Genomic DNA, 110,202 nt, shown 5'->3' on the forward strand with positions numbered 1-110,202 from the left:
GCCTGTTCGCCAACCGGCAAACGGCATTGCTGGCGGCGATCTATGACAGCATCGCCCGCGCCGCTCACGACTGGCTGGTGAGGTGGCTGGCGGGGCGGGTGCCCGCGGGTCTCGGCCATCCGCTTTCCCGCCTGCCGCGGGTGCAGGAGAAGGTCGGGCAGATCGCCGAACTGCTGTTGGTTAACCGCAGCCTGCTGGAGCAGGCCGCCGCGCTGCGCTTTTCCGCCATCGAGGCCAACCTGGCGAAAGTCACCATCACCGACAACGCCATTCAGGCGGTGAATATCGCGCTCGAGCTGACCGGCAATCATGGCCTCAGCCGACAAAACCCGCTGGAACGCCACTATCGCAATGTGCTCTGCGGCCGGGTGCATACCCCGCAGAGCGACAGTGCCTGGCTGGCTGCTGGCCACTTCGTCTTTCAATCACAAGGATAATCACGATGCGTCTATCATTCTCAGGCCGGGTGGCGGCAGCGCTGATGCTGCTGGCGCTGGGCGGTTACGCGACGGCGCAGGAGCGGCTTACCCTGCGCATCGCCGATCAAAAAGGCGGCATGCGTTCGCAGCTGGAGGCGGCCAACGCCCTGCAAAACCTCCCCTACGACATTAAGTGGGCCGAATTTCCGGCTGCCGCGCCGCTGGCGGAAGCCCTTAACGCTGGCGCGGTGGACGCGGGGATCATCGGCGATGCGCCGCTGCTCTTCGCCCTGGCTAACGGCGCGCCGGTAAAAGCGATCGCCGTGGACAAAAGCAACCCGGCGGGGACCGCGGTGCTGGTTTCTCCCGGCAGCGCGATAAAAACCGCCGCCGGGTTAAAAGGCAAGCGTATTGCCACCGGCAAAGGGTCGATTGGCCATTTCGTGGCGCTGAAAGCGCTCGAGCAGGCGGGGATTTCACCGAAGGAGGTGCAGTGGGTGTTCCTCGGTCCGGTGGACGCCAAAGTGGCGCTGCTTAACGGTTCGGTGGACGCCTGGGCGACCTGGGAGCCCTACACCACCCAGATGGTGAAGACCAACGAGGGGCAGATCCTGGTGAGCGGCAAAGGGCTGCTGCCGGGGAATACCTTCCTTGCGGCAACGGATTCAGCGCTTAACGATCCGCAAAAGCGCGCCGCGCTGCAGGATTATCTCCAGCGCCTGGCCGGCGCCGAGCGCTGGGCCTACGCCAATCTCGACAGCTACGGCAAAACGCTGGGGGAGATCATCCGCTTCCCGGCGGAGATCGCCCGCGCACAGTTTGCCAACCGTCAGTCGCAGTGGCAGCCGCTGGCGGAGGAAACGGTGACCCAGCAGCAGGCGACGGCCGACTTTTATCTCGCCAACGGCCTGATCCGCACCCGGCTGGACGTGAAGCCGACCTTTGACCCCAGCTTTAGCGTGCCCGCCGGGCCGGCCCACGCGGAGGTAACGCCATGACCCGATCCGCTTTTTCCCGTCGTCGTTTTTTACAGCTCAGCGGTGGCCTGGCGCTGGCCGGGGTTTCCCTGCCGCTGTGGGCTCACGATATGGCGGAGATGGCCAGCGGCGATGCTCATCCGGCGCTGCGCCTGCCGCAGCCGTACAAGATCAAGCTGGCGATCAACAAAAGCGCGGTTTGCCTCGCGCCGGTCGCCGTCGCCGAGCAGCAGAAGATTTTCAGTAAATATAACCTCGACGTTGAGTTGGTTAACTTCGGCAACTCCACCGATGTGCTGCTTGAGGCGATCGCTACCGGCAAGGCCGACGCCGGGGTGGGGATGGCGCTGCGCTGGCTGAAGGCGCTGGAGCAGGGCTTTGACGTCAAGCTCACCGCCGGGACCCATGGCGGCTGTCTAAACCTGCTGACGGCCAAAGCGTCGCCGTTCAACGGCCTTGAGAGCCTGAAAGGGCAAACCATCGGCGTCACCGACATGGCCGGGCCGGATAAAAACTTCTTCGCCATCCTGCTTAAGCGCCACGGTATCGATCCGATAAGCGACGTGCAGTGGAAAGTCTACCCGGCGGATCTGCTCAGCGTGGCGCTGGATAAGCGCGAGATCGCCGCCATCAGCGGCAGCGAGCCGTTCAGCTATCGGCTGCTGGAGACCGGCAAGTATCAGCTGATCGCCAGCAATATGACCGGGGACTATGCCAATCTGAGCTGCTGCGTGCTGGGGGTGAGTGGGAGCCTGGCGCGGGACCATAAACCGGCCGCCGCGGCGCTCACCCAAGCAATCCTTGAAGCGCACAGCTATGCCGCCGAACATCCGGAAAGCGTGGCGCAATCTTTCCTCGCCCATGCGCTCAACACCAGTGAAGCGGAGGTAAGCGGCATTCTGCATGGACAGGGGCACGGCCACCACGCGGTGGGGGAGGCGTTCGTGAAAGAGCTGACGCAGTATGCGGTCGACCTGCAGCGGGTGCAGGTGATCAAACCGGGCACCGATCCCCATCAGTTTGCGGAGAGTATCTATGCCAACGTATTCGCCTGAGCAGGCGCTGGCGCGCCCAACCGGCCGCGCGACGCTGTGGGGAGAAGGGCTGCTGGCCGCCGCGCTGTGGCTGCTGGGCGGTCTGTTCACCCTGGCCTGGCCCGATGCCGGGCGGCGCTGGCCGTTTAGCGAGGGCTGGGCGCTGGCGCAGTTCGCCTTCGGCGGCGGCTTGCTGCTGCTGGCGCTGAGCTATCGCTACTGGCGAGCGCGCGGCGCGCGCGTGCTGCATGCCGGCAAGTGGCTGGCGCTGCTGCCGGTGCTGTTCGCTGCCTGGGAAGGGCTGACCGCCAAGAGCGGCGTGCTGCCGGTGCCGTTTTTCGCGCCGCCGCAGGCGCTGATCGAGGTGCTGCACGACGACTGGCCGCGTCTGCTCGACAGCCTGCTGCACTCCCTGGGGCTGCTGGGGCTTGGGGTGCTGCTCGGCACCAGCAGCGGGTTCGTCACCGGTCTGGCCATTGGCTGGTCGCAACGAATTGGCTACTGGCTCTATCCGGTGTTACGCCTGCTGGGGCCGGTGCCGTCTACCGCGCTGCTGCCGCTGTGCCTGTTTATCTTTCCGTCAAGCTTCGGCGCCAGCGTGTTTTTGATTGCGCTGAGCACCTGGTTCCCGGTCACGGTGCTGACCTGGTCCGGGGTCATTGGCATTGACAAGGCGTGGTACGACGTGGCGCGGACCCTCGGCGCCAGCCAGCGTTTCCTGATCCTGCGGGTGGCGATCCCCGCCGCGCTGCCGAACGTCTTTGTCGGCCTGTTTATGGGGCTTGGCGCGTCGTTTTCGGTGCTGATTGTGGCTGAAATGGTGGGGGTGAAGTCGGGGATCGGCTTCTACCTCCAGTGGGCCCAGGGCTGGGCGGCCTATCCCAATATGTACGCCGCGCTGCTGGTGATGGCCTTGCTGTGCTCCGGTCTGATTAGCGGATTATTTATGCTGCGCGATAAGCTGCTGAGCTGGCAGCGGGGAGGGATGCAATGGTAACCGCGACATCAGGTTCGCAGACGATAGCGCGCGGCGCGGCGGTATCGATAAGCCATCTTCATCACGCGTTTACGCTCGGCAAACAGGCGGTGCCGGTGCTGGAGAATATCAGCCTGCAGCTGCGGCCAGGGGAAAGCGTGGCGCTGCTGGGCCCTTCCGGCTGCGGTAAATCCACCCTGCTGCGGCTGCTGGCTGGGCTGGAAGCGCCGCAGAGCGGACAGATGCAGTTCGACGGCGCGCCGCTCGGCGCTCCGGGGCCGGAGCGCATACTGGTGTTTCAGGACCCGACGCTCTATCCCTGGCTGACGGTGCGGCAGAACGTGCTGCTGGGCCCGCAGGCGCAGGGCAAAAGGGGGCTGGAAGCAAAGGCCGACGCGCTGATTGACCGCATCGGTCTGCAGGCCTTCAGCGAGGCGTGGCCGCGGCAGCTGTCAGGGGGGATGGCGCAGCGCGCCGCGCTGGCGCGCGCGCTGTTGAACGAGCCGCGCCTGCTGCTGCTCGACGAGCCGCTGGGCAAGCTGGACTCGCTGACCCGCATCAGCATGCAGCGGGAGCTGATCGCCCTCTGGCAGCAGCAGGGGTATACCAGCCTGCTGGTGACCCACGATATCGAAGAGGCGCTGCTGCTGTGCGAGCGGGTGCTGGTGATGTCGCCGCGTCCGGGGCGGATTATCGCCGAGTTCGCGCTGCCGCTGGCCTTTCCCCGCCACCGCGATAACCCGCAGCTGCTGCAGCATCGTCAGGATATATTGCGCATCCTCGGCCAGGAGGAGGACTGGTAGGGTAAACGCATTCCCGGGTGGCGGCTGCGCCTTACCGGGCCTGCGAACTCGAGAGGAAGGGGAAAGACCGCAGGCCGGTGCAAGCGCAGCGCCGCCCGGCAATGGACATCCGGTGCCATGCGCCACGTTTTGCCCGGTGGCGGCTGCGCCTTACCGGGCCTGCAATCTCCACAGAAGGGGAAAGAACGTAGGCCGGTGCAAGCGCAGCGCCGCCCGGCAATGAGCATCCGGCGCGACGCCATGTACGGCTTAAAAATCCATCTTCACCGTGAACTGTACCTCACGCGGATCGCCAATCTGATTGCCGAGGTTATTGGTGCCGATGGAAGAGGTGTAATAGGTCTTATCAAACAGATTCTTCACATTCACCTGCAGCGTCACCGGATACTGCAGCTTCATCTTATAGGCGGCAAACACGTCCGCCACCGCATAGCCCGGTAGATAATAATCCGCGCCGTTGGTGCCGGAGCGCTTGCTGAGCGCATGGCCGCCGCCGCCCACCGTCAGGGTGTTGCTGTTATAGACGTTATGAATGTCATAGGTCAGGAACAGCGAACCGGTGTGTTTCGGTACGTTCGGCAGCGGTTTCCCGGCGTAATCCGGATCTTCCAGCACTTTGGCGTCGGTGTAGCCGTAGCTGGCGATCACGCTGAGGTTATCGGTGATGGACCCCGCCAGATCCACTTCCACGCCCTGGGAACGCACCTTGCCCGCGGTTTTGGCCACCGTCTCATCGCCAATGCTCTCGGTGTACAGCACATTGCGCTTATGAATATCAAACAGCGCGATATTGGCGGTAATGCCCTCCAGCAGGTCGAATTTGGCGCCCACTTCGTAGGAGGTGGACTCTTCCGGCGGCAGCTCGCCGATATAGCTGGCGATCGACGACTGCGGCATAAACGACTGGGCGACGTTGGCGAACAGGGAGACGTTCGGCGTCACCTTGTAGACCAGGCCGGCCTTTGGCGTCCATTTCTCATCGCGGCTGTCGGTATTGACGTTAAACGGTCGGCCTTTACCGGCGTACTGGGTGTAGTACTGGTAGCGCACGCCAGCGACCGCGATCCAGTTGTCAGTCAGGTACAGCGCGTCCTGCACGTAAGCGGCATAGCTCTCCTGCTGGATCCGCTGGTCGCTGTCGGATGCGGAGACGGTATTGCAGGTGTCGAGGGTGCCGTAGACCGGATGATAGATATTAAAGCCTTTCACGTTCTTGCAGCGCAGCATATCGGTGCGCAGCAGATCGTAATTCTCATAGGCGACGCCGGTCAGCAGTTCGTTATAAAAGCCGCCCACCACCACGTTGCCCTGCAGGTCAGCGCGGGTGGAGTGCATCTTCTGCGTTGAACCGTGGGTACCGTCGACCCGGCGGGTGAGGTTGCCGGTCGCCGAATCATAGGCCATTACCCGCGCCTGGTTATCGTTATAGTGATCCTGGCTGTAGCTGTAATCGAAGCGCGCGGTCCAGGCGTCGTTAAGGCGATACTCGGCGTTGAGCTGGGCGAGGTCGGAATAGCCATCGGTAATATTAAACGCTTCATCGAAGCGGGTTTTGCGATCGACGTTCACCGCATGGCCGGTATTCAGATCGAAAATAGTGCCGCGGTCAAAGGGCGCGCTGTAGTCGCGGTGCGAATAGGACGCGGTCACCGTCGCCCGGTCGCCAAACCAGGTCAGGGAAGGGGCGATAAAGCGGCTTTTGTTTTTACCGAAATTGCGCCAGTAATCTTCATTCTGATATTCCCCAATCAGCCGGTACGCCAGATTTGTGCCTTCGATGGGGCCGGTGATGTCGACGCTGCCGGTGCCGCCGCCAAAGCTGGTGGAGGTCCCGGAAACCGAACCGGAGAACTGCCGCTCCGGACGTTTGGTGATGACGTTGATCAGCCCGCCGGGGTCGAGGATACCGTACAGCGTCGAAGCTGGCCCCTTCAGGACTTCCACCCGTTCGGTGGCGGCGTTAAAGCTGCGCGGCAGAACAGTGCGCAGACCGTTGGTCATGATTGAGCCGTCGCGGTTAGCGCCGAAGCCGCGGCGGGTAAAGGCGTCCTGGGTGCCGCCGAGGGTGTTGGTTTGCACCACGTTGGCGACGTTATACAGCGCCTCGTCGAGCGAGGTGGCGTGCTGATCTTCGAGAACCCGGTCGCTGACGGTATTCACCACCTGCGGAATATCCAGCAGCGGCATCGAGGTCAGCGTCGCGGTAGAGGAGCTGAGCGGTTGATAGCCGCTGGTGGCGCTCTGCTGGGCGCCGTCGGCCACCACGGTGATGGTCTCTTCCGCGTCGTTGTTACCTTTCGCCGCGTTATTTTCCGCGGCCATTAATCCCGGTGAGGCTAAAAAAAGAAGCGAAAAAAGCGCCCGCCCTTGCAACGAGGTGAAGGCGACATGGGGTTGAGTCATTATCTTTTTCTCGTGAACGAATCTGCCTTTGCGGTCAGATAAAGCCAATAAAATCATTGCCCTGAATAATAAAAACACGCGATTTAGCGTCTGAACGCGCCTTTATGTGTGTAATTGAGAATCATTCAACCATGAAGGAATGTAGTAGTAAACGTTATATAAGATAAAAAATCAGCGGCGGGGAACAGGGCGTTTTAAACACCTCCATCAGGGAATGTCATGTGGTTATCTATTTGATATTATTCTATTTTAATTCTATTGCGTTGGCGCGGCCTCGCTGTAGTCATCGTCCGCGCCTGAAGACGATGGCGACTATTGACTACTACATTCATCCCCGTCATGATCAAAAGAGAATGAGATTTATTTTGATTTGACTGCAGAATGTCCAGCCATCGCCTGGAACGCTGCGGCGCAGGAGCGAGTTATGCCACAGCGGGTGACACCTGCAGAGCAGGGGATCGTACTGGATGCCCTGTCGGCCGGCTACGGCCAGACCCTGATCGTTGACGACATCAACCTGACCATCCCCACCGGCAAAATGACGGTGCTGGCCGGGGCGAACGGCTCCGGCAAATCCACGCTGCTGTCGACCATCGCCAGGATGCTGAAACCGCTCGGCGGCAGCGTGCGTCTGGACGGGCAAGCCATTCATCAGATGCCGACGAAGGCCGTCTCGCGCCAGCTTGGCATCCTGCCGCAATCGCCGCTGACGCCGGAAGGGTTAACGGTTTTCGAACTGGTCTCGCGCGGTCGCTTCCCGTGGCAGGGGCTGATGCGCCAGTGGTCCGACGCCGATGAGCTGGCGGTGGAAGAGGCGCTGCGCTTAACGGGCACCCGCGAGTTCGCTCATCTGCCGGTGGACAGCCTCTCCGGCGGCCAGCGTCAGCGCTGCTGGATCGCCATGGCGCTGGCCCAGCAAACGGCGACCATTCTGCTGGATGAACCGACCACCTGGCTCGACCTGCGCTATCAGGTCGATATTCTCGAACTGCTACAGACCCTGACCCGCGATCATGGCCGCACGGTGGTGACGGTGCTCCATGATCTTAACTTTGCCGTCAACTATGCCGATCTGCTGGTATTCCTTAAACAGGGGCGCATCGCCGGCACGATTAGCGACGGTGAAGTCTGTAGCCCTGAGCTGATTAAACGCGTGTTTGACGTTGACGTGCAGATGTCGATTAACCCGCAAACCGGCAAACCGTTCTTTATGCCGTTTCGCGCCCGCCAGGCGGCGGCACAATGAGCGTGGTTAGCCTGCATCCCGCGCGGCGGCGCGCCCGTCCCCGGCTGGCGCTGCTCCTGCTTACGCTGCTGCTTATTGCCGGCTCGCTGGTGCATCTTGGCCTGGGCGCCCGCTGGATCGCCCCGCAGACGGTGCTGCAGGCGCTGCTGGAGTACAACCCGCGTAACTTCGATCAGCGGATAATCGTCGAACTGCGCCTGGTGCGGCTGGCGGCGGCGCTGCTGACCGGCGCGGCGCTCGGCGTCGCCGGGCTGCTGTTGCAGACGGTGATCCGCAACCCGCTGGGCGAGCCGCATATCCTCGGCGTTAACGCCGGCGCGTCGCTGGCGGTGGTGGCGACCTCTGCGCTGGGGCTCTCCTTCGGCGCTTTCCCCGCCGCGCGGCCGCTGACCGCCGCCTGCGGCGCGGCGCTGCTGTTCGGCGGGGTGATGGCGCTGGCCTCTGCCGGTCGCGGCGGAGCGACGCCGCTGCGCATCACGCTGTGCGGGGTAGCGCTGTCGGCGTTTGCGTCGGCGGTGACGGCGGCGATATTAATTCTCGATGAACAAACGCTGCTGGCGATGCGCACCTGGCTGGCGGGCGATCTGGCCGGGCTGAACTGGAGCACGCTGCGGACGGCGCTGGTCCCGGCGCTGATCGGCCTTGGCGTTGCGCTGTTCCTTGCCCCGCGCCTCAACGTGCTGGCGCTGGGGGATAAGGTAGCGCTGGGCCTCGGCGTGAACCTCGTCCAGACCCGGCTGCTGGGCCTGCTGGCGATTGCGCTGCTCTGCGGCGCGGCGGTGGCGGTGGCCGGGCCGATCGGCTTCGTCGGGCTGGTGGTGCCGCACGTGGTGCGCCGTTTGGTGACGGAAGATATTCGCCTGGCGCTGCCCCTGGCGGCGCCGGTAGGGGCGCTGGTGCTGCTCCTGGCGGATATCGCCGCCCGGACGCTGGTCGCCCCTCAGGAGCTGGCCACCGGGGCGATGACCGCCCTGGTGGGCGCGCCGCTGTTTATCTTTATCGCCGCGAGGTTTTTTAAATGATGCGCGCCGTCCATCGGGCCGGCTTTCGGCCGCTGGTTTTCGCTTCCCGCCAGCTGCTGCTGCGCCCGGCGGCGCTTAACATTGCCGCCTTAATGCTGCTGATGCTGCTGGCGCTGGGGCTGTACAGCCTCAGCCGCGGCAGCTATCCGCTGCCCGCGTCGACGCTGGCGCGGGCCCTGCTGGCGCCGCAGGAGATTGGCGAGCAGCCGCGCTTTATTCTGTTTGATATCCGCCTGCCGCGGATCCTGATGGCGCTGCTGTGCGGGGCTATGCTGGGGCTGGCCGGCGCGGCGATGCAGAGCATCACCCGCAACGGGCTGGCCGACCCGGGGCTGATCGGCGTCAAAGAGGGGGCCAGCATCGTGGTCCTGGCGCTGGTGCTGTTTTTCCCGGCGGTAGGCCTGGTCTGGCGGCCGCTGGCGGGAATGGTCGGCGGCGTGGCGGTGGCCCTGCTGGTCCTGACGCTGGCGCGCGATTGCGCGCGACCGCGCTTTATTTTAATTGGCGTCGGCGTCTCATGGACCCTGGCGGCGGCGGTCGGCATCTTTATGACCACCGCCGACGTTCGCGACGTGCAGACGGCGATGATCTGGCTGGCGGGCAGCCTGCAGGCCGCCACCTGGCCGCTGCTGGCGGTGGCCTTTTGCTGGGCGCTGCCCGGGGCCATCATCCTGTTCTGTACCGCCCGGGCGGCGGACGCGGCGCTGCTGGGCGACCGGACCGCCATCGGCCTTGGGGTGCGTCTGCAGCAGCTCACGCTGCTGCGCTTTTTCGCCCCGGTGCTGCTGACCTCGGCCAGTGTCTCCTGCGTCGGCAGCCTGGGCTTTGTTGGCCTGATGGCGCCGCATATGGCGCGTTTTGTGCTGCGCGGCGGCCAGGTATCGCTGCTGAGCGGAAGCGCGCTGATTGGCGCCTTGCTGGTGCTGGTGACCGATACCCTTGGCCGGCTGGCGTTTGCGCCGCTGCAGATCCCGGCGGGGATTGTTATTGCCCTGGTGGGCTGCCCGTTTTTTGTTGTCTTGCTCTGGCGTCGCCGCGATGCCCTTTAACCAGGAAGGTATTATGCGTTGGTTCGTCTCATTGCTGCTGTTGCTGACGGGGGCCGTCAGCGCCGCCGACCCACAAACTCAGACTTTTACCGATGATTTAGGCCGCACGGTCACCGTCCCGCTCCATCCGCAGCGTATCGTTTCGATGCACGATCTCGACATTACCATTCCGCTGATTGAGCTCGGGGCGCCGCCCATCGCCAGCCACGGCCGGACGCGGCCGGACGGCAGCCACTATCTGCGCTCCAGCGCCCAGCTCACCGGCGTCGATTTCGACAATAGCGATATCCGCTTTATTGGCACCGCCGATATCGATCTGGAAGCGGTGGCCGCCGCCAGGCCGGATCTGATCATCACCGAGCCCAGCCGTCACGTGTCGGTGGAGCAGCTGGAGAAGATTGCCCCGACGGTGAGCATCGACCATCTGCAGGGCAGCGCCCCGGAGATTTACCGCAAGCTGGCGCAGCTGACCGGCACCCAGCCGCGGCTGGCGATCCTCGAGCGTCGCTATCAGGAGCAAATCAAGCAGCTGAAAGCGATGGTCAACCCGTCGCAATACAGCGTCTCGGTGATCCAGGCGAACAACGGCAAGGTCACGGTGCATCATTCTTACCACGCGCTGGGCCGGGTGCTGCGCGACGCCGGGTTCCGCTTTCCGCCGTTGATTGAGCGGATCCCCGACGGCCAGCGAATTGACGTCAGCGCGGAACAGCTGCCGGAGCTGGACGCCGATTTTGTCTTCGCCACCTGGCGGTCGGATACCGGCGGTAAGCCGCAGGATGAGCTGCAGGCGATGGAAGGGGTGATGCCCGGCTGGTGCGACTTTATGCGCGCCTGCCGCACCGGGCGCTATATTTTGCTGCCGCGGGAGGAGGTGATCTCCAACTCCTACGCCGCGCTCTCTCTGATGGTGGCCCAGGTGCAGTCGCATATTGCCGGCAGGCCGATCCCGGCGGAGGCCAAATGAAAAGCGCGGTAAAAAAAGAGAAGGGGCGGGTCGACCTGTTCGGCGAACGCTATCGCGCCCGGGCGCATCAGCTCTCTCCCCGCCTGCGGGCCGTGGTCAGCTATATCAACGACAACCGCGAGGTGGTGCTGGAGCAGACGGCGATGGAGATCGCCACCGCGACCCAGACCTCTGACGCCACGGTGGTCCGCGCTATCCAGGCGCTGGGCTTCGCTGGGCTGCGCGAGCTTAAGCAGACTATGGAGCGCTGGTTCGGCACCTCGGTCACCTCGGCGGAAAAGATGCGCTCGACGGTCACTGCACTCGCCAGCGACGTCAATTCCAGTATTGATTTTGTGCTTGAAGGGCACCAGCGGGTCTGCGAGGTCCTGTCGCGGGCCGACAATCGCGCGGCGGTGGCCCAGGCGGTGGCGTTGCTCAGCGACGCGCGCCAGGTGGGGATCTTCGGCATCGGCGCCTCGGGGATCCTCGCCGAGTACACCGCCCGGCTGTTCAGCCGCATTGGCCTGCCGGCTTACGTGATGAACCGCACGGGCTTTAGCCTCGCCGAACAGCTTATCGGCCTGCAGCGCGGCGATGTGCTGATCATGATGGGGCAAAAATCCCCCCATCGCGAAGGGATGACCACCCTGCGCGAGGCGAAGCGGCTGGGAATTCCGACCATCCTGCTGACCCAGGCGGTGGACTCGCGCTTCAGCCAGGAGGCGCAGGTGGTGATCGACGTCCCGCGCGGCGGGGACAGTAGCCGGATGCCGCTGCACGGCACGGTGCTGGTCTGTCTGGAGATGATTGTCCTGTCGGTGGCCTCGACCACGCCACAAAAAACGGTGAAATCCCTGAAGCGAATCAACGACCTGCACCGGGCCATCGGTAAATCCGGCGGTAAACGGGCCAGTTGATAAGATAATTCACCAGCGGGAAGGTTTCCGGTTGCATACAAAAGTAAGTGTGTGTATTTTTATGCAAAATAAATGCATAAAAAGGATATCTCATGGTTAAGAATTTGCTCAAAGCGTGTTTCATGATGGCCGCGCTGACGGCAGCCGGACAGGCGGCTGCGGAAACCTACACCGTCGGCTCCGGCGGCACCTACCGGCCATTTGAATTTGAAAACAGCCAGAAACAGCTGGAAGGTTTTGATATCGACATCATCAAAGCCATCGCCAAAGCCGAAGGCTTTGACGTCAAACTGGTCAATACCCCATGGGAAGGCATCTTCGCCACGCTGAACACCGGCGACCGCGACATCATCATCTCCGGGATCACCATCACCGATAAACGCAAACAGATGGTCGATTTCTCCGCGCCGTACTTCCCGGCCGAGCAGTCTATCGTCGTCGCCCAGGATTCGCAGGTCGATTCCCTCGCGGCCCTGAAAAACGAGAAGGTCGGGGTGGTGAACTCCAGCACCGGCGATATCGTGGTCTCTGAGGTACTGGGCAAAAACAGCACGGCGATCAAGCGCTTCGACAATACCCCCCTGATGCTCCAGGAGCTGTTCGAGGACGGCGTCAGCGCCGCGGTGGGTGACGTCGGGGTGGTGAAGTACTACATCAAACAGCACCCGGAGAAGCAGTTCAAGCTGGTGCCGGATGCCAAATTTGAACGCCAGTATTTCGGTATCGCGGTGGCGAAAGGCAACAGCGAACTGCTGGGCAAAATCAACGCCGGTCTGCAGAAGATTGTTGCCGACGGAACTTACGCCAAAATCTATAAAACCTGGTTCGACGACAACGTGCCGACGCTGCCAGCGCAATAACCCACCTTTTTCAGTGACCACGGCTATCGCCCAGGCGATAGCCGTATTTTTTAGGGAAGGACTATGACGGGATTCCGTTGGGAGATCATCGAGGAGTACGGCCCGCTGTTTGTGGACGGCGCCCTGATGACGATTAAATGTACCATTATCTGCGTGATCCTCGGGACGCTGTGGGGGTTAACCCTCGGTCTCGGACGGATGGCGAAGGCCGAGCACGGGCCATGGAAATATATTCTCCGCTACCTGGTGCAGTTTCCGGTGCGCTTTTACGTTAGCGCCTTCCGCGGTACGCCGCTGTTCGTGCAGATCATGGTGGTGCACTTTGCGCTGGTGCCGCTGTTTATTAACCCGCGCGATGGCCTGCTGGTGACCAGCGGCCTGATGAGCGCCGACTTTGCCCGCGAGCTGCGCGCCAGCTACGGGGCGTTCCTCTCCTGCATTGTGGCGATCACCCTTAACGCTGGCGCCTATGTGTCGGAAATTTTCCGCGCCGGCATCCAGTCGATCGACAAAGGGCAGATGGAGGCCTCCCGCGCGCTGGGCATGCCGTGGTGGAAAACCATGCGCAAGGTGATCCTGCCCCAGGCGTTTCGCCGCATTCTGCCGCCGCTGGGCAACAACGCCATCGCCATAGTCAAAGACTCGTCGCTGGCCTCGGCGATAGGCCTGGCCGATCTGGCCTACGCCGCGCGCACCGTCTCCGGCGCCTACGCCACCTACTGGGAACCCTACCTGACCATCTCCCTGGTCTACTGGGTGATCACCTTCCTGCTGGCGCAGCTGGTTAACCGTCTGGAAAAGAGGTTTGGCAAAAGTGATTCACATTAATAACTTACATAAGCGCTTCGGCGACAGCCACGTGCTGCGCGGCATCAGCTGCGACATTAAACCGCAGGAAGTGGTGTGCATCATCGGCCCCTCCGGCTCGGGGAAAAGTACCTTCCTGCGCTGTATGAACGCCCTCGAGACGGTCAGCGAAGGCGAGGTGGTGGTCAACGGCTTTGCCGCCCACGACCGCACTACCGACCTCAATAAGATGCGCGAAAGCGTCGGCATGGTGTTCCAGCGCTTTAACCTGTTCCCGCACATGACGGTGCTGGAAAACCTGATTATGGCGCCGATGAATCTGCGCAATATGCCGCGCCAGCAGGCGGTCGACCTGGCGGAAGCCTTGCTGGCGAAGGTGGGCTTAAGCGATAAGCGCGACGCCTGGCCCTCGAGTCTGTCCGGCGGCCAGCAGCAGCGCGTCGCGATTGCCCGCGCGCTGGCGATGAAGCCGTCGATTATGCTGTTCGATGAGCCCACCTCGGCGCTGGATCCGGAGCTGGTGGGCGACGTGCTGGAGGTGATGAAAAACCTCGCCAGCGAGGGGATGACCATGGTGATCGTGACCCACGAAATGGGCTTTGCCCGCGAAGTGGCCGACCGGGTGATCTTCATCGACCAGGGCGTGATTCAGGAAGAGGGCAAGCCGGGGCAGATCTTTAGCGCGCCGACCAACCCGCGCACCGCCGCGTTCCTCAGCAAGGTGCTGTAAACCGGGCGGGCTGGCGCCAGGCCAGCCCAGCCCGCTGAGTGTGGGCTGGGGAGCGTGAGGGAGTGTAGGCTGCTTTTAGCGTGGTTGGGGAAGGTGTGGGAGTCAGGGTGGGGCAGAGTTGGCCCAGGAGCGGACCATATCGGCCATTGACATGGTTAACGCCCCGATACACGTGATTTATCCGCCTCGACATTTACGCTGACATTCAATCTTTTGGCTTCTATCGTTATCATTTTTTGCGCAAGCGCCATGTCCCCACCGTGCACCCGGTCTATCAACGTCTGGACGATTGTCATCATCAAAAAAGGCTGATTGGCAGGATAAAACTCTGTCATATCAATGCCATGCTCCGCAAGTTCCTGGTGTGCGGCTTTTTCTGTTTGTTCAACAATATTAGCGACTTCCGCAGTCATTTTATCGATATGCTTGAAGACAACGCGATTGATAAAGTCAATTTGCTCAGGCGTGAAATTCTTTTCCATCCGGACTTACCTTTGAGTATTTTAAGTATCCTGAAGCATATCATACCCTGACCAGAGGCGACGGAACCACTGGACGCCTGAAGCTATGCCTGAACATTACAGAGGTTATTACGGTAATCCTTTCTTTGTTGTCGAAATGCCCGATGGCGGATTGGTGGCAACGGGGTATCTGGATCTTACCGGGGAAGCGTAGAAGCGATTAAAAGAGGGCTGAAACAGTTAACCCTGACCTCAACACCCAATGCGCAAACCTTCTACGAAAAGCATGGCTTTATGTTTATCAGGGAAAGTAAATACCCATCAAGACTTGCCCAGACAGATGTACGCGGTATGGACATGTCTATTGCACTATAAATTTGAGTTTCCTGTTGCCTTTCAATGTCAACCCTTCGCTCAGCGCTGAAACTCACCAAAGCCACCATCGCCTGGATTTTCTGCCACCGGTCAAAGCGAGTGCGTGGTCCCATTTTTTTAGAATGGCCGTTTCGCCCGCGAAGGAGAGCTTTTGCTCCAAATGGAAATACCGAAATGGCCTTAAGCGACCGGGAATATTTCACCTTATGATGTGAGCGATCCCACTGTTTTTTACCTTGTTATGTTCTGCTTTAATCATTCACAGAAGTGCCATCAGCTTTTAAACTCCACAACGCCTGTCTTCTGTTAAACATTTATCCCGAAAGACCGGTTTCCTGTTCCTGTCGGGCATACACCACCAGCCGCAGGTGTCGGTCTTCATCAACGGTCAGTGAGGTGAATTCGAAAGGGACGGGCTGCTCGTCGACCAGTCAATGACGGACACCATGGCACGGGACCTGCACCTGATGTTGCCGCCACCATAATTTAAACGCTGGCGAGATCCGTTCCAGATCGTTGACCAGTTCAGGAATGTCGGTACTTTGGCTGGCGCGGGTAAAATCCCGGCGAAAGCTGGACAACATCAGCGGCGCCTGTTGCTCCCAGTCAACGATACGCGCCTGCAGGACTGGTCTGCTGGCTGTTGTGGATGATGCAAAAATCGCCACGAATACCGAGATAAACGGCGTTTATCCCTTAACGTCCGGGTCAAACTTAACCGCGAATATGCAGGGTGAGAAATGAGGCTCACCGCGCATAATAAACAAACGCCAGCTTATTGCCGTCGGGATCGCGGACGTAGGCGCTGTGAAAGCCGTCGCCATACTGCGGACGGTGACCGGGCGCGCCTTCGTCACGCCCGCCGAGTTGCAGGGCGAGGGCATGCAGTTCCGCAATATGTTCGACGGAGCGGGCGTTAAGCGCCACCATCGTTCCATTGCCCACCCCGGCAGGCTGCTGATCAAAGGGGACGCCCACGCACAGCCCGCAGGTCTGGTTGCCGTTGAAGGTGCCCCATGAGGCGCCTTGTTCGTTACGGCCGGCTTTGGCGTGCCCCAACAATGCCATTAACGGGTCATAGAACTCGATGGCGCGTGGTAGATCGTTCGTTCCCAGCATAATGTATGAAAACATAGTGTCCTCCTGTAGCGGCAAAAAGGTGACTCTCGCCCGCTTACTGCGTGAAGCGGATGGCAACAGACCCGGCGCTGCGCTCAGCCTCGCCATGGTACACCGCCTCAATATTATTCCCCTGCGGATCCAGCACAAAAGCGGCATAGTAACCAGGATGATAGTGTCGTTCGCCAGGCGCGCCGTTATCGCGGCCGCCATGGGTCAGCGCTGCATGGTAAAAAGCGTCCACCATGTCGCGATCTCTGGCCTGGAACGCCAGATGGTGGCGCCCTGTCAGTTTCCCGGCGGCCTCCGGGCTGTGGCGTGAGGCCACCACCAGTTCGTCAGCCAGCAAGTATTCATTGGCGGTGGCGATCGCCGGGATCTCCAGCGCCGACAGTACGGCGGTATAGAAGTTTTTGCTTGCCTCAAAGTCTTCGACAACCAGCAGAATATGATCGATCAATCTGCCACGATGTAAGGTATTGCTTTCCATGGAATGTCCTCCTGGCAGGGGGGGCCGGCAATGGTTAACAGCAGTGAGCCAGCAAAAACAGGATGCCCTCCGGTAAGGGCCATAAAAAAGGCTGGCGCCAGGCCAGCCCGTCAGGACTACTGCGCGGACTCCGTCGCTTCGTCCATGTCCTCTTCCTGCTCGCTGGCGAGCAGGGTTTTCTCGTTTTTACACAGACACTGGATCAGCAGGAACAGCCCGCCGCTGGCCACCAGGGTGGCGATCAGGCCATCGTAGCCGGTGATGCCGATCAGCATGCCGCTGACTACCGGCCCGGCGACGCTGCCGGCGGACCAGAAAAAGCCGAACAGGGCGTTAATCATAATCAGCTTCTGCCCGCTAAAGGTTTTCCCCGCCCGCACCAGCGACAGGGTATACAGCGCCCCCGCCGCGGCGCCCAGCAGCAGACAAATGGCCATCAGCTGAATGCGTGAGCCGAGCATTAGCGGCAGGGCCAGCAGCGACAGGCTGAAGACCACCGCGCAGGCCAGATGCACGCGGCGAATGCCGACCCGGTCGGCCAGCCAGCCGAGCGGGGTCTGGAACATCGCATCCCCGGTAAGCACCACGGTCACCAGTAGCACCGCCATTCCTTCATTAAGCCCCTTGTCCATGCCGTACAGCGGCAGCAGGGCGAGGATGCTGGCGTCAAAGAAGGCGAAGCAGAAGACCCCGGAGGCCAGTACCGGCAGGAAGGCGCCGAGGCTGCGCCAGCTGGCGCGCTCCCCAAGGCTTTCGCGGGTGCCGGTGGGCAGATGGCGCAGCATCAGCAGGCAGACGGCGGTGACCGCGACGATCGCCATCAGCGCCGAGGCCTGCCAGGTGGGGCCGACGGAGATCAGCAGCGGCCCGGCCAGCTGACAGCCGGTAAAGGCCGAGGCGTAGATGCCGGTGAGGGTGGCGCGCTGGCTGCCCGCCGCGCCGCCGGTGATCCAGCTTTCGCCCAGTACGATAATGACCCCGGAGGCCAGGCCGGTCAGCAGGCGCGGCAGCAGAAGCAGCGTCATATCGGTGGTCATGCATGAGGCGATGGTCGCCAGCGCCAGCAGGATCAGACTGCCGCTCAGCAGAACGCCCATTTCAACGCGCCGGCACAGCGCAGGAGAGAGGAAAGAGGAGATCATCATACCGGCGGGCGGCAGGGCGGCCAGCAGGCCGACGTACAGCGGCGCAACCTGCTGCTGCGCCAGCTCAAGACTGATTAACGGCACCGTATAGCCGGTGATAAATCCCACGAGCGACGCGGCCATGATCATCGCCAGCGTGGGGGCAAGACGATTCTGGTCTGGGTTAAACATTTTATTTCCGATGACGGAGAGGTCAGTAGTGGATCCTTCGGCAAATTGCCGTCCTGAGTTGCATAATAATTAATCGCCTGGCCGTTGTCACCGTTGAAATCACTACCAAAAAAGGTCCGCCCGGCGGCGGCTGGCGTGTACGCCGCGTCGCTGCCGCATTTCGTGACGTTGTCAGCGTGTTAACGACAGGATATAACGGAGGGAGCGGCAGCGACCCGGCGCCGGTGAGCGACGGGGAAGAACGCAGCGCATGACCCAATTATTCAGCATTACGCTATGCAGGAAAGGAGTAATACATGGCCGTATCGCCGTCACTGATCGCCGAAGCCACAGGCTGGCGACGTGAGTTTCACGCCGCGCCTGAGCTCGGATATCAGGAGCAGGAGACCTCGCGCCGCGTCGCCGAGCTGCTGGTCTCGTTTGGCCTGCAGGTTCATCGCGGGCTGGCCGGCACCGGCGTCGTGGCGACGCTGGAAAACGGCCCCGGGCCGGTCATCGGCCTGCGCGCCGATATGGACGCCCTGCCGATCACTGAGCTGGGGAGCGTCAGCTACCGTTCGCGCCGCTCCGGGGTAATGCACGCCTGCGGCCACGATGGCCACACCGCGATGCTGCTGGCGGCCGCGGCCCATCTGGCGCAGACCCGCCAGTTCAGCGGTACCGTCCACTTTGTCTTCCAGCCGGCGGAAGAGAACCTTGGCGGCGCGCGCAAAATGGTGGAAGAGGGGTTATTCGAACGCTTCCCGATGGATGCGATTTACGCGCTGCATAACTGGCCGGGGATCCCCCTCGGCGAAGTGGCGCTCAGCGATGGCGCGATGATGGCTTCCCTCGACGCCTTCGAGATCACCCTGCGCGGCAAAAGTTGCCATGCGGCGATGCCGGAGAGCGGGGCCGATCCCATCGTCGCCGCGGCGCAGCTGATTATGGCGCTGCAGACCATCCCCTCCCGTCGCCTGTCGCCACAGGATTCCGCGGTGGTCAGCATCACCCAGATAAACGGCGGTGAGGCGATCAACGTCCTGCCGGACACCGTGGTGCTGCGCGGCACCTTCCGCTGCCTGAGCAATCGCGTTCGCGCCCGCGTGCGGGAGCTTATCGAAAGCTATGTGGCCACCCAGCCGCAGGTGTCCGATGTCCGGGGCGAGATTAGCTGGTTTCCCGGGTATCCGGTGACCAAAAACCATGCGCCGCAGGCGCAACTGCTGCGCGAGGTGGCGGTCGCCACCCTCGGCGCGGAGGCGGTGCGCTGGAACCAGGCGCCGTCGATGGCCTCGGAGGATTTTGCCTGCATGCTGGAGGTCTGTCCGGGGGCCTATTTCTGGATCGGCACCGATGGCGAAACGCCGTCGAAGCCGTTGCATAACGCCAGCTATGACTTTAACGACGCGCTGATTAGCCACGGGGTGGCGATGTGGGTGGCGCTGGTGGAGAAACAGCTGCCGGCGGCGTAACCCGCCGGCAGCGGCAGGAGGGAAGGGAGCGCGCGCTCCCTGAGGTCAGACGTCGGCGGCGGCTTTCAGTCGCGCCTTCATGTCGCTGTAGGCAGTCCAGGCATAGCGCTCCGCCCACTGCTGGTCGGCAATCGCTTCCACTTTCACCGCACAGTATTTGGTCTCCGGCGTTTTGGAGATCGGATCCAGGTTATCCTGGGTCAGCTCATTACAGGCGCCCACCCACCACTGATAGGTCATATAGACCGCGCCCGGGTTGATGCGATCGCTGAGGTCGGCGCGAGTGATAACCTTTCCGCGCCGGGAGCTAACCCACACCAGCTGTTTGTCGGCGATCCCCAGCCGTTGCGCATCCACGGGGTTCATCTGCACCCGTCCCGGCTCGTCGGCCAGCGACTGCAGCGCGGCGCAGTTGCCGGTCATCGAGCGGCAGGAGTAGTGCCCCACCTCCCGCACCGTGCAGAGCACCAGCGGCCATTCATCATCCGGACGCTCCGCCGGCGCGCGCCAGGCGGTGGCGAACAGCTGCCCTTTACCCGATGGGGTGTCGAAGCGGTTGTCTTTATACAGCCACGGCGTGCCGGGGTGGTCGAGGGTCGGGCATGGCCACTGAACATGGCCCATATCGCCCATTTTCTCCCAGGTCACGCCGTAGAACAGCGGGCAGAGCTCGCGCATCTCGTCCCAGATCTGCTGGTTGTTCTCATAGTGCATCGGATAGCCCATTTCGCTGGCCAGCAGACTGATGATCTCCCAGTCGCGCTTCACATTCCCCGCCGGCGGGATCGCCTGTTCAAACCGCTGAAACCCGCGGTCGGCGCAGGTGAAGACGCCGCCGTGCTCGCCCCAGGAGGTGGCCGGCAGCAGGACATCGGCAATCTCCGCCGTTTTGGTCATGAAGATATCCTGCACCACCACGAAGTCCAGCGCCTCGATGCCTTTGCGCACCAGGCCGAGGTCGGCTTCGGTCTGCAACGGATCTTCGCCCATAATGTAATAGGCTTTGATCTCGCCCGTCAGCGCCTTATGCGGCACCTCGGTGATGCGGGTGCCGACCTGGTCATCCATCTGCGCCGGGTTGATCCCCCAGGCGGCGGCGAATTTCGCCCGTACGGCCGGGTCGGTGACCTCCTGATAGCCGGGGAACAGGTTCGGCAGTACGCCCATATCGCAGGCGCCCTGTACATTGTTTTGCCCACGGACCGGGCCCACGCCGACGTTCGCCCGTCCCAGGTTGCCGGTGAGCAGCGCCAGGCTTGCCAGGCCGCGCACCACGTCCACCGCCTGGCCAAACTGGGTGACCCCCATGCCCCACATAATGGTGGCGGAAGGGGCGGCGGCAAACATGCGCATTGCCTCGCGGATCGCCTGCGCGCTGACTCCGACAATCCCTTCCACTGCTTCCGGGGCGTAATCCTTCACCGCCTCGCGGTAGGCGTCCAGCCCTTCGGTATAGCGTTCGACATAGGCTTTGTTGTACAGCTCTTCTTCCAGCAATACATAGCCGAAGGCGTTCACCAGCGCCATGTTGCTGCCGTTGTTGAGCTGCAGATGACGGTCGGCTATGCGTGCGGTTTCAATGCGTCGCGGATCGCAGACGATGATTTTGGCGCCGTTTTCGCGGGCTTTGATCACCCGGCGGGCGACGATGGGATGGGAGTCGGCGCAGTTGTAGCCAAAGACCAACAGGCACTTCGAGTTTTCGATGTCGCTTATCGAGTTGCTCATCGCCCCGTTGCCCAGCGCCTGCTGCAGCCCGGCGACGGAAGGGCCATGGCAGACGCGGGCGCAGCAGTCGACGTTGTTGGTGTTCAGCACCGCGCGGGCGAACTTTTGCATCACATAGTTGGTTTCGTTGCCGGTGCCGCGCGAGGAGCCGGTGGTCATGATGGCGCGCGGGCCATGCTTCTCTTTGATCTCCCTGAGCTTGCTGGCGGTATAGCGAATCGCCTCCTGCCAGCTGACCGGCGTGAAAGCGCCGCCTTTCTGGTAGCGGATCATCGGTTGTTTAAGACGGGGCGTCAGGAGCTGCGTGTCATTAAGAAAATCCCAGCCGTAATAGCCTTTCAGGCACAGCTGGTTCTGGTTGGTGACGCCGTCGGCGGCTTCCGCGCGAATGATTTTATTGTTGTCGACAACCAGTTTAAGTTTGCAACCCGCCCCGCAGTAGGGGCACACGCTCGTGATTTTTTTCATCAGTAACAGACCTGTTAACAGTGAACAGAGGATCGCTGTCGCGCCGGGCCCGACGGGCAACGATCGCGGTATCGCCTGGTGGTGATGCGGACGCAGGCCCGCTGCGCTATGCAGGTCTCGTGCCAGAATTTAATTTATTGATTTAAAATGAAAAATAACAGGGGAGGGATGACGGGAGCGTGACCTCGTCACTAATGACGATGACGCAGAGCGCCGACGTCAGACGCTCTGCAGGGGATAATGCCGCTACGCGAGAGGGCGGCAGCGGGCGATATGCGACTCGCTCAGGCCGACGTCGCGCGCGGCGGCGCAGATCGCCTGCCAGCTGCCCGCATCCAGCGGGATCCCCTCGGCCAGGCGCGCTTCGCGGTTGGCGGCCTCCCATTCGCCGGGGGCCAGCACCGGGGCATCGGGATCGTGCGGCGACTGTTTACACCATGCGATAAAGGCCTCCGTCTGCGCCTGGCTGTCCGGGGCATCGAACGCGTCCGGGCGCAGGATCACGGTGGTCATGCAGTTAAAGATGGCGTCGACGCTGGTCTGCAGGCTTTCCTGATGGGTGGTTTGCCCCCCGGAGAGCGCGCCGCCGAGCACTTCGCACAGTGTCGCCAGGGCATAGCCTTTGTGCTGGGCGAAGGTGAGCAGGGCGCCCAGCGGCGAGGTCTGCATCACCGCCGGGTCGGTGGTGGGCAGCCCCTGGGCGTCGATCAGGCAGCCGGGCGCCACGGCTTCTCCTTTGTGCCAGGCGACGCGGGTTTTACCAAAGGCGATGGCGCTGGTGGCGTAGTCCAGCAGCAGCGGCGGATGGCCCGCGCGGGGGAACACCACGCACAGCGGGTTAGTGCCGAAGCGGCTGTCTTTTCCGCGGAACGGGGCGACCATCGGGTCGCCGATCACGCTGACGAAGTGAATGGAGATCAGCCCGGCGGCGGCGCACTGTTCCGCCCAGTAGCCGATGCGTCCAACGTGATGCGCATTGCGCAGGGCGATAGCCGCCATGCCGTGCTGCTTCGCCTTTTCGATGCCTAACTGCATCGCTTCGTGGGCGACCACCTGGCCGAAGCCGGCGTTGCCGTCGAGGGTGACCACGGCGCCGGCGTCTTTGGTGACCGTGGCGTGGCGGTTCAGCTGCAGAAAGCCGCCGGCGTGGGATTTGACATAGCTTGGGATCATCCCGACGCCATGGGAGTCATGCCCGGCCAGGTTGGCGGCGATCAGATGGTCGGCGACCAGCGTCGCTTCTTCTGAGCGGCTGCCGAGATGGGTAAACAGTGAGACGACAAACTGATGCAGATCCGTCGCCAGAAAGCGGTGTCCTGTTGGCACTGATTCTCTCCTGTAGTCTGTTGTTATTTTGTTATGTTTGCCGTTTTATGCTGCGCCGCCCGGCGCAGAAGGTCAAGGGCGGACTCTCCCGGCGACAGGCCCCTGCGCCAGCACCTGCGTTATACGACAGACGATAAAAAACCGGTCCGGGATCGCGTTTTAATTAACGTCATAAACACCACATTTTTAAATTCTGCCACTGTCACAAAAGCCAGAAAAAAGCCAGCCCCGGCGTTGCAAGGGGAGCTGATACCACTATATGTTAAATTTGTGTTTATTAATTGATGATTAAAGGTTGGTATCATGTATAAGAAAATAAGTGGTTTAGTGGTTTCACTGACGGCCGTTTTCGCCTGTGCCGCCTGGGCGGAGGTGCCTGCGGGCTATCCGGCGGATTATCAAAAAACGGTTGATGCCGCCGTCAAAGAGGGCAAGGTGGTGATCTATTCCACAACCGATACCAAAGCGGCCGGGCCGTTAATTAAAGGATTTGAAGCGCAATATCCGGGCGTAAAAGTCGAATATAACGACATGAACAGCACCGAGCTGTATAACCGCTATATCAGCGAGCAGGCCGCCGGGGGCGGCAGCGGGGACGTGGTGTGGAGCTCATCAATGGATACCGCGCTGAAATTAGCCACCGAGTACGCGGAACAATATGCCTCGCCGGAGGTGAAGCAATTACCCGACTGGGCGGTGTGGCAGCAGAAAGCCTATGGCACCACCTACGAACCGGTGGTATTTATCTATAACAAACGACTGATCCCGCAGAATGAGGTGCCGGACTCGCACACCGCGCTGGCCAAATTGATCGCCAGCCAGGCCGATAAATTTAAAGGCAAAGTCACCACCTACGATATCGAAAAATCGGGCCTCGGCTTTATGCTGGCGGTCCAGGACAGCCAGGCCGACGCGAACTATTTTACCGACCTGGCGAATATCGCCAAAGGCGGCCTGACGGTGCAGTCTTCCACCGGCACGATGATGGAGCGCGTCTCCTCTGGCGAAAACCTGATCGGCTATAACATTCTTGGCTCCTATGCCGAAGCGCGGGCGAAAAACGATCCCTCTTTAGGCATCGCCTATCCGAAAGATTACGTGCTGGTGCTCTCCCGCGTCTCGTTTATTAGCCAGGAGAGCGAACATCCTAATGCTGCGAAATTGTGGCTGGATTATGTCCTGTCGGAAAAAGGTCAACAGATCCTCGCCAGCCAGGCGGATATTCCCTCTCTTCGTCGCGATATTGAAGGCAAAAATGATATTGACGGCATGACCACGCTGCTGGGCAAAGCGTTAAAACCGATCCCGGTCAACGAAACGCTGCTGGATTATTTACAGCCGCAAAAACGTCTGCAGTTTATTAAACAATGGCGCAGCGCCGCCGCGAAATAATCCTCCCCCGGGGCATCGCCGATGCCCCTTATTCACACCCGGCGGGTTTATTCACCTGACCAAAGGGATGAACCATGAATGTATTACGCAGAAAGTGGCAGGGGCTGCCGCGCGGCGTGGTGGTGTGCATCACGGCGCTGGTGATTTACGTCCCGCTGTTATTTATTGTGGTGCAGAGTTTTCTCTCCGCGCCGTTCTTTTCCCGCTCCAAATCCTGGAGTCTGGAAGCCTTCGCTTTTATTTTTACCGACCCGGATTTTTATCTGGCGTTAAGGTCAGGGTTTATTCTGGCCTTTGGCCTGGTGATTATCGCCATTCCGCTGGGCGGTATTTTGGCCTTTCTGATGGTACGCACCGATTTACCCGGCCGGCGGTTCATTGAGCCGCTGATCCTGGTGCCGATCTTCGTCTCGCCGATGGTGCTGGGCTTTGGCTACGTGGTGGCCGCCGGGCCGGTAGGCTTCTTTTCCCAGTGGGCGCAGCAGCTGATCGGCTTTGTGCCGTGGAATATCTACTCGATGTTCAGCATTGTGGTCATCGCCGGCTTAACCCACGTGCCGCACGCCTATCTCTATATCTCCTCGGCGCTGCGCAGCGTCGGCTCGGATGTGGAAGAGGCGGCGCGCACCGTCGGCGCCACGCCGCTGCAGGTGATGACTTCGGTGAGTCTGCCAATGGTACGGCCCTCCATTCTTTACGCCTGCGTGCTGCTCTTTTTCCTTGGTCTGGAAGTCTTCGGTCTGATGCTGGTGCTGGGCGACCCCGAGGGCAACATGGTGCTGGCGACCTATCTCTACAAGCTGACCAATAAGCTTGGCACCCCCTCCTACCATCTGATGGCGGCGGTGGCGGTGGTGCTGATCTGCATCACCATCCCGCTGGTCATGCTCCAGCGTCGGCTGATGCGCACCGCCAACCGCTTTGTCACCATGAAGGGCAAGGCGTCGCAGGCGCGGGCGCTGCCGCTGGGCAAATGGCGCTGGGTGGCCGGGGCGGTGGTGGTGGCCTGGCTGACGGTGACCATCGGCGTCCCGCTGCTCGGCGTGGCGCTGCGCGCCTTTATCTCCAACTGGGGCGTCGGCGTGTCGCTGTGGGATGAGCTGTCGCTGACGACGTTCCACAATATCTGGCAGCAGCCCAATCTGCTGCGGGCGATCGTCAACTCGATGGCTATCGGCATCGTCGGCGGCGCGCTGGCGGTGATCTGCTATCTGTTTGTCGGCATCGCCATGCACCGCAAAGCGGACAACGTCACCCGCTTTCTTGATTACAGCGTGCTGGTCCCGCGCGCGGTGCCGGGGCTGCTGGCCGGTCTGGCCTTCCTGTGGGTGTTCCTGTTTGTGCCGATGTGGCTCGATCAGTCGCTGAAGCATGGCTGGCTCTCGGCGCTGCCGGTGGCGGACTGGCTGCGGGAGCACCTTATCGTGCAGCTGCGCGCGCTGCGCAATACCATCTTCAGCGTCTGGCTGGCCTACACCGTGGTATGGATGGCCTATGGCCTGCGGCTCATCTCCTCAACGCTGCTGCAGGTGGGCCCGGAGCTGGAGGAGGCGGCGCGCAGCACCGGCGCCTCGCGGGGGCAGATCACCCGCCACGTCACCGTCCCGCTGTCGCGCTATGGGCTGATTGGCTCCTGGCTGCTGATGTTTCTGATCTTTGAGCGCGAATATTCCACCGGCGTCTATCTGCTGTCGCCGGGTACCGAAACCATCGGCTCAATGCTGGTGTCGCTGTGGGCGGCGGGGGCCATCGATATCGTCGCGGCGCTCTCCTTTATCAATATTCTGCTGGTGGTGATTGGCCTTGGCATCGCCCTGCGCTTTGGAGTGAAATTACATGATTGAGTTATCGGTAGAAAATCTGCATCTCACCTATGGCGACAACCCGGTGCTGAAAGGGGTGTCGATGACGCTCGGCCGGGGAGAGGTGGTGTCGCTGCTGGGGCCTTCGGGAAGCGGCAAAACCACGCTGCTGCGGGCGGTGGCCGGGCTGGAGAAGCCGACGAGCGGGCGGATCGCCATCGGCAACCGCACGGTGTACGACGGCACGCCGCGCAGCGAAATCCCGGCCGAAGAGCGTAACCTCGGCCTGGTGTTCCAGTCCTATGCCCTGTGGCCGCACAAAACGGTGTTCGACAACGTGGCCTATCCGCTGAAGCTGCGTAAAGTCGCCGCCGGGGAGATAAAAGAGCGGGTGCAGCGCGTGCTGGATCAGCTGGGGCTGGGGCATCTTGGCAACCGCCATCCGCACCAGCTCTCCGGCGGCCAACAGCAGCGGGTGGCCATTGGCCGGGCGCTGGTCTACAACCCGCCGGTGATCCTGCTGGATGAGCCGCTCTCTAACCTCGACGCCAAGCTGCGCGAGGAGGCGCGGGTGTTTCTGCGCGAGCTGATCATCAAGCTGGGCCTCTCGGCGCTGATGGTCACCCACGATCAAAATGAAGCGATGGCCATCTCCGATCGTATTCTGCTGCTGAACAATGGCGTCATCGAGCAGCAGGGGACGCCACAGGAGATGTACGGCAGCCCGGCGACGCTGTTCGCCGCCGAGTTTATGGGCAGCAATAATCGCCTGCACGGCAAGGTGATGGCGCTGGAGAACGGCAGGGCGCGCATCGAAGGCGCCAGCTGGAGCCTGTGGGGGCGAGCGGGCGAGGGGGTCAGCGTCGGCGAGCCGGCGACGGCGGTGATCCGCGTCGAGCGCCTGCGTCTTGACGGCGCGGCGCAGGATAACAGTCTCCAGTTACCGCTGCTGACCAGCATGTACCTCGGCGACCGCTGGGAGTACCTGTTCCGCACCGAGGGCGACGACTTTCCGCTACGCGCCTACGGAACCGCGCTGCGCGATGCTGAACACTGCCATCTGACGCTTCCGGCGGAGGATGTGTGGATTTTTCCGCAGCGGTAACCGTTTGTTAAGACGCCAGATGGCACACGGCTTCAATATTGTGCCCGTCTGGCGCGATCACAAAGGCGGCGTAGTACCCGGCGTGGTAGTTGGGCCGTAACCCCGGCGCGCCGTTGTCCTTTCCTCCGGCGGCCAGCGCCGCCTGCCAGAAGGCATCCACCTGCTCGCGGCTGTCGGCGCGAAAGGCGATATGCAGCGGCGCCGGTTTGTCCGCACTTTGATAGAGACACAAAGAGACATCCTCGCTACCCGCCAGCTCTGCGCCGTAGGTCGGCTCGCCTTCATCGACCAGCGTTACGCCAAGCGGGGCCAGAGCCTGTAAAAAGAACGCTTTGCTGGCGGCATAGTCGCTGACGCCGAATTTCACATGATCGAACATCTCTTCTCTTCTCCTGTGGATGGGGATCGCCAGCCGAACGCGTTAGCCGGGAAATAGATGCAAAATAGTTAACAACGGGTAGTAACTTTTTTAACAGCTCAAAATGTTTAATTATTCCTAATACGAGTATTTACAGACGTTTAATCTGCCATGTACCATAAACAAAAAATAACATTTGTGATACAAGTCACTCTTTTTTGGCGCATGGGTAAGCTCAGCGCGGTGTGAACGCCGCCGGTTTACCGCCTCAAGGTTATGGCAGCACCCTTCTCACGATGACATTCCGGTGAATTTCTCTCCGATTTCCCGCGTTTCGTTGAGAATCGTCTACTATCCAAACGATAACCCTATAAATGATATCGCCTCTGGCGATGTTTTATCCGACTTGCCGGTCCGGGCCAGACGCTAAGCGGTTTAAAAGCGCAATGGTATCGGTTCCAGCACGACATTCACTGGTTTTGTCAGCGACAAAAACAGTAATTTTCAATGACAGGAATGTGATGATGTCGAGCGAGAAAACAAACAATTCCAGGCGTGATTTCCTGGTGAAATCGATGGCGCTGATCCCGACGGTGGTGATCGGCGGCGCGGGAGCAGGGGCCATTGGCGTGGCCACCAGCGCGACCGCGCAGGCGGCCCCCGCTTCAGAGCCAGCCTCCGGGAACACGGCGGCGGCCAGCGACTGGAAGCCGCAGTTCTTCAACGATCGTGAGTGGGCGTTTATCAACGCCGCTGTCGCTCGCTTAATCCCGGCGGATGAACTTGGTCCCGGCGCCAAAGAGGCCGGCGTGCCGGAGTTTATCGACCGCCAGCTCAATACCCCTTACGCCACCGGCTCCATCTGGTATATGCAGGGGCCCTTCAACCCCGACGTGCCGAAAGAGATGGGCTATCAGCTGCCGCTGGTGCCCAAGCAGATCTATAACCTCGGGATCGCCGATGCCGAGGCCTGGTGTCAGGACAAGTATCACAAGACCTTTGCTGAACTGAGCAGCGAGCAGCAGGACGAGGCGCTCGGCCTGTGGGAATCGGGCAAAGCCGAGTTCAAACAGCTCCCGGCTTCGCTGTTCTTCACCTATCTGCTGCAGAACACCCGCGAAGGCTTCTTCAGCGACCCGATCCATGGCGGTAACAAAGGCATGGTCGGCTGGACGCTGATTAATTTTCCCGGCGCGCGCGCCGACTTTATGGACTGGGTTGAACGGGGCGAACGCTACCCCTTCCCGCCAGTATCAATTAATGGGGAGAGGGCGTAATCATGGCCACCGTATTGAAAAAAACCGATGTCGCGATCGTCGGCTTCGGCTGGGTTGGGGCGATCATGGCCAAAGAGCTGACCGAAGCCGGGCTCAACGTCGTGGCGCTGGAGCGCGGCCCGATGCGCGACACCTGGCCGGACGGCGCCTATCCGCAGGTGATTGACGAGCTGACCTACAACATCCGCCGCAAGCTGTTCCAGGATCTGTCGAAAAGCACCGTCACCATCCGGCATAACACCAGCCAGCAGGCGGTGCCGTATCGCCAGCTGGCGGCCTTCCTGCCGGGTACCGGCGTGGGTGGCGCCGGGCTGCACTGGTCCGGCGTCCATTTCCGCGTCGATCCCATCGAACTGCGGATGCGCAGCCACTATGAAGAGCGCTACGGCAAAAACTTCATTCCCCAGGATATGATCATCCAGGATTTCGGCGTCACCTACGACGAGCTGGAACCGTTCTTCGATAAAGCGGAGAAAGTGTTCGGCACCTCCGGGACCGCCTGGTCGATCAAAGGCAAGGTCGTCGGCAAAGGCCGCGGCGGCAACGCCTTCGCCCCGGACCGCTCAGATGACTTCCCGCTGCCGGCGCAGAAAAACACCTGGTCGGCGCAGCTGTTTGAAAAAGCGGCGCTCGAGGTGGGCTACCATCCCTACAACCTGCCGTCGGCCAACACTTCCGACTCCTATACCAACCCCTACGGGGCGCAGATGGGCCCGTGCAACTTCTGCGGTTTCTGCAGCGGCTACGCCTGCTACATGTACTCCAAAGCCTCGCCGAACGTGAACATTCTGCCGGCGCTGCGCCAGGAAAAACGCTTTGAGCTGCGGACCAACGCCAACGTGCTGAAGGTCAACCTGACCGATGACAAATCCCGTGCCACCGGCGTGACCTACGTCGACGGCCAGGGGCGCGAAATGGAGCAGCCGGCGGACCTGGTGATCATCGGCGCCTTCCAGTTCCATAACGTGCACCTGATGCTGCTCTCCGGGATCGGCAAACCCTACAATCCGGAGACCGGCGAAGGGGTGGTGGGGCGTAACTTCGCCTACCAGAACATGACCACCATTAAGGCCATTTTCGACAAAGACACCTACACCAACCCGTTTATCGGCGCGGGCGGCAACGGCGTCGGCGTCGACGACTTCAACGCCGACAACTTCGACCACGGCGCGGCGGGCTTTGTCGGCGGTTCGCCGTTCTGGGTCAACCAGGCCGGGACCAAGCCCATCTCCGGTTTCCCGGTACCGCCGGGCACCCCGGCGTGGGGCAGCAAATGGAAAGCGGCGGTGGCCGATACCTACACCCATCACCTGTCGATGGATGCTCACGGCGCGCACCAGTCCTATCGGCAGAACTACCTCGATCTTGATCCGAACTATAAAAACGTCTTTGGCCAGCCGCTGCTGCGCATGACCTTTGACTGGCAGGAAAACGACATCAAGATGGCGCAGTTTATGTTCGATAAGATGGCGCCGATCGCCAAAGCGATGAAGCCGAAATATATCCTCGGCAGCCCGAAAAACGCCAACAGCCACTTTGATACCACCACCTACCAGACCACCCATATGAACGGCGGGGCGGTGATGGGGGAAGATCCGAAAACCAGCGCCGTTAACCGTTATCTGCAAAGCTGGGACGTGCATAACGTCTTCGTCATCGGCGCCTCCGCTTTCCCGCAGGGGCTGGGCTATAACCCAACCGGCACGGTGGCCGCGCTGGCGTACTGGTCAGCGAAGGCGATCCGCGAGCAGTATCTGAAAAATCCGGGTCCCCTGGTGCAGGCATAAAGGAAGGCAGATGATGAAAATGCAATGGTTATCGGCCCTGGTGCTTGGGGCATTGAGCTGCGCGGCCTTCGCCGAAGAGGCGCCTGCGGACAGCAATCTGATTAAGCAAGGGGAGTATCTGGCGCGGGCGGGGGACTGTGTCGCCTGCCACACCAACGGCAAAGCGGGCAAACCTTTCGCCGGCGGTCTGCCGATGGAGACGCCGATCGGCACCATCTACTCCACCAATATCACGCCGGATAAAGAACACGGCATCGGCGGGTACACCTTCGAAGAGTTCGACGACGCGGTGCGCAAGGGTGTGCGGAAAGACGGTTCCACGCTCTATCCGGCAATGCCGTATCCCTCATTCGCGCGGATCAGTGAAGCGGACATGCGCGCCATGTACGCCTACTTTATGCATGGCGTGGAGCCGGTGAATGTCGCCAACAAGGACACCGACATCCCGTGGCCGCTGTCGATGCGCTGGCCGCTGGCGTTCTGGCGCGGCATCTTCGCCCCGACGCCGAGCGACTTTGTCGCCAACCCGCAGGTTGACCCGGTGCTGGAGCGCGGTCGCTATCTGGTGGAAGGCCTGGGCCACTGCGGCGCCTGTCATACCCCGCGTAGCCTGACGATGCAGGAAAAAGCGCTCAGCGAAAGCGAAGGCGATGATTACCTGGCGGGCAGCAATGCGCCGATTGACGGCTGGGTCGCCTCCAGCCTGCGCGGCGAAAATCGCGACGGTCTGGGGACCTGGAGCGAAGCCGAGCTGGCTGAGTTCCTGAAAACCGGACGTAACGATAAATCGGTGGTCTTCGGCGGCATGAGCGATGTGGTGGAGCACAGTCTGCAGTATCTCTCTGATGACGACATCACCGCCATCGCCCGCTATCTGAAGTCGCTCCCGCCGCGCGGCGGCAAACAGACCCCAGCCCCGGTGGAAGACAGCGTGGCGAAAGATCTGTGGAAGGGTAACGACAGCAAAACCGGCGCCGCGCTGTATGTCGATAACTGCGCCGCCTGCCACCGCACCGACGGCGCGGGCTATCAGCGCGCCTTCCCGTCGCTGAAGGGCAACCCGGTGGTGCAGACCGAAGATGCCACTTCGCTTATTCACATCGTTCTGACCGGGAGCACCATGCCGGCGGTGAAAGATGCGGTCTCCAACCTGACCATGCCGTCGTTCGGCTGGCGTCTGGACGACCAGCAGGTGGCGGATGTGGTCAACTTCATCCGCACCAGCTGGGGCAACAACGCGCCGGCGGTCAGCGCCAGCGATGTGGCGAAGGTGCGTAAGGAGACCGCGGCGCACGATGAGAAGGCGTTAGGCAACGCCGATATCTCGAAGCTGCCGGGGGCCGGACAGTAACCGTCAGGGTTGCGTCGCCCGCGCGGCGCAACCCTGACTTAGCCAGGACGTAAAATACTGTCTGAATCAAGGAGTTTGCCTTCATGCTGCATGCAGAGCGACTGACCTGCATCGTTGACGATCGACCGCTGTTTGCGGAGCTGACGCTGTCCCTTGCTGCCGGCGAGCTGCTGCAGGTCGCCGGTGATAACGGCGCGGGGAAAACCTCGCTGCTGCGGATCCTTTGCGGCCTGGCGCGCCCGGAAAGCGGGGTGGTGAGCTGGCAGGGCCAGCCGCTGGCCCAGGTGCGGGAGTCATTTCACCGGCAGCTGCTGTGGCTGGGCCATAAGCCCGGCGTCAAAGCGGCGCTGACCGCCGATGAAAACCTGCGTTTCTTCTTTCCGGCCAGCCGCCTTCAGCAGCGGGAAAGCGCCCTCGCCGCCGTCGGCCTGGCGGGCTATGAAGATCTCCCCTTAAGCCAGCTCTCCGCCGGGCAGCAGCGCCGGGTGGCGTTAACCCGCCTGTGGTTAACCGATGCGCCGCTGTGGATCCTCGATGAGCCGTTCACCGCCCTCGACGCCACGGCGATAGAAACCCTGACCCGTCGCCTGGAGCAGCACGCCCGGCAGGGGGGAAGCGCGATCCTCACCACCCATCAGCCGCTGCGGCCGCTGGGCTGCCCGTTGCGCACCCTGCGCCTCGGCGACGACGGCGGGAGGCGGCAATGATGAGAGCGCTGTTGGCCCGGGAACTGCGCCTGGCGTGGCGCAGCGGGGCAGAGATCCTCAATCCGCTATGGTTCTTTCTGATCGTCATCACCCTGTTTCCGTTCGGCGTCGGCGCCGCGCCGCAGCTGCTGGCGCAGATTGCGCCGGGCGTGGTGTGGGTCGCCGCGCTGCTGGCGGCGCTGCTGGTGATGGATCGGTTGTTTCGCGACGACTGGCAGGACGGTTCCCTGGAGCAGCTGATGCTTCTGCCGACGCCGCTGGTGGCGGTGGTGCTGGTGAAGGTGGTCGCTCACTGGATGATGAGCGGCCTGCCGCTGCTGATCGTCTCGCCGCTGGCGGCGCTGCTGCTGGGGATGAATCTGCACGACGCCGGCGTGCTGGCGCTGACCTTGCTGCTTGGCACGCCGACGCTCAGTTTTCTTGGCGCGGTGGGGGTTGGCCTGACCGTCGGCCTGAAGCGCGGCGGCGTCCTGCTGAGCCTGCTGGTGCTGCCGCTGGCGGTGCCGCTGCTAATTTTCGCCACCGCGGCCTGCCAGGCGGCGGCCGCCGGGCTTCCGGTCGGCGGCTATCTGGCGATGCTGGCGGCGTTCTTAACCGCCAGCGCCACCCTGTGCCCGTTCGCCACCGCCGCCGCGCTGCGGCTGACCGTGCAATAATTCGCTGCGCCTGCGGGCGCGGCCATCATAACCGTGTGAGTAAGCGTCTATGTGGAAAGCGTTACATCAACTGGCGATCCCCGAGCGGCTGTACCGCCTGTGCGGGTGCTGGATCCCCTGGCTGGCGGCGTTGAGCGCGCTGTTGCTGGTCATCGGCCTGGGGTGGGGCTTTGGCTTCGCCCCGGCGGACTATCAGCAGGGGGAAAGCTACCGGATCATGTATCTTCACGTCCCGGCGGCGATGTGGTCGATGGGGCTGTACCTGGCGATGGCCGTCGCGGCCTTCGTCGGGGTGGTCTGGCAGATCAAAATGGCCGACCTGGCGATCGCCGCCCTGGCGCCGGTAGGGGCGGTCTGCACCCTGGTGGCGCTGGTCAGCGGCGCGGCGTGGGGCAAGCCGATGTGGGGGACCTGGTGGATCTGGGACGCCCGCCTGACCTCGGAGCTGGTGCTGCTGTTTCTGTATGCCGGCGTCATCGCCCTGTGGCACGCCTTTGACGACCGCCGCCTGGCCGGGCGCGCGGCGGGGATCCTCGTCCTGGTCGGGGTGGTCAATCTGCCCATCATTCATTACTCGGTTTACTGGTGGAACACCCTGCACCAGGGCTCGACCAACCTGCAGCAAACCATCGACCCGAGCATGCGTCTGCCGCTGCGGATCTGCATTTTTGCTTTCCTCGCGCTGTCGGTCACCCTGACCCTGATGCGCCTGCGTAACCTGATCCTCCAGCTGGAACGTCGTCGGCCGTGGGTGGTGGCGCTGGCTAACAAAGGAGCCGCCCGATGAGCCCCGCTTTTTCTTCGTTCGCCGCCTTCCTGAATATGGGCGGCTATGCCCTGTACGTCTGGCTGGCGGTGGCCGTGGCCATCGCCGCCTTTGGCCTGCTGACGGTTCATACCCTGTGGGCGCGGCGGGCGCTATTCCAGGAGGTGCGACGCCAGCAGGCGCGCGAGCGGCGGATCGCGGCCGCTCGCGAACATGACAAGGAGGCCGCGGATGCAAGCGCGTCGTAAAACCCGGCTGTATATCGTGCTGGCGGTGCTCGCCGGCCTTGGGCTGACCGTCAGCCTGACGCTGTACGCCCTGAGCAGCAATATCGATCTGTTCTACACCCCGGGAGAAATTATCTACGGTAAAACGGAAACCCGGGCGCTGCCCCATACCGGGCAGCGCCTGCGGGTGGGAGGCTACGTTCAGCCCGGCTCCCTGCAGCGCGACCCGCAAACCCTCGACGTGCGCTTTAAGCTGTATGACGCCCGCGGGGTCGTGGACGTCAGCTATAAGGGCATTCTGCCGGACCTGTTCCGTGAAGGACAGGGCGTGGTGGCCCAGGGCGTTCTGGACGGCGAGCGGCATATCACCGCTCAGCAGGTGCTGGCCAAGCATGATGAAAATTACACCCCGCCGGAGGTGAAAAACGCCATGACGCCGGCGAAAGCGGAGGCGCAGCCATGATGCCGGAGCTGGGCAACTTTTTATTGTGTCTGGCGGCGGGGCTGGCGCTGCTTCTGAGCGTCTATCCCCTGTGGGGCGCGGCGCGGCAGGACTGGCGGCTGATGGCCCTGGCGCGGCCGCTGGCCTGTGGGCTGTTCGCCTGCATCGGCGGCGCCTTCCTGCTGCTGGTGCACGCCTTCGTGGTCAACGATTTTACCGTCCGCTACGTGGCGGAAAACTCCAACAGCGCGCTGCCGGTGTGGTATCGGGTGGCGGCGACCTGGGGGGCGCACGAGGGCTCGCTGCTGCTGTGGGTCCTGCTGCTCAGCGTCTGGACCTTCGCCGTCGCCCTCTTCAGCCGCCGGATGCCGCTCGACGCCGTCGCCCGGGTGCTGGCGGTGATGGGGATGATCGCCTTTGGGTTCCTGCTTTTCATCCTCTTTACCTCCAACCCGTTCAGCCGTGGCCTGCCGCAGTACCCCATTGACGGCCGCGAACTTAATCCGCTGCTGCAGGATATCGGCATGATTTTTCATCCGCCGATCCTCTATATGGGGTACGTCGGCTTCTCGGTGGCTTTCGCCTTCGCCATCGCCTCGCTGCTGGCGGGGCGGCTGGACACCGCGTGGGCGCGCTGGTCGCGTCCCTGGACCCAGGCGGCGTGGATGTTCCTCACTCTCGGCATCGTGCTGGGCTCGGCGTGGGCCTATTACGAACTGGGGTGGGGCGGCTGGTGGTTCTGGGACCCGGTGGAAAACGCCTCGTTTATGCCGTGGCTGGTAGGGACCGCGCTGCTGCACTCCCTGGCGGTGACCGAGAAGCGCGGCAGCTTCCGCGCCTGGACGGTGCTGCTGGCCATCGCCGCCTTCTCCCTGTGCCTGCTGGGCACCTTCCTGGTGCGCTCCGGCGTGCTGGTCTCGGTGCATGCCTTCGCCTCGGATCCATCGCGCGGGCTGTTTATTCTGGCGCTGCTGATTGTCGCCATCGGCGGGTCGCTGCTGCTGTACGCCCTGAAGGGCGGCAGGGTGCGGGCGCGGGTGGAACATACGCTGTGGTCGCGCGAGTCGTTCCTGCTTGGCAACAATATCTTGCTGATGGCCGCGATGCTGGTGGTGCTCCTCGGAACGCTGCTGCCGCTGGTGCATAAAGAGCTGGGCCTCGGCAGCATCTCCATCGGCGAGCCGTTCTTTAACACCATGTTCACCGCCCTGATGGCGCCGTTTGCGCTGCTGCTGGGGCTGGGACCGCTGATCCGCTGGCGGCGCGATGACGTCGCCAGGCAGATTAAGCGCCTGGTGATCGCCCTGGTGGTGACGTTGTCACTTTCTCTGGCGCTGCCGTGGCTGCTGCAGGATCGTATCACCGCGATGGCGGTCATTGGCCTGATGATGGCCCTGTGGGTGCTGATCTTCGCCCTGATGGAGGTTCACGAACGGGCCACCCATCGCCACGGCTTCTGGCGCGGCCTGCGGACGCTGACCCGCAGCCAGTGGGGGATGGTGCTTGGTCACGTCGGCGTGGCGGTGACCGTTATCGGCATCACCTTTAGCCAGAACTACAGCGTGGAGCGCGATGTACGGATGCGCCCCGGCGACAGCATCGATATCCACCGCTATCACTTTGTGTTTAACGGCGTGCGCAATATCGTCGGCCCCAACTGGACCGGCGGGGAAGGCATTATTGCCGTGACCCGCAACGGCCGCCCGGAAGCGACGCTGTATGCCGAGAAGCGCTTTTACACCGCCAGCCGGATGATGATGACCGAGGCGGCGATCAGCGGCGGGCTGACCCGCGATCTGTACGCCGCGCTGGGAGAAGAACTGAGCGACGGCAGCTGGGCGGTGCGTCTGTACTACAAACCGTTCGTTCGCTGGATCTGGTACGGCGGGGTGCTGATGGCCCTCGGCGGTCTGTGCTGCATGCTCGACCCGCGCTACCGGATGCGTAAGAAGCTGCAGGAGGCCTCATGAACCGGAAGCTACTGTTTATCCCGCTGGTGCTGTTTCTGGCGCTGGCCGCCGCGCTGTTCTGGCAACTGATGCGTAACGCCGATGGCGACGACCCGACGACCCTCGAGTCGGCGCTGATTGGTAAACCGCTGCCGGAATTTCGTCTTGAAGCGCTGAATACCCCCGGCCAGACGCTGGACCGGCGGACGCTGATTGACGGCAAGCCGTTGCTGCTTAACGTCTGGGCCACCTGGTGCCCAACCTGTCGCGCCGAGCATCAGTTTCTCAACGGCCTGGCGCAGCAGGGCGTGCGGGTGGTGGGGATGAACTACAAAGACGATCGGGAGAAGGCGATCAGCTGGCTGCAGCGCCTGGGTAATCCGTACAGGCTGAGCCTGTACGACGGCAACGGCATGCTCGGCCTGGATCTGGGGGTTTATGGCGCGCCGGAGACGTTTCTCATCGACGGTCAGGGCATTATCCGCTGGCGGCACGCCGGCGACCTGAACGACCGGGTGTGGCGCGAGGAGCTCCAGCCGCTGTGGAATCAATACAACCGGGGGGCGGGCTGATGAGAGGTGTCATAGGCATCCTGCTGGCGCTGATGCTGACCGGCCAGGCGTGGGCCGCCATCGATACCTGGCAGTTTAAAGACGAGGCCCAGGAGCAGGCGTTCCGCGAGATCACCTCCCGGCTGCGCTGCCCGAAATGCCAGAACAACAGCATCGCCGACTCGAACGCGATGATTGCCGCCGATATGCGGCAGAAGGTGTACGAGCTGATGCAGCAGGGGAAAACGAAAGGGCAGATCGTTGACTATATGGTGGCCCGCTACGGCAATTTTGTCAGCTACGAGCCGCCGCTGACCGCGGGCACGGTGCTGCTGTGGCTGGGGCCGGGGCTGTTCGTCCTGGCGGGCGCGGGGGTGATTATCGCCCGCGCGCGTCGTCGCGATATTCCTGACGCGGCGCTCAGCGTCGAAGAGCGCCAGCGGCTGGCTGCATTATTGAAAGAAGGAAAAGAACGATGAGCCTGTTGGTGGTTATCGCCGGGCTGTTGCTGGCTGGCGCGCTGGGGCTGCTGTACTTCCCGTGGTCGGGCAAAGGGGCGGTGGACCGCGATACCCTCAACCGCGCCCTGTATCAGTCGCGCCTGCAGGAGCTGGCGCAGGAGCGCGGCGAGGACAACCCGGCGCTGGTCGTCGAGCTCCAGCGCACGCTGCTGACGGATATCCCGCCCCAGGCACAGCCTGGCGAACGGCCGCTAAGCCGCTGGGCGCTGTTTCCGGGCGCGCTGCTGCTGGTGGTCCTGAGCCTGGGCCTGTATCTGAAAACCAGCGATATTGGCCAGGTGCTGCTCTGGCAGCAGGCGGAGCGGCATTATCCTGCGCTGCTGCAGCAGGTTAAGGACCCGACCGCGCCGCCGCTGCGTATGGATGAGCTGGCGGAGCTGCGGCTTGGCCTGCGCAGCCATCTGCAGAATACTCCGCACGACCTCGCCGGCTGGCAGCTGCTTGGGCGGCTGGGGCTGTTGTTGAACGATGGCGAGACGGCGATCGGCGCTTTTGGCCGGGCGCATGCGCTGGCGGCGGACGACCCGGCGGCGGCTTTCGATTATGCCAGCGCGCTGGTGCGGGCGGGGGATAGCGGTCAGGTCCGGATGGGCGAGCTGCTGCTGCGCGACCTGCATCAGCGACAGCCGACCAGCCTGCCGGTGCTGGAGATGCTGGCCCTGAGCGCGGTGCGTAATGAAGATTACCCCGAAGCCGTGGCGGCCCTGCAGGCGTTGCTGGCCCGGCTGCCGGAAGGGGATGCGCGGCGCGAGGCGATTGTCCGCCAGCTGGCGCAGGCGCAGCAGCAGGCGCAGTAACTGCCCGGCGGCGCTGAACGTGGGGTCTACCGCGAGGACGGTACGGACAGCCCTGGTTTTGTAGGTCGGGTCAGGCGCAGCCGCCGCCCGGCACAAAATCGGCTCCGTGCCCGCTGTCCTTGCCCGGCGGCGCTACGCTTGCGCGGGCCTACTAAGGGCGCGAATAGAGCACCAAATCGCGGGCAGCCTTTGTAGGCCGGGTAAGCGAAGCGCCACCCGGCAACATGTTGAGCTCGGAGCCTGATACCTTCCCGGCGGCGCTGCGTTAGCGTGGGCCTGGGGATATGAGCTGACGGGAGGCCTTTGTAGGCCGGGTAAGCGAAGCGCCACCCGGCAACATGGCGGGCACGGAGCGATAGCTTGCCCGGCGGCGGGGGAGACTGTTATCGGTTTACAGGTTCTCAGCCCGGGGAAAGTGTTTATCACGCGTGGCTTCAGCGTAAGCGTAGTTTGCGCTCCCGGTTAGTCTTCTGCGTTATGTCTGGCATGGCGCAGGGAGCGCACAGGGGGCGGCCAGTCGCCGCCGCCCCCTGTACCCCCGGGCTCCGGCCAGCAAAATCGCCGCTGCGTGGTACCTTCGACTTATCCCTGCAGGCTTCGGGCCGGGCGGAGGCAGCGTCCGTACAAAACACGGCCCTTAGCCCGCATCCATGCGGGGTGCCCCGGCCTTCCGGGAACGTCTCAGCGATGTTGAGGCCGCCAGCACCGGCAGTTTCAGTAGCCCCAGCGCCAGCGGTGATTTGGGGCTCCAGGCCGGGTAAGGTGTAGCTGTCACCCGGCAAAATACGGCACAAGAGCGGCACAAATACGGCACAACACCGTAGCCGGGATAAGGCGTCACGCATCGCTATCCGGGATTCTCCCTGCTGGCGCTATGATCAGCCGCTTCCGTGTTAATCTCCAGGTGTCGCAGGAATCACTGAAGACTCTCCCCCTTAGCATCAGCTGCAGGCTGCCGCTTAGGCCCCGGAGATCACTCTCTTAAGGTTGCAAGCGCGGTAGAACTCGATCAACGAGGTTAAAAGGGGCTTCAGCGCGGAACGTGAGTTAAGGCTAATCAGGGCAGGGGGACCGGCAGAATTTATAACCCGATAACCGACTGCGCTGGGCCTTCAGCGCCATTTGGCTGGACTGCCACAGGGACATCATCTGGCGCTGTCATGCCGCTGACGCGGCATACTGAAGCTCGTCGATGTTGTAAGTGTACGAATGCTATTACAGAATTTCACGTCTACTGTGTGCCAGGAGCGGACATTGTCGCCTCACTCAAATTTGATGGGTATGCTTTAGAACTTTTATGGTAGATGTAAATAGCTCGCAGAATAAAACGTACAAGGAAAAGCTATGAAGATCAGACTTGCTGTGCCTGTAGAGGCAGAAGAATGCTGGAACATTCGAAATCAGGCTATACGTTACGGATGTAAGAATAGTTATGATGATGCGGTTATTGCAGCCTGGACACCGGAAAAAATGCCTGAAAGCTACAGGAATGTCATTGTAGCGAATCCTTTTTTCGTTGTTGCTGCTGATGGCAGACTATTAGCTACAGGCTATCTTGATCTATCTACAGGAAGTATTGAGGCTGTATTTACGTTACCTCGATATACAGGTAAAGGGTTAGGTAGTCAGATTATTGAAGCCATCAAAAGTGAAGCTCGTGAACGTGGATTTGAGCAATTGACTTTGTCCTCAACACCTAATGCCCAGACTTTTTATGAGAAGCATGGTTTCAAACTTATGCAGGAAAGCATGTATCCCTCTGCCTTGGCGCAGGCTGAACTGCGCTGCATGGAAATGTCTATAAATCTCCTGGGATAGTAGTTCGCTGTCTAATCGCAATGATCACTATACCCAGTAACCACTGCAGATAGATCTTAAAAGCTTCAAAAATTAACGTCCGCTCTTTGCACCGTCCGGACCTTGCTTAGCATGAATTTCTTCTGTGCCCAAGTGCGGAAGTGGTTACAACATTCTGTGTGGTGCAACGGGGAGCGTGTCAAAGGAGTCAAGCTGGCAATCAGGCAGAGCTTGAAATTACGCTAGGGACTAAAATCAGTCCTGCCATCGCAACACTAAATTAGCGTCAAGAAACGCTTTAGATTGCCGACATATACATTTAACGTTATCCCTGAAAATAAACAAAATGGATTGAGCCGTATGAAAAAACTTTTACTTCTTTTTCCGCTGGTGTTTACTGCGCCGGTACAGGCTTCTGAAGTCACGGTAGGTCAGATTTGTAAGGCTACTTCTGCTGCGATGTTTGGCCGTGACCATAAGATCATGCAACTGGATAAAGTTGAATCAGGTATTGCCTACGTACATTATATCCGACAGAACGATGGCACCCGTTGGGCAATAAAGTGCAAACTTATAGGTGATCAGGTTATGTGGGCATCTGATAACCCTGACAGCACCGGTCGCTGGCGGGATGATCCTGCGGACAGTACAGTCAAATATTCTATTGATGGTAAAAAAATAATTATTACCGAGCTCTATAGTGACGGTTCCAGTACCACGAACTCTTATCCCTTGAAGCAGCTAAAATGACTTTGACCTGCTCTCCGTTGATTACGGCACCTCAATGTTAGTAACGTAGTTGTGGGAGTTGCAAACTTCCGCTCCTCGCTTATGGCGGACCTTTGGCTCACCTGGTTTGTCCGCTTGATGCCAGGAGCGGAAAGCGCTGACATCACCAGGTACCACTCAACGCGGCGCAAGCCAGTCAGATAGTTAGCGAGTTTTTGTAGGCCGGGTAAGGCGCAGCCGCCACCCGGCAAAAATACGGCACAAGAGCGGCCCAACAGTGTAGCCGGGATAAGGCGTCACGCATCGCTATCCGGGATTCTCCCTGCTGGCGCTATGCTCAGCCGCTTTCGTGTTAGGCTCCCAGGCGTAGCTGGAATCACTGAAGTACATTCCCCTTAGTGTCAGCAGCAGGCTGCCGCTTAGGCCCCGGAGAACACACCCTTAACGCTGCAAGCGCGGTAGATCCCGAGCACCGGAGTTAAAAAGGATTAGCTGAACGTCTTCATCGCGGGACGCGAATCCATGCTAATCACTTGAGGGTTTTAGCTCGCTCATGTTCCCCGACGAACCGGATAGCGCTGCTGACAACTGGCAAAAGAGTCGTTGATGTAGTCGCTCAGCGCCCACTTGTCCTGATAGCCAAACGTCCTCGGGAATGGATGCAGTACGAAGCGCCAGGTCAGGAGGTCAACGTGATTGCTGCTGAAGACGCGGTGTTCACGGATCATCTCATCTGGTAACCTGTCACGCGCGCCGTTGGTAACGTAAATATTCATGGTGAACTTTGGAACTCAGACAATTTATGAAAACTAGCAGACTATTCACGCTAATTTTGCCATTGTTACTGACACTCTGCGCCAGTACAGAGGCCAGCGCCAGCACACCTTCAGGCAGCATTTCCTCTGCAAACACATCAATTACCACTCGTGATAAGAACGGAAACCTACTGCCGAGTTTCCTGCGGATTCAGTACGATGTCGATTCAGATGGCAGAGTTCAGAATGTAAAAATACTTGAATCGACAACGACGCCGGAGTTGGAACATCAAGTCATTGATAAAATGATTAAAAAATGGCGCTTTGAAAAGGGCAAACCGGGAATAGCTCAAAGATTAGTCGTCAAGATCCCACCCAAATCAGACGGCGGTCCCGCGAATAAGCAGTAAGCACTTTTAATGACTAGTCGCCTGACGCAACGTCTACGTCTTTAACGTCCCCGGGGCGCCTGGAGGGGACTCTACCTATCAATAAAGGGTTCGTTTTACCGTAAGCTTACTCTCAAACAAAAAAAGCCCCTGCATATCAGCAGGGGCAAGCCATGTCAGAGCTTATTATTTATTAGTTAAACACCATCCCGCCGTCGATCAGCAATGACTGACCGGTCATATAATCAGAATCCGGGCTGGCAAGATAGGAGACGCAGGCGGCGACATCTTCCGGTTCGGACAGACGACCAAGGGTGATGCGTTTGGCGAACTCGGCGGTACCGTAGCCCAGCGGTTTACCGGCAGCTTCGGACACCTGGCGGTCAATTTCGGCCCACATCGGCGTTTTGACGATCCCCGGGCAGTAGCCGTTGACCGTGATGCCCAGCGGCGCGAGGTCGCGAGCGGCGGTCTGGGTTAAGCCGCGTACGGCGAATTTACTGGAGCTATATACCGCCAGCTCCGGGTTGCCGACGTGGCCGGCCTGGGAACAGGCGTTAATGATTTTCCCGCCGTGACCCTCTTTCTTAAAGGCCTCGACCGCCGCCTGAATGCCCCAGATCACCCCCTTAACGTTGATGTTGTAGACTTTATCGACAATCTCCGGGGTAATGGACTCGATCGGCGTGGACGGCGCCACGCCGGCGTTGTTGACGATGACGTCGAAGCCGCCCAGCGTTTTGCGCGCCTGTTCGACAGCGGCAAACACCTGATCGCGGTCGGAGACATCCACTTTCACCGCCATGGCGCGGCCGCCGGCCTGGTTGATTTCGGAGGCGACCGCTTTGGCGGTGGCGTCGTTATAATCGGCAATGGCCACGGCAAATCCATCCTTCACCAGACGAAGGGCGATAGCTTTACCAATCCCCTGGCCAGCGCCGGTAACAAGTGCGACTTTTTTCATTTTCCTTTCCTTATTGTGATGACTTACAGAATCTGACTCAGATGCAGCTGACCCATCAGCAGCGGGTTATCGCGATAATCCACCGGGATGGCCACTACCGCCGGGCCGTCGACGTCCATCGCCGCGCGCAGGGTCGGCTCCAGCGCCTCAGCGCTTTCCACGGCAAACCCTTTGGCGCCGAAGGACTCGGCATAGGCTTTAAAATCCATCGGCCCGAACTCGACGCCGGACAGGCGCTGATATTTTTTCTCTTCCTGGATGGCCACCATGTTGTAACCGTTATCGACCCAGATCAGGTGCAGCACGTTGGCTTTCAGGCGGACGGCGGTCTCCAGTTCCATGCTCGACTGCAGGAAGCCGCCGTCGCCGGAGACGGAGACCACTTTGCGCTCAGGATTGACCAGCCAGGCGCCGATGGCCCAGGGCAGGGCGACGCCCATGGTCTGCTGGCCGTTGGAGATCATCACCTGACGGGCGCGGAAGCTGTACAGGTAGCGGGCGATCCAGATATGGAAGCTGCCCATGTCCACGGTCAGCGTGACGTCGCTGTTGACGATATCCTGCATCGCGCGAACGATACGCAGCGGATGCAGGGCAAACTGATTCAGCTGCGCGCCGCGGCGGTCCAGCAGTTCGCGCTGGTGCTGGCGGTCGCGGAGGATCTCCGCCGCCTGCGGGGAGAGCACCAGCCGGCGATCGATATTTTGCGCCAGCTTGCTGAGGGTGCCGGCGATATCGCCCACCAGCTCGACGTCCGGGGTATAGTTGCGTTCTTCATAGGCGGGCAGGACGTCGATATGCACCAGCGTCGCGTTGCCGCTGTTCCACATCGCCGGTTCATATTCCACCGGGCTGTAGCCGATGCAGATCACCAGGTCGGCGAGCTGCAGCAGACGGTCCCCGGCCTGGTTGTTAAACAGCCCGACCCGGCCGGCGAAGCGAGAGAAGTTATCCTGATTCACCGCCCCGGCGGCCTGATAGGTGCTGGTGACCGGAATATGGCTGGCCTCCAGCAAACGGCGTAGCGCCGCGCTGTTTTCCGGCTGGCTGGCCATCAGGCCGAGCAGGAAGATCGGGTTCTTCGCCTGAGCGATAAGCTTCGCCACCTGGTCGATGGCGGCATCCGGCGCGGCGCCCATCTGCGGGGCCCCACTGGCCGGCAGCACTTTGCCGCTGACCGGGCCATCGACCACATCCTGCGGCAGACTGACGAAAGCGCTGCCCGGGCGGCCCTGCTCGGCGGCGCGGAAGGCGTTGGAGACCACTTCCGCCAGCGCGTCCGGCGCGGTCACCTCGACGGCGTATTTCGTCACCGGGCTGAACATCGCCACCGTATCCATACTCTGGTGGACCTGTTTGGCCTTATCGGCGCGTTTCACCGCGCCGCCCAGGGCTACCACCGGGTCGCCTTCGCTGTTGGCGGTGGCCATACCGGTGATCAGGTTGGAACAGCCCGGACCGGAGGTGACCAGCGCCACGCCCGCTTTACCGGTAATGCGCCCGACGGCGGCGGCCATAAAGGCGGCGTTAGCTTCGTGGCGTACCGGAATAATGCGAATGGAGGAATCCAGCAGTGAGTCGAATACCTTGTCGATTTTGGCGCCAGGGATGCCGAACACCTGACGTACCCCCTGGGCTTCCAGCTGGCTGACGACGAGATCGGCGCCGTGCGCCCACTGGCGTACCGGATACTGTTTGTCCATGTGACCCCCTTAACTTTCTACGGAACGGATGGCGGCATCGAGATTATCGGGATGCAGATTGGCCTGAAGGAACGCGCTGTCGGCGGGCAGGTCGATCATCAGCTTGTGAATTTCGCCGAAGGTCAATACCCCGTGGTCGAGCTGGTAATCCAGCAGGTGACCGCCGCCTTTGCGGTCATCGGTAATAAAGTGCTCGTGATACCCGGCGACGTTGATCCCCTGCATATGCTGCGGGGTACGGAAGCCGACCAGCACCCCTTCGCGCTGGTTAAAGCGGAACACCGGCTGATCGTCGAGGACGTCGGTCATCGCCCGGTACGGCGGCGTCTGGCGCGGCACGGTGCGGGTATGGGCATGGCGGAAATGGCCGTCGATGCGCAGGGCGCAGAACAGGTTGTCAGAGGGGATTTGCTGGTCGATCACCTCGTGCAGCTGCTGGCGGCTCACCGGATGGTCGAAGGTTTTCCGGTACTGCGGCTGGAACCAGGTCATCACCGCGAACGGCGTTTTCTGATCCGGCTGGGCTTTGCGCGCGCTGCCGTCGGCCCGCAGCTGATAGACCTGACTGCTGAAGGCGATCAGCTCCCCGTCCAGCTCATTAAAGGTGCCGAGACCGAAATCGCCGTGCTTCAGCAGGTCCGCGATGGTGGTGCTGCCTTCGTAAACCCCGCTCAGCAGGGCGCTCATGAGCGATGTTTGATAGAGCACGCTCTCGGGATGCTGCGCGGAAAACGCCCGCAGGGTTTCGCACAGACTCTCTTCGCAGGTGCATTCAGCAGAATGATTCATATACCACTTCCTCGTTCAACAAATATAAGAAAGGTTAAATAAATGTTGACCCGATTCAGCTCACAGTTCCAATATAGAAACCATGCTGGTTTGAGACGTTTTCGATATGGAACTTCGTTATCTTCGCTATTTTGTCGCCGTCGCCAGGACGCGGCACTTCACCCAGGCCGCCAAGGAACTGGGTATTTCACAGCCTCCGTTAAGTCAGCAAATTCAGCGGCTTGAGCGCGAGGTGGGGACCCCGCTGTTTCGGCGTTTGACCCGCGGGGTGGAGCTCACCGAGGCCGGTGAGTCGTTCTATGAGGATGCCCGCCAGATCCTCGCCATGAGCGATGCGGCGCTGGAGAAGGCCAAGGGCATTGCCCGCGGGATGAACGGCAGCCTGTCGCTAGGCATTACCAGTTCTGATGCTTTCCACCCGCAAATCTTCACGCTGCTGCACCGTTTTCAGCTCGATCATCCCGGGGTGACCCTGCACCAGATGGAAGACAATATGGCCAATCTGATGACCGCCCTGAGCGAGGCCGAGCTGGACATCGCCTTCGTCCGTCTGCCGTGCGAGAGCAGTAAAGCCTTTAATCTGCGGATTATCGATGAGGAGCCGATGGTTATCGCGCTGCCGCGCGATAACCCGCTGGCGACGCAGCCGACCCTGGCCCTGGAGCAGCTGCGCGACGTGGCGCCGATCCTCTTCCCGCGGGAGGTGGCCCCGGGGCTGTATGAGCTGGTGTACAACAGCTGCCTGCGCGCCGGCATCGATATGGAGCGCGCCTGGCAGTCGTCGCAGATTTCGTCATCGCTGAGCATGGTCAATGCCGGGTTCGGCTTCGCGCTGGTCCCGCAGTCGATGACCTGCATTCAACAGCCGAACGTCAGCTATCACCCGCTCAGCGGGGCGCCGCTGAAGACCGATATCGCCATCGCCTGGCGGCGCTTCGAGCGCTCGCGCACGGTGAAACGCTTTCTGGCGATGTTCTGATCGTCGCGACGCCTGCGGTCTACTGCGCCACCCAGCCGCCGTCCATGTTCCACGCCGCGCCGCGCACCTGGGCGGCGGCGTCACTGCACAGAAACAGCGCCATTTCGCCCAGCTGCTGCGGGGTGACAAACTCCCCGGAGGGCTGTTTTTCCGCCAGCAGCTGCGCGCTGGCCTGCTGCGGATCGACCCCTTCGGCGATGCGCTTATCGATCTGCTGCTGCACCAGCGGGGTCAGCACCCAGCCGGGGCAGATGGCGTTGCAGGTGATGCCGCTGCGCGCGGTTTCCAGGGCCACGGTTTTGGTCAGGCCGACCACCGCGTGCTTGGCGGCGACATAGGCCGATTTCTCTTTCGACGCCACCAGGCCATGCACTGAGGCAATGTTGATGATGCGCCCCCAGTCGCGCTGGCGCATGCCTGGCAGCGCCAGGCGGGTGGTGTGGAAGACGCTGGAGAGATTGATCGCGATGATGTCGTTCCATTTGTCCACCGGGAACTGCTCCACCGGGGCGACGTGCTGGATACCGGCGTTATTGATCACAATATCGACGCCGCCGAAGGTGCTTTCGGCATAGCGCATCATCGCCTCGATCTGCCCGACGTCGCGCAGGTCGGCGTCGTGATAGCCGGGGATCTTGCCCAGCGCGGCGACTTCAGCGCGGGCGTGGCTGCTGTCGCCGAAGCCATTGAGCACCAGCTGGGCGCCTGCCTGCGCCAGCACTTTGGCGATCCCTAAGCCGATGCCGCTGGTGGAGCCGGTGACCAGCGCCGTTTTACCGTCTAAATTCATTTTATTACTCCTTCAATCTGGTATCAGACAATGCCGGTCACATAGAACGTGGCAATGACAAACAGCACCGCGAGGCTTTTGATCACCGTGATGGCGAAAATGCCGCCGTAGGCCTGGCGATGGCTCAGGCCGGTGATCGCCAGCAGGGTGATCACCGCCCCGTTATGCGGCAGGGTGTCCATGCCGCCGCTGGCCATGGCGGCGACGCGGTGCAGGACCTCCAGCGGAATATTGGCGGCGTGGGCGGCGGCGACAAAGGTTTCGGACATCGCCGCCAGGGCGATGCTCATTCCCCCGGAGGCCGAGCCGGTGATCCCGGCCAGCACCGTGACGCTGATCGCCTCGTTTAACAGCGGATTGGGAATGGCCGCGAGGGCTTTCGACAGCACCAGGAAACCCGGCAGGGCGGCGATAACCGCGCCGAAGCCATACTCAGAGGCGGTGTTCATCGCCGCGAGAATCGCCCCGCCCACCGCCGTCCGGCTCCCCTCCGCCAGCCGGCCGCGAATATTGCGATAGCCGCAGACCAGCACCAGCACAATGCCGGAGAGCAGCGCCGCCTGTACCGCCCAGATGGCGGTGATTTTCCCCACCTCGGTGACGACAGGCTTCGCCAGACCCGGCAGGGTGAGCTCATGGCTGGCGCCGTACCATTGCGGGATCCAGTGGGTAAACAGCAGATTCAGCACCCCCACCAGCAGCAGCGGGGCGATTGCGATCAGCGGATGCGGCAGGTCGATGTCATCCGGGGTCTCCGGCTCATTTTGCAGATTGGTCCCATAGCCTTCGCCGCTGGCCTGCGCTTTGCGGCGCTGGCGCTCCAGCCACAGCAAACCGAAGAGGATAATTAACAGCGAGCCGATAAGCCCCAGCCACGGGGCTGCCCAGGCGTTGGTGCCGAAGAAGCTGGTGGGAATAATATTCTGGATCTGCGGCGTGCCGGGCAGGGCGTCCATGGTAAACGAGAACGCGCCGAGGGCGACGGTGGCGGGGATCAGCCGTTTGGGGATCCCGCTCTGGCGAAACAGCTCGGCGGCGAAAGGGTAGACGGCAAAGGCCACCACAAACAGCGACACCCCGCCGTAGGTCAGCAGGGCGCACACCAGCACGATCACCGGGATCGCGTGGCGGCGGCCGAGGATGCGGATGGCGGCGGCGACAATCGACCGTGAGAATCCCGACAGCTCAATCAGCTTGCCGAACACCGCGCCCAGCAGAAACACCGGGAAATAGAGCTTTACAAAGCCGACCATTTTTTCCATAAACAGGCCGGTAAAGGCCGGGCCGACCGCGCCCGGGTCGGTGAGCAGCACCGCGCCGAGGGCGGCGATCGGCGCAAAGAGGATCACGCTGTATCCACGGTAGGCTGCCAGCATCAGTAACGCCAGCGCGGCCAGGGCTATTATCACACTCATCACGACGTCTCACTCTCATTGTTATTGTAGGGGTACAGAACGCGATACTAGGGCTTCAGGGCGTAGCGAAGCTGATGTTCCCGGCGCGACTGGATGCGCTGGCGCCGCGCCTCGTCCCAGCGGTAAAAGCCTTGTCCACTGCGGGCGCCGGTGTCGCCTCGCGCCACCTTTTCCGCCACCAGCGCCATCATCTCGCTCCCGCTGGCCAGCTCCGGCAGCAGGTGCTGGCAGATATCCTGGACCGTCGCCAGCCCGGTCATGTCCGCTGCCTCCAGCGGGCCGACCATCGCATAGCGGCGGCCCAGCGAGGCGCGCATCACCTGGTCCACTACCTCGGCAGAGGCAATGCCGCTGTGGACGATATGCAGCGCTTCGCGCAGCAGGGCGAACTGCAGCCGGTTGCCGACAAAGCCCGGCGCGGCGCGATTGAGCACCACCGCTTCCAGCGCGCAGGCGGCGCAAAAGTCGCTTACCTGGCGCGCCAGATGGGGCAGCGTGGCGCTCCCGGGCACCACTTCCACCAGCGGGATCAGGTGCGGCGGATGCCAGAAATGAGCGATCAGCAGCCGTTCCGGAAGGCGCATGCCCTGCGCCAGCCGATCCGGCGGCAGGCCGCTGGTGTTGCTGGCGATAATCGCCTCGTCGGCGATCAGCGTTTCCAGTTCGGCATACAGGGCGTGCTTCAGCGCCAGCCGTTCGGGGATCGCTTCAATCAGCAGCGTGGCGTCGGCCAGCGCCTGCAGCGCCGGAGTGGGGGTTAAACGGCTCAGTACGGCGTCGCGGTCGGCGGGATCCTGCTGACCGCTCGCCTCCAGCTCGCGCAGGATCGCCCCGGCCACCGTGGGCACCTCGGCAAGACGTTGCGGATCGGTGTCATACAGGCGCACGGCGTGACCGTGACGGGCGAAATGGCAGGCGATGCCGACGCCCATCAGTCCCGCGCCGAGTACCGCCAGACGTGGTGTAAACATAGTGGCTCCTGTTAACGTTGAAGGGTCATGGCGATGCCCTGGCCGCCGCCGACGCACAGGGTGGCCAGCCCTTTGCTGGCGCCCCGGCGCTGCATCTCATGCACCAGGCTGACGAGGATCCGGCAGCCGGAGGCGCCGATGGGATGGCCGAGGGCGATGGCGCCGCCGTTGACATTGACCTTCTCGCTGTCCCATTCGAGCAGCTGCCCGACGGCCAGCGCCTGGACGGCAAAGGCCTCGTTGGCTTCGATAAGATCCACCTCGTCCAGCGTCCAGCCGGCATGCTGCAGCGCCTGGCGGCAGGCGCTCACCGGGCCGATGCCCATCACCGACGGGTCGACCCCGGCGACCGCCGCGCTGACGATGCGCGCCAGCACCGGCAGCCCAAGCTCGCGGGCTTTATCGACGCTCATCAGCAGGACCGCCGCAGCGCCGTCGTTCAGGGATGAGGCATTCCCGGCGGTGACGCTGCCGTCAGCCGGGCGAAACGCCGGGCGCAGCTGGGCCAGCTGCTGCTCGCTGGTCTCCGGGCGCGGTTGCTCATCGTCGGTCACGACACGCGGCGGCTTTTTGCCCTGCGGGACGCTGACCGGGACGATCTCCTCGCGAAAGCGTCCGGCGGCGATAGCGGCCGCCGCTTTGCGCTGGGAGCTGGCGGCGAAGGCGTCCTGGCGCTCGCGGCTGATGTCGAAGGCATCGGCGAGGTTCTCGGCGGTAATGCCCATGTGGTAGTCGTTAAAGGCGTCCCACAGGCCGTCCTGGATCATGCTGTCCTGCAGGCTGGCGTGGCCGAAACGCAGGCCGTCGCGGGCGCCGTGCATCAGATAGGGAGCATTGCTCATGCTCTCCTGGCCGCCGGCGATAACGATCCCGGCGTCGCCGCAGCGGATCGCCTGCACCGCCTGCTGAACCGCTTTCAACCCGGAGCCGCACACCAGATTGACGGTGACCGCCGGGGTGTCCACCGGCAGGCCGGCCTGCAGCGCGGTCTGGCGCGCCGGGTTCTGCCCGCAGCCGGCGGTGAGCACCTGGCCGAAAATCAGTTCATCGACCGCCGCGGCGGGCAGCTGGCAGCGTTCAAGCAGGCTGCGCACCACCGTCGCGCCGAGGTCGACGGCGGAAAGCGGGGCGAAGGCGCCGCGAAAGCTGCCGACCGGGGTGCGTACTGCAGCAACAATGGCAATATCGGTCATGGTCTCTCCTTAGCTGAAGCGCATTTCGCGCACGTCGTCGGCGACGATCAGCCGTCCCGCCGTTTTACGCATCACCTCGTCGGGGCTGACCCCCGGAGCCACTTCGCGCAGGACAAACGCCCCGTCGACAATGTCCAGCAGGGCCAGGTCGGTGAGCACCCGGCGAATGCAGCCCACGCCGGTGAGCGGCAGGGTGCACTGCGGCAGCAGTTTGGATTCGCCGTTCTTTGAGGCGTGGGTCATCACCACGATGATGTTCTGCGCGCCGGCCACCAGGTCCATGGCGCCGCCCATCCCCTTAACCATTTTCCCGGGGATCATCCATGAGGCGATATTCCCCGCGACGTCGACCTCAAAGGCGCCAAGAACCGTAAGATCGACGTGGCCGCCGCGGATCATGGCGAACGACTGGGCGGAATCGAAGATCGCCGCCCCGGTTTGCGCGGTGACGGTCTGTTTGCCGGCGTTAATCATGTCGGCGTCGATGGTTTCCTCATCGGGAAATTCGCCCATCCCCAGCAGGCCGTTCTCCGACTGGAGCATCACTTCAATACCGGCGGGGATATAGTTGGCCACCAGCGTCGGGATACCGATCCCGAGGTTGACGTAGTCGCCGTCGCGCAGCTCCTGAGCGACGCGCATCGCCATTTGTTCACGGGTTAGCATCTCAGTGCCCTCCGGCGCGCAGGGTGCGCTGTTCAATACGTTTTTCGAATTGCCCGACGATCAGCCGGTCGACATAGATCCCCGGGGTGTGAATGGCGGAGGGCGGCAGTTCGCCCGGCGGCACGATCTCTTCCACCTCCACCACCGTAATGCGCCCGGCGGTGGCCATCAGCGGGTTGAAATTCTGCGCGGTGTGGCGGTAAACCACGTTGCCGTACCAGTCAGCTTTCCAGCCCTTCACGAGGGCGAAATCGCCGCGAATGGCCTGTTCGAGAATGTAATTTTTACCGTCGAACTGGCGCACCTCTTTGCCTTCGGCGACCGGGGTGCCATAGCCGGTGGCGGTGTAAAAGCCGGGGATCCCGGCGCCGCCGGCGCGGATTTTTTCCGCCAGCGTTCCCTGCGGGGTGAGCTCTACCGCCAGCTCGCCGCTCAGCACCAGCTGTTCAAAAAGCGCGTTTTCCCCGACGTAAGAGGCCACCACTTTGCTGACCTGGCGCGATTCCAGCAGCATGCCGAGACCGAAGCCGTCGACGCCGCAGTTGTTGGAAACCACCGTCAACCCCTGCACCTGGCGGCGCTTCACTTCGGCGATCAAATTCTCGGGTATACCGCACAGGCCGAAGCCGCCGGCGAGCAGCGTCATGCCGTCCGTTAACCCTTCCAGCGCCGCTTCGTAGCTGGCGACGCGTTTATCCAGTCCTGCCATCTTGTCTCTCCTGCCTTGCGATAGCCTTATCATTGGCGCTGGCGACTGATTTGATAATTTTGAATTTGTGACCCACTCATTTGGAAATTTTATTAATTTCCTGTTAACTAATTTCTTTCAATTAGTTAACAGGATGAAAAATGAGAATGAGTGTCAAACAGTTACGCGCGTTTTTAGCGGTAGCTCACACTCTCAATTTCGCCCACGCCAGCGAAAGGCTGAATCTGTCGCAGCCAGCTCTCAGCCTGACCATCAAAGGGTTGGAGGAGGCGCTGGGGGGCGCGCTGCTGCAGCGCAGCACCCGCAAAGTGACCCTCACCCAGGAGGGGGAACTCTTTCTGCCGATGGCCCGTCAGCTGCTGGCCGACTGGGATAACGTCGAGGAGGCGATGCGTCAGAGCTTTACCCTGCAGCGGGGCAAAATCTCGGTCGCCGCGATGCCGTCGTTCGCCGCCAACGTTCTGCCGGAGGCGCTGAAAGCCTTCCGCGACCGCTATGCCGGGGTGAACGTCACGGTGCATGACGTGATAAATGAGCAGGTGATCGAGATGGTGCGCGAGGGGCGGGTGGAAATGGGTATCGCTTTCGAGCCATCGCCCAGCCACAACCTGCTGTTTACCCCGCTGGCGGTGGACCGCTTCGTGGCGATCGTTCCCCGGCAATCGCCGCTGGCGAAGAAAAAAAAGCTCACCTGGCAGGAGCTGTTAACCCTCGACTTTATTACCCTCCAGCGCCCTTCGGCGGTGCGCCTGATGCTGGAGGAGGCGCTGGCGCGCAGCGGGCGTCAGCTGGATGTGGCCCTGGAGAGCCATCAGCTGGTGACGGTGGGGAGAATGGTGGCCAGCGGGCTGGGGGGCAGCGCGGTGCCTGCGCTATGTAAAACGCAGATGGCCTCGCTGGGGGCGGTGTGCATTCCGCTTAGCGATCCGCCGATTGAAAAGTGCGTTGGGGCGATTTATGCCGGACATCTGCCGCTGTCGAAGGCGGCGCAGGCGCTGCTGGATACGCTGAAAGGGTTTTTACCCAGCTGAGGGAGCGGGAGGCAAAAAAAACCGGCCCGCGGGCCGGTTTGATAATCAGATTTTGCAGGCGTCGCCGCAATCGTCATCGGCAACGATCGCCTGGGCTTTTTTGTCCGCTTCTTCCAGACGCTCCGCGTTGCGCTCTTCCGCTTCATCCAGGCCGCTGAAGACCAGGTTATCGAGATCAATTTCCATAAGTTACCTATCGTTGCTGGTTTTGGATCAGCGTCAAGTATAGGGTAAAACCGCCCGCGGATGTACCCGCGCTTCGCGCCGAACGCACAGAGCGTTAAGTCGCTGGGCGACGGGCATCACCTACCATAATTAATCGTTGACAGGATGGCGTTAATTTTAATTATCGTCGGCAGAACAATTTCCTGCCCCAATATTAAATGAAAGGACAACGAAGGTGTAATTAAGCGTTGACGAATATCTTTTATGTTAATATGGCCGCGATTATGGATGAATCTATGGATCTTAATCAATGGGACATACTGTTGCAGGCGCCATCAAAGAATGGCGTAAACATAATAAAGTGATCGGTCAGGTCAAAATAAACTATAAAAAAATTTTACGAAAATGCAGAGAGCTCTCGCTCGCAGGAGGTAAGTACAGAGAATATCAAGGACTTTGCGCCAAATATCAGTGCGCGCGGTTGACCGCCGTAACCCAGGGGCTGGTGCCTTTCGAGGATAAACCCTTTAAGGCCTATCTTAATAAACGGATGTCAAAACGGCGCAAGCTGGATATTGCCCACGGTTCGCTGAATTTTATCGAGAAAACATTTCAGCCGGATATGCTGCCGCAGCTCTATACCGTGGCGGATTTTGGCCGGGCGATGTTTGCTATTCCTTTGAAAAATGGCGATAAGCTTGACGTTAAGCTGCTGGCGTCGCCGTTTCAGGAGGAGGGGGAACTGATGCTGCAGCTGTTTCTCGGCGACCGTCGCGTCTATAGCGTCTGTTTTTCCTGTACCGACGATGGCCGCGCCTATATCGGCGGTATTCAGGGCGGGAAAGATATCACCAATGAAGAGGTGAAGGCGCTGACCAAAGAGCTGCATGGCGCGCGGCCGAAAAATATCATCATGAGCGTGCTGTATGGTTTCTTAGGCTATTTCAACATCACCACGGTCTACGCGATCGATTCCGATTACCACGTGAAAAGCGATCTGGTGAAAGCCAGTTACTCATCGCTGTGGCTGGAAATGGGCGGTGAGAAACAGGCTCGCGGCTGGTATAAACTGCCGGCGCAAGAGATCAAAAAAAGTATTGAAGAGGTGAAAAGTAAACACCGCAGCCAGTTTATTAAGCGCGAAGGCATTAAAGAGCTGATTCAGCTCGATATGGCCAACGCCCTGCGGCAAATCACCTTGCATTCGCGGGTGAATTAACGCCTCTTATACGTCTGGCGGACAGCAGGGGGCTGTTGTCCGCCTGACGATATCCTCTCTTTACTGGCCGCTTTCGCCGACCGGCGGCGACGCGGAGGCGGCGAGCAGCGGGGCGCTACGCCACCACACCATCAGCGCGACCAGCGCGATAACGCTCAGCACCCCGAAGGCGGTGGCAAAGGAGTAGCGTCCGGCGATAGCGCCGGTTAACGCCGGACTCATCGCCGCCCCGGCCCCCTGCATCAGCATCACCACGCTCTGTCCGGCGTTGACGTGCCCGCTGCCGCGCAGCAGAGAGACGATAAAGCTGGGCACCGCCACCCCCAAAATCCCTGCCGCCAGACCATCAAGAATTTGCACCGGGACCATCATCTCCGGGGCGTCGCTGGAGGCCGCCAGCGCCGCGCGGATGGGCATGATCAGCAGCGCCAGCAGAATGCATCGCCAGTAACCATATTTGTCGATGCTGCCGGCGACCCGAATGGCCACCGGGATCATCACCACCTGCGAAATAATTACCGTGGCGGCGGCAAACAGCCCCGGATTGAGGTGTCCCGGCGCGGCGGCGATCCGCATGCTCAGCATCGGCAACAGCGCGGCGTTGGCGAGATGGAACAGCATCAGGGTCACGCCGGCGATCAGCAGCGGCGTATGGCGGAACAGGATGGCAAACCCAGGCAGAGAGGGCGGGACGGCCGACTCGAGGCCGCGGGCGGCGTCATCGTCGATATCGCTGCCGCGGATCGCCAGCAGGGCGATGAGGGTGAACAGGGTGGTACCGGCCATCAGAATGAAAATACCGCCGATGCCCCAGTACCAGGCGATGGCCCCGGCAATCAGCGCGGTGAAGAAATTCCCCGCGTGGTTGAAGGCTTCGTTTTTGCCCATCTGGGCGCTAAAGCCGCGCTGTCGGGTCAGCCCAAGGGTGATCCCGGCGATTAACGGTCCGACAAAGGCTGCGCAGATCCCGCTTGCGACTTGCGAAAGGGCCACCACGCTGGTCTTCTGACTGAACCAGAGCAGCAGAGTGGTCAGGGTTATCACCAGGCAGACCACGGCCAGCAGCACGCGCTTATGCCGCGAGGTGTCGGTGATGAAGCCGGCGGGCAGGGTCGCCAGCAGGCCAGCAACGCCGCCGATGGTCATCAACAGGCCGATGTCCTCCGCCTGCCAGTGACGCTGGGTGAGAAAGATCCCCAGAAACGGCCCGAGGCCGTCGCGAACGTCGGCGATAAAGAAGCTGGTCAAACATAAAGCCCGCAGTGAACGAAGCGACATATTCTACCTTTAGCATGAGCGATCCGCGGATCAGCGGCGGACCAGGGCGGTCATGGCGTGCGCCACGGATAATGGCCGGGATCGGACCCGGCAGAGAGCGTCATCCTTTATCGCACCGTTCGATGAAAGCAAAATGTCCCGCTGTCTTCGGGTAACGTGGCAATGCAACATACCTGCTCGTCGCGGCTTCCGCCAGAGGTCTACGAAAGTTCTGTAACGGGGCAACCGCGCCGCAGCCTGCGCCGCGGGGCTATCAGCATTCGTCTGCTTTAACGATCTGCAGCGTGGCGGGATTCGCCACGCTGCCGCTGGCGGTGACGAACCCCGGATGGACGGCCTCGCCGCTGACGCTATCCACCAGCGCAATATGCGGCGCGCTGTGCAGCACCTGCTGGTGGCCCCATTCCATCAGGGCGAACAGCACCAGCGCCAGGCTACGGCTTTTATCGGTGAGAACATATTCATAGCGCTCGCGAGCCCCCGCTTCCCGGTAGGGGACTTTGCGGAGCAATCCCATTTCGGTCATCGTTTTCAACCGGGTGGTGAGCGTCTGGCGGGTGATATGGGTATGCGTCTGCATCGTTTCAAAGCGCGTCACACCGTAAAACGCCTCGCGGAGGATCAGCAGCACCCAGCGGTCGCCGAGTATTTTGGCTCCTTCCGCCAGGCCGCACAGCTCCGGAGCGAGGTAGGGCAGTGATTTATTTTTTGACATCGCGAGATTGACCTTCTACTCTGAGTTTGAATTTTAGACTTAGATGCTAAGGAGCATAGCGTGCCATTTGTTAACGTGCAAACCATTAAAGGGATCATGACCGCGGAACAGAAAAGTGAGCTGCTGCGGCGGATGACCGATCTGCTGGTGGAGATTGAGGGGCAGGGCGATCCGCAGTTCCGCCAGTCGGTATGGATCCGCATTGATGAACATGACCCGGAACAGTGGAGCCTGGGGGGCGTCCAGCCGACGGCCGCGATGATTGCGGCTAAATTCGCCGCGGCGAGGCGCGACTGATCCCCTGAATAAACCGGGCTGCGAAGCCCGGCCCGGCGATCTGGCGCAGAAGAGGAGTCAGATCGCCGGGTTATATTGCTATTCGCTATGGTGCAAAAGCGTATTTTGCGGCTAAGGTAACGGTCAGGGAACCCAACAAACAGGGCGCGATGCCAGACGGCCAGCCTGGCGCCACTCTCACACCGGTGAAAACAACGGATGTCTACAGAACAGATGCTGCCGCTGGCGGCGCAGAATAAAAATATCATCCGCCTGGCCGCCGCTCAGGCGCTGGCCGGCGCCAACTCGGTGGTGTTCTACGCCACCGGCGCTATCGTCGGCAATACCCTCGCCCCCAGCCCGTCGCTGGCCACGCTGCCGATCACCCTGTTTGTGCTGGGGATGGCGGCCTCGATTTTGCCTTTCGGCGCGCTGGCGCGAAAGCGGGGCCGCAAAGCCGCGTTTATGGCCGGTACCGGCGCCGGGGTGGTCACCGGTCTGGCGGCCGCTCTGGCGGTGGTGCTGGGCTCTTTTCTGCTGTTTTGCTTCGCCGCGATGCTCGGCGGCGCCTATGCCGCGGTGGCGCTCAGTTTTCGCTTTGCCGCCACCGACGGCGTCGCTCCGGAACGTCGCGCCCGCGCGCTGTCGCTGGTGATGGGCGGCGGCGTGGCCGCCGGGATCATTGGCCCGATGCTGGTCACCGGCACCATGCACCTCTGGCCGACCCATACCTTCGCCTTCACCTTTCTCGCTCAGGCGCTGGTGGCGGCGCTCGCCGCCATTCTGCTGGCAGGCGTGACGTCGGCAGAGCCCGCGGCGGCCAGCGTGCGCGGAGGGCGGCCGCTGCGCGAGATTATCCGCCAGCCGGGCTTCGCCACCACGGTGTTCAGCGGGGCGGTGGCCTATATGGTGATGAATTTTCTGATGACCGCCGCGCCGCTCTCCATGCATATGCACGGTCTTTCCCAGCAGGCCGCCAACCTCGGGATCCAGTGGCATGTGATGGCGATGTACGGCCCGGGATTTGTCACCGGCCGGTTGATCCAGCGCTTCGGCGCCGTGCGCATGGCGGCGGCGGGATTGCTGATCACCGGCGCGTCGGTGGCGGTCGGTCTCAGTGGCGTCGGGGTATATCATTACTGGCTGTCGCTGATTTTGCTCGGCATCGGCTGGAACTTTGGCTTCACCGGCGCCTCGGCGAAAATCATCGATTTCCACCGCCCGGAAGAGAAGACCCAGGTGCAGTCGCTCAACGATTTTCTGGTCTTCGGCGTGATGATCGTGGGTTCGTTTTCGTCCGGCGTTCTGCTAAACGCCTTCGGCTGGAACGCGGTGCTGTGGGGCTCTCTGGTGCCGGTGGGGCTGGCGCTGTTCACCCTGCCGCTGCGCCCCTTATCGCCACCCCGCGCTTAGCGCCTGGTCTGCCGCTGCGCGGGCCGTCTTTTTGCGCTTTTCGCAAATGCGTTGCCGAACTTTATCAAAGCCAGCGCGTGGGAAAACGTCACATACGCGACATGCTGTAGTAATGTCTACAGCATGAGAATGCATCTCCTGACCCTCAACCTGACGATGTCTCAAGCCGCTGAACCCTGAAGAGCACGTCAGCACGCGGGTGACCTTCGACGTTCTGGCCCGACGCAGTGCTCTGGAGGCCGCGATCCCCGATACCCGATACCCTGGGGCGGTTGATCCACTTCCTGGACGTCGGTGGGGAACCGACCCCGGAGGCGGCGGGAGTGGAGAGTGTGCTTGCAGGGCTGCGGGAAACCATTACGGACGATGACCAACTGCTGGCGGCAGCCTGCTCGCTGTTCGACGGCTTATTGACGTCCTGTGAAATGAGGTCTGGCAATCATGAGCAAAACGGTGGTTCTTCCGCAGAGTGACAGTCCTTCCGTCGTCGCCTCCGTCTCCTTCTGGCAGGCCTTTCGCTTCTGGCTGAAGCTCGGCTTTATCAGCTTCGGCGGGCCTGCCGGGCAGATCGCCATGATGCACCAGGAGCTGGTGGATAACCGACGCTGGATCTCGGAAGGACGATTCCTGCACGCGCTCAACTTTTGTATGGTCCTGCCCGGCCCGGAGGCGCAGCAGCTGGCGACCTATATCGGCTGGCTGATGCATAAAACCTGGGGAGGCGTCATCGCCGGGGTGCTGTTTATTTTGCCCTCGCTGGCGTTACTTATCGCGCTGGCGTGGATCTACCTCGTCTGGGGAGATGTCGCGGTGGTAGCGGGGATTTTTTATGGCATCAAACCCGCCGTGGCGGCGATCGTGCTGCAGGCGGGGCACCGCATCGGCTCGCGGGCGCTGAAAAATGGCGCCTACTGGGCCATCGCCGCCGCTGCCTTTGTCGCTATTTTTGCGCTGAACGTTCCTTTTCCGCTGATCGTCCTGACCGCGGCGATCGTCGGGTTTATCGGCGGACGGATGGCGCCGGCGACATTCGGCAAAGCGGACGCCCACCGTGCGCAGAGTCATCCCGGCGGGGCCGCCATCATTGATGACGCGACGCCGATCCCGGCCCATGCCATTTTCAGCTGGCGGCGTACCTCTCAGGTGCTGATCGCCGGGATGCTGCTGTGGCTGGTGCCGATGGCCGCCCTGGCGCTAATGCTTGGCTGGGCGCATCCGCTGACTCAGATGAGCTGGTTCTTTACCAAAGCCGCGCTGATGACCTTTGGCGGGGCGTATGCCGTCTTACCTTATGTTTACCAGGGGGCGGTCACCCACTATGGCTGGCTGACGGCAGGGCAGATGATGGACGGCCTCGCCCTTGGGGAATCTACCCCCGGGCCGTTGATCATGGTGGTGACCTTTGTCGGGTTTGTCGGCGGCTACACCAAAGCGGTGTTGGGCGTCGATGATGCGCTGCTGGAGGGCATCGCGGCGGCGTGCCTGGTGACATGGTTTACCTTTTTACCCTCGTTTATCTTTATTCTCGCCGGCGGGCCGTTTATTGAAACCACGCATAATAAAGTGGGATTTACCGCGCCGTTGACTGCTATCACCGCCGCGGTGGTGGGCGTTATCCTGAATCTGGCGCTGTTTTTTATCTGGCATAGCGTCTGGGGACCGTCCGGTTTCGACCCATGGTCTGCGGCCATTGCTCTCGCCGCCGCCGGGCTGCTGTTTCGCTATAAGTGGAAGCTGACCTGGGTACTGGCCGCCGCCGCCGCGGTGGGCCTTATCGTCCATATGGCGGGACTGTCCGGCGCAGGATAAGGTCGGTGTCGGGCTGAAAAGATCGGAGGCAGGGGCGGTATGGGGAAAGGGGCCGATGTCTGGTGAAACAGTCGTCGGCCGGAAGGTGTGGTAATGGCAATGCATCTATTTCTCAAATCATCTTTAAGACTTCGCGTTACCAAAAACGAGCTGCGTAATTAAAATGCTTCATCTGATGCTCATCGACATATGAGCTAGTTTCATCGGTGACTACAGGATTTGTGGAGACGGTATTACCTGAGATATATAACGGGATACCTGCCTTATTTTTACCTGTGTAAATCCCAGCGTGATCTCCTGGCTTTTGGCCTTTAGACTGGACGGGATAATCAACTCTTAAAACGATATCGCCAACGGCAATGTCAGATATGGCTATTATTTTCCCGAGCGCTAATGACGCCTGATAGAATTTCTCTACGCTGGCGGTTTTAGGCAGGCCGGGAATACCAGCCTGACAGCTACACCAGTAGATAAAAGCCATACACCATGGCGAGCCAGGTGTGCTGCCCGCTGATTTGAGATAGGTATTTACCATTGGGCCAGAGTTGCTGTTAAGCGGCTGCTCTTTGACATTAAGCTGACTTCTTGCTGTGTTTATTAAGTCGTTACCATTAGGCATAGCCTTATCCTCATCAGGTAGATTGTTAAATTGTGGATAGCAGAGAATGATTTCCTCGAGTTTCGCTCCTTATCTGGCTGGACTTTTCTAGTTTTTATCTTTGCAGTATTTATTTATTCTTGAAGTATCTATTTAATTTTGCAAGGGGAAGGCTTGTCTGATAAGCGGAAGTAATATCTCGCCTGATTTTTTTGTAATTTTGCCAATCAAAATTAATAAGAAATTGATAAGCTGTTTCTGCGCCAAGTCTAAAAAGTTTAAGTTTGTTGGCGTCGCTCATGCTGAAGTCTAACCAGCCGATGTCTCCAGTGTCTATGAATGATACTAGCTTATTGTAATCAGGGTTTTTTTTAATGAAATCGTAATTCATGGCATGTCTGGCGGTGTTGAAAGATTGAGCAAATATATCAAGGATACTGTTAATTTCATGACTGTGATCATCAAGTTGCAGTTTGACACCAAATGTGGGTCTTGCTGGAATTTTTGTGGGGTTGTGAAAAACATCAATCGGAAAGTTTGACATGATTCCGCCATCAACAAAACAAGCGATAGGTGGCGGAAATCGAGTCGCTAATCTGCTTTGAAAACTAATACCGGTATACTTTTGCCATTTCAATTGTAGATTATTATCCATATGAGGTATTTTTACCGTGTAGGGCTGAAAGACAAAAGGGATAGACATAGAGCAGCGGCAGAAGACCGCGGGATTTACATCTTTCGGTTTTTCCCAATATAGATCTGCCATGACAGGAAGTTCAATCTTGTATTCGGTGGCCAAATCCGCCGTTATCAAGCATAAATAGTCATGATTAACATCTAACTCATCAAGGTAAAGTTTACCTTCAAGCTGGGATGCTTTATCGATACTGGTGCTTCTAAGCTTCCATCCGGGTGGAGTTGTCGCCATTCTTTTTCTAAGGTCGCTGACAGTATAAATATTAAAAGATGATAGCTGTTTTTTAAGCCAGGACTCGAATTCATCACCTCTATTAAGTCCATGCATTATTTTTAAGTTGTCCGTTGTCGAAAGGAGTCTCAAAAATGCACGAAAGTATTTAAACCCTGATTTGTTTTCAGCATTCATTAAGCCAGTTGCAGTATCCATAAATTTCTTTGGATCATAATCTCCGTCTTTTTTCCCATCAATAAATGTATTTATAGGCATATTGGCGATCATGTTTATTAACTGTTCGCTTTTTTCTTTTTCAGGTATATCTACTGCAGATAATAGTAAGGCGGCAATTGAACCGGCTGAAGTACCTGCGATACCAATGAATCTTATCCCTGCTTTCTCTAAAATATATATGTAACCTACAAGGGCTAATCCGAGGACGCCGCCACCCTCCATTACCAGATCAACGTATTGATGGCCATTTTCATCAATAGTGTCACTGAATTCTTTATTGGACAGGGCGGTGGCTTTATTTTTTATTTCTTCAACTTCTTTTAGGTAACTATTCACGGATAATGACATTTTAATTTCCTTAGCAACGGATCTGAACATTGTTGGTCATACAAGGGAATTTATTGGCCGTTATCAGAAGACCTCTTTTTTTGCTCAAAGAGAAAATTTAGAAAATGCTGTGAACAATTTTTTAACGACCGTCTCGTCAGCTAAAGAAAAGTATAACGGAGGAAACAGAGACGCCACTCATTCATATGAATGAGTGGCGTAAAAAAACTCGCCGTGCGGGCAGGGGGAAGAGAGACGGGCCCGCTCCGCGTTTGCCCGCACGCGGAGCGGAGCGGGGCGATCAGGTCGCGGGAGTTTCGCGGGTGGCCCGCGCCAGCGGGTTGCTGTCCAGTTCCAGCTGGTCGCGCAGCGCCCAGCCGCGCAGCTTGCCGGGGTTAAGCAATCCCGCGGGGTCGAGAGATTGTTTCACCGCCACCACGTCAGGGCGAATCACCCCTTGTTTGCCGTCCTCAACCTGCAGCACGTGGGGGTTGTTAATTTTGACGTCGTTATCGCGAAATATCTGCATGATCGCGTTGAGACGTTCGGGCGTGGTATAGCGCACCAGCTGCAGACCGCTGGCGGTGAGGTTGCCTTCGATATCGCGCAGAAATTCAATATGGGACATCACCTCCCCGGCGAAATGCTGTTCCATCTGTAAAATTTGCTGTGGATAGCGCTGCGGATCAAACGCGGTCTGCAGATAGGTCAGCGTATTGTCCACCTTGAGCGCATGCAGGGTGGTGTGGTTCCAGCAGTATTCCATTAACGAGCCATTGTGCGCCCGGGCCTCATCGCTGGCCTGGCGGATGGCGTTGGCCCCGCGATGGCGCTGTAACAGGCTGGCGCACACGCCTTCGCTCTCTTCGGCGATCAGGCTGATAACCGCATGCTGCCCGGCGCGGTAACGATCGTTGAGGTGGCTAAAATAGTCAGCGATCGGGGTGGCCAGCAGTGCGACCTGGCGCTTCACCAGCCCCGGCGAGCGGACGCAGGCGTTGGCATAGTTCAGGGCATCGGCGAAATCGTCAAACACGTCCAGGCGTTCTATCCACTGGTGCACGGGAGCCAGCGCCAGCTCAACCTCAAGAATGATGCCGTTGGTGCCGTAGGCATGATGCAGCAGCAGCGCTTCGGGTGCCGGGACGGTCAGCACGCGAGGGACCGGCTCGACGGTCATCACTTTGACGCTGAGCACATTGCCTGGCGCCGCCAGCGGCCCATAGTTGATGGAGCCGATGCCGCCGAACCCGCCGCCGTAAAGGCCGCCCAGGCTCGCCAGGCGGTAGGTCGACGGCATACAGCGCAGCTCCCAGCCCGTCGGGCGGGCGGCGGTTTCGATGTCCGCCAGGCGAATGCCGGCCTGGGCCCTCACCGTGCCGTTGCCGAGGGCGACGATCTGGTTGAGCCCGGTCATATCCACCAGCATCCCTCCTTCGAGAGGGACCAGCTGTCCATAGTTGCCGGTGGCGCTGCCGCGCAAGGTCAGCGGCAGCTGATGCTGCGCGCAGGCGGCGACCAGCTGGCGCAGCTCCTCTTCATCGCGCGGGCGAACCACCGCGTCCGCCTGTTTTCCCGCCAGCTGCTCGGCGAGTACCGGACTGAACCAGTGAAAATCGCGGGAAAGCCGTTTGAGTTTCGCCGGCTGCAGGGTCCACTCCAGCGCCGGGAGTGCCTGCTGGATCGCCGCGACCGCTTGTTGACGCTGTTCATCAGTCATCATTCTTCTTCCTGTTCGTCAGCAAAACATTAATGAGATTGCACGGCTTCGCTTTCATGCCAGGCGCTGAGCGCCCGGCGCGAGACCCAGGACATCACGCCGAACAGCGCGATCCCGGCGAGAGAGATCAGCAGCAGCGCGGCAAACATCAGCGGGATATCCAGCTGGTAGCCGGCCTGCAGGATCTGATAGGCCAGCCCGGTATTGGTCCCGCCAGTGCCGGCGACAAACTCCGCCACCACCGCGCCAATCAGCGACAGCCCGCTGGAAATACGCAGCGCGCCGAAGAAATAGGGCAGCGCCGAGGGGATACGCAGCCGCACCAGGGTCTGCCAGCGGCTGGCGTGATTGAGGCGGAAATAGCTCAGCAGGCCGGGGGAGACGCTGCGCAGTCCCTGGGTGGTATTGGAGATGATGGGGAAGACCGCCATCAGGGTGGCGCACACCACCAGCGAGAGGGTGGCGTCCTTTACCCAGATGATGATCAGCGGGGCGATGGCGACGATCGGCGTCACCTGCAAAAACACGATGTAGGGAAACAGGGCGGTCTCCACAAAGCGGTTCTGCACCAGGATAAACGCCACGGCGGCGCCGATGACAATCGACAGCAGAAACGAGATCAGGGTGATCTTGAGAGTGAACAGCAGCGCCAGCAGCAGCGGCGTGAGATGCGTCCACAGGCTGTCCAGCATCACCAGCGGCGACGGCACCAGAAAGGCCGGGATGCGGAAATAGCTTACCGCGCCCTGCCAGAGGAGCACCACCGCCACCGCGACGAGGGTCGGATAGAGAATTTTGAGAAAACGCGGATGCTGGATCCACGGCGTTGAGGTTGTGGTCTTCATATTATGGCTCCATACCGGACTGGCTGGCCTGCAACAGACTGTCCTGCAGCTGACGGGCATACAGGGAAAATGCCGGACTGACGCGGAACGCCTCGCTGCGCGGGAACGGCTCCCGGATGGCGATATCTTCCACCACCCGTCCGGGACGGGCCGCCATCATGATCACCCGCTGCGAGAGAAACACCGCTTCGTGGATCGAGTGGGTGACGAAGACCACCGTCAGATTCTGCTCCTGCCACAGGCGCAGCAGATCGCTGTCGAGCTTGTTCCGCGTAATTTCATCCAGCGCGCCGAAGGGCTCATCCATCAGCAGCAGCTTTGGCCGGGTGACCAGGCCGCGGGCGATGGAGACGCGCATTTGCATGCCGCCGGAGAGTTCGCGCGGCAGGACGTCGGCGAACTTGCCGAGCCCCACCAGCTCAAGGACTTCACTCACCCGGGTATTCCCCTCCGCCCGCGGCACGCCGGCCAGATCCAGCGGCAGCCTGACGTTATTGCGCACGCTGCTCCAGGGCATCAGGGTGGCCTCCTGAAAGACGAACGAGAGCGGATGCTGCGCTTTTTCCCGGCTGTCGCGCCGCCACAGCATCAGCTTGCCGTCGCTGGGCTCCACCAGGCCGGCGACCATCTTCAGCAGCGTACTCTTACCGCAGCCGGACGGGCCAAGCAGGGTAATGAACTCCCCCTGGTTGATGGTCAGGTTAACGGGCAGCAGCGCCCGGGTGCCGTTGCTGTAGATCTTCTCCGCCGACAGCACCTCGATGGCCGGCGTGGCGGAGGCGGGCATAAAGCGGGTGTCGCTCATCACGGTCAGTTTCGGGGCAGTATTCATGGCATCACTCCGGCGTCTTTGACCATCTCCAGGGTGTAAGTCTGCTCAAACGGCACCTTGCTGGCGTCGATCAGTTTGTTTTTCACCAGCATGTCCCAGGTTTTCTTCAGCCGCGGCTCGGTGATGATGCCGATGCCGCCGGTCATGGCGTCGCCGCCGGTCACCAGCTGGTACTGCTTCATCTGGGCAATGCCAAAGGCGATCTGCTCGGCGCTCATTTGCGGGTTCGCTTTGCCGATCAGGCTGTTGCCGGGGCCAGGATCCTGCAGGTAGCTTTTCCACCCTTCCATGGAGGCTTTGACGAAGGCCGCCACCGCCGCCGGACGTTTGCGGATGGTGTCCGCCATACAGATAATCGAGTTGCCGTAGGGCGGGTAGCCCCAGTCGCTGAGCGGATAGACATAGAACGGCTGCCCGCCTTTGGCGACGGAGAACGGCTCGGAGGTCACGTAGCCCTGCTGCACCAGATTTTTATCGGCGAGGAACGGCTGGACGTTAAAGGTATAGGGGCGCACTTTGCTGCCAGCCAGACCCAGCTCGCTCTTCGCCCACGGCCAGAAGGAGGTATAGGCCTCGGTGGCGAGCAGGAAGGTTTTGTCTTTAAGCTCCGCCGGGTTGCTCACTTTGTCATGAGTGATAAACACCGTCGGCGAGTGCTGGAACACGGTGGCGACGGTTACCGCATGCACCCCGGCCTGCCAGGTCTCCAGCGCCTGGCCGTTGTCGCCAAGGGTGCAGTCCGCCTGGCCGGCCGCCATCAGCTGCATGACGTTGATCTGCGGGCCGCCCATTTTAATTTCGACATCAAGTCCGGCGTGCTTATACAGCCCGGTGGCCTGGGCCTGGTAAAAACCGCCATGCTCCGCCTGAGCATACCAGTTGGTGAGAAACGTGAACTTCTCCGCCGCGACGCAGGAGGCTGAGGCCGCGAGGGCGGCCACGGTCAGCAGGGTAAAAACTGGCGTTGATCTGGTATTCATCAGGGCTCCTTGGATTCAGCAGCGAAAGAGGGTGGTAGGGACTGCACAAAGCCGTGCCAGTGCTGTTTGCCCCAGGTCGGTTCGCGACGTTCGACCCAGGCCATGCGGTGGATCTCGATGATTGCCTGCGCCCAGCTGGCGGCGAGGGAGTCGAGAAGCCCTTCGCCTTGCTCCCGCGTCGCCGGGGTTGGGTCGCCAATCACCCCGCTGGGGCCAAAGTCATAGGACGCCCACGCCGCCGCAGGACGGCCTTTCGACAGGGTCGGGCAGGGGAATTCCGGCGGGAAGTTGGCGACCGCTCGCTCCATATGAACGCACTCCGGCGCCAGCGCCAGCATCAGCGCCGTTTCGCTATGCCCGGCGTGCATTGCCATCCGCTGTTCATGCGGGCTGAGGAACTGTTTTTCGCAGTTGGGCACGTTGAACACGTCGTGCGGGATGGCGATGAAATCCCCGTGGCGCAGGCGCATTTCCCGGCAGGCGATCTGCAGGATCTGCGGCTGGCCGCCGTGGCCGTTGATCATCAGCAGCTTGCGAAAACCGGCCCGATAGAGGGATTCGGCGATCTCCAGCAGGGTATGCAGCAGGGTGTCGCCGCTGAGGGTCAGGGTGCCGGGAAAATGCAGATGCTCCTCTGACTTACCGTAGACGATCGGCGGGATGGCGTAGGCCGGGATCGCCGCCGGCAGCCGGGCGAGGGCATGGCCCGCCACGCCGGAGGAGATCACGCTGTCCACCGAGCAGGGCAGATGGGGGCCGTGCTGTTCAATCGCCCCGGTGGGGAGGACGATAACCGTATTGCTTTTATCCGGCAGGGCGGCCACGTCCGTCCAGCTCAGAAAAGGGAGAAAGCGCGCTGCAGGAATGTAACCGTTAATCATCGCGGTGCCTCGGAGTGAATTGGCTGGGGTAACCAGACGGTTGCTTCGACTTCAATCAATACCGTGGCGTCGGGCAGCATTTCGCTGACCTGCACCACGGTGGATACGGGCGGCTGGTCGGGATAAAACAGCTTCCTGACCCGGCTGTAATAGGGAAAATGGTCAAGGTTGCGAAAGTACTGCACCAGCTTGATAACGTCGCTCATCTGCCCCCCCGCGGACGCCACGGTGCGGCGGATGCTTTCCAGTACGTACCAGCTCTGGGCGAGGATCGGCCCCTGCTTCGCATCGGTTGAAAATTCCCCGGTCGCCCCCAGCAGCTCCCGCACCGGCTCAGGCACATCCTGAAAGCCGTTGACGATGGTGCCGGTCAGGGGATTGACCGGAATAATGCCGGAGAGAAAAATAAAATCGCCGGCTCTGCGCCAGGCGGCATACCGCGCCAGCGGCGCCCCCGCGCCTGCTTCAAGACTCATGTGCCATCTCCTCCTGCCACACTCGCCGGTGGGTTAACCTGCCGTGGTTAACCACCAGACGGGCGGCGCTGTTTAAAGGCCAGGTAAAACGGTCGCTACCCGGGAAAATCACCACGCTGGCCGCCGCCCCGACGGCAAAAGGGGCCGCGTCTGCCGGCGAACCGGTCAGCGCCGCGCGATCGCAGATCAGCCGAGACTGCCGGTCGAACGGGTCGCTGAGCTGGGCGCTGAACAGGCCGCAGGCCAGGGTGTCCAGCGGGTCGTAGCTTCCCGCCGGACAAAAAGCGTCCTGCACGTTGTCGCACCCAAGCAGGGTGGCCACGCCGACGGCCTGCGCCTCGTGCAGCAGGGTGATCCCCCGCTGGCGCGGCGTGCGGCCGAACGTCGCATCCTGCAGCAGCAGGTTGGTCATCGGCAGGGCGATAAGGGTGACGCCGTGCGCCGCCAGCTGGCGCAGGATCAGCGCCGCCTGCGCGTCGCTGCCGGCGGCCAGCGCGCAGCCGTGGCTGCAGCAGATATGCCCGGGGAATGGGTGGCGGGAGAGATGATCCGCCAGCCAGGTCAGCCCCTGAGACACCTTGCTGAGCTCCTCATCGATATGCAAATCCAGATCCAGTTCCCAGCGTGCCGCGCTGCGCAGCAGGTTTGCCATGGCGGCGGCGTCCCAGTTGGAGGAGTGAATGAAGCCCCCCAGCAGGCAGCGCTCCCCGCTGTTGGCGACTGTCCTGGCAATGGCCTCGGCGTCCGCCGGATCGCGAAACAGGGGCAGCGGGACCAGCGCCACCCGTTCCAGGGTGATGCCGCCGGTATCGAGACGGGCGATCTCCTGCCAGGCGTCCGGCGCGTCGGCGGTAAACCAGTCGATATGGCTGCGTAAATGGGTCACGCCATTTGCTGCCGCCCGGGCCAGCGCGGCGGACGCCCGACGTTGAATATCCGCCCTGGTCCAGTGTCGGCGATCCTCGTGCATGGCGTGGATCGCCGCCAGCAGCCCGGCCTGCGCCGGACGGCAGCGTTCAAGGGTAAAGGTTTTGTCCAGATGGGCATGGGGTTCCACCAGGCCGGGGAGCGTCAGGGTCCCCGCCAGGTCCCACAGGCCGGGAGCCGGCTCGACGGAGGGCGTCACGGCGGCGATCCGCCCATCGCGAAAGGCCAGGTCCGCCAGCCGCGGTTCACCGTTGGCCTGCGTCGGCCAGCCGTCGGGCAGCGCCCAGGCCGGAAGTCGGGCGCGGCTGATGCCGGCGAGCGGCGCGCAAGAGGAGGGGAACGTCATCGTCAGTCTCCTCACAGATCCAAAACCAGACCCGGCGATTTCGCCCGCGAACAGCAGAGCGTGATCTGGTCGTTGCCGGCTTTCTCCTCCGCCGTCAGTACGCTGTCCCGGTGCTCGGGGAGCCCGTCGAGAACCCCGGTAATACACGATCCGCACATTCCCTGTTCGCAGGAGAGCATCACCTCCACCCCGGCGTGCTGTAATACCTGAGCAATGGTTTGATCCGCGGCGACCTGCAGACGCTGCCCGCTGGAGGCCAGCTCAATATAAAATGCGTTGTTCGCCGCGATATTATTTTCCGCCGCGGGAGTAAAGCGCTCGAATACGAATTGCGACGGCGACCAGCGATATTCCTCCATGACTGACCGCAGTCGCTGAATAAAGCCCTCCGGGCCGCAGGCCACCACTGCGGTATCAGGGTGGGGCGTGGTTAAGCATTCGGGGATCCGCTGGCGAAACGACGCGCCTTCCTCGCTGCAGTGGATCGCCACCGTGCCGCTCGCGGCCAGCTGGGCCAGGCGCGATGTGAAGGCCGTCTGGCGCGAGCTGGCGACATAATAATGCAGCTCCAGCGCCCCTTTTCTGGCGGCAATCGCTTCGGCCATCGCCAGCAAAGGCGTGATGCCGATGCCGCCGGCAAACAGCAGGTAGCGCCCGGCCTCCGGCAGGGGAAAATGGTTACGCGGCGACGATATGGAGAGCCGATCGCCGTGTTTGAGCTGCTGGTGCAAATAGCGTGAGCCGCCGGTGGACGCGTCCGTCAGCCGGACGCAAACTTCATAATGATTACCGCGGTCAGGCATGCCGCACAGGGAATATTGCCGCGGGCCAACGCCGGGAATAATAATATCGATATGCGCCCCGGCGGAGTAGGCCGGTAATATTTCCCCGGCCGCCGCCTGCAATATTAAAGATAGATTTCCCTCGCCGTTGGGGCGTATTTCCCCCACCGAGACCGAAATAAGATCGTGGCTGTGCATTACCGTTTTCTCTCCCTCAATCCGCTGTCTGCAGGGCGGCCAGGGGCAGCGAAGGGATACCCGCTCCTTCGCGGTGACTGTCCGGCGTGCAAAAATGGATGAAACGATCGTTTCTCCGCTATGAATGCTACGGTATTGTGATAAAACTGTTGCGTCCAGAGCTTTGATTCGCACAACCCGTTGCAAAAAAGAGAGCACCCAAACGATGTTTGCCTTCTCCCGATTTCTGCTCTATTTCACCGAAGTGGCCCGTCAGGGGTCGTTTCGTAAAGCGTCAGAGGCGCTGCATGTGTCTGCGTCTTCTATTGACCGTCAGATTTTGCGCGTGGAACAGGAGCTGGCGATGCCGCTCTTCGAGCGCCATCCTACCGGGCTGCGGCTGACCGCCGCCGGGGAGCTGCTGCTGCACGCGGCCAATAACTGGAAAAAAGACTTTACCCGGGTCTGCGAGCAGCTGGATGACCTGCGCGGACTGCGGCGGGGGCATGTGCGCATCGCCACTATCGATGCCATTAACCGGCATTTCTTTTCGACGATGCTTAAAGAGGTGCACAAACATTATCCCAACATCTCTTTTACATTGACCACCATCAACAATATCCACATCCAGCAGGCGCTGATCTCCGGCGAGGCGGATTTCGGCATCATGCTCAATCCGCAGACCTCCCGCGAACTGCAGGTGCGGGCGTTTGCCGAAATGAATATGGGGATCGTAGTGCCGACCGGCCATCCGCTGGCCGGCCGCAGCGCTGTGCGTTTTAGCCAGTGCATCGACTACCCGTTTATCCTGCCATCCGCCCCGTTGATGATCAGCGAACCGGTGGAGGCGCTGGTCAACATCAGCGGCAACGAGGTGAAGGAGGTGGCGGTATCGAATAACATCCACATGATCCGCACCCTGATCAAAGAGCAGATGGGCATCGGCATCCTGTGCCGGCTGGATATTCTCGATGAGATCGAGTCCGGCCAGCTGGCGTTTGTGCCGCTAACCGATCCGCAGCTTAAGCCTTTCACCCTGGCGCTGTGCGTCTCGCCCGCCCGCCAGCTTTCCCTTGCCGCCTCGATGATGCTGAACCAGCTGGAGATGCTCTTCAGCCAGCTGTGAGAGACCGGGCAGGCACTAAAATCATTCATTAACGCACCAAAACGGTGCATTTAATGAGTGCATGAATCAAAGGTTGCATGCCCAAGGGCGGCGGCGCAGGCGATTTTTCGCGGCCGCTCGCGAGCCATCAAATCTGGCATCGTTTTTGTATAGCTGAGTGTGAGTAGAAGCGGTCAGTACGGGTTATCCATACGGGACATTGCTCAGTCACCATGTCGCGGTTCAATGTTGACCGGGATGGGAGGCTGAGCCACATTCGCTCGCTCCCCCTCCCGGCGTAAAGAGGAGAGGGATAATGAAAACAGGCGCACGCCTTCCCCGGGGCTTACGCTGGCTGGGCCTGATGGCCCTCGGCGGTGTATCGCTGGCCGTTCAGGCCGAGGAAAAAATCGTTCTGCTGACCTCCTGGTACGCTCAGGCGGAGCAGGGGGGTTATTATCAGGCTCAGGCCACTGGGCTGTACAAAAAATATGGTCTCGACGTCGAGATCCGCTCCGGCGGACCGCAGGTCAACGGCATGCAGTTACTGTTGTCGAAGCGGGCCGATGTGATCATCGGTTACGATCTGCAGCTGCTGGAAGGCATTCAGCGCGGCTTCCAGGCGAAAGCCATTGCCGCGCCCTTTCAGTACGATCCCCAGGGGCTGCTGACCCACGCCGATGTCAGCTCCCTGCAGGGGCTGAAAGACAAAACCATTCTGGTCTCCAGCTCCGGTCAGGCGACATGGTGGCCGTGGCTGAAGGCGCAATACCAGCTGAGCGACGCTCAGGTTCGCCCCTATACCTTCAATATTCAACCCTTTGTCGTCGACGACGCTGTCGCCCAGCAGGCCTATGTCAGCTCCGAGGTGTTCCAGGTGCAGAAGGCCGGGGTGAAGGCGAACTTCTTCCTCTTTTCTGAGCATGGTTACCCTCCCTATGGCGGTATTCTCATCGCCCGCCCGGACACCATCGCTGAGCGTAAAGCGGCGATGGCGAAGTTTGTCCGCGCCTCAATGGAGGGTTGGGTGAGCTATCTCAAGGATCCGGCGCCGGGAAATGCGCTGATTAAGCAGGACAACCCGAAAATGACCGACGATCTGCTCGCCTGGGGCGTGACCCAGATCCGTGAGCATCACCTGATCGACGGCGGGGATGCCGCCAGCCAGGGCTGGGGGACGATGACCGACGCCCGCTGGCAGAAGACGCGCGACTTTATGGTCAGCGCCGGTCTGCTGGCGGCGGCCACCGACTGGAAACAGGCCTATACCACCGACTTTGTCCAGACCATGCAGGTTAAACCCTGAGGAGCGACGCCATGTCATTCATCATTAAAAATGCCCATGCCATCCTCAGCGGTCTGTCCGGAGAGGCGGCGCGGCTGGCCGGGCCGGATATTCGCATCCGCGACGGCAAGATTGCGGCCATCGGCAGCCTGACGCCGCTGCCGGAAGAGCGACTGATCGACGCCCGCGACTGCGTGATCTATCCGGCATGGGTGAATACGCACCATCATCTTTTTCAGTCGCTGCTGAAGGGCGAGCCGCAGGGGCTGAACCAGAGCCTGACGGCCTGGCTGAGCGCCACGCCGTACCGCTTTCGCGCGGCTTTCGATGAACATACCTTTCGTCTGGCGGTGCGCATTGGTCTGGTGGAGCTCCTGCGCTCGGGCTGCGCCAGCGTGGCGGATCACAACTACCTGTACTGGCCGGATATGCCTTTCGATACGTCGGAGATTCTCTTCAGCGAAGGGGAAGCGCTGGGGATGCGCATCGTTCTGTGCCGGGGTGGGGCGACCCAGGGCCGGGCGGTGGAGCAGGATCTGCCGGTGGCGCTGCGTCCGGAAACCTTCGACGGCTATATGGCGGATATTGAACGGCTGGTCAGCCGCTATCACGACCCGCGGCCCGACTCGCTGCGCCGGGTGGTGATGGCGCCCACTACCGTCCTGCACTCCGCGCCGGGCGCCCAGCTGCGGGAGATGGCGAAGCTGGCCCGCCAGCTGGGGATCCGGCTGCACAGCCATTTATCGGAAACCGTCGATTATCTTGACGCCGCGCGGCAGAAATTCGCCATGACGCCGGTGCAGTTCTGCGCGGAGCACGACTGGCTGGGAAGTGACGTGTGGTTTGCCCATCTGGTGAAGCTTCTGCCGGAGGAGATTGCTCTGCTGGGCCGCACCGGTACCGGCATTGCTCATTGTCCGCAAAGCAATGGCCGGCTGGGCAGCGGCATCGCCGATCTGCTGGCGCTGGAGCAGGCCGGGGTCCCGGTCTCGCTGGGGGTGGACGGCGCTGCCTCCAATGAAGCGGCGGATATGCAAAGCGAAGCCCATGCCGCATGGCTGCTGCAGCGCGCGCGCAAAGGGATGCTGGCGCAGCCGCGCTACGCCGGAGGCACCTTCGAGGGCGGAGCCGATGCGGCCACGGTGGAGGATGTGGTGCGCTGGGGCAGCGCCGGCGGGGCGCAGATCCTTGGCTTAGCGCAGAGCGGCACCCTGCAGGTCGGGATGCAGGCGGACCTCGCCATTTACCGGCTGGACGATCCGCGCTACTTCGGCCTGCATGATATGGCGATTGGCCCGGTGGCCTGCGGCGGCCGCGCCGCGCTGAAGGCGCTGCTGCTGAATGGCCGGCCCATCGTGGAAGATGACGCCATTCCCGGTCTCGACCTTGACGCGATGCGCCACGACGCGCTGGCGGCAGTCCGTACCCTCCAACAGCGCGCCGCTGTTTAACTGATAACAGGATAATGACGATGAACGCAACCACCCAAAATCAACGCTATGCCTTACAGGAACTGGAAAAAGAGGCGCTGATGGGCGCCCAGGGCGAAGAGACCTTTGCCCGCGAAGTGCGCTGTATCGACCTGTCTCACTTTGCCGAAAGAAAAAATGACATTGCCGAACAACTGTGGGAGGCGGCGGTGGAGATCGGTTTCTTCCAGGTCAGCCACCACGGTATTCCGCTGGCGGCGATCCGCCAGGCGTTCAGTACGACCGAGGCGTTTTTCGACCTGCCCGACGAGGTGAAGCGCCAGTATCCGCTGGCCGGCAACGCCGGCTGGGAGAGCAAGGCGCAGGTCCGGCCATCGACCCGCACGCCGGATCAAAAAGAGTCATATCAGATAACCCGTCCGCTGATGGACGGGCGCTGGCCCAGCGATCGGGAGCTGCCAGGCTTCCGACAGACGATGCTCGGATTTGAATCGCAGTGCTGGCAGCTGGGGATGAAGATCCTCTCCTGCTTTGCTTTAAAGCTCGGTTTTCCGGAATCGTTTTTTACCACCGCGCACGATCCGCAGCGTGATACCTATCAGAGCACCTTGCGCATGCTGCACTACTATGCAACCGAGCAGTCGCAGCAGGGGATGTGGCGGGCCGGCGCGCATACCGATTTTGACTGCCTGACGCTGCTGTTCCAGCGCCCCGGTCAGGGCGGCCTGCAGGTCTGCCCTGGCAAGGACCGCGAAAGCCAGCAGTGGACCAGCATTGAGCCAAGGGAAGAGGTCATCACCTGCAATATCGGCGATATGCTGATGCGCTGGAGCGACGACCAGCTGCCGTCTAACTTCCACCGGGTGAGAAACCCGCAGCCCCACGAATATCAGGGGCCGCGCTACAGCCTGGCGTTTTTCTGCCAGGCCAATAAAGATATCGAGATCCTTGGGCCGCAGAGGAAGTACCCGCCTATCAGCGCCGAGGATTATCTGCAGCAGCGGATCCAGGCCAATTTCGCCAAAGGGTAGGATGTACTCTTGAGTGGTTTTCCTGTCGCTGGCTTTCGCTGGCCCGGCGGCAGGATATCCGGCGCTGGGCTTTTCACGGGGTCGGGGTTGCCGATGCGGGCGACAAGGGTATCTCTGCCGCAGCCATAAAATCGATAAAACAGCGTATTCGCGGCGACAGGTAGCGGCTGGCAGGCCACAGGACGGAGAAATGCCCATCCTTGACGCAACAGCCGGGCAACACCTCCTGCAGGTGTCCCTCATTGATGGCCTCACGCACAACAAAATCAGGAACATAGGCGATACCCATCCCCGCCGCGCTTAAGCGAATGGCAGCCTCAATGTTATTGACCCTCATCACGGAAGCGGCCCTGAAATCCCCCGTCAGCCGCATATCACGCAGTTCCCAGGGCTGGATCAGCCCCGTCGAAGGGAAGCGAAAAAAAATGCACTTGTGCGCCGCCAATTCCGCTGGCGAGCCGGGAACGCCGTATTCCGCCAGATATGCCGGGCTGGCGCAGAGCACAAAACGAAAACCCCCCAGCTTTCTGGCGATCAATCGGGAGTCCGCTAGTTCACCGCTGCGGATAGCGATATCAAATCCTTCATCGATCAGATTGACCAGCCGGTCACTAAAATCGAGATCCAGTTCAACCTGCGGATAACGACGGCTAAAGGCGGTGAGGGCAGGGAGCAGCAGGCGGTAGCCGATGACAGGCAGTGAAATTCTTAGTTTGCCGGAGGGCTGTGAGAGACTGCTCGTCAGCTCAGACTCGGCCTCCTGGATCTGCTCCAGGATACTCTGGCAGCGGGTCAGAAACGCGGCCCCCTCCGCCGTCAGGCTGACGTTTCTGGTGCTGCGGTTAAACAGCCGGACCCCCAGTTTATGCTCAAGCCGGGCGACATTCTTACCCACCGCCGAGGCTGAAATGCCCAGCAGCCTGGCGGCCTGAACAAAGCTTAGCGTTTCGGCGGTGCGGACAAAGGACGTTAGCGAGGTGAGGCTGTCCATCGATTATAAACCTTATGTCTCTTAAGAAGATATTTTCAGTCTATTTATCGGCATTAACATCCGCAATAGGATGGCGGCAGTTTATTCATTCCTTCCTTGCCGACTGATGAGGGCCGCCTGATGTTACTCACCGCCAGAACACATTCCCGATCCGCCAGCGCCCTGGCCGCGCTTTCTGTCTTTATGGCGGCCATGCTGCTGCCGTTAAGTTTTACCGGCGGCGTCATGACCACCCCGGCGATACAGCAGTCGCTGGGCGGCTCTCCCGCTGCGCTGTCGTGGCTGACCAATGGCTTTATGCTGACCTTCGGCAGCTTTTTGCTGGCCGCAGGCGTGACCGCGGATGCCATTGACAGAAAACGCATCTTTCTCGCTGGCGCCGCGCTGTTTTGCCTGAGCAGTCTGCTGTTTTGCCTGACGCACGATCTCTTCCTGTCAGGCGTGCTGAGGGCTCTGCAAGGTCTGGCCGCGGCGATGATTTTAGCCAGCGGCAGTGCGGCGCTGGCCCAGCTGTATGACGGCGCTCAGCGGACGCGGGCATTCAGCATCCTGGGCACGGTGTTCGGCGCCGGCCTGGCGTTCGGTCCGCTGCTGATCGGCTTCATGACCGACGCGGTGGGCTGGCGCGGCGTATACGCCCTGTTTGCGCTGCTCTCGGCGATGGTTCTGTTTCTCGGTCTGGCCTGTCTGCCCGCGGCAAAAAAAAGCGAGCCGCGGACACCCGACAATCTCGGCTTAACCCTGTTTACGCTGGCCCTGATGCTGTTCACTGCATCGCTGATGGTCATTCCGGCCCGCGGTTTTTTATCGCTGACCACGCTGGCCTTGTTCATCGTATCGGGGGGACTGTTCGTCGCGTTTGCCGTGCGCTGCCGAAGAGTGAATAACCCGGTGCTGGAACTCTCCCTGCTGCGCCATCCGCGTTTTGTCGGCGTACTGTTGCTGCCTGTCGCCACCTGCTGTTGCTACGTTGTCCTGCTGATTATCGTTCCACTGCATTTTATGGGCGGAGAGGGGATGAGTGAGTCGCAGAGCGCGCTGTATCTGATGGCGCTGACCGCGCCGATGCTGATTTTCCCATCCCTTGCGGCCCTGCTCACCCGCTGGTTTTCACCGGGGCAGGTGGCCACGGGGGGGCTGATGATTGCCTCCGTTGGGTTGCTGTTGCTGGGTGATGCTTTTCACAGCCACCGCCTCCCGCAGCTGGTGCTGGCGCTGATCCTGTGCGGGGCGGGGGCGGCGCTTCCCTGGGGATTGATGGATGGCCTGGCGATATCCGCAGTGCCGGTCGCCAAAGCCGGTATGGCGGCAGGCCTGTTCAACACCGTTCGCGTTGCCGGCGAGGGGATCGCCCTGGCGGTCGTCACCGCGGTATTAACGGCAAGCAATAACCTGACTCTGCAGAGTCGCGTTCACGGGTATGCGCCCGAGGTGATTCGCCGCGCCGCAGGCTGGCTGGGGGCCGGTAATATGCCGCAGGCGGCAGCGCTTTTGCCTGACTTTTCCCTTCGGGCGCTGCGCGAGAGCTATGACACTGCTTATACGGTACTGTTTAGCGGGCTGGCGGTCGTCACCCTGCTGTGCGCCCTGATGGTCTGGCGGACGCTATGCCGCAAGGGGGGCGCTATCCAGACCCGCAACAGCGGATCCTGAACCCCCATGACGGTGCACTGGCGTCACGCTCCCGATAATCGTCTTTTCCGGTCTGCTCAGCGAACCGGGACTGTCATTGTTTCGCTGGCGGAACTATGCTGATTAGGGCGGCCACATGCGCCGCTCCGGCAGCGGAAACAGTGACTCACAGGTGGCGGTATGGCGAGCGATCCGGAACTGATTTACATCGAGATCCTTGAAACGGTGCTGATGGCCACCCTGGATCCTGATTTGTGGAAATCGGCGCTGCAGAAACTGGCGTTCCTCACCGGCCATCAGTACGCGGCATTTCTGTTCTACGATAAAGGCAACGCGCACCTGTTGACCGATTCACTCCTGCTGGAGGAGAAGGTTTTCACCGCCTATCGCGACGTGTTTCTGGCCATCGATCCCGCCGAAAAAATACTGACCGCGTTACCGGTCGGGCAGATGTACCGGGACCGCGAGTATTTAGGCGATAAGTTTATTGCCGGCAGCGTCTATTACAATGAGTTTCATCACCCCAACGATCTGAATAATCTTACCAGCGTCAAGCTGTGCACCCTCAATGGCTATGCCACCTATCTGTCACTGATGACGGCCAATACGGCAGCTTATCCGCAGCCGGCGCAGTTTGAACTGTTCAGGCGCCTGATCCCGGCGCTAAAAACCGCCTGCCAGCTACACGCCCGGTTTGAACAGCTGCGGGACACCATAAAATACCAGAGCGCGGTAATGGACAATGGGATCTACCCGGTATGGCTGGTGGATCATGGCGGTAACATTCTCTACGCCAGCGCGCATGCCGAACGCTACCTGCGCGCCAACGCCCGCCTCTCCTGGTACAGCGGGGGCGATACGCTGTGCCTTAATACCGACAGCAAAAAACTGAAACGGGCTATTGAGCAGGCCACCCGAACGGCAGAGCCGCCAAGGGCAGGACTGTGCTATACCGCCGGCCGCCAGCCGAAACCGATCCTGGTGATCCCGGCGGCCCGCCTTGCCGGGGTGGCCTGCGTGATTATTCCCGAGCCGTTTCTCACCGGCAGCGCCGTGATGGAGCTGTTTAACGTCAAGCCTGCCGAGAACGCAGTGGCGGAGCTGCTGGTGCGGGGCATGACGCCGGATGAGTGCGCCTTACATCTGGGCGTATCTATCGCCACCATCAGAACCCACCTCAGCGCCCTGTACCGGAAAACCCACACCCGTAATCAGGCAGAACTGTTGCTGATCATCCGCGCGATCCACGGCTGACAGCTTGCTCAGGAATGATGGTCGCGCAGGAAAACGGTCAGCACCTCTTTCGGCGGCACGCCGCCGCATTCGCCGATCATCCAGCCCACCGCGCCGCGGTGATAGGCGCCGTGAAAGAGCATGTGGTTGAGCATCTCCATCGCGGTCATATTGCCGTCGCCGCCGTCGACAAATGTGAAGGCGATACGTTCGTGGAAATCGGCGGGCGTCATGGCGCTGACGTACTGAATGTATTCGTCCGTACAGGCGGTCATGGCCGTTTCCAGCTCATCAACGGTTGGCGTCTCGGGGGTATTCAGCGCGGTGTAACCGTGCGTCTTGCCGCGCAGATTCGCCCGGAAAATCATGTCAACGACATGGATATGGTTCATCAGTCTGAGGGTCAGGTGACGCTTTTCGCCATGTACTGTACCGTCTATCGCGCGGATTGCCTGCAAGGTGGCAAGGTCAATCCAGCGCTTGTATTTCAACAGCGTCACTACGGTGTCTTTGTCCATTGTCGGTCCCGGGTTGGTTGAGCCACTATCTTAGCGATGATGCCAGCGAGTTGTCACTCTCCCGCGCCAGGCACAAAAAAGCCTCGCCGGGGCGAGGCTTTTTAATCAGCAGGTGATTTAGTCAAACACACCGTTAATCACGGCGGTAACGATGGCGGTGCTCAGGGCGACCAGCACCAGGTCATCGCCGACCGCGCGCCATTCATAGCCCGGATAATAGGGCAGGTCGTTAATCATAGAAGCGGGCAGGGTCTTTTTCGCGATACCCGGAGGTAACGGTTTGCCGCGGGCGACATTTTTGGCGATACCCGGAGGCAGCGCCTGATAGCCGACCAGACCGTAGTTCACCGCAAGAGAGCGCGCCCGTGAGAAGCTAATATCGCTGTCGACGTGGTCGGGCTTGCCGTAGTTTTTGCGGTTGCCATGATCGTCATTGGACTGACCTTTATTTTGTCCTTTATTGCCATGGTCGCCGCTGTTACCGCTGTTACCATGATTGCCGCTATTGCCATGGTTACCACTGTTCCCGTGATTACCACCGCCGCCGCCATTGCCATTGCCGTTACCCGGGTTGGCATAGGCCGGAGCCGCCATAACGGCGAGAGAAATAACCGCCGCCAGTGCTGTTTTAATAGTGCGACGCTTAAGCATGATCTTGATTCCTTAATGTGGAGTACACGCATAAAAAATAAGATAAAGCTATGCCCCGGGCAATCTCATATAGTCTTATTTTTTGCCGGGCTTTCACGGGAAGGTCACATAGGGATAGCGGGGCGCGGACGAGCAGTTCCATTGCTGCGTTTTGACAGACGGGCGACCGCGCCCCGCTAAATGTGTCGCCGGCAGGATCGCTCCCGGGCGTGTCGCAAAAAAATGCCCGAAGCCATCGGGCAAAAATGAATAAAAATATTACGCTTCATTCATAACGCGTCTCACAAGACGGAACGGATAGTAAATCCTGGCGCCGCTGCGCACAATCGGCCGCTTGTTTAGAAATAAATAACCACGCCGACCGCGCTCAGGACGCGATCCAATGGCAGGCGACCCGATGGCCAGGGGCCACCTCGCGCAGCGCCGGCGCTTCTCTGTGGCACCGCTCGCCGACCTGCGGGCAACGGGATGAAAAACGGCAGCCGGCGGGAGGATTGACCGGATCCGGGATCTCGCCTTGCACCAGCGTCTGCGGTTCGCTGTGCGGGTCGAGGGTCGGCACCGCGGCCAGAAGCGCGCGGGTGTAGGGGTGGAGGGGGCGGCTGAACAGCGCATCGCGGCTGGCGCTTTCCACCAGTTGCCCGAGATACATCACCGCCACATCGTCACATAGATGCTCCACCACCCCGAGGTCGTGGGAGATAAACAGAAACGTGACGCCGCGGTCGTCGCGCAGGTCGGAAAACAAATTGATGATCTGCGCCTGAATGGACACATCGAGGGCCGAGATGGGCTCATCGGCGACGATAAAATCCGGGTTGAGGATCAGCGCCCGGGCAATACCGATCCGCTGGCGCTGGCCGCCGGAAAACTGATGCGGGAAGCGGGCGTAGTGTTCCGGCGCCAGGCCGCAGATCTTCATCACGTCGATCACCCGGTCATACAGCTCATCGCGGGCGCAGAGCTTGTGCTGCAGCATAGCTTCGCCTATCGCCTCGCCAATACGCAGCCGCGGGTTCAGCGAGCTGTAGGGATCCTGAAATACCAGCTGCATCTTCGGCCGAATGGCGCGCAGGGCAGGCGCGGTCAGGTCGGCCAGCTCCTGACCGTGAAATTTCACGCTGCCGGCGCTCTTCTCGTACAGGCCAAGCAGGGTTCGGCCGACGGTGGTTTTCCCGCTGCCGGACTCGCCCACCAGGCCAAAAATGGTGCCCGGACGGATGTTAAAGCTGACGCCGTCCACCGCGCGAAGCTCGCCGGTCTGTTGGCCAAACAGGCCGTCGCGCAGCGGAAAATATTTTTTCAATCCATCCACTTCAATAACATAGCGTTCGCTCATGCTGTCGCCTCCGCAAATTCACTGTAAAAGCAGGCGGCCCGCTGGCGCTCGCCGAGCAGCGGCGGAATCGCCTCCCGGCAGCGCGGTGTCGCCCGCTCGCAGCGCCCGGCAAAGGCGCAGCCCGTCGGCAGGGCGGCCAGGTCCGGCACCTGGCCGGGAATCGAGTACAGCCGCCGACGCCGCTCGCCCGGCACCGGGCGGGAGGCGATGAGCCCACGCGTGTAAGGGTGCTGCGGATGGCGTAATACCTCCGCGGTGGCGCCCTGTTCCACAATCCGTCCGGCATACATCACCACTACCTGCTCGGCCATCTGCGCGATCACCCCCAGGTCGTGGGTAATCAGCATCATCGCCATCTGGCTGGCCCGCGCCCGGTCCCGCAGCAGGCGCAGGATCTGCGCCTGCACGGTCACGTCGAGCGCGGTGGTGGGTTCGTCGGCAATCAGCAGTTTGGGCTGACAGCTCAGCGCCATGGCGATCATCACCCGCTGCAGCATGCCGCCGGAAAGCTGGTGGGGGTAGCTGACCATCAGGCTGTCGCCGCGCGCCAGGCCGACCTCGCTGAGCAGCCGGGTAGCCTGCTGCCAGGCGGCTTTCGGCGAGGCGCCGAGGTGGCGGATCGCTGGTTCGCACAGCTGCTCTCCGATGGTCAACACCGGGTTCAGGGCCGACATCGGTTCCTGAAAGATCATTGCCAGCTGGTGGCCGCGCAGGTCGGCCATCTGTCTGGCTTTTAGCCGCAGCAGATCGCGGTCCGCGAAACGGATCTCGCCGCCGTCGATGCGCGCGGCCTGCGGCGGCAGGAGGCCCATCAGCGCCATCGCGGTGACGCTTTTGCCGCAGCCGGACTCGCCCACCACGCCAACGGTTTGCCCGGCCTGAATCATGAAAGAGACGTCCTGCACCGCGCGCACGCGATGGCGTTCGCCAGCGAAAGAGACGGAGAGATGATTAAAGGAGACTAACGGTATGCTCATTTCAGCCTCGGTTTCATATTGGGATCCATGGCGTCGCGCAGGCCATCGCCCAGCACGTTAATGGCGATCACGGTGATAAAGATGGCGATCCCTGGCGGCATCCACAGCCAGGGACGGCGCTGGAAATCGATCAGGCTATTGGCGGCGTCCATCATATTGCCCCACGACGGCGTCGGCGGCACCACGCCGAGGCCGAGATAGCTCAGCGCGGATTCGCTGAGGATGGCGTTGGCGACAGCCATGGTCGCCATCACCACCAGAATCGGAATGGTATTCGGCAGCAGGTGGCCAAACAGCCGGCGACGCGCCGACAGGCCCAGCACCTGGGTGGCCAGCATAAAATCGCGTTCGCGCAGGGAGAGACATTGTCCGCGCACCAGCCGCGCCAGTCGGGGCCACTCCAGCAGGCTGAGCATCACCACCACCATATAGATGCGCGAGTCCGGAGAAAAATCGAGCTCGGAAAGCATCGCCCCGGCGACGATCAACAGCGGCAATCCGGGGATGGTCATCACCAGGTCGGCCACGCGCATGATCACTCTGTCGGTTAACCCGCCGACATACCCCGAGAGGGCGCCGAGCAGATAGCCCAGGAACACCGACATCACCATGGTCAGCAGACCGATAATCAGCGAGATGCGCCCGGCCAGCAGCAGGCGGGTGTAAACATCACGGCCGAGGAAATCGGTCCCCAGCCAGTGTTCGGCATCGGGCGGGTGGTTGATGCTCAGGGCGTCGGTGGCATCCTCTTTCCACGGCGACCAGACGGGCCCCAGCGCGCACCACACCGCCATGACCGCCAGCAGGAACAGGCAGAACATGGCCAGCCGGTTACGGCGCAGCTGTCGCCACCCCTGGCGCCAGGGAGAGGGGGTAATGTGCGCCAGCGCCGGGATAGCCGCCTGCCGCTGGCGACGACGGGTAGCAAAGTAAGACAGAATCATCATGACCTCACCCGAATACGCGGATCGGCCCAGGCGTACAGCACGTCGGCGAGCAAATTACCGACGATCGTTAGCACCGCCAGAAACAGGGTGAACCCCATCAGCACCGGATAGTCGCGGGCGGCCAGCGAGTCGATATGGATGTGGCCCGCCCCCGGCCAGTTGAATACCTTTTCGGTAATGATCGCCCCGGAGAACAGCCCCGGCAGCTCGAAGCCCAGCAGGGTGATGATCGGCAGCAGGGCGTTGCGTAGCGCATGTTTGAGGATCACCGTGCGCTCCTGCAACCCCTTGGCGCGGGCGGTACGGATAAAATCCATTTTCACCACGTCGAGCATACTGGCGCGCACATAGCGCGTCAGGCTTCCCGCCTGCAGCATCACCAGCGCCAGCACCGGCAGCGCCAGGTGGGCCGCCACCTGCAGCACATACTGCCAGCCGCTCTCGTCGCTGCCGGTATTGGTCATCCCGCCTACCGGCAGCCAGTGGAGATCGACGGCAAACCATTTAATCAGCAGCAGGCAGAGGAAAAAGGTGGGGAACGACATGGCGGCAAACACCGCGACGCTCACCAGATGATCAAACCAGGAGCCGGGTCGCAGGGCTGACACCACGCCGACCGCCAGGCCAATGCCCCAGTAAAAGACCAGCGCGACGCTGGCCAGCAGAAAAGAGTTCCAGATGTACTGGTTGAGCAGCTGGCTGACCGGGATCTGATACTGCAGCGAAAAGCCTAAATCGCCGCGCAGCAGCTGTCCCAGCCAGTGGAGATAGCGGGTGAACAGCGGCTGGTCGAGGCCATAGATCGCCTTCAGCTCCGCGGCGCGGGCGGCGGTCAGGGTGATATTGCCATCGATAAAGTCGCCGGGGGTTTTGGCAAACAGCATAAAAATAATGAACGAGGCCAGCAGCAGCATCGGCAGCGTTTGCAGCAGGCGCCTCAGGATGAAATTTTTCATGACGATCTCGCATCAGCCGCCGGTTAACCCGGCGGCCAGGGGATTTACTTGACGATTTTCACATCCGGCAGGCTGCCGGTCAGGCCGTTGTAGATATCCGGTTTAAAGCCGGTGACGCGGGCGCTGCTGGCGGAAAGAATGTTGCGATAGCCGAGCAGGATCACCGGTGGATCGTCGGCCAGCACTTTGTACAGCTGGTGATAGATCGGCTTGCGCTGTTCGATGTCGAGCACCGCGTTGCCGGCGTTAATCAGCTTATCGACCTCCGCGTTGTGGTAGCCGGACGCTTTCGCTTCGCTGCTGTAAAAATCCCATACCCCATCATGCGGGTCGTTGAGGGTGCTGGTGCTGAACGAGGCCAGATCGTAATTTCCGGCTTTGCGCTGCGCCATCAGGGCGTTGAAATCCACCACCTGCGGCTTAAGCTGCACGCCGATCTGCCGCCAGTTCTCTTTGGCGATGGGGATCAACGCATCGTTGAGCACCTTCTTGCTCACCAGCAGGGTCAGCTCCAGGCGCTGGCCATCTTTGACGCGGATACCGTCGGCGCCAGCTTTCCAGCCGGCCTCATCCAGCAGCTTTTTCGCCTGCGCCGGATCGTAAGGGTAAGGATTGACGCCTTCTGCGTTAAAGGCCCAGGAGATAGGGGCGATCGGCTCGATGGCGACTTTGCCGTATCCCTGATAGACCACGTCGATCAGCTTTTGCCGGTCCAGGCCGTAAATCAGCGCCTGGCGCACCCGCTTATCCTGCAGCGCCGGGCGATGAACGTTGAATTCCACCTGGCTGTAGTCGCTGGAGCCGTAAAGGTTAATGTTGGCGAAGCCGAGCATCTTCAGCTGTTCGATATCGTCAGGACGAGAGGTAAAGGCGTCGTAGTCGGTCTCCCCGGTCTGGAACAGCTGGAAGTTGGTCGACGGATTGGTTACGCGATAGATAAAGCGCGGCGTTGGCGGCGTCCCACGGTAAAAGTGGCTATTGGCATGGAAGCGAATTTCCTGACCGGGAATATAGGTATCGTACACGTAAGGGCCGTTGCCCAGCGGCTTGCCGTGCAGTGAGCGCAGATAGTCGAGATTTCCCCGCTGATATCCTTTGCCGTACCAGGCTTTCGACAACACCGGCCCGCCAATTTTGGCCAGCGTGGTGGCGCCTGGCTGGGTGGTGGTTACCTGCAGGGTGAGCGGGTCGATGACCTTCAGGCCGCTGACGCGGTCAGCCTTGCCGGCTTTGTATTCTGCGCCGCCGGCGATATTGGCCAGAGTGATGTCGGTATCGCCATCATATTTGGGGTCGAGCAGGACCGTCAGGGTAAAGGCGACATCTTCCGCCGTCAGCGGTGAACCGTCGCTGAAGGTCAGGCCAGGGCGCAATTTGATGGTATAGACTTTATTGTCCGGGCTGACCGTCCAGCTCTCCGCCAGCCCCGGGACCAGCTTGCCCTGGCTGTCCCAGTCGATCAGGCGTGAAAAAATGACGTTAGTGACGTTCTCATCCCAGCCGTTGACGAAAAAGTAGGGGTTGAAGATCCCCTGCGGCTCGGAGATCCCGGCCACTACCGTGTCCTTGCGCAGCTTAGCGCTGGCCGGGATCTGACTGGCGTCGGCGGCCGGGGTGATACCTTCTTTCAGGAGACCCTCAGCAAAGATGGCAGAAGAAAATGCTACCACGCCGCCGAGCAGGGCCACTTTTAGCGCCAGGGCAAAGCGGGTTTTTCTGGTTTTTAATCCTTGTTGTAATCTGGACAAAAGTGCTACCTCATCAAGTGATTGCGTGGTGATTTACAATTCATGACGAAAGATAAGAGGCGCACTTCGCCCTGTCTAACACTGAAACGCTATGATTTATAACCAATTATCCTTAGCAAAGGATCGGCAATATAATCCCATTCTATGGCTATGAAGCAGTGGTTTCCGCTGTGCGATGAGGGAGGCAACATGCTGTCCGCGACCCAGCCTTTCCATCGCGAGGTTCTGAACAGGCGTCACACCTGCGCGGTATTCGCCGGCTGGGCGAGAACGATGAAAGTGAACCCGTACCGACCGCCGTGTACGGCGTAAGGCACCGTGACGGTCGGTTCCGGGCAGACGTTAACGCTCCTTCGCCGCAGGGGGAAGCAGTGAGGGGGCGGTTGCGGCTAGCGGCTGCCAGAGCCGCTCGGGGTCGCGAAACCCCTCTTCGATGAGGGCATAAAAGCGGCTGGCGTGGAGACCGTCGACGAAGGCATGGTTAAATCGCCCGGCCACCGGGATCACGCCGTCTTGCAGTTTCCCCCATGTGAGCGCCGGAACCGCGGCGCCCACCGCGTATTCCGCATGGGTCATCGAGGTGAAGTGGAGCCACGGCAGACAGCTGGCGCAGATAAAATGTTCGCCATCGACGATGAGCGGCGCAGGCGATGTCTCTCTTGCCGCGACGATCTTTGGCGTTGCCGCGGCGCTGAAGGTGGTGAACTCGGGAGCGTTGTCGCACCATACCTGGCGGAAGCCCTCCTCGACGGTCATCACCGGCGTCATGACCGCCAGACTGTCATATTCAATCACCTCGCCATTGCGCATGCGCTGTCGGAGCTGCGGGACCCCGTTGGCCGCGCGCAGCAGGGCATAGAGCGCGAGCTGAAAAAACGAGACCCGACGGTCCTTTGCACATTCGTACAGGCGCTGCGCCTCTATCGGAACGCAGAGATTAAAGCTGGGGTTGGCAAATTGTCGGTAAAAGGTGAAATGGTCCCGGCGGGGCCAGGCCGCGGTGTCGATGATCCGGTAATGTGCCATGGATGCCTCCTTATGGCTGGCGGTCTGCTGACTATGCGACGATTTCAATCAGGTTGCCATCGGGATCGGCGATCACCGCCTCATAATAGCCGTCGCCGGTGGTGCGCGGCGGTGAAACCAGTATTCCCGCCGCGCCGGCGCGCTGGGCAAGGGCATCGACCTGGTCTGCGCCGCCCACCGAGAGGGCCAGGTGCGCCCAGCCGGTATGGTTATTATCGGCGCTGGCCTGCTGCAGGCCAGGCTTGGTCATCAGCTCGATCACCACCTCGTCGTCGATGGTGACAAAATAGGAGGCAAAGCCGGGATTGGTCTGGCTGAGGTATTTTTCATTGATGCTGGCGGCAAAGAACTCGACCCAGAAGCGGGCCTGAGCCTCAAGCCGTTGGGTCCACAGGGCGAAATGGGCAATTTTCATGGTAAACCTCCGGGCAGGAACATTGACAATCACGGCAGGGCAGACGATCATGCTTGCTGTTGCTCGTTTATGATGATTTAAGGAGTTTCTTTGCTCGATTATGCTGCTTTTCCTCAACAACGACAAGCGCTGATTTGCCAGATCCTGCAGGAAAACGGCAGGGTGGTGTGTGCGGAGCTGGCGGCGCGTCTTCAGGTGTCTGAGCACACCATCCGCCGCGATCTGCATGAGCTTAGCCGCGAAGGCGTCTGTAAAAAAGTCTACGGCGGGGCGGTGTTGAGCCTGCCGGAAGCGGGAGATTACAGTGAACGGAAAGATAAAAACCGAGCAACAAAACTCAGGATCGCGCAGCAGTGCGCCCGGCTGGTGAAACCCGGCGGCATCCTTTTCATTGATACCGGCACCACCAATCTGGCGATGGCCGAGGCGCTGCCCGCCGAGCTGGCGCTGACGGTGGTAACGAACTCTCCGGAGATCGCCGCGGTACTGGTGAAAAAGCCGCTCTACGAGGTGGTGATGCTCGGCGGCCAGGTGCAGCGGGCGAGCGGGGGCTGCGTTGGGGCCGCGGCGGTGGCTCAGGTGCAGGGAATGTTATTCGACCAGGGGTTTATCGGCGGCTGCGCCATGGCGCCAGAGTCGGGCCTGACCGGCTTTGACTATGCCGACTGCGAGTTTAAGAAAGCGGTGATTAAGCAGTGCAGCGAAATTATCATCGGCCTGACCTCGGATAAAATTCCGGCGGTGGCGCGATTCGTGGTGGCCACGAGCAGCGATATCGATGTGCTGGTGGTGGAGGAGAACATCAGTCGCGAATATCGCGTTGCCTTTCAGCAACACGATATTCGCATCCATACCGTGTAGCCGCTAGCGGGTGAGGGAGGTGGCGATAAGCCGCAGTCCCAGCGCCCCCAGCACCGTCGCGGTGGTGATATCAATTCGCCGCTTCAGCCGCAGGTAGACCCGACGCGGACGATCAGCGGAGAGCACCAGCGCCACCAGCGAATACCAGCTGACGTCAATCAGGAAACTCATCAGCGGCACGATGTAATAGAAGGCGGTGGGGATCTGCGCCGGCAGCACGGCGGTAAAAATCGAGGCAAACACCAGCGCGGTTTTGGGATTGCTCAACTGAGTATACAGCCCGTCGCGGAAAGTCTTCAGCAACGAACGGTTGCCGTCCATGCCGCTGGCGGAAAAATCCATCGTCTGCGCCGAACCGCGGAAAATCTTATAGCCCAACCATAGCAGGTAGAGCCCGCCCGCTACTTTCAAGCCAATAAACAGCTCCGGCACCGCGGTGAGCACCTTCTGCAGGCCCAGCATCGCCATAATAGAAAAAATGGCGGCGCCGGCGCCGGTACCCAGGGCGGTCACCAGACCGTGCAGACGCGAGCGGGCGACCGCATTGCGCGCGACAAAAATAAAGCTCGGGCCGGGACTGATCACCCCCATGATCAGCACCGCGGCAAGGGCCATCAGGCTGGATAAGAACATAGCAACTCCTGGTATGTCCGCCGCCGGCAGGCGGTCGGCAACGTGGGGACGGTACGAGCAAACAGAGTAACAAACTGGCTCAGGAAAGCACGTGAAAACCCAGTGGAAAAGGCGAGGCTGAACGGGCAGCCGCGGCGCGCGTTTTCTGCGCAACTGTTTGAATAACGATTCCCATTCCTGTCAGCGATGGTAAACTGAATAACTGTGATCTTTGTCATACCGTAATAACTACAGAGAAGAGACACTGCTATGCAACATATCATTGAGGGCTTCCTCAACTTCCAGAAAGAGATCTTCCCCCAGCGTAAAGAGCTCTTCCGCAGCCTGGCCTCCAGCCAGAATCCCAAAGCGCTTTTCATCTCCTGTTCTGACAGCCGTCTGGTGCCCGAACTGGTTACCCAGCAGGAGCCGGGACAGCTCTTTGTTATTCGTAATGCCGGGAATATCGTGCCGTCTTTCGGGCCGGAGCCGGGCGGTGTATCTGCGACCATTGAGTATGCTGTGGTTGCGCTGGGCGTGACGGATATCGTGATCTGCGGCCACTCTAACTGCGGGGCGATGAAAGCGATCGCCACCTGCCAGTGCCTGGAGCCGATGCCGGCGGTGTCTCACTGGCTGCGCTACGCTGATGCTGCGAAAGCGGTGGTGGAAAAGAAAACCTGGGCCAGCGAAACCGATAAGGTCAACGGCATGGTGCAGGAAAACGTCATCGCTCAGCTGAACAACATCAAAACCCATCCGTCGGTGGCGGTCGGTCTGCGCGACCAGACCCTGCGCCTGCACGGCTGGTTCTATGACATTGAAAGCGGCGAGATTCAGGCGCTGGATAAAAACACCAAATCCTTTGTTTCGCTGTCGGAAAATCCGGACGTCTTTTTCGAATAAAGCCGTTCCCAGGGCATGGAGGCCCTGTTCATCTCATCTCCTCACCACTACCACTCAACGCAAATTTTGCCGAAATGGGCGCCGCTTTGCAGATAGCGGAAGGCGTCTGGTAAGGCCGCAAAATCAAACACTTTATCGATAACCGGCCGCGACGCCTGCAGGTTCAGCGCGTTGACGTAGTCCTGTTGTTGCCGGCGATGACCCACCACCAGCCCCTGCAGTCGGGCCTGTTTACTCATCAGCAGATGGGTGGGCACATGACCTTCGAAGCCAGTCAGGACGCCGATCAGCGCGATGTGTCCGCCAACACTGACGGCCTCGAACGACTGGCCCAGGGTGCCCGGTCCGCCGAGCTCCAGGATAATATCGGCCCCGCGATGACCGGTGATGTCCTGCACCGTAGCGCCCCAGGCCGGGGTGGTGCGGTAATTGATGAGATGGTCAGCCCCCAGGGCGCGCGCGCGGGCGAGCTTTTCATCGGATGAGGAGGTGACGATGACCTGCGCGCCCATGCTTTTCGCCAGCTGCAGGGCGGTTATCGACACGCCGCCGGTGCCGAGCGTCAGCACCGTATCGCCCGCTTTTAGCCGCCCCTCCACCACCAGCGCGCGCCAGGCGGTGAGGCCGGAGGTGGTGATCGTCGCCGCCTCCCTGAAGCGCCATCCGTCAGGCGCATGGGTAAAATGACTGGCCGGTCTGACCACATACTGGCAGGCGAACCCCTCGGCGCCGTCGCCCGGCGTCTGGCTGAAGTCCTTCACCTGCGGGCCCGGACGGCCATCCAGCCACTGCGGGAAAAAGCCAGCGACCACCCGGTCGCCTGGCTGAAACTCGCTGACCCCTGCGCCAACCGCTTCGACCACCCCCGCGCCGTCCGCCATCAGGATCCGCCGATCGGCAGTGGGAATCACCCCCGTCGCTACCAGCAAATCGTGATAGTTCAGGGAGGTGGCGTGTAGCGCTACGCGGATCTCGCCTGCCGCCGGCGCGCCGGGGTCGGCAAGATCGACAAGCTGCAGATTATCCAGCGAACCGGGTTTGTTGACGATCCAGGCTTTCATCATGGGGCTCTCTTTATCCGGGGGATGCGCTAAGTATTGGCCCGTCATCGGCTGAACGCCATAGCGCGTCGGTCAGGAAATCACTGTCCGGAGAAAGAGGCGAAAAAAAAGCGCCGTTTTTGACGGCGCTTTTTTAATCGCGAAAGAGGGAAGAGATTATTTGCTCAGCTCAGCCGTCATATGGACGCGATTATTAAACTGGGCGCTGGTGATTTTATAGGACGCACCCTGCTCAGTGGCCTGGGCGGCGATTTTGGCTTCCGCACGGTCCAGGGTGGAAGCGGTGGCGCTGACGCTCTGGGCGAAGCTGACGGAAGAGAACAGCGACAGTGCAGCAACAGCAACGAAAGTTTTGATGGATTTCATGGTCATATTCCTTAATCTGGTGTCTGATATAGGGCTTGTCGCCCTGATGTGATAAAGAATACGCGCAAAGCCTGGCGGTTAAAATCAAAACAATTTGCGAAACTCATTCAAATAATATGAATGAGTTTCGGCCGGTCGCGATGCAGCACGTCGTTGCCGGGCTGGCCGTACCCCTGTTCTATAGCAACTCAGATCGGCGCAGAGGCGGTTAAACGTGGCCTCCGCGGTCATAAAATGATGAAAATGGGTATGGCTGACGAGGCGAAAATTACTTTTGATCCGCTCCAGTCCGTTGTAAACCCGCTTGCGATTGACGCCCAGCGTGTCTGCCATCTGATTAGTCGACTGTCCGCCGACCACGCCACGGATCATCTGCATCTCCAGGTCATTGAGTGGGGCTCGCAGCCGGGAGGAGCGACTCTGACGCTGATGGCGCGGCGCGAAAGGGCGGCTGCGATCTGCCAGACGGAGCAGAAGGCGGCGGATCTCCTGGACGCTTTCCCGCTGGCTGACCCACAGGAGGGTATCCGCGTAAAAGGCGCGTCCGCGTTTGACGTTGTTGGCGGAGGTAAATCCGACCACCAGGCCGGGATAGCGCTGGGCTAATTCAGCAGCGGCCTGATAATCGTGATAGTTTTCCAGCGCTAAAATAATCACATCCAGCCCGGCCGGATCGGGCAGATGGCTGAGCGGCAGTGAATGAATAATGTTCAGACCGGGCAAGGTTTCCTGAATATCTCTGAAACACTGGGCGAGGCCGATATTAAAATAAATATTATTGCTGTGAATTAAAATATTCAAAGAATAAACCCTGTTACAAGCGATCTAAACGGCGCGGGAAGGAGATTAGCTGCGAACCAGAAGTTTATTCATATCAGCAGGCGAGGTGTTTATATAATTCATCATGCCCGGCGGTTTGAAGGAATAAATTTCGGCTACGCAAGCAGGATTAATATAATACCCTGCGCACTTAACGCGGATAATTAACACGCTTTCGACCCCCGCCTGGTTTAAGCGAGATTTTAAGGTCTGAATGACCTGCCATAATCGCTGCGCGGACGGACGGAGATTATTTTTCTCCCAGACGTTAATCATTAACTCTTCATCACTGACCAGACGTTCTCTGCCATGTGCCAGCAAATACTCCAGTAAACACGCCATGGTGCTGCGCAGCTGAACTTGCGTTCGCGTCCCACGTAACGCGATAATTTCCCGATGATGCAGGCAGTAGAAAATATTATCCGCTAACTTATAGCCAAGTAGTTTATAGCCTGTAGTCATCCACCACTCCCTGACAAATCCCCGTATTGCCGGTGCAGAGTACCCGCCTGCGGCGGTCTGACCAAGTGAATTTTATGAGCTAGAATAATCAAAACAATTAACCACATTCGCATACATAACTAGAATAAAAATCTGATAAAATCGCTCGCTTCTGTTGGATTATGTGGTATAGGAAAAGTCTTAATCAAGAGGTGTGCGAAGTTAAACGGTTGAAAATATAGGTGGTGGAAACAAAAAATTGCATTTACCTTGATCTAGATCAATTTTATGCCTTTCAGGTGGCAATCACCATTTACATAGCAAAACAAAGATTGAAATAACAACGTTTAAGTGATGATAAGCTGATTCTGAACTTATGGAATTACCCAGGGAACTGTTCATTACTTTTCAGGAGCGTTTTTATGGTCATTGCAACTCGTAAGCCTCTGTGCAACAAACGCTGGGCCGCCAGCCCGGCCTCTCAGGATCTTCAGTTGACCCAGCTGCGTCACCCCTGGGTCGCCACCACCGCCAGCTGCAAAAGTAAAAAAGGCTGGAAGCGCCGCGGTTAACGGCTAATCCACTTCCCCAGACACCACGCCCCGGTCGCGTTAATGCCACGACCGGGGTTTTGCTGTGATCGGTGTTCTGCGTGAAGGTCACACCGGGCGCAGGCAGTAGCCTGAGGCGGTATTCTCCACGCTGGCGAATCCCGGCAGGCCAAGATGCATACCGGCGACGAGCCACCGCTCGCTGGCGGCCTGGCGCAGGAGACTTTCCCGTGTACGCCGCGCCTGGTCAGGATCGACGTCAAAGGCCACCGATGCCTCTGGCCGGGCGCTCTGGATCGAGGGAAAGTGGACGATATCCCCCCAGATCAGCAGCGACGTTCCGCCCGCCTCGAGGCGATATCCGGTATGCCCCGGCGTATGGCCGGGCAGGGGACATGGTCGGATCCCGGCGATCCGCTCATTTTCATCGATAGCACGAATTTGCGTCGCGCAGATCGCCATTACGCGCCGGACGAGCAGCACGTTGCGTTGTCCACGCTCGCTGGCGTTGTCCAGTGTCGACGGCGCCAGCCAGTAAGCGCTTTCCCGCGAGGGCAGGAACACCCTGGCGTTGGGATAAGCCGGTGTACCGGCCGCGGTCAGCAGGCCGCCGATATGGTCCGGGTGCGCGTGGGTGAGGAGGATGGTGTCAATGTCCTCAGGGCGAACGCCGAGCAGCGCCAGATTGGCGATAAGCGCGCCGCCGACGCCGTTGGCCCCGCCGGTGCCGGTATCCACCAGCACCGTGTGCCCGCGTCCGCGGATCAGGTAAGCGCCGATCTCAATGATCTCCGGCGAGATTAACCCGGCCTGGCGCTGCAGACGCGCCGCCTCTTCAGGGGCAATCCCCGCCAGTAACGTCAGCGGCGCCGTCATCTGGCCATCACTGATGGCGCTTATCGTCAGGTCGCCTGCTGTCAGGGAATAAAAGGGAGCTGGTGTCATGTTGACCTCACGCTTGCTCCGCCGGGTGACGCAACCGGGCGGTAATGGGCTGATAGACAAAGACGGCGGCCGTGGCGGCGTGGGGATGCAGGTCGTCACGCGGGACGATGGCGGCATAGCGGGTATGCCGGGTGGCCAGACCGCCGGGCTGCAGGACGACCGGCGCAGCGACGGGCAGGGCTTCCACGGTATCGCTCAGCAGCAGCACCTCGTCCGGAGCAACCTCCCGCAGCGCGTTAGTTGTGAGATAGAGGTGGCGATGCCAGTCGGCGATCGCCGATTGCCAGCGGGCAAAATGACCGCCGCCGTTGCGGCGATAGGCGTCGCTGTCGATGACGGCGGCATCGCGGATATCGTGTAGCGCCAGGTAGCGAGGGCAGCCCTCGCTGAGCGCGCAGAAGCGCTGCGAGGCATGAAAACCGGGCACCGAGACCAGCGCCGGTAATTTTTCCAGATTGTAAAAGGTATTCCACGCCGCTTCGCTTTGCGGGTCGGTGTAGGCGCATTCGACGACATAGAGCATAGTGACCTCGAGAGACAGATGATTCAGCGCATAAGGCGCTTCAGTGAATTTACTTCATCCTATCTGGCGAAAATGGCGCTGAAAAACGATGTTTATTCAAGGCTCAGTGATATTCTGTCACTGATTTTCAGTCAGCCCGCACAAGGAGCATTGGCTATGCGTCGTAAAATACCCAGCAGCGCTGCGCTACTGGCCTTTGAGGCCGCCGCCCGCCACGGCAACTTTGCCCGCGCGGCGGCGGAGCTCGCGTTAACGGAAGGGGCCATCAGCCGGCAGATCGCCCGTCTGGAAGCGCTCCTCGACAGCAAACTATTCGACAGAATCGGGAGCCGGGTACGGCTCAATCCGGCCGGCGCCCGCTATGCCAGACAGGTCCGCGAGATCCTCAGCAGGCTGGAGCGGGAAACCCTCGACGTCAGCGGGATGCCGGCCGATGGCCGCAGTCTGGAGATCGCCGTGCTCCCCACCTTCGCCAGCCGCTGGCTCATCCCCCGCCTCGGGCAGTTCACAGCGCAGCATCCGCATATCGTGGTCAATATCGCCGCTCGCAGCGACCCCTTCATTCTGCCGGGCAGCGGATTTGATGCGGCTATCCATTTTGATCACCCGGCGTGGACCGGAATGGATGTGACGTTTTTGTTTGCGGAGTATCTGCTGCCGGTCTGTCATGCTGCGCTGCTGACGGATAACGATCTCCCGGGGCTGCTGAACCGGCTGCCGCGCATTCATCGGCGGCAAAATCCGGATGCCTGGCTGCACTATGCCCGGGAGTGTGGTCTGGCGCTGGATAACCCGGCGCAGGGGCCGCGCTATGATCTGCATGAGATGGCGATCGCTGCGGTACTCAGCCAGCAGGGCGTGGCCCTGGTGCCGAAGATGTATGTGGAGAGCGAGCTGCGTAACGGGACGCTGCTCGCCCCGTGGCCGGGCTCCCCGACGCTGGCCAAGCGCTTCTGCCTGATCAAACCCGGCGGCGGCGAGGGGGAGCCTGCGCTGCAGGCGTTTGAGCGCTGGCTGCAGACGACGATTGCGGCAGGTTAGCTTAAGGCGGGCCCGGGCGTACGCTGCGCCGCCCGCAGGCGGGCATATTTGCCCGGCGATGTCCCGGCATAGCGGGTAAAAGCCACGCTGAACGCGCTGGCCGAGCCATAGCCGAGGCGCTCGGCGATATCCGCCATGCTGATGCCCGACTCTCCCAGCCACCGCATCGCCAGGGTCATGCGCCAGCTCAACAGATAGCCCATCGGGGTCATTCCGGTCAGGCCGGTAAAGCGTTCAAACAACGTCGAGCGAGACAGCGCGCAGTCGGCGGCCAGGGCGTTGACGGTCCAGCGTCTGGCGGGAGCCTCATGCAGCAGACGGATTGCCTGGGCGATCCGCGGGTCGCTCAGGCCGCGCACCAGGCCTGGGGTGGCGAGTGTTTCGCAGGAGCGGATGGCCTCGATAAACAGCAGCTCAACCATCCGCGCCAGAACGAAAGATTTACCTGCGCGATCCGCCTGGGCTTCCTCTTTCAGCAGTCCGACAAAGGTGGCCAGCCGCGGCTGGTCGCGAATCACCACCAGGGCGGGCAGCAGCGAGGTCAGCAGGCTGGCGTTATCCGAATCGGCAGCGCAGTGGCCAATCAGCGCCAGCATCTCCGCCGGCTGGTCGAGGGCTCCCAGGCGAATGTATTCCTCCGCCAGTTTCACCGGAGTGGTCTCCAGCGCCGGTGAAGGCGGTGGGGTCAGGCTGGTAAGCGCGAAGCGGTACGCCGCCGGGATCAGCATAAAATCTCCGGCGCGCAGGGTCTGCGGCGGATGCTGGTCTATTTCCAGCCGACAGCCTCCTTCCAGCACCACGCCATAGAACGACATGCCCTGGTCCGAGCGAATGACGCGCCATTCTCCCGCCCCCTCAATGGTTTTGGTCAGCACCGCTCTGAGATTTAGCATCGCAATGATTTCCGCCAGCGGGTCGCTCATTTCCGGACTCCTGCTAAAGAATGATGGATTATTGACCCTATATCGTCCGGAGCGGGCTGTCTATGATGAAAAGGAAGAAGCCAATCGGAGACAGAGAGATGCAAACGATTATGATCACCGGCTGTTCATCGGGTTTTGGCCTGGAGACGGCGCGTTATTTTCTTGAACAGGGCTGGAAGGTTATCGCCACGATGCGGGTTCTGCGAGAGGATCTGTTGCCAGCCAGCGACCGTCTGCGGCTGGTGCGCCTTGACGTCACCTCAGCGCAGAGTATCGCCGAGGCGATTGCCGAGGCCGGAGAGATTGACGTTCTGGTCAATAACGCCGGAGTGGGGATGCTCAACGCCCTGGAGGGGGCGTCGCACGAGGCGATAGCGAACCTGTTTGCCACCAATACTCTTGGGACTATCGCCATGACCCAGGCGGTACTTCCCCGGTTCAGAGCGCGCCGTAGCGGGACGATCGTGAATATCACCTCGGCGGTCACCCTACAGCCGATGCCCCTGCTGGCGGTCTATACCGCGAGTAAGGCGGCGGTGAACGCCTTCACGGCGTCCCTGGCGCTGGAGCTGCGGCCCTTCAATATTCGCGTCGGGGTGATCCTGCCGGGACGCGATCCCCAGACCCGCTTCGGGGAAAACGCACGTCGAACGATGGGCCAGCTCCCGGAGAGCTATGCGGCGCTCGGCCAGCAGATCCTCGACAGCATCCAGGAAAACGCCAGCGTGACGCGGGCTGTCGATGTGGCTCAGGCCGTCTGGCGAATGGTGAACGATCCTGATGCCCCTTCGCGGCTGCCGGCAGGGGAAGATGCCCTGGCGATGGCGATGGCGATGGCGATGGCGATGGCGCAGGCCAGTCGGAGTCGCGAATAATCGGCTTTAGCTTTGTCGTTGGCAGGGTTCAATAACGTTCAGGCGGGAAGCGCAGAAGGCGTGCGTTTTCCAGTCAAGATGCTGCAGGGTAATGTTGAGAGGGAATGATAAGAAACAAAATTGGTGCGTCTGAATGGACTCGAACCATCGACCCCCACCATGTCAAGGTGGTGCTCTAACCAACTGAGCTACAGACGCATTATGGTGCGTTTAATTGGACTCGAACCAACGACCCCCACCATGTCAAGGTGGTGCTCTAACCAACTGAGCTACGAACGCAATGTTGTGGTGACAACGGGGACGCATATTAGCGGCAGGCAGGGGATGTGGCAAGAGGTAAACGTCACTTTTCTTGTACATTGCTTGCGATTGCGGATCTTTTACCCATTCCGGCGATATTTTACTGAACCACAAGGATATTTCTTCGCCAGCAGGCGCCTCGCCTCTCTTTTCTCCGCGGGTCTCAACCTGCGCACAAAGGTTGGCGTTGTGTTAAATTATCGCCCACCAGAAGAGAGGAGTAATAACGAAGATGAAATCGATAGGTATTTTCTGCGGTTCTTCAGCTGGCGAACATCCGCTGTATCTCGACACTGCCCGACGGGTTGGCCACACGCTGGCGCAGCAGGGCCTGGCTGTTGTCTATGGCGGCGGCAAAGTTGGCTTGATGGGGGCGGTTGCCGATGCGGCGCTTGAGGCCGGGGGCGTGGTGATTGGCGTGATGCCGCGCGGCCTGGTGGAACGGGAAATTGCCCATCGCGGGTTGACGGAGCTGCATGTGGTTGAGGATATGCACGAACGGAAAACCAAAATGGCGGCGCTGGCCGACGGCTTTATTGCTCTGCCGGGCGGAGCGGGGACGCTGGAAGAGATTTTCGAACAGTGGACCTGGGCGCAGCTGGGCATCCATGAAAAGCCGTGCGCATTTCTGAATATTAAAGGGTATTACGATCCGCTGCAGGCGATGGTCAATAACATGGTGCGGGAAGGGTTTATGCACCCGCGCTACGCGGAGATGCTGCCGTTTGCTGCCTCGGCAGAGGAGATTATCGCCGGTTTTCGCGACTATACGCCGCCGGCGCGTAAATGGGTTCAGCAGCCCGCTATTTAAACATCAAGCGAAGGGTAAACAGCGCGCAGACGATGAGCAGAACCAACAGCAATTCGAAGCGATAGCGTTGCAGCATGATGTCCTCCTGAAAAAAAACCGGCGCTATTCAGCGCCGGTTATCACCTTAACGCTCTGACCGTTATGCCGCCGGTTGTACCGCCGGTTTGGCTGCGTGGTGCGCCGCTTTGTGGTGCTTCTTCGCCGCCTGGGCTTTCTGCGCTACTGCCGGTTTCGCTGCGGCTTTATGGTGCTTCTTCGCCGCCTGGGCTTTCTGCGCTACTGCCGGTTTCGCTGCGGCTTTATGGTGTTTCTTCGCTGCCTGGGCTTTCTGTTCGGCTGCCGGTTTCGCCGCCGCTTTATGGTGTTTCTTGTGATGAACGGTGGTGTGGCTGGCTGCGGCAGCCGGGGTGGTGGTCGCGGCATCGGCGGCGAAAGCAACAGATGACAGACCCATAGCAGCGGCAACAACCAGAGCTAATACTTTTTTCATGCTGAAATCCTCGAATTGGTTTCCTGAGTAACCCCACTGCGGGGCTGTTGGCCACACTATATGCATCTCCGGGGCGCTCATCAGTGAGTCTTTGGTGTCGGGGAGTAACGGAATGTACAACGCCGGAACAAAACTGAAGAAAGAAAAAGCCCGCCGGGGTGGCGGGCTTTGGCAGGATTAGCGCGCGGCGCGCTGTAAGATAGTGCTGGAGGGCTGGCGCTGCAGAAAACGCATCCGCAGCATCATCATAATGGCGGCGGAGGTCAGGCCGATGATAAATCCGCACCAGAAGCCGGCGGGCCCCATGCGAGGGACAATCACGTCGGTCAGCGCCAGCAGGTAGCCGCTGGGCAAACCCAGCACCCAGTACGCGGTAAAGGTGATAAAAAAGATAGACCGCGTATCTTTATAGCCACGCAGGATACCGCTGCCGATCACCTGAATGGAGTCGGAGATCTGGTAGATCGCCGCCAGCAGCATCAGATGCGAGGCCAGCATCACCACCTCAGGGTTATCGTTATACAGCAGGGCAATCTGCTTACGCATCAGCACGGTAAAGATAGCGGTAAACACCGCCAGACAGACGCCCACGCCCACGCCGGTGCGGGCGGAAACCTGGGCATCGATCGTTGAGCCCTGGCCGAGGCGGAAGCCGACGCGAATGGTGACCGCGGCCGCCAGTGACAGCGGCAGAACGAACATCAGCGAACTGAAGTTCAGCGCAATCTGGTGGCCGGCGACGTCAATGATCCCGAGCGGAGAGACCAGCAGCGCGACGACGGCAAACAGGGTCACTTCGAAGAACAGCGCCAGGGCGATGGGCAGCCCCAGCTGCACCAACCGCAGCAGAACGGCGAAATCGGGGCCGCTGAAGCCCTCGGCGCAGCGGATATCGCGCATCGAACGCGCCCGGCGCACCCACCACAGCATGCTGGCGAACATCACCCAATAAACGGAGGCCGTCGCCACGCCGCAGCCGACGCCGCCCAGCTCCGGCATGCCAAAATGGCCATAGATAAAGATGTAGTTCACCGGAATGTTGACCAGTAAACCGATAAAGCCCATGACCATCCCGGGCTTGGTTTTCGCCAGCCCTTCACACTGATTACGGGCAACCTGGAAGAACAGATAGCCCGGCGCCCCCCACAGCAGCGCGCGCAGATAGCCAACCGCCTTCTCCGCCAGCAGCGGATCGATGTTGTGCATGGAGCTGATGATATACCCGGCATTCCACAGCACGATCATGATCAACACCGAGACCAGCCCCGCCAGCCAGAAGCCCTGACGCACCTGCGGCGCGATACGCTCCCGCCGCCCGGAGCCATTGAGCTGCGCCACTACCGGGGTCAGCGCCAGCAGCAGCCCGTGGCCGAAGAGAATGGCCGGTAGCCAGATGGAGGTCCCGATGGCCACCGCGGCCATATCGGTGGCGCTGTAGCCGCCCGCCATCACGGTATCGACAAAACCCATCGCCGTCTGCGCCACTTGCGCAAGAATGACGGGTATAGCCAGAGCTAATAACTGACGCGCTTCAATGAAATACTTCTGCACGTGAACACCTTTGTATTGTTGTTTTTTTGAGACTAAAAAAGCCGCCGTAACTGGCAGCAAGGGGATAAAAATGAGGAAATTCCAGTCTATTGTAGCGAGGATTAGCCATTAAGCCAGTGAAAAAAGAGTCGAGGCACGAAGCGCGCTGGCAACCGCTCAGCCCTCCTGTTATTGTTCCCGATAGCGAAAACGGTAATGATACCGTCATGATTTTCAACAGGAGCCAAACATGTTTACTGGTATTGTTCAGGGAACCGCGAAAGTGGTCTCCATTGATGATAAACCCAATTTTCGCACCCACGTGGTGGAGCTGCCGGCGCATATGCTGGAGGGGCTCGAAACCGGGGCATCGGTAGCCAACAACGGCTGCTGCCTGACGGTGACCGACATCAACGGCGCGCGCATCAGCTTCGATCTGATGAAAGAGACGCTGCGGATTACCAACCTCGGCGATATTCAGGTCGGGGATGAAGTCAATGTCGAACGGGCGGCGAAATTCAGTGATGAAATCGGCGGGCATTTGATGTCCGGCCATATTATGACCACGGCGGAAATCGTGAAGATCCTCACTTCCGAAAATAACCGTCAGATCTGGTTTAAAGTACAGGATCCGACGCTGATGAAATATATCCTTTATAAAGGATTCATCGGTATCGATGGCATCAGCCTGACGGTAGGCGAGGTGACGGCAACCCGATTCTGCGTGCATCTTATTCCGGAGACGCTGCAGCGGACCACGCTGGGGGCGAAGAAGCTGGGCGACCGCGTCAATATCGAGATCGACCCGCAAACCCAGGCGGTTGTCGATACGGTTGAACGCGTGCTGGCGGCGAAAGAGGTCGCGGCTAAGGTCAGTGAAGCCTGACAAAAAATCCCCCGCCGGTGAGCGGGGGGTGTTTTTTAACGGGCGACGCGCAGTCCGTGTTCAATCCCGCGCGAGAACACCACCTGCCAGAGCTGAATGTCGCGGGCGCGGAAGGCGCCGGCGCAGGCGTTCAGGTAATAACTGAACATGCGTTTGAAACGCTCAGAATAGTTATCGGCAATTTCCGGCCAGCTGGCGAGGAAACGCTCATACCAGGCCATCAGGGTGGTGTCATAATCGGCGCCGAAGTTGTGCCAGTCTTCCATCACAAAGTGCTTCTCGCTGGCATCGGCGATCTGCCGTACCGACGGCAGGCAGCCGTTAGGGAAGATATATTTATTGATCCACGGGTCAACGTTATGGTCGGTGACTTTGGAACCGATGGTGTGCAGTAAGAAGCGGCCGTTGGGTTTCAAATTACGATCGGCGACCTCAAAGTAGGTGGCGTAATTTTTGGGACCCACGTGTTCGAACATGCCGACGGAGACGATGCGGTCGAAGCTGTCGTGCAGATCGCGATAATCCTGAAGACGAATATCCACGTCAAGGCCATCGCAGCGCGCCTGGGCCATCTTTTGCTGTTCGGCGGAGATGGTCACGCCGACAACGCTCACCTGGTAATTCCGCGCCATATATTCGGCAAGACCGCCCCAGCCGCAGCCGATATCCAGCACTCGCATGCCTGGTTCGAGCTCCAGCTTACGGCAGATGAGATCCAGCTTATCCTGCTGCGCGGCTTCGAGGGTCTGCGCCTCTTTCCAGTACCCGCAGGAATATTGCATGTAGGGATCAAGCATCCGGCTGAAAAGATCGTTGCCGAGGTCATAGTGCTCTTTGCCGACGATCCAGGCGCGTTTTTTACTTTGCAGGTTAAACAGGCGAGCGCCTGCGATGCGGAGTGTGTCTTTGAAATGGTGAGGGAGTTGTTTTTCCAGCCCGGCGCGGAGCACTTTATGGAAGAATATATCCAGACGCTCGCAGTCCCACCAGCCGTCCATATAGCTTTCGCCTAAACCCAGCGACCCCTCCTGCAATACGCGTTTAAAAAAAAGAGGGTTTTTAATCCGCAGGTCTGACGGCGCGGAGCCATTGATTTCAATTCCCGCACGGCCCAACAATTCAGCTGCAATCCGGTACCAGTCATCATTTGGTACACTTACTTCTTCTATACACGATGAACTCATAGCTTCTCCATCACGCCCAAGTGATCAGAACCTTAAAACAGCGTAGACGCTTTTTTGGCTTTGTGAGAAATCTCACGGATAATCCGTGAAGTCGCTATCCGACGTAGAACAGAGGAAGGGAGATAACCCTTGCCGAAAGGCCTTCCATGGTGAAACGGAGGCATCCTGCATCCGTTAATCTGTTAAATATTTTTTATTTATGTGAACCCGGATTCAGTATAGGACGCTAAGTACTGGCTTTCAATAAAAATATCTTAGCGTGCTAACCACTGGTCCGGGCTCTGGCGACGGGCGTCAGGCGTGGGAAGAGTGGGCCGCCAGCGCTGGCGTCTGCTGCAGGCGATAACCCACTCCGGCTAACAAAATAGAGACCAGCATCACGCTGGTGGTGGTCAGCAGCGGTGTGGCGATCAGCGTGGAGACTAGCAGGCTGGTCAGGAAGCACAGGCCAAGCTGGAGGGTGTTCTGCAGCGCCGCCGCGCGGCCGGTTGCCTGCGGGAAAGGCTTCAGCGCCTGAGCGACCACGATGGGGTAGATCCCGCCGTTGACCACCGCCATCAGGCAGAACGGGATCATTAACGCCACCAGCGAGGCATGCGTTTGCAGACCCACCAGCCAGGTGGCGGCGACGCTGACGGCGAAGACCACCAGCAGCCACGGGAGCATTTGTTGCCCGGACCATTTTTGCAGCAGCGCGCGACAGCCATAGCCGCCCACCAGAAAAGCGATGGTCTGCGGGATATAGCTCAGGCCGATGGCGGTCGGGCCGTAGCCCATCTCATGAAGGATAAACGGCGAACCGGTAAGCCAGGCGAAGAAGCTGGCGGAACAGGCGGCGTAGATCAGGACGTTGCCGCTGTATTCCCGGGAGCGCAGCAGCGCCAGAAAAGTGATTTTCTTTTCAGCCACTGTGGCCGACTTAGCGGCGGCCTTCAGGCGCAGGGCAGGCAGCATCAGCAGCAGAGTGATGGCAAACAAGGTGGCGAAGATGGCTTGCCACTCGAAGTGCACCAGCAGCCAGCTGCCCAGCAGCGGGGCCAGCGCAGGGGACAGTCCTACCAGCGGCATAATAGTGGCGAAGATGCGGTTGGTGCGCTGGGCGGGATAGTAATCGGTCACCATCGCCTGCCAGGTAACCGCCGCGGCGCAGACGCCAATCGCCTGCAGAAAACGCAGCGCCAGCATCAGCGTGGCGTTCTGCACCCACAGCATTCCCAGGCAGCCGACCGCGAAAATCGCCAGGCCGCTCAGCAGCACCGGTTTACGCCCGTAGCGGTCTGACAGCGGCCCCCAGAAGAGCTGGCCCAGCGCGAAGCCGGCGAGGAACAGGCTCAGGCTGGCGCTAATGGATGCGGCGGAGGTGTCGAGATCCTGCTGCATGGCGGCAAATGCCGGCAGGTACATATCGGTGGCCAGAAAGCCCAGCACGCTCAGGCCGGCCAGCCAGACTAAAAATCCTTTCCCAGGTTGTGACATAACGTTCTCATTTTTGGAGTACAGGTACGATGCCGCAGAGTGTAGGGAGTGCATTGTGGCTTGTGAAACGCTAATATTTGTCACATGCATTCAAAAATTTTGCAGGCAGAAAATGTGGTCTGAATACTCTCTGGAAGTGGTTGATGCCGTCGCCCGTAACGGCAGCTTTAGCGCGGCGGCGCAGGAGCTTCATCGGGTGCCTTCCGCCGTCAGCTATACCGTGCGTCAGCTCGAAGAGTGGCTGGCCGTCCCGTTGTTTGAGCGCCGTCATCGTGATGTGGAGCTGACCCCCGCCGGGGTCTGGTTTTTACAGGAAGGGCGATCTGTTATCAAAAAAATGCAGATCACCCGCCAGCAGTGCCAGCAAATTGCCAACGGCTGGCGCGGGCAGTTGTCGATCGCGGTGGACGATATCGTGAAACCCGCGCGGATGCGCCAGATGATCGTGGATTTCTATCGCCATTTTCCCGATGTCGAGCTGATCGTTTTTCAGGAAGTGTTCAATGGCGTATGGGATGCGCTGGCCGACGGCCGCGTGGAGCTGGCGATTGGCGCAACGCGCTCTATTCCGGTTGGGGGCCGCTATGCGTTCCGCGATATGGGGATGCTGAGCTGGGACTGCGTGGTGGCGAGCGATCACCCGCTGGCGAAGATGGCGGGGCCGCTGAGCGACGATGTCCTGCGCAACTGGCCGTCGCTGGTGCGGGAAGATACCTCGCGTTCGTTGCCCAAACGGACAACGTGGCTGCTGGATAACCAGAAGAGGGTGGTGGTCCCCGACTGGGAATCGTCGGCAACCTGTCTGTCGGCAGGGCTCTGCGTCGGCATGGTGCCAAGCCATTTCGCCCGGCCATGGGTGGATCGCGGCGAGTGGACCGCGCTGGCGCTGGAAAATCCGTTTCCGGATGCGGCCTGCTGTCTGACCTGGCAGCAGAATGATGCTTCACCGGCGTTAAACTGGATGCTGGACTACCTGGGGGACAGCGACACGCTGAATCGGGAGTGGCTGCGGGCGCCGGAGTGATCCGCGCCCGCCAGTGCTTTAGCGACGATAGTCGACAAACGGGCCATCCGCCACCGAGCGGCGTTCGACCAGCCGAGGGTGCACTTCAATAGACTGCGACTCTTCGCGCTTGTTGACGATACGATCCAACAGCATATTGAACGCGGCTTCGCCCAGCGAATCTTTTGGCTGATGAATGGTGGTTAACGCCGGGCTGAAATAGCGGGCATTGCGCACATTATCATAACCGATCAGCGAAATGTCCTGCGGCACGCGCAGCCCCATTTCATCCGCGGCGCAGATAGCGCCCATCGCCATAATGTCGCCGCCGCAGAAGACCGCCGTTGGACGGTGTTGTTGGCTCAGGATCTGCTGCATGGCGCGGTAGCCGGACTCCGGCTCGAAGTCGCCCTGTACAATCCAGTTTTCCGGCACGCTGATATGCGCCTCTTTCATCGCCTGCATGAAGCCGGCCAGTCGCCCCGCGCCGGTGTTGCGCTCCAGCGGGCCCGGGATCACGCCGATTTCGCGGTGACCGCGTTCAATCAGGTAACGTCCGGCGATATACCCGCCCTGGAAGGCGTTATCAATTACCGCATCGGTAAAGTCGGCTTTTGCTTCGCCCCAGTCCATCACCACCATCGGAATATGGCGATACTCTTCCAGCATGCTCAGGACGGAGTCCGGGTATTCGGAACACATCACCAGCAGACCGTCGACGCGTTTTTGCGCCATCATCGACAGATAGGCCCGCTGTTTTTCCGGGTCGTTCCAGGCGTTGCCGAGAATCAGGGTATAGCCCTTCTGGAAGCAGCTCTTTTCAACGGACTCAATGATTTCAGCAAAATAGGCGGCTTCGCTGCTGGTCGCCAGCAGGCCAATCGATTTTGTATGATTGACTTTCAGGCTGCGGGCCACGGCGCTCGGCGAGTAGTGCAGCTCTTTAATCGCCGCCCATACCGCATTGCGCGTCTCTTCGGCAACGAAACGGGTTTTGTTAATTACATGTGATACAGTTGTAGTGGAAACGTTTGCGCGTTTCGCTACATCTTTAATAGTTGCCATTACATCTCACTCCATGCCTTGACCTGATCGCCTGATCATCGATACGTAAACGTTTGCCTACACACACCCTGAATACAATTTTCAACATTGCATCACGTCGGGAAAACGACACAGAACGACAGGAAGGGGTCAATGGCCGATACGCTTTTAAATTAGCGTGGGATTTTGTCCGATCTTGGGGCAAAGTGGAAGAGCAAAAATGTGCATCGCCCTAAATCCCGGAAGATTTTTGCGATTTTTTGTGCAAAAATGAGCAAGCTCACTTTTGGTGTGGGGATAACAAGAGGGAAAAATGATGGATACCAATTTAAAGTTTTCGCTGATCACCACGATTATTGCCCTCGGCGTGATCGTCGCATTCAGCCTGACCGCCATACTGCACTAATGTTCCGATGAGGGAGGAGCGCGGCCTCCTCCCCGTATCCCGCCATTATTATCAATTCTGCAAAAATCTTTTGTCATTTCGTTCACTTTTGTTTTTTTGTGATTGATGTCATGCTTTTGGCTTCTGATGTTATGCCGTCCTCCCTGACGGTCTGATGGAGTCATTGAATGAAAATCAACTTTCCTTTACTCGCGCTGGCGATCGGCGCCTTTGGCATCGGGACCACCGAGTTCTCCCCGATGGGATTGCTGCCGGTGATTGCCAAGGGCGTGGACGTCTCGATACCGGTAGCGGGAATGCTGATCAGTGCGTATGCCATCGGCGTCATGGTCGGCGCGCCGCTGATGACCCTGCTGCTGTCCCATCGAGCCCGACGCAATGCGCTGATTTTTCTGATGGGGATCTTCACCGTCGGCAACCTGCTGTCATCCATTGCGCCGGATTACACCACGCTGCTGCTGTCGCGCATTATTACCAGCCTCAACCACGGCGCCTTTTTTGGCCTGGGGTCGGTGGTGGCGGCCAGCGTGGTGCCCAAGCACAAGCAGGCCAGCGCGGTGGCCACCATGTTTATGGGCCTCACCATCGCTAATATCGGCGGCGTGCCTGCCGCGACCTGGCTTGGGGAAACCATCGGCTGGCGGATGTCCTTCCTCGCCACCGCGGGGTTAGGCCTGCTGGCGATGGTGAGCCTGTGGTTCTCCCTGCCGAAGGGCAGCGCGGGCGAGCGGCCGGATGTCAAACAAGAGCTTTCGGTCCTGTTACGGCCGCAGGTGCTTTCTGCCTTACTGACCACCGTGCTGGGCGCCGGGGCGATGTTTACGCTGTATACCTACATTTCGCCGGTACTGAATACGCTGACCCATGCTTCATCGTTGTTTATCACCGCGATGCTGGTGCTGATTGGAGTTGGTTTTTCGCTGGGCAACTATCTGGGCGGCAAATTCGCCGACCGGTCGGTCTCCCGCACGCTGAAAGGCTTTCTGCTGCTGCTGATGGCGATCATGCTGGCGATACCGCTGCTGGCGCAATCCCAGGCGGGTGCGGCCATCAGTATGATTGTCTGGGGCGCAGCCACCTTTGCGGTAGTGCCGCCGCTGCAGATGCGAGTGATGCGCGTGGCGCATGAGGCGCCGGGTCTCTCTTCTTCGGTGAATATCGGGGCGTTCAACCTGGGCAACGCGCTGGGCGCCGCCGCCGGCGGGGCGGTGATCTCCGGCGGACTGGGATATGCGTTTGTGCCGGTGATGGGCGCGATTATTGCCGGTCTGGCGCTGCTGCTGGTCTGGTTTAGCGGACGAGCGCAGCCGGAGGAGGCCTTTGCCAGCCAGTCATAAACGGTGGGGAAGGGTGTAAAAAAAACCGCAGCAGGGGTCACTCTGCTGCGGTTTGTCGTTTATGCGGCCAGGTTAGCGGCAACAAACTTCCAGTTAACCAGCGCCCAGAAGTGGTCCAGATAGCTTGGACGGGCGTTGCGGTAGTCGATGTAGTAAGCATGTTCCCAGACGTCAACGGTCAGCAGCGGCTTCGCGTCGGTGGTCAGCGGGGTACCCGCGTTGCTGGTGGAGACGATAGCCAGACTGCCGTCGGCATTTTTAACCAGCCAGGTCCAGCCAGCGCCAAAGTTTTTCGCCGCGGCGTCGGTAAATTTGGCCTTAAACTCTGCGAAGCTGCCGAAGGATTTGGCAATCGCGGCCGCCAGCTCGCCTTCCGGTTCGCCGCCGGCGTTCGGCGCCAGGCAGTTCCAGTAGAAGGTGTGGTTCCAGACCTGCGCCGCGTTGTTGAAAACGCCGCCTTCAGAGGTGCGCACGATCTCTTCGAGCGATTGACCTTCGAACGCGGTGCCTTTGATCAGGTTGTTGAGGTTAGTGACATACGCCTGGTGGTGTTTACCGTAGTGGTACTCCAGGGTTTCTGCGGAAATGTGCGGCGCCAGGGCGTCTTTTGCATATGGTAATGCAGGTAATTCAAACGACATTGCTACTCTCCTTATAACTTTTTTTGTTTTATCTCACATTGACAAGATGAGGTTTTCACCTGAATCGCGTTCTGACCGCCCGACGCTGTCGCGTCCCGGGCCTGTTATTGTATTGAGAATGTTAACATTTGCCGCAGGCAGTGAAAAGCCTTACAACGATAAAGGCTATTATCGCCGGCGCAACTGCCGAAGGCTTAACCGTTTTCTGCGGAGCGGCGCGTTAATATTCCCGCAGATGTTGCAATAATGTATAAGTAAAAGGAGGCTGGGTCTCCAGCCTCTCACCGCGATGGTTAATTTCTCAGCAGGGCATCTTAAGAACCCGCAGCGCAAACGGCTGTGTGAAAATAAGCATTTTAAATCAAATGATTAATGACGCTATGCTTTCAGGCAATCGCCGCTATGCCAATAATTCATTGTCTATTTTGATATTTGTATGACAAATATAGCCGCCGGCAGCAATTTCCACAGGATGGCTACGATGGCGAAAACAGATGAAGTGGTAAGCCCGAAAATGATCCCGGTCGTGCAGGGGATCGTTGACTGGATCGAAGCCCATATTTTTGACACCCTGCCGGTAAGCGCGATAGCGAAAAAGTCCGGCTACTCGCACTGGTATTTCCAGCGGCAATTCGCCATGGTGACCGGCTGCACGCTGGCGAGCTACGTCAGCCGCCGGAAGATGACCATCGCGACAATCTACTTAACGCAGACCGAGGCCTCCATGCAGAGTATTTCCCAACGTCTGGGGTACGACGGGCAGGCGGCGTTCTGCCGCACCTTTCACCGTCACTTTGGCATGTCGCCCACCCGCTATCGTCGGGAAGCGCCAGTCACAGAGGCGAATATGCAGTTTCCCCTGACGGTGGGGGCGGAGAACGCGCAGGTGAAGAGGGCTGCCGCCGTAGCGGCAGACCGGGATCAGCGAATGGTTTTCGGGGTCATGACGCGACGGGCGCCGACGTAATGGCGTACCCAGTAATCTTCGCTCAGGGAGGTGATTTGAATATCGCGGCCCGTGCGCGGGGACTGAATGAATTTCCCGTTGCCGACGTAAACGCCAACGTGGTCGGCAGTGCCGCGTCCGCGGGTGCGGAAGAAGACCAGGTCGCCGCTCTGCAGTTCGTCACGATCGACCGGACGCGCATCGCGCAGGTGGTACATTTCATTGGCGGTACGCGGGATATGAATCTTGACCAGGTCTTTGTAGGCGTAATAGACCAGCCCGCTGCAGTCGAACCCGGTGCGCGGCGAGGTGCCGCCCCAGCGATACGGTTTACCCAGCTGGCCCATCAGTTTGTTCATGGCGGTACTCTGCGCTTTTTGCACCCGGACTTTATGCGCGTCGGCGATCGTCAGATTCGCTTCGCTGGCCTCGGGTTTACAGCGTTTTTTATAGCCCTTACGCACCACGCATTTGCTTTTGACGCTGTTCAGCGCCAGGGCCGGTTCGGCGCTGGCGGCCACCGTTTTTGC

At 60.4% G+C, this 110,202-nt stretch carries 110 protein-coding genes, 2 tRNA genes and 4 pseudogenes (2 of these 116 running past the window's edge); 57 read left to right on the forward strand and 59 right to left on the reverse strand.

The window, feature by feature from the left end; all coding sequences use genetic code 11:
• The 5 genes in view from ABLX76_RS06915 to ABLX76_RS06935 are tightly spaced (at most 5 nt apart) and all read left to right on the forward strand, a layout consistent with a single transcriptional unit that may run on beyond the window.
• Positions 1 to 437: the end of an acyl-CoA dehydrogenase family protein gene (locus tag ABLX76_RS06915; protein WP_176377312.1), read on the forward strand. Its footprint begins 715 nt before the window's first position; the window shows 437 of its 1,152 coding nt (coding positions 716–1,152); its start codon lies beyond the left edge, outside the window; its stop codon occupies positions 435 to 437.
• Between the two features lie 5 nt (positions 438 to 442).
• Positions 443 to 1,417: an ABC transporter substrate-binding protein gene (locus ABLX76_RS06920; protein WP_048335943.1), complete on the forward strand. Its 975-nt coding sequence runs from the start codon at positions 443 to 445 to the stop codon at positions 1,415 to 1,417.
• Positions 1,414 to 2,451: an ABC transporter substrate-binding protein gene (locus tag ABLX76_RS06925; RefSeq protein WP_348874294.1), complete on the forward strand. Its 1,038-nt coding sequence runs from the start codon at positions 1,414 to 1,416 to the stop codon at positions 2,449 to 2,451. The genes ABLX76_RS06920 and ABLX76_RS06925 overlap by 4 nt, the downstream gene beginning before the upstream one ends.
• Positions 2,432 to 3,427: an ABC transporter permease subunit gene (locus tag ABLX76_RS06930; RefSeq protein ID WP_348874296.1), complete on the forward strand. Its 996-nt coding sequence runs from the start codon at positions 2,432 to 2,434 to the stop codon at positions 3,425 to 3,427. The genes ABLX76_RS06925 and ABLX76_RS06930 overlap by 20 nt, the downstream gene beginning before the upstream one ends.
• A complete protein-coding gene (locus tag ABLX76_RS06935; protein WP_017901271.1) occupies positions 3,421 to 4,209 on the forward strand; it encodes an ABC transporter ATP-binding protein in 789 nt (262 codons plus the stop codon). Before ABLX76_RS06930 ends, ABLX76_RS06935 begins: the two co-directional genes overlap by 7 nt.
• 249 nt (positions 4,210 to 4,458) lie before the next feature.
• On the opposite strand, the gene ABLX76_RS06940 is transcribed toward ABLX76_RS06935, so the two are convergent.
• Positions 4,459 to 6,531, reverse strand: coding sequence for a TonB-dependent siderophore receptor (locus ABLX76_RS06940; RefSeq protein ID WP_348874370.1), 2,073 nt, complete (start codon positions 6,529 to 6,531; stop codon positions 4,459 to 4,461).
• A gap of 505 nt (positions 6,532 to 7,036) precedes the next feature.
• On the opposite strand from ABLX76_RS06940, the gene ABLX76_RS06945 reads away from it, so the two are divergent.
• The 8 genes and pseudogenes from ABLX76_RS06945 (at position 7,037) to ABLX76_RS06980 (ending at position 14,192) form a co-directional block, all read left to right on the forward strand.
• Positions 7,037 to 7,858: an ABC transporter ATP-binding protein gene (locus ABLX76_RS06945; protein ID WP_101992880.1), complete on the forward strand. Its 822-nt coding sequence runs from the start codon at positions 7,037 to 7,039 to the stop codon at positions 7,856 to 7,858.
• Complete coding sequence (locus ABLX76_RS06950) at positions 7,855 to 8,880, forward strand: iron ABC transporter permease (protein ID WP_348874298.1); 1,026 nt, start codon at positions 7,855 to 7,857, stop codon at positions 8,878 to 8,880. The genes ABLX76_RS06945 and ABLX76_RS06950 overlap by 4 nt, the downstream gene beginning before the upstream one ends.
• Entirely contained in the window at positions 8,877 to 9,929 is a 1,053-nt protein-coding gene (locus tag ABLX76_RS06955; RefSeq protein ID WP_087775551.1) for an iron ABC transporter permease, read from the forward strand. Before ABLX76_RS06950 ends, ABLX76_RS06955 begins: the two co-directional genes overlap by 4 nt.
• On the forward strand, positions 9,919 to 10,896 hold the full coding sequence (locus ABLX76_RS06960) for an ABC transporter substrate-binding protein (RefSeq protein WP_168380132.1): 978 nt from the start codon (positions 9,919 to 9,921) through the stop codon (positions 10,894 to 10,896). Before ABLX76_RS06955 ends, ABLX76_RS06960 begins: the two co-directional genes overlap by 11 nt.
• A pseudogene (locus tag ABLX76_RS06965) lies at positions 10,862 to 11,795 on the forward strand (MurR/RpiR family transcriptional regulator). Before ABLX76_RS06960 ends, ABLX76_RS06965 begins: the two are co-directional and overlap by 35 nt.
• Before the next feature lie 92 nt (positions 11,796 to 11,887).
• The gene (locus ABLX76_RS06970) at positions 11,888 to 12,655 is read left to right on the forward strand and encodes a basic amino acid ABC transporter substrate-binding protein (RefSeq protein WP_008804504.1); all 768 of its coding nucleotides are present in this window, start codon (positions 11,888 to 11,890) and stop codon (positions 12,653 to 12,655) included.
• A gap of 63 nt (positions 12,656 to 12,718) precedes the next feature.
• Positions 12,719 to 13,483, forward strand: coding sequence for an amino acid ABC transporter permease (locus tag ABLX76_RS06975; protein WP_004151161.1), 765 nt, complete (start codon positions 12,719 to 12,721; stop codon positions 13,481 to 13,483).
• The gene (locus ABLX76_RS06980) at positions 13,470 to 14,192 is read left to right on the forward strand and encodes an amino acid ABC transporter ATP-binding protein (protein WP_004189541.1); all 723 of its coding nucleotides are present in this window, start codon (positions 13,470 to 13,472) and stop codon (positions 14,190 to 14,192) included. The genes ABLX76_RS06975 and ABLX76_RS06980 overlap by 14 nt, the downstream gene beginning before the upstream one ends.
• Before the next feature lie 155 nt (positions 14,193 to 14,347).
• Here the strand turns inward: ABLX76_RS06980 and ABLX76_RS06985 are convergent, their stop codons facing one another.
• From ABLX76_RS06985 to ABLX76_RS07005, 5 genes and pseudogenes are all read right to left on the reverse strand, one after another.
• Positions 14,348 to 14,674, reverse strand: coding sequence for a nitroreductase (locus ABLX76_RS06985; protein ID WP_065881387.1), 327 nt, complete (start codon positions 14,672 to 14,674; stop codon positions 14,348 to 14,350).
• A gap of 668 nt (positions 14,675 to 15,342) precedes the next feature.
• Positions 15,343 to 15,654: pseudogene (locus tag ABLX76_RS06990) on the reverse strand (transcriptional regulator); the annotation flags it as partial.
• Between the two features lie 121 nt (positions 15,655 to 15,775).
• Positions 15,776 to 16,162 carry a VOC family protein gene (locus tag ABLX76_RS06995; RefSeq protein WP_086075655.1) on the reverse strand — a complete coding sequence of 129 codons (387 nt, stop codon included), beginning with the start codon at positions 16,160 to 16,162 and terminating at the stop codon, positions 15,776 to 15,778.
• Positions 16,163 to 16,202: 40 nt separating this feature from the next.
• Positions 16,203 to 16,637 carry a VOC family protein gene (locus ABLX76_RS07000; RefSeq protein ID WP_065881391.1) on the reverse strand — a complete coding sequence of 145 codons (435 nt, stop codon included), beginning with the start codon at positions 16,635 to 16,637 and terminating at the stop codon, positions 16,203 to 16,205.
• Positions 16,638 to 16,753: 116 nt separating this feature from the next.
• The gene (locus ABLX76_RS07005; RefSeq protein WP_087849304.1) at positions 16,754 to 17,953 is read right to left on the reverse strand and encodes an MFS transporter; all 1,200 of its coding nucleotides are present in this window, start codon (positions 17,951 to 17,953) and stop codon (positions 16,754 to 16,756) included.
• A gap of 296 nt (positions 17,954 to 18,249) precedes the next feature.
• On the opposite strand from ABLX76_RS07005, the gene ABLX76_RS07010 reads away from it, so the two are divergent.
• The gene (locus ABLX76_RS07010; protein ID WP_348874303.1) at positions 18,250 to 19,407 is read left to right on the forward strand and encodes a M20 aminoacylase family protein; all 1,158 of its coding nucleotides are present in this window, start codon (positions 18,250 to 18,252) and stop codon (positions 19,405 to 19,407) included.
• A 45-nt stretch (positions 19,408 to 19,452) separates the two neighbouring features.
• Here the strand turns inward: ABLX76_RS07010 and fdhF are convergent, their stop codons facing one another.
• Positions 19,453 to 21,603, reverse strand: coding sequence for a formate dehydrogenase subunit alpha (gene fdhF / locus ABLX76_RS07015; RefSeq protein WP_261902334.1), 2,151 nt, complete (start codon positions 21,601 to 21,603; stop codon positions 19,453 to 19,455).
• A gap of 246 nt (positions 21,604 to 21,849) precedes the next feature.
• A complete protein-coding gene (locus ABLX76_RS07020) occupies positions 21,850 to 22,929 on the reverse strand; it encodes a malate/lactate/ureidoglycolate dehydrogenase (protein WP_023290033.1) in 1,080 nt (359 codons plus the stop codon).
• Positions 22,930 to 23,232: 303 nt separating this feature from the next.
• Between ABLX76_RS07020 and ABLX76_RS07025 the strand changes: the two genes are divergently transcribed.
• The 3 genes from ABLX76_RS07025 to ABLX76_RS07035 all read left to right on the forward strand — a co-directional run bounded on the left by ABLX76_RS07025 (position 23,233) and on the right by ABLX76_RS07035 (position 27,228).
• Positions 23,233 to 24,321, forward strand: a complete 1,089-nt coding sequence (locus ABLX76_RS07025) for an ABC transporter substrate-binding protein (protein ID WP_023290032.1) — start codon at positions 23,233 to 23,235, stop codon at positions 24,319 to 24,321.
• A gap of 74 nt (positions 24,322 to 24,395) precedes the next feature.
• Entirely contained in the window at positions 24,396 to 26,165 is a 1,770-nt protein-coding gene (locus ABLX76_RS07030; protein ID WP_004189548.1) for an iron ABC transporter permease, read from the forward strand.
• A complete protein-coding gene (locus tag ABLX76_RS07035) occupies positions 26,158 to 27,228 on the forward strand; it encodes an ABC transporter ATP-binding protein (RefSeq protein WP_002908292.1) in 1,071 nt (356 codons plus the stop codon). The genes ABLX76_RS07030 and ABLX76_RS07035 overlap by 8 nt, the downstream gene beginning before the upstream one ends.
• Before the next feature lie 7 nt (positions 27,229 to 27,235).
• Here the strand turns inward: ABLX76_RS07035 and ABLX76_RS07040 are convergent, their stop codons facing one another.
• Positions 27,236 to 27,607: a VOC family protein gene (locus ABLX76_RS07040; RefSeq protein ID WP_261902335.1), complete on the reverse strand. Its 372-nt coding sequence runs from the start codon at positions 27,605 to 27,607 to the stop codon at positions 27,236 to 27,238.
• Positions 27,608 to 28,107: 500 nt separating this feature from the next.
• Here ABLX76_RS07040 and ABLX76_RS07045 point away from each other — a divergent pair, with 500 nt between their 5' ends.
• The 14 genes from ABLX76_RS07045 to ABLX76_RS07110 all read left to right on the forward strand — a co-directional run bounded on the left by ABLX76_RS07045 (position 28,108) and on the right by ABLX76_RS07110 (position 41,164).
• The gene (locus ABLX76_RS07045; protein WP_004175724.1) at positions 28,108 to 28,863 is read left to right on the forward strand and encodes a gluconate 2-dehydrogenase subunit 3 family protein; all 756 of its coding nucleotides are present in this window, start codon (positions 28,108 to 28,110) and stop codon (positions 28,861 to 28,863) included.
• A 2-nt stretch (positions 28,864 to 28,865) separates the two neighbouring features.
• Positions 28,866 to 30,650 carry a GMC family oxidoreductase gene (locus ABLX76_RS07050; RefSeq protein WP_002908285.1) on the forward strand — a complete coding sequence of 595 codons (1,785 nt, stop codon included), beginning with the start codon at positions 28,866 to 28,868 and terminating at the stop codon, positions 30,648 to 30,650.
• A 10-nt stretch (positions 30,651 to 30,660) separates the two neighbouring features.
• Complete coding sequence (locus tag ABLX76_RS07055) at positions 30,661 to 32,001, forward strand: cytochrome c (RefSeq protein WP_348874306.1); 1,341 nt, start codon at positions 30,661 to 30,663, stop codon at positions 31,999 to 32,001.
• An 83-nt stretch (positions 32,002 to 32,084) separates the two neighbouring features.
• A complete protein-coding gene (gene ccmA / locus ABLX76_RS07060) occupies positions 32,085 to 32,708 on the forward strand; it encodes a cytochrome c biogenesis heme-transporting ATPase CcmA (RefSeq protein WP_048297691.1) in 624 nt (207 codons plus the stop codon).
• Complete coding sequence (gene ccmB / locus ABLX76_RS07065) at positions 32,705 to 33,364, forward strand: heme exporter protein CcmB (RefSeq protein WP_023290026.1); 660 nt, start codon at positions 32,705 to 32,707, stop codon at positions 33,362 to 33,364. Before ccmA ends, ccmB begins: the two co-directional genes overlap by 4 nt.
• 49 nt (positions 33,365 to 33,413) lie before the next feature.
• Positions 33,414 to 34,151, forward strand: coding sequence for a heme ABC transporter permease (locus ABLX76_RS07070; protein WP_023290025.1), 738 nt, complete (start codon positions 33,414 to 33,416; stop codon positions 34,149 to 34,151).
• A complete protein-coding gene (ccmD, locus tag ABLX76_RS07075; RefSeq protein ID WP_023290024.1) occupies positions 34,148 to 34,378 on the forward strand; it encodes a heme exporter protein CcmD in 231 nt (76 codons plus the stop codon). Before ABLX76_RS07070 ends, ccmD begins: the two co-directional genes overlap by 4 nt.
• Entirely contained in the window at positions 34,362 to 34,820 is a 459-nt protein-coding gene (gene ccmE, locus ABLX76_RS07080; protein ID WP_032453185.1) for a cytochrome c maturation protein CcmE, read from the forward strand. The genes ccmD and ccmE overlap by 17 nt, the downstream gene beginning before the upstream one ends.
• A complete protein-coding gene (locus ABLX76_RS07085) occupies positions 34,817 to 36,769 on the forward strand; it encodes a heme lyase CcmF/NrfE family subunit (protein WP_348874308.1) in 1,953 nt (650 codons plus the stop codon). The genes ccmE and ABLX76_RS07085 overlap by 4 nt, the downstream gene beginning before the upstream one ends.
• Entirely contained in the window at positions 36,766 to 37,320 is a 555-nt protein-coding gene (locus ABLX76_RS07090) for a DsbE family thiol:disulfide interchange protein (RefSeq protein ID WP_348874310.1), read from the forward strand. Before ABLX76_RS07085 ends, ABLX76_RS07090 begins: the two co-directional genes overlap by 4 nt.
• 11 nt (positions 37,321 to 37,331) lie before the next feature.
• Complete coding sequence (locus ABLX76_RS07095; RefSeq protein WP_072096566.1) at positions 37,332 to 37,778, forward strand: cytochrome c-type biogenesis protein; 447 nt, start codon at positions 37,332 to 37,334, stop codon at positions 37,776 to 37,778.
• Positions 37,775 to 38,617 (forward strand): c-type cytochrome biogenesis protein CcmI, encoded by an 843-nt coding sequence (ccmI, locus tag ABLX76_RS07100; protein WP_101992876.1) that lies wholly within the window; start codon positions 37,775 to 37,777, stop codon positions 38,615 to 38,617. Before ABLX76_RS07095 ends, ccmI begins: the two co-directional genes overlap by 4 nt.
• A 1,344-nt stretch (positions 38,618 to 39,961) precedes the next feature.
• Entirely contained in the window at positions 39,962 to 40,435 is a 474-nt protein-coding gene (locus tag ABLX76_RS07105; protein WP_048297685.1) for a GNAT family N-acetyltransferase, read from the forward strand.
• Positions 40,436 to 40,774: 339 nt separating this feature from the next.
• Positions 40,775 to 41,164, forward strand: a complete 390-nt coding sequence (locus ABLX76_RS07110) for a hypothetical protein (protein ID WP_043519870.1) — start codon at positions 40,775 to 40,777, stop codon at positions 41,162 to 41,164.
• A 530-nt stretch (positions 41,165 to 41,694) separates the two neighbouring features.
• Here ABLX76_RS07110 and ABLX76_RS07115 read toward each other — a convergent pair.
• Positions 41,695 to 41,919 (reverse strand): hypothetical protein, encoded by a 225-nt coding sequence (locus ABLX76_RS07115; protein ID WP_136070129.1) that lies wholly within the window; start codon positions 41,917 to 41,919, stop codon positions 41,695 to 41,697.
• 26 nt (positions 41,920 to 41,945) lie between these two features.
• On the opposite strand from ABLX76_RS07115, the gene ABLX76_RS07120 reads away from it, so the two are divergent.
• Entirely contained in the window at positions 41,946 to 42,308 is a 363-nt protein-coding gene (locus ABLX76_RS07120) for a TonB family protein (protein ID WP_072096554.1), read from the forward strand.
• 172 nt (positions 42,309 to 42,480) lie between these two features.
• On the opposite strand, the gene ABLX76_RS07125 is transcribed toward ABLX76_RS07120, so the two are convergent.
• The 3 genes from ABLX76_RS07125 to budA are packed head-to-tail and all read right to left on the reverse strand — an operon-like array spanning position 42,481 to position 45,743.
• On the reverse strand, positions 42,481 to 43,251 hold the full coding sequence (locus tag ABLX76_RS07125) for a (S)-acetoin forming diacetyl reductase (RefSeq protein ID WP_004151179.1): 771 nt from the start codon (positions 43,249 to 43,251) through the stop codon (positions 42,481 to 42,483).
• A 23-nt stretch (positions 43,252 to 43,274) separates the two neighbouring features.
• Positions 43,275 to 44,954 carry an acetolactate synthase AlsS gene (alsS, locus tag ABLX76_RS07130; protein ID WP_023290012.1) on the reverse strand — a complete coding sequence of 560 codons (1,680 nt, stop codon included), beginning with the start codon at positions 44,952 to 44,954 and terminating at the stop codon, positions 43,275 to 43,277.
• Positions 44,955 to 44,963: 9 nt separating this feature from the next.
• Complete coding sequence (gene budA / locus ABLX76_RS07135) at positions 44,964 to 45,743, reverse strand: acetolactate decarboxylase (protein WP_032453177.1); 780 nt, start codon at positions 45,741 to 45,743, stop codon at positions 44,964 to 44,966.
• A 106-nt stretch (positions 45,744 to 45,849) separates the two neighbouring features.
• Between budA and ABLX76_RS07140 the strand changes: the two genes are divergently transcribed.
• Positions 45,850 to 46,722, forward strand: coding sequence for a LysR family transcriptional regulator (locus ABLX76_RS07140; RefSeq protein WP_004145376.1), 873 nt, complete (start codon positions 45,850 to 45,852; stop codon positions 46,720 to 46,722).
• A gap of 19 nt (positions 46,723 to 46,741) precedes the next feature.
• On the opposite strand, the gene ABLX76_RS07145 is transcribed toward ABLX76_RS07140, so the two are convergent.
• From ABLX76_RS07145 to ABLX76_RS07170, 6 genes are read right to left on the reverse strand one after another with little or no spacing between them, the layout of a single operon-like run.
• A complete protein-coding gene (locus ABLX76_RS07145) occupies positions 46,742 to 47,512 on the reverse strand; it encodes a 3-hydroxybutyrate dehydrogenase (RefSeq protein ID WP_023290011.1) in 771 nt (256 codons plus the stop codon).
• A 23-nt stretch (positions 47,513 to 47,535) separates the two neighbouring features.
• Positions 47,536 to 48,930, reverse strand: a complete 1,395-nt coding sequence (locus ABLX76_RS07150; RefSeq protein WP_348874314.1) for a GntP family permease — start codon at positions 48,928 to 48,930, stop codon at positions 47,536 to 47,538.
• A 44-nt stretch (positions 48,931 to 48,974) separates the two neighbouring features.
• A complete protein-coding gene (locus ABLX76_RS07155) occupies positions 48,975 to 49,898 on the reverse strand; it encodes a 3-hydroxyacyl-CoA dehydrogenase family protein (RefSeq protein WP_348874316.1) in 924 nt (307 codons plus the stop codon).
• 11 nt (positions 49,899 to 49,909) lie between these two features.
• Positions 49,910 to 51,091: an acetyl-CoA C-acetyltransferase gene (locus tag ABLX76_RS07160; protein WP_348874318.1), complete on the reverse strand. Its 1,182-nt coding sequence runs from the start codon at positions 51,089 to 51,091 to the stop codon at positions 49,910 to 49,912.
• A 9-nt stretch (positions 51,092 to 51,100) separates the two neighbouring features.
• On the reverse strand, positions 51,101 to 51,757 hold the full coding sequence (locus ABLX76_RS07165; protein ID WP_021312467.1) for a CoA transferase subunit B: 657 nt from the start codon (positions 51,755 to 51,757) through the stop codon (positions 51,101 to 51,103).
• Position 51,758: 1 nt separating this feature from the next.
• Positions 51,759 to 52,466, reverse strand: coding sequence for a CoA transferase subunit A (locus ABLX76_RS07170; RefSeq protein WP_023290007.1), 708 nt, complete (start codon positions 52,464 to 52,466; stop codon positions 51,759 to 51,761).
• 140 nt (positions 52,467 to 52,606) lie between these two features.
• Between ABLX76_RS07170 and ABLX76_RS07175 the strand changes: the two genes are divergently transcribed.
• Complete coding sequence (locus ABLX76_RS07175; RefSeq protein ID WP_023290006.1) at positions 52,607 to 53,497, forward strand: LysR family transcriptional regulator; 891 nt, start codon at positions 52,607 to 52,609, stop codon at positions 53,495 to 53,497.
• A 45-nt stretch (positions 53,498 to 53,542) separates the two neighbouring features.
• On the opposite strand, the gene ABLX76_RS07180 is transcribed toward ABLX76_RS07175, so the two are convergent.
• The gene (locus tag ABLX76_RS07180) at positions 53,543 to 53,683 is read right to left on the reverse strand and encodes a hypothetical protein (RefSeq protein WP_002908189.1); all 141 of its coding nucleotides are present in this window, start codon (positions 53,681 to 53,683) and stop codon (positions 53,543 to 53,545) included.
• Positions 53,684 to 53,972: 289 nt separating this feature from the next.
• Between ABLX76_RS07180 and ABLX76_RS07185 the strand changes: the two genes are divergently transcribed.
• On the forward strand, positions 53,973 to 54,881 hold the full coding sequence (locus ABLX76_RS07185) for a DUF535 family protein (protein WP_087775488.1): 909 nt from the start codon (positions 53,973 to 53,975) through the stop codon (positions 54,879 to 54,881).
• Between the two features lie 60 nt (positions 54,882 to 54,941).
• On the opposite strand, the gene ABLX76_RS07190 is transcribed toward ABLX76_RS07185, so the two are convergent.
• Positions 54,942 to 56,159 carry an MFS transporter gene (locus ABLX76_RS07190; RefSeq protein ID WP_087775485.1) on the reverse strand — a complete coding sequence of 406 codons (1,218 nt, stop codon included), beginning with the start codon at positions 56,157 to 56,159 and terminating at the stop codon, positions 54,942 to 54,944.
• 253 nt (positions 56,160 to 56,412) lie between these two features.
• The gene (locus tag ABLX76_RS07195; RefSeq protein WP_348874321.1) at positions 56,413 to 56,874 is read right to left on the reverse strand and encodes a helix-turn-helix domain-containing protein; all 462 of its coding nucleotides are present in this window, start codon (positions 56,872 to 56,874) and stop codon (positions 56,413 to 56,415) included.
• Positions 56,875 to 56,934: 60 nt separating this feature from the next.
• Between ABLX76_RS07195 and ABLX76_RS07200 the strand changes: the two genes are divergently transcribed.
• From ABLX76_RS07200 to chrA, 4 genes and pseudogenes are all read left to right on the forward strand, one after another.
• Positions 56,935 to 57,171 (forward strand): tautomerase family protein, encoded by a 237-nt coding sequence (locus ABLX76_RS07200; RefSeq protein ID WP_004202976.1) that lies wholly within the window; start codon positions 56,935 to 56,937, stop codon positions 57,169 to 57,171.
• Between the two features lie 198 nt (positions 57,172 to 57,369).
• Positions 57,370 to 58,563 (forward strand): MFS transporter, encoded by a 1,194-nt coding sequence (locus ABLX76_RS07205; RefSeq protein ID WP_226650512.1) that lies wholly within the window; start codon positions 57,370 to 57,372, stop codon positions 58,561 to 58,563.
• 184 nt (positions 58,564 to 58,747) lie between these two features.
• Positions 58,748 to 59,036: pseudogene (locus tag ABLX76_RS07210) on the forward strand (chromate resistance protein ChrB domain-containing protein); the annotation flags it as partial.
• A complete protein-coding gene (gene chrA / locus ABLX76_RS07215; protein ID WP_348874323.1) occupies positions 59,005 to 60,372 on the forward strand; it encodes a chromate efflux transporter in 1,368 nt (455 codons plus the stop codon). The pseudogene ABLX76_RS07210 and the gene chrA, both read left to right, overlap by 32 nt.
• Before the next feature lie 136 nt (positions 60,373 to 60,508).
• Here chrA and ABLX76_RS07220 read toward each other — a convergent pair whose 3' ends face one another.
• The 10 genes from ABLX76_RS07220 to ABLX76_RS07265 form a co-directional block, all read right to left on the reverse strand.
• A complete protein-coding gene (locus tag ABLX76_RS07220) occupies positions 60,509 to 60,991 on the reverse strand; it encodes a hypothetical protein (RefSeq protein ID WP_023289999.1) in 483 nt (160 codons plus the stop codon).
• Between the two features lie 109 nt (positions 60,992 to 61,100).
• Positions 61,101 to 62,465 carry a patatin-like phospholipase family protein gene (locus ABLX76_RS07225; RefSeq protein ID WP_348874325.1) on the reverse strand — a complete coding sequence of 455 codons (1,365 nt, stop codon included), beginning with the start codon at positions 62,463 to 62,465 and terminating at the stop codon, positions 61,101 to 61,103.
• Positions 62,466 to 62,745: 280 nt separating this feature from the next.
• Positions 62,746 to 64,167: an FAD-binding oxidoreductase gene (locus ABLX76_RS07230; RefSeq protein ID WP_049014250.1), complete on the reverse strand. Its 1,422-nt coding sequence runs from the start codon at positions 64,165 to 64,167 to the stop codon at positions 62,746 to 62,748.
• Between the two features lie 26 nt (positions 64,168 to 64,193).
• Positions 64,194 to 65,009, reverse strand: a complete 816-nt coding sequence (locus tag ABLX76_RS07235; RefSeq protein WP_023289996.1) for an ABC transporter permease — start codon at positions 65,007 to 65,009, stop codon at positions 64,194 to 64,196.
• 1 nt (position 65,010) lies between these two features.
• Positions 65,011 to 65,841: an ABC transporter ATP-binding protein gene (locus tag ABLX76_RS07240; RefSeq protein ID WP_065881457.1), complete on the reverse strand. Its 831-nt coding sequence runs from the start codon at positions 65,839 to 65,841 to the stop codon at positions 65,011 to 65,013.
• Positions 65,838 to 66,821, reverse strand: a complete 984-nt coding sequence (locus ABLX76_RS07245) for an ABC transporter substrate-binding protein (protein WP_086075926.1) — start codon at positions 66,819 to 66,821, stop codon at positions 65,838 to 65,840. Before ABLX76_RS07245 ends, ABLX76_RS07240 begins: the two co-directional genes overlap by 4 nt.
• A complete protein-coding gene (locus ABLX76_RS07250; RefSeq protein ID WP_032453162.1) occupies positions 66,821 to 67,702 on the reverse strand; it encodes a creatininase family protein in 882 nt (293 codons plus the stop codon). Before ABLX76_RS07250 ends, ABLX76_RS07245 begins: the two co-directional genes overlap by 1 nt.
• Positions 67,699 to 68,178, reverse strand: coding sequence for a RidA family protein (locus ABLX76_RS07255; protein WP_016161230.1), 480 nt, complete (start codon positions 68,176 to 68,178; stop codon positions 67,699 to 67,701). The genes ABLX76_RS07250 and ABLX76_RS07255 overlap by 4 nt, the downstream gene beginning before the upstream one ends.
• Positions 68,168 to 69,451, reverse strand: a complete 1,284-nt coding sequence (locus ABLX76_RS07260) for a cytosine deaminase (RefSeq protein ID WP_262963197.1) — start codon at positions 69,449 to 69,451, stop codon at positions 68,168 to 68,170. The genes ABLX76_RS07255 and ABLX76_RS07260 overlap by 11 nt, the downstream gene beginning before the upstream one ends.
• Before the next feature lie 11 nt (positions 69,452 to 69,462).
• Positions 69,463 to 70,431 (reverse strand): PDR/VanB family oxidoreductase, encoded by a 969-nt coding sequence (locus ABLX76_RS07265; RefSeq protein WP_065812963.1) that lies wholly within the window; start codon positions 70,429 to 70,431, stop codon positions 69,463 to 69,465.
• 205 nt (positions 70,432 to 70,636) lie between these two features.
• Here ABLX76_RS07265 and ABLX76_RS07270 point away from each other — a divergent pair, with 205 nt between their 5' ends.
• The 4 genes from ABLX76_RS07270 to ABLX76_RS07285 all read left to right on the forward strand — a co-directional run bounded on the left by ABLX76_RS07270 (position 70,637) and on the right by ABLX76_RS07285 (position 75,261).
• Positions 70,637 to 71,536, forward strand: coding sequence for a LysR family transcriptional regulator (locus tag ABLX76_RS07270; protein ID WP_102004545.1), 900 nt, complete (start codon positions 70,637 to 70,639; stop codon positions 71,534 to 71,536).
• Between the two features lie 295 nt (positions 71,537 to 71,831).
• Positions 71,832 to 72,821 carry an ABC transporter substrate-binding protein gene (locus ABLX76_RS07275; protein ID WP_048335915.1) on the forward strand — a complete coding sequence of 330 codons (990 nt, stop codon included), beginning with the start codon at positions 71,832 to 71,834 and terminating at the stop codon, positions 72,819 to 72,821.
• An 11-nt stretch (positions 72,822 to 72,832) separates the two neighbouring features.
• On the forward strand, positions 72,833 to 74,251 hold the full coding sequence (locus ABLX76_RS07280; RefSeq protein WP_261902351.1) for an amidohydrolase family protein: 1,419 nt from the start codon (positions 72,833 to 72,835) through the stop codon (positions 74,249 to 74,251).
• A 20-nt stretch (positions 74,252 to 74,271) separates the two neighbouring features.
• On the forward strand, positions 74,272 to 75,261 hold the full coding sequence (locus tag ABLX76_RS07285) for a 2OG-Fe(II) oxygenase family protein (RefSeq protein ID WP_023289988.1): 990 nt from the start codon (positions 74,272 to 74,274) through the stop codon (positions 75,259 to 75,261).
• A 73-nt stretch (positions 75,262 to 75,334) separates the two neighbouring features.
• Here ABLX76_RS07285 and ABLX76_RS07290 read toward each other — a convergent pair whose 3' ends face one another.
• Entirely contained in the window at positions 75,335 to 76,252 is a 918-nt protein-coding gene (locus tag ABLX76_RS07290) for a LysR family transcriptional regulator (RefSeq protein ID WP_087849283.1), read from the reverse strand.
• Positions 76,253 to 76,372: 120 nt separating this feature from the next.
• On the opposite strand from ABLX76_RS07290, the gene ABLX76_RS07295 reads away from it, so the two are divergent.
• The 3 genes and pseudogenes from ABLX76_RS07295 (at position 76,373) to ABLX76_RS07305 (ending at position 79,138) form a co-directional block, all read left to right on the forward strand.
• Positions 76,373 to 77,905 carry an MFS transporter gene (locus ABLX76_RS07295; protein WP_348874330.1) on the forward strand — a complete coding sequence of 511 codons (1,533 nt, stop codon included), beginning with the start codon at positions 76,373 to 76,375 and terminating at the stop codon, positions 77,903 to 77,905.
• 159 nt (positions 77,906 to 78,064) lie between these two features.
• Positions 78,065 to 78,178: pseudogene (locus tag ABLX76_RS07300) on the forward strand (LuxR family transcriptional regulator); the annotation flags it as partial.
• An 822-nt stretch (positions 78,179 to 79,000) separates the two neighbouring features.
• Positions 79,001 to 79,138: a hypothetical protein gene (locus ABLX76_RS07305; protein ID WP_229583961.1), complete on the forward strand. Its 138-nt coding sequence runs from the start codon at positions 79,001 to 79,003 to the stop codon at positions 79,136 to 79,138.
• Positions 79,139 to 79,146: 8 nt separating this feature from the next.
• Here ABLX76_RS07305 and ABLX76_RS07310 read toward each other — a convergent pair whose 3' ends face one another.
• The 9 genes from ABLX76_RS07310 to ABLX76_RS07350 form a co-directional block, all read right to left on the reverse strand.
• Positions 79,147 to 79,635, reverse strand: a complete 489-nt coding sequence (locus tag ABLX76_RS07310; RefSeq protein ID WP_065881478.1) for a DinB family protein — start codon at positions 79,633 to 79,635, stop codon at positions 79,147 to 79,149.
• Between the two features lie 117 nt (positions 79,636 to 79,752).
• Positions 79,753 to 80,286, reverse strand: a complete 534-nt coding sequence (locus ABLX76_RS07315; protein ID WP_023289974.1) for an anti-virulence regulator CigR family protein — start codon at positions 80,284 to 80,286, stop codon at positions 79,753 to 79,755.
• A gap of 367 nt (positions 80,287 to 80,653) precedes the next feature.
• The gene (locus ABLX76_RS07320) at positions 80,654 to 81,625 is read right to left on the reverse strand and encodes an oligopeptide/dipeptide ABC transporter ATP-binding protein (protein ID WP_348874333.1); all 972 of its coding nucleotides are present in this window, start codon (positions 81,623 to 81,625) and stop codon (positions 80,654 to 80,656) included.
• Positions 81,622 to 82,602 (reverse strand): ABC transporter ATP-binding protein, encoded by a 981-nt coding sequence (locus ABLX76_RS07325; RefSeq protein WP_101978567.1) that lies wholly within the window; start codon positions 82,600 to 82,602, stop codon positions 81,622 to 81,624. Before ABLX76_RS07325 ends, ABLX76_RS07320 begins: the two co-directional genes overlap by 4 nt.
• Positions 82,599 to 83,549 (reverse strand): oligopeptide ABC transporter permease, encoded by a 951-nt coding sequence (gene opp4C, locus ABLX76_RS07330; protein WP_348874335.1) that lies wholly within the window; start codon positions 83,547 to 83,549, stop codon positions 82,599 to 82,601. Before opp4C ends, ABLX76_RS07325 begins: the two co-directional genes overlap by 4 nt.
• Positions 83,546 to 84,505 carry an ABC transporter permease gene (locus ABLX76_RS07335; protein ID WP_008804589.1) on the reverse strand — a complete coding sequence of 320 codons (960 nt, stop codon included), beginning with the start codon at positions 84,503 to 84,505 and terminating at the stop codon, positions 83,546 to 83,548. Before ABLX76_RS07335 ends, opp4C begins: the two co-directional genes overlap by 4 nt.
• Before the next feature lie 44 nt (positions 84,506 to 84,549).
• Positions 84,550 to 86,253: an ABC transporter substrate-binding protein gene (locus tag ABLX76_RS07340; protein WP_348874337.1), complete on the reverse strand. Its 1,704-nt coding sequence runs from the start codon at positions 86,251 to 86,253 to the stop codon at positions 84,550 to 84,552.
• Between the two features lie 342 nt (positions 86,254 to 86,595).
• Entirely contained in the window at positions 86,596 to 87,279 is a 684-nt protein-coding gene (locus tag ABLX76_RS07345; RefSeq protein WP_104467126.1) for a CatA-like O-acetyltransferase, family 1, read from the reverse strand.
• A gap of 31 nt (positions 87,280 to 87,310) precedes the next feature.
• Positions 87,311 to 87,694: a VOC family protein gene (locus ABLX76_RS07350; RefSeq protein WP_023289968.1), complete on the reverse strand. Its 384-nt coding sequence runs from the start codon at positions 87,692 to 87,694 to the stop codon at positions 87,311 to 87,313.
• A 90-nt stretch (positions 87,695 to 87,784) separates the two neighbouring features.
• Here ABLX76_RS07350 and ABLX76_RS07355 point away from each other — a divergent pair, with 90 nt between their 5' ends.
• Positions 87,785 to 88,555, forward strand: coding sequence for a DeoR/GlpR family DNA-binding transcription regulator (locus ABLX76_RS07355; protein WP_023289967.1), 771 nt, complete (start codon positions 87,785 to 87,787; stop codon positions 88,553 to 88,555).
• A gap of 3 nt (positions 88,556 to 88,558) precedes the next feature.
• On the opposite strand, the gene ABLX76_RS07360 is transcribed toward ABLX76_RS07355, so the two are convergent.
• Entirely contained in the window at positions 88,559 to 89,188 is a 630-nt protein-coding gene (locus tag ABLX76_RS07360; RefSeq protein WP_348874341.1) for a LysE family transporter, read from the reverse strand.
• 249 nt (positions 89,189 to 89,437) lie between these two features.
• Between ABLX76_RS07360 and ABLX76_RS07365 the strand changes: the two genes are divergently transcribed.
• Positions 89,438 to 90,073, forward strand: coding sequence for a carbonic anhydrase (locus tag ABLX76_RS07365; RefSeq protein WP_023289965.1), 636 nt, complete (start codon positions 89,438 to 89,440; stop codon positions 90,071 to 90,073).
• Positions 90,074 to 90,120: 47 nt separating this feature from the next.
• Here ABLX76_RS07365 and ABLX76_RS07370 read toward each other — a convergent pair whose 3' ends face one another.
• The 4 genes from ABLX76_RS07370 to ABLX76_RS07385 form a co-directional block, all read right to left on the reverse strand.
• Positions 90,121 to 91,137 (reverse strand): NAD(P)-dependent alcohol dehydrogenase, encoded by a 1,017-nt coding sequence (locus ABLX76_RS07370; protein ID WP_197734558.1) that lies wholly within the window; start codon positions 91,135 to 91,137, stop codon positions 90,121 to 90,123.
• Between the two features lie 153 nt (positions 91,138 to 91,290).
• Positions 91,291 to 91,500, reverse strand: a complete 210-nt coding sequence (locus ABLX76_RS07375; RefSeq protein WP_348874344.1) for a DUF1471 domain-containing protein — start codon at positions 91,498 to 91,500, stop codon at positions 91,291 to 91,293.
• 84 nt (positions 91,501 to 91,584) lie between these two features.
• A complete protein-coding gene (locus tag ABLX76_RS07380) occupies positions 91,585 to 92,301 on the reverse strand; it encodes a hypothetical protein (protein ID WP_348874346.1) in 717 nt (238 codons plus the stop codon).
• A gap of 45 nt (positions 92,302 to 92,346) precedes the next feature.
• Positions 92,347 to 92,781 carry a winged helix-turn-helix domain-containing protein gene (locus tag ABLX76_RS07385; protein WP_023289962.1) on the reverse strand — a complete coding sequence of 145 codons (435 nt, stop codon included), beginning with the start codon at positions 92,779 to 92,781 and terminating at the stop codon, positions 92,347 to 92,349.
• Between the two features lie 401 nt (positions 92,782 to 93,182).
• Between ABLX76_RS07385 and ABLX76_RS07390 the strand changes: the two genes are divergently transcribed.
• Positions 93,183 to 93,332: a hypothetical protein gene (locus ABLX76_RS07390; protein WP_023289961.1), complete on the forward strand. Its 150-nt coding sequence runs from the start codon at positions 93,183 to 93,185 to the stop codon at positions 93,330 to 93,332.
• 87 nt (positions 93,333 to 93,419) lie between these two features.
• Here ABLX76_RS07390 and ABLX76_RS07395 read toward each other — a convergent pair whose 3' ends face one another.
• Both ABLX76_RS07395 and ABLX76_RS07400 read right to left on the reverse strand, forming a co-directional pair.
• Positions 93,420 to 94,256: an MBL fold metallo-hydrolase gene (locus tag ABLX76_RS07395; RefSeq protein ID WP_110238317.1), complete on the reverse strand. Its 837-nt coding sequence runs from the start codon at positions 94,254 to 94,256 to the stop codon at positions 93,420 to 93,422.
• A 7-nt stretch (positions 94,257 to 94,263) separates the two neighbouring features.
• A complete protein-coding gene (locus tag ABLX76_RS07400; protein ID WP_060589463.1) occupies positions 94,264 to 94,779 on the reverse strand; it encodes a hypothetical protein in 516 nt (171 codons plus the stop codon).
• Positions 94,780 to 94,935: 156 nt separating this feature from the next.
• On the opposite strand from ABLX76_RS07400, the gene ABLX76_RS07405 reads away from it, so the two are divergent.
• Entirely contained in the window at positions 94,936 to 95,820 is an 885-nt protein-coding gene (locus ABLX76_RS07405; RefSeq protein ID WP_049014274.1) for a LysR substrate-binding domain-containing protein, read from the forward strand.
• On the opposite strand, the gene ABLX76_RS07410 is transcribed toward ABLX76_RS07405, so the two are convergent.
• The gene (locus ABLX76_RS07410; RefSeq protein WP_147734173.1) at positions 95,817 to 96,743 is read right to left on the reverse strand and encodes an AraC family transcriptional regulator; all 927 of its coding nucleotides are present in this window, start codon (positions 96,741 to 96,743) and stop codon (positions 95,817 to 95,819) included. The genes ABLX76_RS07405 and ABLX76_RS07410 overlap by 4 nt on opposite strands.
• A 98-nt stretch (positions 96,744 to 96,841) precedes the next feature.
• Here ABLX76_RS07410 and ABLX76_RS07415 point away from each other — a divergent pair, with 98 nt between their 5' ends.
• Positions 96,842 to 97,618: an SDR family oxidoreductase gene (locus tag ABLX76_RS07415; RefSeq protein WP_348874350.1), complete on the forward strand. Its 777-nt coding sequence runs from the start codon at positions 96,842 to 96,844 to the stop codon at positions 97,616 to 97,618.
• Positions 97,619 to 97,739: 121 nt separating this feature from the next.
• On the opposite strand, the gene ABLX76_RS07420 is transcribed toward ABLX76_RS07415, so the two are convergent.
• Together ABLX76_RS07420 and ABLX76_RS07425 are read right to left on the reverse strand one after the other, a co-directional pair.
• Positions 97,740 to 97,816, reverse strand: a tRNA-Val gene (locus ABLX76_RS07420).
• A 4-nt stretch (positions 97,817 to 97,820) separates the two neighbouring features.
• Positions 97,821 to 97,897 (reverse strand) — tRNA-Val (locus tag ABLX76_RS07425).
• A gap of 253 nt (positions 97,898 to 98,150) precedes the next feature.
• Between ABLX76_RS07425 and ABLX76_RS07430 the strand changes: the two genes are divergently transcribed.
• Positions 98,151 to 98,729, forward strand: a complete 579-nt coding sequence (locus tag ABLX76_RS07430) for a TIGR00730 family Rossman fold protein (RefSeq protein WP_049013570.1) — start codon at positions 98,151 to 98,153, stop codon at positions 98,727 to 98,729.
• Between the two features lie 139 nt (positions 98,730 to 98,868).
• Here the strand turns inward: ABLX76_RS07430 and asr are convergent, their stop codons facing one another.
• Positions 98,869 to 99,219, reverse strand: a complete 351-nt coding sequence (gene asr / locus ABLX76_RS07435; protein WP_085551040.1) for an acid resistance repetitive basic protein Asr — start codon at positions 99,217 to 99,219, stop codon at positions 98,869 to 98,871.
• Between the two features lie 177 nt (positions 99,220 to 99,396).
• Positions 99,397 to 100,770 carry an MdtK family multidrug efflux MATE transporter gene (gene mdtK, locus ABLX76_RS07440; RefSeq protein ID WP_072420061.1) on the reverse strand — a complete coding sequence of 458 codons (1,374 nt, stop codon included), beginning with the start codon at positions 100,768 to 100,770 and terminating at the stop codon, positions 99,397 to 99,399.
• A 229-nt stretch (positions 100,771 to 100,999) separates the two neighbouring features.
• On the opposite strand from mdtK, the gene ABLX76_RS07445 reads away from it, so the two are divergent.
• Complete coding sequence (locus tag ABLX76_RS07445; protein WP_023289947.1) at positions 101,000 to 101,635, forward strand: riboflavin synthase; 636 nt, start codon at positions 101,000 to 101,002, stop codon at positions 101,633 to 101,635.
• 35 nt (positions 101,636 to 101,670) lie between these two features.
• On the opposite strand, the gene cfa is transcribed toward ABLX76_RS07445, so the two are convergent.
• Both cfa and punC read right to left on the reverse strand, forming a co-directional pair.
• A complete protein-coding gene (gene cfa / locus ABLX76_RS07450; RefSeq protein WP_023289946.1) occupies positions 101,671 to 102,819 on the reverse strand; it encodes a cyclopropane fatty acyl phospholipid synthase in 1,149 nt (382 codons plus the stop codon).
• Positions 102,820 to 103,113: 294 nt separating this feature from the next.
• The gene (gene punC, locus ABLX76_RS07455; RefSeq protein ID WP_065881515.1) at positions 103,114 to 104,295 is read right to left on the reverse strand and encodes a purine nucleoside transporter PunC; all 1,182 of its coding nucleotides are present in this window, start codon (positions 104,293 to 104,295) and stop codon (positions 103,114 to 103,116) included.
• Positions 104,296 to 104,407: 112 nt separating this feature from the next.
• Here punC and punR point away from each other — a divergent pair, with 112 nt between their 5' ends.
• Positions 104,408 to 105,319, forward strand: a complete 912-nt coding sequence (gene punR / locus ABLX76_RS07460; protein ID WP_004202889.1) for a DNA-binding transcriptional activator PunR — start codon at positions 104,408 to 104,410, stop codon at positions 105,317 to 105,319.
• Between the two features lie 18 nt (positions 105,320 to 105,337).
• Here the strand turns inward: punR and purR are convergent, their stop codons facing one another.
• The gene (gene purR, locus ABLX76_RS07465; protein ID WP_004202888.1) at positions 105,338 to 106,363 is read right to left on the reverse strand and encodes an HTH-type transcriptional repressor PurR; all 1,026 of its coding nucleotides are present in this window, start codon (positions 106,361 to 106,363) and stop codon (positions 105,338 to 105,340) included.
• 295 nt (positions 106,364 to 106,658) lie between these two features.
• Between purR and ABLX76_RS07470 the strand changes: the two genes are divergently transcribed.
• Positions 106,659 to 106,748, forward strand: coding sequence for a YnhF family membrane protein (locus ABLX76_RS07470; protein WP_004152976.1), 90 nt, complete (start codon positions 106,659 to 106,661; stop codon positions 106,746 to 106,748).
• Between the two features lie 167 nt (positions 106,749 to 106,915).
• Positions 106,916 to 108,085 carry an MFS transporter gene (locus ABLX76_RS07475; RefSeq protein WP_032453121.1) on the forward strand — a complete coding sequence of 390 codons (1,170 nt, stop codon included), beginning with the start codon at positions 106,916 to 106,918 and terminating at the stop codon, positions 108,083 to 108,085.
• A gap of 59 nt (positions 108,086 to 108,144) precedes the next feature.
• Here ABLX76_RS07475 and sodB read toward each other — a convergent pair whose 3' ends face one another.
• A complete protein-coding gene (gene sodB / locus ABLX76_RS07480) occupies positions 108,145 to 108,726 on the reverse strand; it encodes a superoxide dismutase [Fe] (RefSeq protein ID WP_023289943.1) in 582 nt (193 codons plus the stop codon).
• A 481-nt stretch (positions 108,727 to 109,207) separates the two neighbouring features.
• On the opposite strand from sodB, the gene ABLX76_RS07485 reads away from it, so the two are divergent.
• Positions 109,208 to 109,693 carry an AraC family transcriptional regulator gene (locus tag ABLX76_RS07485; protein WP_023289942.1) on the forward strand — a complete coding sequence of 162 codons (486 nt, stop codon included), beginning with the start codon at positions 109,208 to 109,210 and terminating at the stop codon, positions 109,691 to 109,693.
• Here the strand turns inward: ABLX76_RS07485 and ABLX76_RS07490 are convergent.
• Positions 109,648 to 110,202, reverse strand: partial view of a C40 family peptidase gene (locus ABLX76_RS07490; protein ID WP_065881518.1) — the 3' portion only. 318 nt of this gene lie beyond the right edge of the window; only the last 555 of its 873 coding nucleotides appear in the window; its start codon lies off the right edge, out of view — the gene reads right to left on this strand; it ends in the stop codon at positions 109,648 to 109,650. The genes ABLX76_RS07485 and ABLX76_RS07490 overlap by 46 nt on opposite strands.

Source organism: Klebsiella sp. JB_Kp004, assembly GCF_040065795.1.
Classification (GTDB): Bacteria; Pseudomonadota; Gammaproteobacteria; order Enterobacterales; family Enterobacteriaceae; genus Klebsiella; species Klebsiella quasipneumoniae.

Excerpts from the sequence above, each read along its gene's own strand:
- ABLX76_RS07055 (WP_348874306.1), top strand. The coding sequence starts at position 30,661 with ATGATGAAAATGCAATGGTTATCGGCCCTGGTGCTTGGGGCATTGAGC.
- ABLX76_RS07110 (WP_043519870.1), top strand. The coding sequence starts at position 40,775 with ATGAAAAAACTTTTACTTCTTTTTCCGCTGGTGTTTACTGCGCCGGTA.
- ABLX76_RS07230 (WP_049014250.1), bottom strand. The coding sequence starts at position 64,167 with ATGATGACTGATGAACAGCGTCAACAAGCGGTCGCGGCGATCCAGCAG.
- ABLX76_RS07000 (WP_065881391.1), bottom strand. The coding sequence starts at position 16,637 with ATGGAAAGCAATACCTTACATCGTGGCAGATTGATCGATCATATTCTG.
- ABLX76_RS06935 (WP_017901271.1), top strand. The coding sequence starts at position 3,421 with ATGGTAACCGCGACATCAGGTTCGCAGACGATAGCGCGCGGCGCGGCG.
- ABLX76_RS07090 (WP_348874310.1), top strand. The coding sequence starts at position 36,766 with ATGAACCGGAAGCTACTGTTTATCCCGCTGGTGCTGTTTCTGGCGCTG.
- ABLX76_RS07225 (WP_348874325.1), bottom strand. The coding sequence starts at position 62,465 with ATGTCATTATCCGTGAATAGTTACCTAAAAGAAGTTGAAGAAATAAAA.
- ABLX76_RS06930 (WP_348874296.1), top strand. The coding sequence starts at position 2,432 with ATGCCAACGTATTCGCCTGAGCAGGCGCTGGCGCGCCCAACCGGCCGC.
- ABLX76_RS07070 (WP_023290025.1), top strand. The coding sequence starts at position 33,414 with ATGTGGAAAGCGTTACATCAACTGGCGATCCCCGAGCGGCTGTACCGC.
- ABLX76_RS07430 (WP_049013570.1), top strand. The coding sequence starts at position 98,151 with ATGAAATCGATAGGTATTTTCTGCGGTTCTTCAGCTGGCGAACATCCG.
- ABLX76_RS07280 (WP_261902351.1), top strand. The coding sequence starts at position 72,833 with ATGTCATTCATCATTAAAAATGCCCATGCCATCCTCAGCGGTCTGTCC.
- ABLX76_RS07485 (WP_023289942.1), top strand. The coding sequence starts at position 109,208 with ATGGCGAAAACAGATGAAGTGGTAAGCCCGAAAATGATCCCGGTCGTG.
- ABLX76_RS07350 (WP_023289968.1), bottom strand. The coding sequence starts at position 87,694 with ATGAAAATTGCCCATTTCGCCCTGTGGACCCAACGGCTTGAGGCTCAG.
- ccmI (WP_101992876.1), top strand. The coding sequence starts at position 37,775 with ATGAGCCTGTTGGTGGTTATCGCCGGGCTGTTGCTGGCTGGCGCGCTG.
- ABLX76_RS07285 (WP_023289988.1), top strand. The coding sequence starts at position 74,272 with ATGAACGCAACCACCCAAAATCAACGCTATGCCTTACAGGAACTGGAA.
- ABLX76_RS07255 (WP_016161230.1), bottom strand. The coding sequence starts at position 68,178 with ATGAGTCTTGAAGCAGGCGCGGGGGCGCCGCTGGCGCGGTATGCCGCC.
- ABLX76_RS07175 (WP_023290006.1), top strand. The coding sequence starts at position 52,607 with ATGAGAATGAGTGTCAAACAGTTACGCGCGTTTTTAGCGGTAGCTCAC.
- punR (WP_004202889.1), top strand. The coding sequence starts at position 104,408 with ATGTGGTCTGAATACTCTCTGGAAGTGGTTGATGCCGTCGCCCGTAAC.
- ABLX76_RS06940 (WP_348874370.1), bottom strand. The coding sequence starts at position 6,531 with ATGGCCGCGGAAAATAACGCGGCGAAAGGTAACAACGACGCGGAAGAG.
- ABLX76_RS07265 (WP_065812963.1), bottom strand. The coding sequence starts at position 70,431 with ATGCACAGCCACGATCTTATTTCGGTCTCGGTGGGGGAAATACGCCCC.
- ABLX76_RS07395 (WP_110238317.1), bottom strand. The coding sequence starts at position 94,256 with ATGACACCAGCTCCCTTTTATTCCCTGACAGCAGGCGACCTGACGATA.
- ABLX76_RS07325 (WP_101978567.1), bottom strand. The coding sequence starts at position 82,602 with ATGAGCATACCGTTAGTCTCCTTTAATCATCTCTCCGTCTCTTTCGCT.
- ABLX76_RS06955 (WP_087775551.1), top strand. The coding sequence starts at position 8,877 with ATGATGCGCGCCGTCCATCGGGCCGGCTTTCGGCCGCTGGTTTTCGCT.
- ABLX76_RS07035 (WP_002908292.1), top strand. The coding sequence starts at position 26,158 with ATGATTGAGTTATCGGTAGAAAATCTGCATCTCACCTATGGCGACAAC.
- ABLX76_RS07250 (WP_032453162.1), bottom strand. The coding sequence starts at position 67,702 with ATGATTAACGGTTACATTCCTGCAGCGCGCTTTCTCCCTTTTCTGAGC.
- ABLX76_RS07045 (WP_004175724.1), top strand. The coding sequence starts at position 28,108 with ATGATGTCGAGCGAGAAAACAAACAATTCCAGGCGTGATTTCCTGGTG.
- ABLX76_RS07320 (WP_348874333.1), bottom strand. The coding sequence starts at position 81,625 with ATGAGCGAACGCTATGTTATTGAAGTGGATGGATTGAAAAAATATTTT.
- ABLX76_RS07025 (WP_023290032.1), top strand. The coding sequence starts at position 23,233 with ATGTATAAGAAAATAAGTGGTTTAGTGGTTTCACTGACGGCCGTTTTC.
- ABLX76_RS07385 (WP_023289962.1), bottom strand. The coding sequence starts at position 92,781 with ATGACTACAGGCTATAAACTACTTGGCTATAAGTTAGCGGATAATATT.
- ABLX76_RS07400 (WP_060589463.1), bottom strand. The coding sequence starts at position 94,779 with ATGCTCTATGTCGTCGAATGCGCCTACACCGACCCGCAAAGCGAAGCG.
- punC (WP_065881515.1), bottom strand. The coding sequence starts at position 104,295 with ATGTCACAACCTGGGAAAGGATTTTTAGTCTGGCTGGCCGGCCTGAGC.
- ABLX76_RS07030 (WP_004189548.1), top strand. The coding sequence starts at position 24,396 with ATGAATGTATTACGCAGAAAGTGGCAGGGGCTGCCGCGCGGCGTGGTG.
- ABLX76_RS07475 (WP_032453121.1), top strand. The coding sequence starts at position 106,916 with ATGAAAATCAACTTTCCTTTACTCGCGCTGGCGATCGGCGCCTTTGGC.
- ABLX76_RS07190 (WP_087775485.1), bottom strand. The coding sequence starts at position 56,159 with ATGTCGCTTCGTTCACTGCGGGCTTTATGTTTGACCAGCTTCTTTATC.
- ABLX76_RS07415 (WP_348874350.1), top strand. The coding sequence starts at position 96,842 with ATGCAAACGATTATGATCACCGGCTGTTCATCGGGTTTTGGCCTGGAG.
- ABLX76_RS07240 (WP_065881457.1), bottom strand. The coding sequence starts at position 65,841 with ATGAATACTGCCCCGAAACTGACCGTGATGAGCGACACCCGCTTTATG.
- ABLX76_RS07245 (WP_086075926.1), bottom strand. The coding sequence starts at position 66,821 with ATGAATACCAGATCAACGCCAGTTTTTACCCTGCTGACCGTGGCCGCC.
- budA (WP_032453177.1), bottom strand. The coding sequence starts at position 45,743 with ATGAATCATTCTGCTGAATGCACCTGCGAAGAGAGTCTGTGCGAAACC.
- cfa (WP_023289946.1), bottom strand. The coding sequence starts at position 102,819 with ATGAGTTCATCGTGTATAGAAGAAGTAAGTGTACCAAATGATGACTGG.
- ABLX76_RS07270 (WP_102004545.1), top strand. The coding sequence starts at position 70,637 with ATGTTTGCCTTCTCCCGATTTCTGCTCTATTTCACCGAAGTGGCCCGT.
- ABLX76_RS07310 (WP_065881478.1), bottom strand. The coding sequence starts at position 79,635 with ATGGACAAAGACACCGTAGTGACGCTGTTGAAATACAAGCGCTGGATT.
- sodB (WP_023289943.1), bottom strand. The coding sequence starts at position 108,726 with ATGTCGTTTGAATTACCTGCATTACCATATGCAAAAGACGCCCTGGCG.
- ABLX76_RS07370 (WP_197734558.1), bottom strand. The coding sequence starts at position 91,137 with ATGATGAAAGCCTGGATCGTCAACAAACCCGGTTCGCTGGATAATCTG.
- ABLX76_RS07180 (WP_002908189.1), bottom strand. The coding sequence starts at position 53,683 with ATGGAAATTGATCTCGATAACCTGGTCTTCAGCGGCCTGGATGAAGCG.
- ABLX76_RS07140 (WP_004145376.1), top strand. The coding sequence starts at position 45,850 with ATGGAACTTCGTTATCTTCGCTATTTTGTCGCCGTCGCCAGGACGCGG.
- opp4C (WP_348874335.1), bottom strand. The coding sequence starts at position 83,549 with ATGATGATTCTGTCTTACTTTGCTACCCGTCGTCGCCAGCGGCAGGCG.
- ABLX76_RS07155 (WP_348874316.1), bottom strand. The coding sequence starts at position 49,898 with ATGTTTACACCACGTCTGGCGGTACTCGGCGCGGGACTGATGGGCGTC.
- ABLX76_RS07085 (WP_348874308.1), top strand. The coding sequence starts at position 34,817 with ATGATGCCGGAGCTGGGCAACTTTTTATTGTGTCTGGCGGCGGGGCTG.
- ABLX76_RS07260 (WP_262963197.1), bottom strand. The coding sequence starts at position 69,451 with ATGACGTTCCCCTCCTCTTGCGCGCCGCTCGCCGGCATCAGCCGCGCC.
- ABLX76_RS06945 (WP_101992880.1), top strand. The coding sequence starts at position 7,037 with ATGCCACAGCGGGTGACACCTGCAGAGCAGGGGATCGTACTGGATGCC.
- ABLX76_RS07305 (WP_229583961.1), top strand. The coding sequence starts at position 79,001 with ATGACGCCGGATGAGTGCGCCTTACATCTGGGCGTATCTATCGCCACC.
- ABLX76_RS07010 (WP_348874303.1), top strand. The coding sequence starts at position 18,250 with ATGGCCGTATCGCCGTCACTGATCGCCGAAGCCACAGGCTGGCGACGT.
- ABLX76_RS06975 (WP_004151161.1), top strand. The coding sequence starts at position 12,719 with ATGACGGGATTCCGTTGGGAGATCATCGAGGAGTACGGCCCGCTGTTT.
- fdhF (WP_261902334.1), bottom strand. The coding sequence starts at position 21,603 with ATGAAAAAAATCACGAGCGTGTGCCCCTACTGCGGGGCGGGTTGCAAA.
- ABLX76_RS07040 (WP_261902335.1), bottom strand. The coding sequence starts at position 27,607 with ATGTTCGATCATGTGAAATTCGGCGTCAGCGACTATGCCGCCAGCAAA.
- ccmE (WP_032453185.1), top strand. The coding sequence starts at position 34,362 with ATGCAAGCGCGTCGTAAAACCCGGCTGTATATCGTGCTGGCGGTGCTC.
- ccmA (WP_048297691.1), top strand. The coding sequence starts at position 32,085 with ATGCTGCATGCAGAGCGACTGACCTGCATCGTTGACGATCGACCGCTG.
- ABLX76_RS07365 (WP_023289965.1), top strand. The coding sequence starts at position 89,438 with ATGCAACATATCATTGAGGGCTTCCTCAACTTCCAGAAAGAGATCTTC.
- ABLX76_RS07335 (WP_008804589.1), bottom strand. The coding sequence starts at position 84,505 with ATGAAAAATTTCATCCTGAGGCGCCTGCTGCAAACGCTGCCGATGCTG.
- ABLX76_RS07050 (WP_002908285.1), top strand. The coding sequence starts at position 28,866 with ATGGCCACCGTATTGAAAAAAACCGATGTCGCGATCGTCGGCTTCGGC.
- ABLX76_RS06970 (WP_008804504.1), top strand. The coding sequence starts at position 11,888 with ATGGTTAAGAATTTGCTCAAAGCGTGTTTCATGATGGCCGCGCTGACG.
- ABLX76_RS07390 (WP_023289961.1), top strand. The coding sequence starts at position 93,183 with ATGGTCATTGCAACTCGTAAGCCTCTGTGCAACAAACGCTGGGCCGCC.
- purR (WP_004202888.1), bottom strand. The coding sequence starts at position 106,363 with ATGGCAACTATTAAAGATGTAGCGAAACGCGCAAACGTTTCCACTACA.
- ABLX76_RS06920 (WP_048335943.1), top strand. The coding sequence starts at position 443 with ATGCGTCTATCATTCTCAGGCCGGGTGGCGGCAGCGCTGATGCTGCTG.
- ABLX76_RS07105 (WP_048297685.1), top strand. The coding sequence starts at position 39,962 with ATGAAGATCAGACTTGCTGTGCCTGTAGAGGCAGAAGAATGCTGGAAC.
- ABLX76_RS06985 (WP_065881387.1), bottom strand. The coding sequence starts at position 14,674 with ATGGAAAAGAATTTCACGCCTGAGCAAATTGACTTTATCAATCGCGTT.
- asr (WP_085551040.1), bottom strand. The coding sequence starts at position 99,219 with ATGAAAAAAGTATTAGCTCTGGTTGTTGCCGCTGCTATGGGTCTGTCA.
- ABLX76_RS07345 (WP_104467126.1), bottom strand. The coding sequence starts at position 87,279 with ATGGCACATTACCGGATCATCGACACCGCGGCCTGGCCCCGCCGGGAC.
- ABLX76_RS07360 (WP_348874341.1), bottom strand. The coding sequence starts at position 89,188 with ATGTTCTTATCCAGCCTGATGGCCCTTGCCGCGGTGCTGATCATGGGG.
- ABLX76_RS07160 (WP_348874318.1), bottom strand. The coding sequence starts at position 51,091 with ATGACCGATATTGCCATTGTTGCTGCAGTACGCACCCCGGTCGGCAGC.
- ABLX76_RS07295 (WP_348874330.1), top strand. The coding sequence starts at position 76,373 with ATGTTACTCACCGCCAGAACACATTCCCGATCCGCCAGCGCCCTGGCC.
- ABLX76_RS07145 (WP_023290011.1), bottom strand. The coding sequence starts at position 47,512 with ATGAATTTAGACGGTAAAACGGCGCTGGTCACCGGCTCCACCAGCGGC.
- ABLX76_RS07445 (WP_023289947.1), top strand. The coding sequence starts at position 101,000 with ATGTTTACTGGTATTGTTCAGGGAACCGCGAAAGTGGTCTCCATTGAT.
- ABLX76_RS07170 (WP_023290007.1), bottom strand. The coding sequence starts at position 52,466 with ATGGCAGGACTGGATAAACGCGTCGCCAGCTACGAAGCGGCGCTGGAA.
- ABLX76_RS06995 (WP_086075655.1), bottom strand. The coding sequence starts at position 16,162 with ATGTTTTCATACATTATGCTGGGAACGAACGATCTACCACGCGCCATC.
- ccmD (WP_023290024.1), top strand. The coding sequence starts at position 34,148 with ATGAGCCCCGCTTTTTCTTCGTTCGCCGCCTTCCTGAATATGGGCGGC.
- alsS (WP_023290012.1), bottom strand. The coding sequence starts at position 44,954 with ATGGACAAACAGTATCCGGTACGCCAGTGGGCGCACGGCGCCGATCTC.
- ABLX76_RS07205 (WP_226650512.1), top strand. The coding sequence starts at position 57,370 with ATGTCTACAGAACAGATGCTGCCGCTGGCGGCGCAGAATAAAAATATC.
- ccmB (WP_023290026.1), top strand. The coding sequence starts at position 32,705 with ATGATGAGAGCGCTGTTGGCCCGGGAACTGCGCCTGGCGTGGCGCAGC.
- ABLX76_RS07290 (WP_087849283.1), bottom strand. The coding sequence starts at position 76,252 with ATGGACAGCCTCACCTCGCTAACGTCCTTTGTCCGCACCGCCGAAACG.
- ABLX76_RS07185 (WP_087775488.1), top strand. The coding sequence starts at position 53,973 with ATGGGACATACTGTTGCAGGCGCCATCAAAGAATGGCGTAAACATAAT.
- chrA (WP_348874323.1), top strand. The coding sequence starts at position 59,005 with ATGAGCAAAACGGTGGTTCTTCCGCAGAGTGACAGTCCTTCCGTCGTC.
- ABLX76_RS07470 (WP_004152976.1), top strand. The coding sequence starts at position 106,659 with ATGGATACCAATTTAAAGTTTTCGCTGATCACCACGATTATTGCCCTC.
- ABLX76_RS07165 (WP_021312467.1), bottom strand. The coding sequence starts at position 51,757 with ATGCTAACCCGTGAACAAATGGCGATGCGCGTCGCTCAGGAGCTGCGC.
- ABLX76_RS07235 (WP_023289996.1), bottom strand. The coding sequence starts at position 65,009 with ATGAAGACCACAACCTCAACGCCGTGGATCCAGCATCCGCGTTTTCTC.
- ABLX76_RS07220 (WP_023289999.1), bottom strand. The coding sequence starts at position 60,991 with ATGCCTAATGGTAACGACTTAATAAACACAGCAAGAAGTCAGCTTAAT.
- ABLX76_RS06960 (WP_168380132.1), top strand. The coding sequence starts at position 9,919 with ATGCCCTTTAACCAGGAAGGTATTATGCGTTGGTTCGTCTCATTGCTG.
- ABLX76_RS07005 (WP_087849304.1), bottom strand. The coding sequence starts at position 17,953 with ATGTTTAACCCAGACCAGAATCGTCTTGCCCCCACGCTGGCGATGATC.
- ABLX76_RS07410 (WP_147734173.1), bottom strand. The coding sequence starts at position 96,743 with ATGAGCGACCCGCTGGCGGAAATCATTGCGATGCTAAATCTCAGAGCG.
- ABLX76_RS07375 (WP_348874344.1), bottom strand. The coding sequence starts at position 91,500 with ATGAAATCCATCAAAACTTTCGTTGCTGTTGCTGCACTGTCGCTGTTC.
- ABLX76_RS07195 (WP_348874321.1), bottom strand. The coding sequence starts at position 56,874 with ATGTCAAAAAATAAATCACTGCCCTACCTCGCTCCGGAGCTGTGCGGC.
- ABLX76_RS07405 (WP_049014274.1), top strand. The coding sequence starts at position 94,936 with ATGCGTCGTAAAATACCCAGCAGCGCTGCGCTACTGGCCTTTGAGGCC.
- ABLX76_RS06950 (WP_348874298.1), top strand. The coding sequence starts at position 7,855 with ATGAGCGTGGTTAGCCTGCATCCCGCGCGGCGGCGCGCCCGTCCCCGG.
- ABLX76_RS07120 (WP_072096554.1), top strand. The coding sequence starts at position 41,946 with ATGAAAACTAGCAGACTATTCACGCTAATTTTGCCATTGTTACTGACA.
- ABLX76_RS06925 (WP_348874294.1), top strand. The coding sequence starts at position 1,414 with ATGACCCGATCCGCTTTTTCCCGTCGTCGTTTTTTACAGCTCAGCGGT.
- ABLX76_RS07315 (WP_023289974.1), bottom strand. The coding sequence starts at position 80,286 with ATGCTTAAGCGTCGCACTATTAAAACAGCACTGGCGGCGGTTATTTCT.
- ABLX76_RS07125 (WP_004151179.1), bottom strand. The coding sequence starts at position 43,251 with ATGAAAAAAGTCGCACTTGTTACCGGCGCTGGCCAGGGGATTGGTAAA.
- ABLX76_RS07115 (WP_136070129.1), bottom strand. The coding sequence starts at position 41,919 with ATGAATATTTACGTTACCAACGGCGCGCGTGACAGGTTACCAGATGAG.
- ABLX76_RS07275 (WP_048335915.1), top strand. The coding sequence starts at position 71,832 with ATGAAAACAGGCGCACGCCTTCCCCGGGGCTTACGCTGGCTGGGCCTG.